The sequence below is a fragment of the Pseudomonas sp. NPDC077186 genome (genome assembly GCF_044543505.1).
Lineage (GTDB): Bacteria > Pseudomonadota > Gammaproteobacteria > Pseudomonadales > Pseudomonadaceae > Aquipseudomonas.
This window is the reverse complement of the sequence record NZ_JBITWE010000001.1, coordinates 505429-620771: the sequence shown is the minus strand read 5'-3', so window position 1 is coordinate 620771 and position 115343 is coordinate 505429. Positions and strand designations below refer to the sequence as shown.

Annotated in this window: 86 protein-coding genes and 5 tRNA genes (2 of these 91 only partly in view); 81 read left to right on the top strand and 10 right to left on the bottom strand. The window is 66.5% G+C overall.

What is annotated here, in order from left to right:
• The 22 genes from gspL to ACIGKL_RS02690 all read left to right on the top strand — a co-directional run.
• A protein-coding gene (gene gspL, locus ACIGKL_RS02795) for a type II secretion system protein GspL (RefSeq protein ID WP_397485194.1) crosses the window boundary here: on the top strand, window positions 1-405 show its final stretch. The gene continues 738 nt to the left of window position 1, outside the view; the window shows 405 of its 1143 coding nt (coding positions 739-1143); its start codon lies off the left edge, out of view; its stop codon occupies window positions 403-405.
• A 2-nt stretch (window positions 406-407) separates the two neighbouring features.
• Window positions 408-932 (top strand): type II secretion system protein M, encoded by a 525-nt coding sequence (locus tag ACIGKL_RS02790; RefSeq protein WP_397485193.1) that lies wholly within the window; start codon window positions 408-410, stop codon window positions 930-932.
• A 454-nt stretch (window positions 933-1386) separates the two neighbouring features.
• Window positions 1387-2166: an ABC transporter substrate-binding protein gene (locus tag ACIGKL_RS02785; RefSeq protein ID WP_397485192.1), complete on the top strand. Its 780-nt coding sequence runs from the start codon at window positions 1387-1389 to the stop codon at window positions 2164-2166.
• A 165-nt stretch (window positions 2167-2331) separates the two neighbouring features.
• A complete protein-coding gene (locus ACIGKL_RS02780; protein ID WP_021443531.1) occupies window positions 2332-3021 on the top strand; it encodes an ABC transporter permease in 690 nt (229 codons plus the stop codon).
• A gap of 10 nt (window positions 3022-3031) precedes the next feature.
• Complete coding sequence (locus ACIGKL_RS02775; RefSeq protein ID WP_397485191.1) at window positions 3032-3730, top strand: ABC transporter permease; 699 nt, start codon at window positions 3032-3034, stop codon at window positions 3728-3730.
• A 61-nt stretch (window positions 3731-3791) separates the two neighbouring features.
• Window positions 3792-4556 carry an ABC transporter ATP-binding protein gene (locus ACIGKL_RS02770; protein WP_397485190.1) on the top strand — a complete coding sequence of 255 codons (765 nt, stop codon included), beginning with the start codon at window positions 3792-3794 and terminating at the stop codon, window positions 4554-4556.
• 75 nt (window positions 4557-4631) lie between these two features.
• Complete coding sequence (argR, locus tag ACIGKL_RS02765; RefSeq protein WP_397485189.1) at window positions 4632-5612, top strand: transcriptional regulator ArgR; 981 nt, start codon at window positions 4632-4634, stop codon at window positions 5610-5612.
• A gap of 594 nt (window positions 5613-6206) precedes the next feature.
• Complete coding sequence (locus ACIGKL_RS02760) at window positions 6207-7427, top strand: aspartate aminotransferase family protein (protein WP_397485188.1); 1221 nt, start codon at window positions 6207-6209, stop codon at window positions 7425-7427.
• 134 nt (window positions 7428-7561) lie between these two features.
• Window positions 7562-8578: an arginine/ornithine succinyltransferase subunit alpha gene (gene aruF, locus ACIGKL_RS02755; RefSeq protein ID WP_397485187.1), complete on the top strand. Its 1017-nt coding sequence runs from the start codon at window positions 7562-7564 to the stop codon at window positions 8576-8578.
• A gap of 95 nt (window positions 8579-8673) precedes the next feature.
• Window positions 8674-9690: an arginine N-succinyltransferase gene (astA, locus tag ACIGKL_RS02750; protein ID WP_397485186.1), complete on the top strand. Its 1017-nt coding sequence runs from the start codon at window positions 8674-8676 to the stop codon at window positions 9688-9690.
• A gap of 58 nt (window positions 9691-9748) precedes the next feature.
• Entirely contained in the window at window positions 9749-11212 is a 1464-nt protein-coding gene (gene astD, locus ACIGKL_RS02745) for a succinylglutamate-semialdehyde dehydrogenase (protein ID WP_397485185.1), read from the top strand.
• Window positions 11212-12558, top strand: a complete 1347-nt coding sequence (gene astB / locus ACIGKL_RS02740; protein WP_397485184.1) for an N-succinylarginine dihydrolase — start codon at window positions 11212-11214, stop codon at window positions 12556-12558. The genes astD and astB overlap by 1 nt, the downstream gene beginning before the upstream one ends.
• A gap of 91 nt (window positions 12559-12649) precedes the next feature.
• Window positions 12650-12934 carry a topoisomerase II gene (locus ACIGKL_RS02735; RefSeq protein WP_397485183.1) on the top strand — a complete coding sequence of 95 codons (285 nt, stop codon included), beginning with the start codon at window positions 12650-12652 and terminating at the stop codon, window positions 12932-12934.
• A gap of 117 nt (window positions 12935-13051) precedes the next feature.
• On the top strand, window positions 13052-14062 hold the full coding sequence (astE, locus tag ACIGKL_RS02730) for a succinylglutamate desuccinylase (protein ID WP_397485182.1): 1011 nt from the start codon (window positions 13052-13054) through the stop codon (window positions 14060-14062).
• 176 nt (window positions 14063-14238) lie between these two features.
• The gene (gene ltaE, locus ACIGKL_RS02725) at window positions 14239-15243 is read left to right on the top strand and encodes a low-specificity L-threonine aldolase (protein ID WP_397485181.1); all 1005 of its coding nucleotides are present in this window, start codon (window positions 14239-14241) and stop codon (window positions 15241-15243) included.
• Between the two features lie 126 nt (window positions 15244-15369).
• Entirely contained in the window at window positions 15370-17994 is a 2625-nt protein-coding gene (gene alaS, locus ACIGKL_RS02720; protein WP_397485180.1) for an alanine--tRNA ligase, read from the top strand.
• Between the two features lie 102 nt (window positions 17995-18096).
• On the top strand, window positions 18097-19335 hold the full coding sequence (locus ACIGKL_RS02715; RefSeq protein ID WP_397485179.1) for an aspartate kinase: 1239 nt from the start codon (window positions 18097-18099) through the stop codon (window positions 19333-19335).
• A gap of 188 nt (window positions 19336-19523) precedes the next feature.
• The gene (gene csrA / locus ACIGKL_RS02710) at window positions 19524-19709 is read left to right on the top strand and encodes a carbon storage regulator CsrA (RefSeq protein WP_003244478.1); all 186 of its coding nucleotides are present in this window, start codon (window positions 19524-19526) and stop codon (window positions 19707-19709) included.
• Between the two features lie 61 nt (window positions 19710-19770).
• A tRNA-Ser gene (locus ACIGKL_RS02705) sits at window positions 19771-19861 on the top strand.
• Window positions 19862-19909: 48 nt separating this feature from the next.
• A tRNA-Arg gene (locus ACIGKL_RS02700) sits at window positions 19910-19986 on the top strand.
• 71 nt (window positions 19987-20057) lie between these two features.
• Window positions 20058-20134, top strand: a tRNA-Arg gene (locus tag ACIGKL_RS02695).
• A gap of 211 nt (window positions 20135-20345) precedes the next feature.
• Window positions 20346-20422, top strand: a tRNA-Arg gene (locus ACIGKL_RS02690).
• Window positions 20423-20455: 33 nt separating this feature from the next.
• Here ACIGKL_RS02690 and ACIGKL_RS02685 read toward each other — a convergent pair.
• The gene (locus ACIGKL_RS02685) at window positions 20456-20938 is read right to left on the bottom strand and encodes a DUF4124 domain-containing protein (RefSeq protein WP_397485178.1); all 483 of its coding nucleotides are present in this window, start codon (window positions 20936-20938) and stop codon (window positions 20456-20458) included.
• Window positions 20939-21258: 320 nt separating this feature from the next.
• Between ACIGKL_RS02685 and mgtE the strand changes: the two genes are divergently transcribed.
• From mgtE to ACIGKL_RS02665, 4 genes are all read left to right on the top strand, one after another.
• On the top strand, window positions 21259-22701 hold the full coding sequence (mgtE, locus tag ACIGKL_RS02680; protein WP_021444690.1) for a magnesium transporter: 1443 nt from the start codon (window positions 21259-21261) through the stop codon (window positions 22699-22701).
• A gap of 263 nt (window positions 22702-22964) precedes the next feature.
• A complete protein-coding gene (locus tag ACIGKL_RS02675; RefSeq protein WP_397485177.1) occupies window positions 22965-23222 on the top strand; it encodes an OadG family protein in 258 nt (85 codons plus the stop codon).
• A 24-nt stretch (window positions 23223-23246) separates the two neighbouring features.
• Window positions 23247-25028: a sodium-extruding oxaloacetate decarboxylase subunit alpha gene (oadA, locus tag ACIGKL_RS02670; RefSeq protein ID WP_397485176.1), complete on the top strand. Its 1782-nt coding sequence runs from the start codon at window positions 23247-23249 to the stop codon at window positions 25026-25028.
• A gap of 10 nt (window positions 25029-25038) precedes the next feature.
• Window positions 25039-26175, top strand: a complete 1137-nt coding sequence (locus ACIGKL_RS02665) for a sodium ion-translocating decarboxylase subunit beta (protein ID WP_397485175.1) — start codon at window positions 25039-25041, stop codon at window positions 26173-26175.
• A gap of 107 nt (window positions 26176-26282) precedes the next feature.
• Here the strand turns inward: ACIGKL_RS02665 and ACIGKL_RS02660 are convergent, their stop codons facing one another.
• Complete coding sequence (locus tag ACIGKL_RS02660) at window positions 26283-26609, bottom strand: Arc family DNA-binding protein (protein WP_031303295.1); 327 nt, start codon at window positions 26607-26609, stop codon at window positions 26283-26285.
• Window positions 26610-26996: 387 nt separating this feature from the next.
• Between ACIGKL_RS02660 and phnC the strand changes: the two genes are divergently transcribed.
• The 13 genes from phnC to phnP all read left to right on the top strand — a co-directional run bounded on the left by phnC (window position 26997) and on the right by phnP (window position 37623).
• Window positions 26997-27830, top strand: a complete 834-nt coding sequence (phnC, locus tag ACIGKL_RS02655) for a phosphonate ABC transporter ATP-binding protein (protein WP_397485174.1) — start codon at window positions 26997-26999, stop codon at window positions 27828-27830.
• 54 nt (window positions 27831-27884) lie between these two features.
• A complete protein-coding gene (gene phnD, locus ACIGKL_RS02650) occupies window positions 27885-28886 on the top strand; it encodes a phosphonate ABC transporter substrate-binding protein (protein ID WP_397485173.1) in 1002 nt (333 codons plus the stop codon).
• A gap of 63 nt (window positions 28887-28949) precedes the next feature.
• Window positions 28950-29741 (top strand): phosphonate ABC transporter, permease protein PhnE, encoded by a 792-nt coding sequence (gene phnE / locus ACIGKL_RS02645; RefSeq protein WP_397485172.1) that lies wholly within the window; start codon window positions 28950-28952, stop codon window positions 29739-29741.
• Window positions 29742-29761: 20 nt separating this feature from the next.
• Entirely contained in the window at window positions 29762-30484 is a 723-nt protein-coding gene (phnF, locus tag ACIGKL_RS02640; protein WP_397485171.1) for a phosphonate metabolism transcriptional regulator PhnF, read from the top strand.
• 11 nt (window positions 30485-30495) lie between these two features.
• Window positions 30496-30945: a phosphonate C-P lyase system protein PhnG gene (phnG, locus tag ACIGKL_RS02635; protein WP_397485170.1), complete on the top strand. Its 450-nt coding sequence runs from the start codon at window positions 30496-30498 to the stop codon at window positions 30943-30945.
• Window positions 30945-31556, top strand: a complete 612-nt coding sequence (gene phnH / locus ACIGKL_RS02630; protein ID WP_397485169.1) for a phosphonate C-P lyase system protein PhnH — start codon at window positions 30945-30947, stop codon at window positions 31554-31556. Before phnG ends, phnH begins: the two co-directional genes overlap by 1 nt.
• Window positions 31556-32632 (top strand): carbon-phosphorus lyase complex subunit PhnI, encoded by a 1077-nt coding sequence (locus ACIGKL_RS02625; RefSeq protein ID WP_397485168.1) that lies wholly within the window; start codon window positions 31556-31558, stop codon window positions 32630-32632. The genes phnH and ACIGKL_RS02625 overlap by 1 nt, the downstream gene beginning before the upstream one ends.
• Entirely contained in the window at window positions 32632-33501 is an 870-nt protein-coding gene (locus ACIGKL_RS02620) for an alpha-D-ribose 1-methylphosphonate 5-phosphate C-P-lyase PhnJ (RefSeq protein WP_397485167.1), read from the top strand. Before ACIGKL_RS02625 ends, ACIGKL_RS02620 begins: the two co-directional genes overlap by 1 nt.
• Window positions 33498-34307, top strand: coding sequence for a phosphonate C-P lyase system protein PhnK (gene phnK, locus ACIGKL_RS02615; protein ID WP_397485166.1), 810 nt, complete (start codon window positions 33498-33500; stop codon window positions 34305-34307). The genes ACIGKL_RS02620 and phnK overlap by 4 nt, the downstream gene beginning before the upstream one ends.
• Before the next feature lie 152 nt (window positions 34308-34459).
• Window positions 34460-35176, top strand: coding sequence for a phosphonate C-P lyase system protein PhnL (gene phnL, locus ACIGKL_RS02610; RefSeq protein ID WP_397485165.1), 717 nt, complete (start codon window positions 34460-34462; stop codon window positions 35174-35176).
• Window positions 35166-36311: an alpha-D-ribose 1-methylphosphonate 5-triphosphate diphosphatase gene (locus ACIGKL_RS02605; RefSeq protein WP_397485164.1), complete on the top strand. Its 1146-nt coding sequence runs from the start codon at window positions 35166-35168 to the stop codon at window positions 36309-36311. Before phnL ends, ACIGKL_RS02605 begins: the two co-directional genes overlap by 11 nt.
• Window positions 36311-36868 carry a phosphonate metabolism protein/1,5-bisphosphokinase (PRPP-forming) PhnN gene (gene phnN, locus ACIGKL_RS02600; RefSeq protein ID WP_397485163.1) on the top strand — a complete coding sequence of 186 codons (558 nt, stop codon included), beginning with the start codon at window positions 36311-36313 and terminating at the stop codon, window positions 36866-36868. Before ACIGKL_RS02605 ends, phnN begins: the two co-directional genes overlap by 1 nt.
• A complete protein-coding gene (phnP, locus tag ACIGKL_RS02595) occupies window positions 36859-37623 on the top strand; it encodes a phosphonate metabolism protein PhnP (protein WP_397485162.1) in 765 nt (254 codons plus the stop codon). The genes phnN and phnP overlap by 10 nt, the downstream gene beginning before the upstream one ends.
• A 67-nt stretch (window positions 37624-37690) precedes the next feature.
• On the opposite strand, the gene ACIGKL_RS02590 is transcribed toward phnP, so the two are convergent.
• Window positions 37691-38158: an Lrp/AsnC family transcriptional regulator gene (locus ACIGKL_RS02590; RefSeq protein WP_397485161.1), complete on the bottom strand. Its 468-nt coding sequence runs from the start codon at window positions 38156-38158 to the stop codon at window positions 37691-37693.
• Between the two features lie 198 nt (window positions 38159-38356).
• Between ACIGKL_RS02590 and ACIGKL_RS02585 the strand changes: the two genes are divergently transcribed.
• The 3 genes from ACIGKL_RS02585 (at window position 38357) to ACIGKL_RS02575 (ending at window position 44499) form a co-directional block, all read left to right on the top strand.
• Window positions 38357-41824, top strand: a complete 3468-nt coding sequence (locus tag ACIGKL_RS02585; RefSeq protein WP_397485160.1) for an indolepyruvate ferredoxin oxidoreductase family protein — start codon at window positions 38357-38359, stop codon at window positions 41822-41824.
• 79 nt (window positions 41825-41903) lie between these two features.
• On the top strand, window positions 41904-42962 hold the full coding sequence (locus tag ACIGKL_RS02580; protein WP_397485159.1) for a Leu/Phe/Val dehydrogenase: 1059 nt from the start codon (window positions 41904-41906) through the stop codon (window positions 42960-42962).
• A gap of 142 nt (window positions 42963-43104) precedes the next feature.
• Window positions 43105-44499 (top strand): sodium-dependent transporter, encoded by a 1395-nt coding sequence (locus tag ACIGKL_RS02575; RefSeq protein ID WP_397485158.1) that lies wholly within the window; start codon window positions 43105-43107, stop codon window positions 44497-44499.
• 155 nt (window positions 44500-44654) lie between these two features.
• Here the strand turns inward: ACIGKL_RS02575 and ACIGKL_RS02570 are convergent, their stop codons facing one another.
• Complete coding sequence (locus tag ACIGKL_RS02570) at window positions 44655-45131, bottom strand: GNAT family N-acetyltransferase (protein WP_397485157.1); 477 nt, start codon at window positions 45129-45131, stop codon at window positions 44655-44657.
• Window positions 45132-45253: 122 nt separating this feature from the next.
• On the opposite strand from ACIGKL_RS02570, the gene ACIGKL_RS02565 reads away from it, so the two are divergent.
• The 14 genes from ACIGKL_RS02565 (at window position 45254) to fhuF (ending at window position 84972) form a co-directional block, all read left to right on the top strand.
• A tRNA-Arg gene (locus tag ACIGKL_RS02565) sits at window positions 45254-45328 on the top strand.
• A 357-nt stretch (window positions 45329-45685) separates the two neighbouring features.
• Window positions 45686-46225 (top strand): sigma-70 family RNA polymerase sigma factor, encoded by a 540-nt coding sequence (locus ACIGKL_RS02560; RefSeq protein ID WP_397485156.1) that lies wholly within the window; start codon window positions 45686-45688, stop codon window positions 46223-46225.
• Complete coding sequence (locus ACIGKL_RS02555; protein WP_397485155.1) at window positions 46226-47902, top strand: multidrug ABC transporter permease/ATP-binding protein; 1677 nt, start codon at window positions 46226-46228, stop codon at window positions 47900-47902.
• A 187-nt stretch (window positions 47903-48089) separates the two neighbouring features.
• A complete protein-coding gene (locus tag ACIGKL_RS02550; protein WP_397485154.1) occupies window positions 48090-49406 on the top strand; it encodes a lysine N(6)-hydroxylase/L-ornithine N(5)-oxygenase family protein in 1317 nt (438 codons plus the stop codon).
• A 93-nt stretch (window positions 49407-49499) separates the two neighbouring features.
• Window positions 49500-59168 (top strand): amino acid adenylation domain-containing protein, encoded by a 9669-nt coding sequence (locus tag ACIGKL_RS02545; protein ID WP_397485153.1) that lies wholly within the window; start codon window positions 49500-49502, stop codon window positions 59166-59168.
• Complete coding sequence (locus ACIGKL_RS02540) at window positions 59165-75151, top strand: non-ribosomal peptide synthase/polyketide synthase (RefSeq protein ID WP_397485152.1); 15987 nt, start codon at window positions 59165-59167, stop codon at window positions 75149-75151. The genes ACIGKL_RS02545 and ACIGKL_RS02540 overlap by 4 nt, the downstream gene beginning before the upstream one ends.
• Window positions 75141-76580, top strand: a complete 1440-nt coding sequence (locus ACIGKL_RS02535) for an aspartate aminotransferase family protein (protein WP_397485151.1) — start codon at window positions 75141-75143, stop codon at window positions 76578-76580. The genes ACIGKL_RS02540 and ACIGKL_RS02535 overlap by 11 nt, the downstream gene beginning before the upstream one ends.
• A 163-nt stretch (window positions 76581-76743) precedes the next feature.
• Entirely contained in the window at window positions 76744-78903 is a 2160-nt protein-coding gene (locus ACIGKL_RS02530) for a TonB-dependent siderophore receptor (protein ID WP_397486237.1), read from the top strand.
• Window positions 78904-78975: 72 nt separating this feature from the next.
• Window positions 78976-81012 (top strand): Fe(3+)-hydroxamate ABC transporter permease FhuB, encoded by a 2037-nt coding sequence (gene fhuB / locus ACIGKL_RS02525; protein WP_397485150.1) that lies wholly within the window; start codon window positions 78976-78978, stop codon window positions 81010-81012.
• Between the two features lie 4 nt (window positions 81013-81016).
• Window positions 81017-81940, top strand: a complete 924-nt coding sequence (locus ACIGKL_RS02520; RefSeq protein ID WP_397485149.1) for an ABC transporter substrate-binding protein — start codon at window positions 81017-81019, stop codon at window positions 81938-81940.
• Window positions 81941-82002: 62 nt separating this feature from the next.
• Window positions 82003-82203 (top strand): MbtH family protein, encoded by a 201-nt coding sequence (locus ACIGKL_RS02515; protein WP_397485148.1) that lies wholly within the window; start codon window positions 82003-82005, stop codon window positions 82201-82203.
• A 25-nt stretch (window positions 82204-82228) separates the two neighbouring features.
• Window positions 82229-83215: a TauD/TfdA family dioxygenase gene (locus ACIGKL_RS02510; protein WP_397485147.1), complete on the top strand. Its 987-nt coding sequence runs from the start codon at window positions 82229-82231 to the stop codon at window positions 83213-83215.
• Window positions 83212-84213 (top strand): GNAT family N-acetyltransferase, encoded by a 1002-nt coding sequence (locus tag ACIGKL_RS02505; RefSeq protein ID WP_397485146.1) that lies wholly within the window; start codon window positions 83212-83214, stop codon window positions 84211-84213. Before ACIGKL_RS02510 ends, ACIGKL_RS02505 begins: the two co-directional genes overlap by 4 nt.
• A 21-nt stretch (window positions 84214-84234) precedes the next feature.
• The gene (gene fhuF, locus ACIGKL_RS02500; protein WP_397485145.1) at window positions 84235-84972 is read left to right on the top strand and encodes a siderophore-iron reductase FhuF; all 738 of its coding nucleotides are present in this window, start codon (window positions 84235-84237) and stop codon (window positions 84970-84972) included.
• Between the two features lie 19 nt (window positions 84973-84991).
• Here the strand turns inward: fhuF and ACIGKL_RS02495 are convergent, their stop codons facing one another.
• Window positions 84992-85759, bottom strand: a complete 768-nt coding sequence (locus ACIGKL_RS02495) for an ATP-binding cassette domain-containing protein (RefSeq protein ID WP_397485144.1) — start codon at window positions 85757-85759, stop codon at window positions 84992-84994.
• Window positions 85760-85902: 143 nt separating this feature from the next.
• Window positions 85903-87129 carry a serine/threonine transporter SstT gene (sstT, locus tag ACIGKL_RS02490; protein ID WP_397485143.1) on the bottom strand — a complete coding sequence of 409 codons (1227 nt, stop codon included), beginning with the start codon at window positions 87127-87129 and terminating at the stop codon, window positions 85903-85905.
• A 381-nt stretch (window positions 87130-87510) separates the two neighbouring features.
• On the opposite strand from sstT, the gene ACIGKL_RS02485 reads away from it, so the two are divergent.
• The 4 genes from ACIGKL_RS02485 (at window position 87511) to ACIGKL_RS02470 (ending at window position 91445) form a co-directional block, all read left to right on the top strand.
• Window positions 87511-88752, top strand: a complete 1242-nt coding sequence (locus tag ACIGKL_RS02485) for a glutamine synthetase family protein (protein ID WP_397486236.1) — start codon at window positions 87511-87513, stop codon at window positions 88750-88752.
• Window positions 88753-88831: 79 nt separating this feature from the next.
• Window positions 88832-90139, top strand: coding sequence for an MFS transporter (locus tag ACIGKL_RS02480; protein ID WP_397485142.1), 1308 nt, complete (start codon window positions 88832-88834; stop codon window positions 90137-90139).
• Window positions 90136-90825: a TIGR04283 family arsenosugar biosynthesis glycosyltransferase gene (locus tag ACIGKL_RS02475; RefSeq protein ID WP_397485141.1), complete on the top strand. Its 690-nt coding sequence runs from the start codon at window positions 90136-90138 to the stop codon at window positions 90823-90825. The genes ACIGKL_RS02480 and ACIGKL_RS02475 overlap by 4 nt, the downstream gene beginning before the upstream one ends.
• The gene (locus ACIGKL_RS02470; RefSeq protein ID WP_397485140.1) at window positions 90822-91445 is read left to right on the top strand and encodes a TIGR04282 family arsenosugar biosynthesis glycosyltransferase; all 624 of its coding nucleotides are present in this window, start codon (window positions 90822-90824) and stop codon (window positions 91443-91445) included. Before ACIGKL_RS02475 ends, ACIGKL_RS02470 begins: the two co-directional genes overlap by 4 nt.
• A gap of 2 nt (window positions 91446-91447) precedes the next feature.
• On the opposite strand, the gene ACIGKL_RS02465 is transcribed toward ACIGKL_RS02470, so the two are convergent.
• The 4 genes from ACIGKL_RS02465 to flgA all read right to left on the bottom strand — a co-directional run bounded on the left by ACIGKL_RS02465 (window position 91448) and on the right by flgA (window position 94033).
• Window positions 91448-92197 (bottom strand): flagellar brake protein, encoded by a 750-nt coding sequence (locus ACIGKL_RS02465; protein ID WP_397485139.1) that lies wholly within the window; start codon window positions 92195-92197, stop codon window positions 91448-91450.
• 89 nt (window positions 92198-92286) lie between these two features.
• Complete coding sequence (locus ACIGKL_RS02460) at window positions 92287-92754, bottom strand: flagella synthesis protein FlgN (RefSeq protein ID WP_397485138.1); 468 nt, start codon at window positions 92752-92754, stop codon at window positions 92287-92289.
• Window positions 92755-92804: 50 nt separating this feature from the next.
• Window positions 92805-93140: a flagellar biosynthesis anti-sigma factor FlgM gene (gene flgM, locus ACIGKL_RS02455; protein ID WP_397485137.1), complete on the bottom strand. Its 336-nt coding sequence runs from the start codon at window positions 93138-93140 to the stop codon at window positions 92805-92807.
• A gap of 134 nt (window positions 93141-93274) precedes the next feature.
• Window positions 93275-94033: a flagellar basal body P-ring formation chaperone FlgA gene (gene flgA, locus ACIGKL_RS02450; protein ID WP_397485136.1), complete on the bottom strand. Its 759-nt coding sequence runs from the start codon at window positions 94031-94033 to the stop codon at window positions 93275-93277.
• Between the two features lie 77 nt (window positions 94034-94110).
• Between flgA and ACIGKL_RS02445 the strand changes: the two genes are divergently transcribed.
• The 21 genes from ACIGKL_RS02445 to ACIGKL_RS02345 form a co-directional block, all read left to right on the top strand.
• On the top strand, window positions 94111-95043 hold the full coding sequence (locus tag ACIGKL_RS02445; RefSeq protein ID WP_397485135.1) for a chemotaxis protein CheV: 933 nt from the start codon (window positions 94111-94113) through the stop codon (window positions 95041-95043).
• Between the two features lie 43 nt (window positions 95044-95086).
• The gene (gene cheR, locus ACIGKL_RS02440) at window positions 95087-95914 is read left to right on the top strand and encodes a protein-glutamate O-methyltransferase CheR (RefSeq protein ID WP_397485134.1); all 828 of its coding nucleotides are present in this window, start codon (window positions 95087-95089) and stop codon (window positions 95912-95914) included.
• Between the two features lie 323 nt (window positions 95915-96237).
• Complete coding sequence (gene flgB, locus ACIGKL_RS02435; RefSeq protein WP_397485133.1) at window positions 96238-96645, top strand: flagellar basal body rod protein FlgB; 408 nt, start codon at window positions 96238-96240, stop codon at window positions 96643-96645.
• Between the two features lie 11 nt (window positions 96646-96656).
• Complete coding sequence (gene flgC / locus ACIGKL_RS02430; protein ID WP_397485132.1) at window positions 96657-97100, top strand: flagellar basal body rod protein FlgC; 444 nt, start codon at window positions 96657-96659, stop codon at window positions 97098-97100.
• Window positions 97101-97121: 21 nt separating this feature from the next.
• Window positions 97122-97787: a flagellar hook assembly protein FlgD gene (gene flgD / locus ACIGKL_RS02425; RefSeq protein ID WP_397485131.1), complete on the top strand. Its 666-nt coding sequence runs from the start codon at window positions 97122-97124 to the stop codon at window positions 97785-97787.
• A gap of 36 nt (window positions 97788-97823) precedes the next feature.
• Window positions 97824-99140 (top strand): flagellar hook protein FlgE, encoded by a 1317-nt coding sequence (gene flgE, locus ACIGKL_RS02420; protein WP_397485130.1) that lies wholly within the window; start codon window positions 97824-97826, stop codon window positions 99138-99140.
• A gap of 257 nt (window positions 99141-99397) precedes the next feature.
• Window positions 99398-100138, top strand: coding sequence for a flagellar basal body rod protein FlgF (locus tag ACIGKL_RS02415; protein ID WP_397485129.1), 741 nt, complete (start codon window positions 99398-99400; stop codon window positions 100136-100138).
• Window positions 100139-100184: 46 nt separating this feature from the next.
• The gene (gene flgG, locus ACIGKL_RS02410; protein ID WP_397485128.1) at window positions 100185-100970 is read left to right on the top strand and encodes a flagellar basal-body rod protein FlgG; all 786 of its coding nucleotides are present in this window, start codon (window positions 100185-100187) and stop codon (window positions 100968-100970) included.
• Window positions 100971-101011: 41 nt separating this feature from the next.
• On the top strand, window positions 101012-101710 hold the full coding sequence (flgH, locus tag ACIGKL_RS02405) for a flagellar basal body L-ring protein FlgH (protein WP_397485127.1): 699 nt from the start codon (window positions 101012-101014) through the stop codon (window positions 101708-101710).
• Window positions 101711-101724: 14 nt separating this feature from the next.
• Window positions 101725-103014 carry a flagellar basal body P-ring protein FlgI gene (locus ACIGKL_RS02400; protein WP_397485126.1) on the top strand — a complete coding sequence of 430 codons (1290 nt, stop codon included), beginning with the start codon at window positions 101725-101727 and terminating at the stop codon, window positions 103012-103014.
• Window positions 103015-103024: 10 nt separating this feature from the next.
• Window positions 103025-104209: a flagellar assembly peptidoglycan hydrolase FlgJ gene (flgJ, locus tag ACIGKL_RS02395; protein ID WP_397485125.1), complete on the top strand. Its 1185-nt coding sequence runs from the start codon at window positions 103025-103027 to the stop codon at window positions 104207-104209.
• A 9-nt stretch (window positions 104210-104218) separates the two neighbouring features.
• Window positions 104219-106231 carry a flagellar hook-associated protein FlgK gene (flgK, locus tag ACIGKL_RS02390; RefSeq protein ID WP_397485124.1) on the top strand — a complete coding sequence of 671 codons (2013 nt, stop codon included), beginning with the start codon at window positions 104219-104221 and terminating at the stop codon, window positions 106229-106231.
• A gap of 68 nt (window positions 106232-106299) precedes the next feature.
• On the top strand, window positions 106300-107559 hold the full coding sequence (gene flgL / locus ACIGKL_RS02385) for a flagellar hook-associated protein FlgL (protein ID WP_397485123.1): 1260 nt from the start codon (window positions 106300-106302) through the stop codon (window positions 107557-107559).
• 448 nt (window positions 107560-108007) lie between these two features.
• Window positions 108008-109201 carry a flagellin gene (locus tag ACIGKL_RS02380; protein WP_397485122.1) on the top strand — a complete coding sequence of 398 codons (1194 nt, stop codon included), beginning with the start codon at window positions 108008-108010 and terminating at the stop codon, window positions 109199-109201.
• A gap of 75 nt (window positions 109202-109276) precedes the next feature.
• Window positions 109277-109633, top strand: coding sequence for a flagellar protein FlaG (locus ACIGKL_RS02375; protein WP_397485121.1), 357 nt, complete (start codon window positions 109277-109279; stop codon window positions 109631-109633).
• A gap of 223 nt (window positions 109634-109856) precedes the next feature.
• Window positions 109857-111302 carry a flagellar filament capping protein FliD gene (fliD, locus tag ACIGKL_RS02370; protein ID WP_397485120.1) on the top strand — a complete coding sequence of 482 codons (1446 nt, stop codon included), beginning with the start codon at window positions 109857-109859 and terminating at the stop codon, window positions 111300-111302.
• A 3-nt stretch (window positions 111303-111305) separates the two neighbouring features.
• Window positions 111306-111695, top strand: a complete 390-nt coding sequence (gene fliS / locus ACIGKL_RS02365; protein WP_397485119.1) for a flagellar export chaperone FliS — start codon at window positions 111306-111308, stop codon at window positions 111693-111695.
• A gap of 70 nt (window positions 111696-111765) precedes the next feature.
• Window positions 111766-112146, top strand: a complete 381-nt coding sequence (gene fliS / locus ACIGKL_RS02360; RefSeq protein ID WP_397485118.1) for a flagellar export chaperone FliS — start codon at window positions 111766-111768, stop codon at window positions 112144-112146.
• A 25-nt stretch (window positions 112147-112171) separates the two neighbouring features.
• Window positions 112172-112465 carry a flagellar protein FliT gene (locus ACIGKL_RS02355; protein ID WP_397485117.1) on the top strand — a complete coding sequence of 98 codons (294 nt, stop codon included), beginning with the start codon at window positions 112172-112174 and terminating at the stop codon, window positions 112463-112465.
• 260 nt (window positions 112466-112725) lie between these two features.
• Complete coding sequence (locus ACIGKL_RS02350; protein WP_397485116.1) at window positions 112726-114198, top strand: sigma-54 dependent transcriptional regulator; 1473 nt, start codon at window positions 112726-112728, stop codon at window positions 114196-114198.
• A gap of 443 nt (window positions 114199-114641) precedes the next feature.
• Window positions 114642-115343, top strand: the 5' portion of a protein-coding gene (locus ACIGKL_RS02345) for a sensor histidine kinase (protein WP_397485115.1). It continues 513 nt past the right edge of the window; 702 of the gene's 1215 nt are visible here — the first part of the coding sequence; the start codon lies at window positions 114642-114644; its stop codon lies beyond the right edge, outside the window.

Sequence of the window (115343 nt, the reverse complement as noted above, 5' to 3'; positions counted from 1 at the left end):
AACCTGGTGCAGGGTTGGTACCTGCAGCGCCAGGCCGACCAGTACGCGCTGGCCAGCGAGGCGCTGTATCGCGAGCTGTTTCCCGAGGATCGCAAGCTGGTCAACCTGCGCGCGCAGCTGGATCAGCACCTGGCCGATGCCGCCGGCAGCGGCGACAGCCCGCTGCTCGGCCTGCTCGGCGAGGTGGCGCGGGCACTGCCGGCAGGCGGCGCGGCGCGGATACAGGTCAATCAGCTCGATTACAGCGCCAGTCGCGCCGATCTCGCCCTGCAGCTGCAGGCGCCGGATTTCGCCGAGCTGGAAAGCCTGCGCGAACGCCTGGAACAGGCCGGGCTCGAGGTGCAGATGGGTTCGGCCAGCCGCGAGGCGGACGGCGTCAGCGCGCGCCTGGTGATAGGGGGATGAGCATGGCCAGTTGGCGTGAGTTCAATCAGGGGCTGCAGCTGCAGTGGCAGCGTTCCAGTCTGGCGCAGCGCTGGCAGGCGCTGGGGCCGCGCGACCGCCTGGCGTTGCTGGCGTTGGGCGCCTTCCTGGCGCTGGTGCTGGGCTACCTGCTGCTGTGGCAGCCGGTGGCGCGCGACGCCCAGGCGGCGCGCAGCGCCTTCGAGGAGCAGCGCAGCCTGCATGCCTATCTGCAGAGCCGCGCGCCGGAGCTGCGCGGGCGCCAGCTGCAGCCGCGCGCCAGCCTCGACCCGGCGCGCCTGCAGGGGCTGGTCACCGCCTCGGCGGCGGAGCAGGGCCTGGCCATCGAGCGCCTGGATGCCGAGGGCCAGGGCGCGGTGCAGGTCAGCCTGCAGCCGGCGCCGTTCGAGCAGTTGCTGCGCTGGCTGCAGGCGCTGGAAGGGCAGGGCGTGCGCATCGAGGAGGCCGGCATGGAGCGGCGCGACGAGGGGCGGGTGGCGGCGCGGTTGGGTTTGCGTGCGGGTTCTTGATGCCGTCTCTGGTGCGCACAACCTGGGCGGCCCCGCACACCCTGCGGGTAACAGGGCGCTTCGGAATGGGGCGTTAGGGAACGTTCAAGCTCCGTTGCGGTGCCGCATGGGGCGCCGCTGCGCCATTGCCTGAGCGCCGCAGGCCCCGTGAAACGGGGTTTTTATGAAGTGGGGCGCGATTATTGCTTTAATCTTCTGTTTGTGATTGTTTTCGTGCTGCATGTTTTCGCGTGCCTGTCAATACGCCCGCCCGGCGCCTCCAGGGCTTCTGTAATTAGTTGTCGCATTGAGGAAATATCGCCTCAGCCCCTGTCGCTAGAATGCCGCTCACCCAGCCAAGGCCCTTTGCCCGCTCGCTTGCGCGGCAAAGACCAGCAGTCTTTCTACAATTCATTCAAAGGCCAGGGCCAACCCCACTGCCATCGATGCCATTCCCATTCGAAGGAGCAAAAAAATGAAGAAGATCGCACTTCTCGGCGCATTGGCGCTGTCCCTGTTGTCGCCGCTGGCCGTGGCCGACGATGCCAAACCGCTGCGCATCGGCATCGAGGCGGCGTACCCGCCCTTCGCCTTCAAGACCCCGGACGGCCAGATCGCCGGCTTCGACTACGACATCGGCCAGGCCCTGTGCGAAGAGATGCAGGTCAAGTGCCAGTGGATCGAGCAGGAGTTCGACGGTCTGATCCCGGCGCTCAAGGTGCGCAAGTTCGACGCCGTGCTGTCGTCCATGTCGATCACCGAAGACCGCAAGAAATCCGTCGACTTCACCGGCAAGTACTACGCGACCCCGGCCAAGCTGGCGATGAAGGCCGGCACCGAGCTGAAGGACCCGCTGGTCGACCTCAAGGGCAAGAAGGTCGGCGTGCAGCGCTCCTCGGTCTACGACCGCTACGCCACCGACGTCTTCGCCCCGGCCGGGGTCGAGGTGGTGCGCTACAGTTCGCAGAACGAGATCTTCCTCGATATGCAGTCCGGCCGCCTGGACGCCACCCTGGCCGACTCGGTGAACATCGACGACGGCTTCCTCAAGACCGATGCCGGCAAGGGCTTCGCCTTCGCCGGCCCGGACTTCACCGACGTCAAGTACTTCGGCGAAGGCCAGGGCATCGCCGTGCGCAAGGGCGACAAGGCCCTGGCCGACAAGATCAGCGCGGCCATCCTGGCCATCCGCGCCAACGGCAAGTACAAGGAAGTGCAGGACAAGTACTTCGCCTTCGACGTCTACGGCGAGTAAGCGCAACGCACGGCAAGTGGCACAGACTTCCCCCGCGGTTTGTGCCGCTTCTTTCTGGTCGCCAGCCCTGGCGGCCGCCCTCTGGGCCGTCGCGGAGCCTGGCTCCCGGCAATTTCTGTTGTGCTACCTGGCGCCGTTCGCGGCACCCGCATGAGGTACTAGCGCATGCTTCAAGGCTACGGCTCGACCATTCTCGACGGTGCCTGGCTCACCCTGCTTCTGGCCCTGACCTCGATGGCGGTGGCGATTTTCCTCGGTCTGCTCGGTGCGGCCTTTCGCCTGTCGCCGATCCGCTGGCTGGCCATGCTCGGCGAGACCTACGCCACGGTGATTCGCGGCATTCCCGACCTGGTGCTGATCCTGCTGATCTTCTACGGCGGCCAGGACCTGGTGAACCGCGTCGCGCCGCTGCTCGGCTACGACGACTACATCGACATCAACCCCTTCGTCGCCGGCGTGTTCACCATGGGCTTCATCTTCGGCGCCTACCTGTCGGAGACCTTCCGCGGCGCCTTTATGGCCATTCCCAAGGGTCAGGCGGAAGCCGGTGCGGCCTACGGCATGAGCGGGGTGCAGGTGTTCTTCCGCATCCTGGTGCCGCAGATGATCCGCTTCGCCATTCCCGGCTTCACCAACAACTGGCTGGTGTTGACCAAGGCCACCGCGCTGATCTCGGTGGTCGGCCTGCAGGACATGATGTTCAAGGCCAAGAGCGCCGCCGACGCGACCCGCGAGCCGTTCACCTTCTACCTGGCGGTGGCGGCGCTGTACCTGGTGCTGACCAGTGTTTCCCTGCTGGCCCTGCGTTTCCTCGAGAAACGCTATTCGGTCGGCACCAAGGCCGCCGAGCTGTAGGAGCCGCGCCATGATCTTCGACTACAACATGATCTGGGAGAACCTGCCGCTGTACTTCAGCGGCGTGCTGGTGACCCTGAAAATCCTCCTGATCTCCCTGGCCCTGGGCCTCAGCCTGGCGCTGCCGCTGGCGCTGATGCGGGTGTCCAAGTCGCCGCTGGTGAACTTCCCGGCCTGGCTCTACACCTACGTGATCCGCGGCACGCCGATGCTGGTGCAGCTGTTTCTGATCTACTACGGCCTGGCCCAGTTCGAGTTCATCCGCGACAGCTTCCTGTGGCCGTATTTCTCCAGCGCCACCTTCTGCGCCTGCCTGGCCTTCGCCATCAACACCAGCGCCTACACCGCGGAAATCCTCGCCGGCAGCCTCAAGGCCACGCCGCATGGCGAGATCGAGGCGGCCAAGGCCATGGGCATGTCGCGCGCCAAGCTGTACCGCCGCATCCTCCTGCCCTCGGCCCTGCGCCGCGCGCTGCCGCAGTACAGCAACGAGGTGATCATGATGCTGCACACCACCTCACTGGCGTCGATCGTCACCCTGATCGACATCACCGGCGCGGCGCGCACGGTCAGCTCGCAGTACTACATGCCGTTCGAGGCGTTCATCACTGCCGGCCTGTTCTACCTGGTGCTGACCTTCATCCTGGTGCGCCTGTTCAAGCGCGCCGAGTTGCGCTGGCTGGCCTACCTGGCGCCGCGCAAGGCCTGAACGGCGGTCGTCAATTTCCCTGGGTCGCCGGTTCGGCGGCTGATTCAAGAGAGTGGAAACCATGTACAAACTCGAAGTTCAGGACCTGCACAAGCGCTACGGCAGCCATGAGGTGCTCAAGGGCGTGTCCCTGGCGGCCAAGGCTGGCGACGTGATCAGCATCATCGGCTCGAGCGGCTCGGGCAAGAGTACCTTCCTGCGCTGCATCAACCTGCTGGAGCAGCCGCACGGCGGCAAGATCCTGCTCAACGGCGAGGAGCTCAAGCTGGTGCCGAACAAGGAGGGTGCGCTCAAGGCCGCCGACGCCAAGCAGCTGCAGCGCATGCGCTCGCGCCTGTCGATGGTGTTCCAGCACTTCAACCTGTGGTCGCACATGAGCGCCCTGGACAACGTCATGGAGGCGCCGGTGCACGTGCTCGGCGTGAACAAGGCCGAGGCGCGCGACAAGGCCGAGCACTACCTGGCCAAGGTCGGCGTGGCCCATCGCAAGGACGCCTATCCCGCGCATATGAGCGGCGGCGAGCAGCAGCGCGTGGCCATCGCCCGCGCCCTGGCCATGGAGCCGGAGGTGATGCTGTTCGACGAGCCGACCTCGGCGCTCGACCCGGAGCTGGTCGGCGAGGTGCTCAAGGTGATGCAGGACCTGGCTCAGGAGGGGCGCACCATGGTGGTGGTGACCCACGAGATGGGCTTCGCCCGCGAGGTGTCCAACCAGCTGGTGTTCCTCCATAAGGGCGTGGTCGAGGAACGCGGCAACCCGCGTGAAGTGCTGGTCAATCCGCAGTCCGAGCGGCTGCAGCAGTTCCTTTCCGGCAGCCTCAAGTAACCAGCGGCTACACTTCGCCCAAGCCCTGCGCTCACCTCGGCAGGCCGACGCGCAGCAGACTTTGAACAGGCACTCATGACCCCCCATCGAATCGGCTTCCTCTACTGGCCCGGCACCAAGGCCCTGACCCTGTCGCTGGCCGAGGAGGCGTTGCGCGTGGCGCAGCGTGTGCATCCGGAGGTGGTGTACGAGTTGGTGTTCCTCCAGGCCGAGCCGCTGGCCGCCGGCGACTGGCGCCTGCCCGGCGAGCCCTGGGCCGGCCATCTGGACGGTTGCGACAAGCTGTTCCTGCTCGCCGACGTGCCGCCGGCGCCGGTTTCCGCCGGCCTGGCCGCCGCGCTCAAGCAGCAGGTGCGCAGCGGCTGCGTGATCGGCGGGCTGTCCGCCGGGGTCTATCCGCTGGCCCAGCTCGGTCTGCTCGACGGCTACCGCGCGGCGGTGCACTGGCGCTGGCAGGACGACTTCGCCGAGCGCTTTCCCAAGGTCATCGCCACCAGTCACCTGTTCGACTGGGACCGCGACCGCCTCAGCGCCTGCGGCGGTTTGGCGGTGCTCGACCTGCTGCTGGCGGTGCTGGCGCGCGACCATGGCGCCGAGCTGGCCGGTGCGGTCAGCGAGGAGCTGGTGGTCGAGCGCATCCGCGAGGGCGGCGAGCGCCAGCGCATTCCGCTGCAGAACCGCCTCGGCTCCAGCCATCCCAAGCTGACCCAGGCGGTGCTGCTGATGGAGGCCAATATCGAGGAGCCGCTGACCACCGACGAGATCGCCCAGCACGTGTGCGTGTCGCGTCGCCAGCTGGAGCGCATCTTCAAGCAGTACCTCAACCGCGTGCCCAGCCAGTACTACCTGGAGCTGCGCCTGAACAAGGCGCGCCAGCTGCTGATGCAGACCAGCAAGTCGATCATCCAGATCGGCCTGTCCTGCGGTTTCTCCTCGGGGCCGCATTTCTCCAGTGCCTACCGCAACTTCTTCGGCGCCACCCCGCGCGACGACCGCAACCAGCGGCGCAGCAACAGCCCCTTCGAACTCAGCTCCACCCCGGTCGAGCGCGGCTGAAGCCCCTCCCACGGTTTATGCCTGCCGCATGACGGTAGGGTGGACATGGCGCAGGCTTGTCCACCGGCAATGGCGTGACCATGGCGGACAAGGCTGCGCCATGTCCGCCCTACGCAGCTGGCTCAGTCGATACCGATCGTTCGGCGCGTAGCCCGGATGTAATCCGGGGCGATGCTGCGCCAGGCGCCATTGTCCCGGGTTGGTCGCCCCTCGCCCGTTTACGGGAGAGGGGCCGGGGAGAGGGCGAGCGTCGGCTCATCGGGATGGTATGGGCACCGGTTTCCCGGACTGCATCCGGGCTACGCAGTCTGTCCGACTTGCGCAATTGGCTCAGTCGATACCGGCCGGTCAGCCTGCGGAGATTTTTTCCGTCGCCGTGCGCCCTGGCGGCGAACTGCGTTTAAACTGCGCCTTTCCGACGCTTTCTGTCGCTTTGACGAAAGCCCCCGGAAAACCCGGGTTGGCGCTATAAGAAGTTGTCGCATGGCGGCAATGCCGACCCCGAATCAGTCCCTACAATCCTTGCATTCCCCGTCGCAATGGGCCGCCCGCGTGGCTCGTTGCAGGCCGGTTTTCCTTATCAGGAGAGTTTCGATGTCCGTTCAGCACGATGCGGTGCAGCGCACCGATTTCGACCAGTTCATGGTGCCCAACTATGCTCCCGCAGCCTTCGTACCCGTGCGCGGCCAGGGCTCGCGAGTCTGGGATCAGAGCGGTCGAGAGCTGATCGACTTCGCCGGCGGCATCGCCGTCAACGTGCTCGGCCACTGCCACCCGGCGCTGGTCGGCGCGCTGACCGAGCAGGCCAACACCCTCTGGCACATCTCCAACGTGTTCACCAACGAGCCGGCCTTGCGCCTGGCCAAGAAGCTGGTCGACGCCACCTTCGCCGAGCGCGTGTTCTTCTGCAACTCCGGCGCCGAAGCCAACGAGGCCGCGTTCAAGCTGGCCCGTCGCGTGGCCCACGACCGCTTCGGTGAGGCCAAGCACGAGATCATCGCCGCCACCAACAGCTTCCACGGCCGTACCCTGTTTACCGTCAGCGTCGGCGGCCAGCCGAAGTACTCCGACGGCTTCGGGCCGAAGATCCAGGGCATCACCCACGTGCCCTACAACGATCTGGAAGCGCTGAAGGCGGCCATTTCCGACAAGACCTGCGCGGTGGTGCTGGAGCCGATCCAGGGCGAGGGTGGCGTGCTGCCGGCCGACCAGGCCTACCTGCAGGGCGCCCGCGAGCTGTGCGACGCGCACAACGCGCTGCTGGTGTTCGACGAGGTGCAGAGCGGCATGGGCCGCACCGGCGAACTGTTCGCCTATATGCACTACGGCGTCACCCCGGACATCCTCTCCAGCGCCAAGAGCCTGGGCGGCGGTTTCCCCATCGGCGCCATGCTCACCACCAGCGAGCTGGCCAAGCACCTGACGGTCGGCACCCACGGCACCACCTACGGCGGCAATCCGCTGGCCTGCGCGGTGGCCGAGGCGGTGGTCGACGTGATCAACACCCCCGAGGTGCTGGCCGGGGTCAAGACCAAGCACCAGCGCTTCGCCGCCAAGCTGAGCGAGCTCGGCGAGCGCTTCGGCATGTTTACCCAGGTGCGTGGCCTGGGCCTGCTGCTCGGCTGCGTGCTCAACGACGCCTGGAAGGGCAAGGCCAAGGCGATTCTCGATGTCGCCGCCGGCGAAGGCCTGATGGTGCTGCAGGCCGGCCCCGACGTGGTGCGCTTCGCCCCCAGCCTGGTGGTTGACGACGCCGACATCGACGAGGGCCTGGCCCGCTTCGAGCGCGCCCTGAACAAGCTGGCCAACGCCTGAGCGAGTGCCCGGCGCAGGTAGGCGCCGGGCTTCCCTCACGGATGACGATCCTGTGTGTGTCGCGGCCATGGCCGCGGCGTTCTCCGGCTGCCCGTGCGTGGCATCCGGGGCTTTTCTTGAAAAGGAGTGACCCCATGCTGGTAATGCGCCCTGCGCAAATGGCGGACCTGGCGGACGTGCAGCGGCTCGCCGCGGATAGCCCGGTGGGGGTCACTTCGCTGCCGGACGATGCCGAGCGGCTGCGCGACAAGATCGCCGCCTCGGAGGCGTCGTTCGCCGCCGAAGTCAGCTTCAATGGCGAGGAAAGCTACTTCTTCGTCCTCGAGGACAGCGCCAGCGGTCGCCTGGTCGGCTGCTCCGCCATCGTCGCCTCGGCCGGCTACTCCGAACCCTTCTACAGCTTTCGCAACGAGACCTTCGTGCACAACTCGCGATCGCTTTCGATCCACAACAAGATCCACGTGCTGTCGCTGTGTCACGACCTGACCGGCAACAGCCTGCTCACCAGCTTCTACGTCGAGCGACCGCTGGTCAGCAGCGTGTTCGCCGAGCTCAACTCGCGCGGCCGCCTGCTGTTCATGGCCGGCCACCCCGAGCGCTTCGCCGATGCGGTGGTGGTGGAGATCGTCGGCCACAGCGACGAGCACGGCGACTCGCCGTTCTGGGACGCGGTGGGGCGCAACTTCTTCGACATGAACTACACCGAGGCCGAGCGCCTGTGCGGGTTGAAGAGCCGCACCTTCCTTGCCGAGCTGATGCCGCATTACCCCATCTACGTGCCGCTGCTGCCGGACGAGGCGCAGGAGGCCATGGGCCAGGTGCACCCGCGGGCGCAGATCACCTTCGACATCCTGATGCGCGAAGGCTTCGAGACCGACCACTACATCGACATCTTCGACGGCGGGCCGACCCTGCACGCGCGCACCTCGGGCATCCGCAGCATCGCCCAGAGCCGCCTGGTGCCGGTGAAGCTCGGCGAAGCCGAGAAGGGCGGGCGCCAGTACCTGGTGAGCAACGGCCAGTTGCAGGATTTCCGCGCCATAGTCGCCGACCTCGACTGGGTGCCGGGTAAGCCGGTCTGCCTTAGCCTGGAGGCCGCCGAGGCCCTGGGCGTCGGCGAAGGCGCCAGCGTCCGCCTGGTGGCGGTTTAAACCGAAGCGGCAAGCTGCAAGCCACGAGCGGCAAGCCAGCCTGTCTTCTAACTTGTAGCTTGCCGCTTGAAGCTCTTAGCTGATCCGGAGGATCCATGATCGTTCGTCCCGTGCGCAGTGCCGATTTGCCGGCGCTGATCGACCTGGCACGCAGTACCGGCGCCGGCCTGACCACCTTGCCGGCCAACGAGGAGCGCCTGGCGCACCGGGTCGGCTGGGCCGAGAAGACCTTCCGCGGCCAGGCCGAGCGCGCCGATGCCGACTACCTGTTCGTGCTCGAGGACGACGCCGGCAAGGTCGTCGGCATCTCCGCCGTGGCCGGCGCCGTCGGCCTGCGCGAGCCCTGGTACAACTACCGGGTCGGCCTGACTGTCAGCGCCTCGCAGGAGCTGCACATCCACCGCCAGGTGCCGACGCTGTTCCTGGCCAACGACCTGACCGGCAACTCCGAACTGTGCTCGCTGTTCCTGCATGCCGAGCACCGCAGTGGCCTCAACGGCCGCCTGCTGTCGAAGGCGCGCTTCTTGTTCATCGCCGAGTTCCGCGAGCTGTTCGGCGACAAGGTGATCGCCGAGATGCGCGGCATGTCCGATGCGGGCGGCCGTTCGCCGTTCTGGGAGAGCCTGGGGCGGCATTTCTTCAAGATGGAGTTCAGCCAGGCGGACTACCTCACCGGGGTCGGCAACAAGGCCTTCATCGCCGAGCTGATGCCCAAGTTCCCGCTCTATACCTGCTTCCTCTCCGAGGATGCGCGCGCGGTGATCGGCCGCGTGCACCCCGACACCGAGCCGGCGCTGGCCATGCTCAAGGCCGAGGGGTTCAGCTACCAGGGCTATGTCGACATCTTCGACGCCGGCCCGGCCATCGAGGCGGAAACCGCGAAGATCCGCGCGGTGCGTGACAGCCAGAACCTGGTGCTGGCGATCGGCACCCCGGGCGACGACGCCGCGCCGTTTTTGATGCACAACCGCAAGCGCGAGGACTGCCGCATCACCGCCGCGCCGGCGCGGCTGGCCGCCGGCACCCTGGTGGTCGACCCGCAGACCGCCAAGCGCCTGCAGCTGTCGGCGGGCGACCAGGTGCGCGCGGTGCCGCTGTCGGCGCGCGGCTGAGAAGATTTTTTTCGCGCAGGCTTGGCCTGCCGATAGACGCTGGGAGTGATAGAACAAGATGAGCACTCATTACATCGCAGGCCACTGGCACGCTGGCCAGGGCGAGCCGCTGCAGTCGCTCGACCCGGTCAGCCAGGCCGTGATCTGGCAGGGCCGCGGCGCTAGCGCGGCGCAGGTCGACGAGGCCGTGCAGGCCGCGCGCGCCGCCTTCTCGCTGTGGGCCGCGCATTCGCTGGATGGCCGCATCGCCGTGCTGGAGCGCTTCGCCGCCTGCCTGAAGACCCACGCCGACGAACTGGCCCGCGCCATCGGCGAGGAAACCGGCAAGCCGCTGTGGGAGGCCGCCACCGAGGTGACCAGCATGGTCAACAAGGTCGCCATCTCCATCCAGAGCTACCGCGAGCGCACCGGCGAGAAGAGCGGGCCGCTGGCCGACGCCACCGCCGTGCTGCGGCACAAGCCGCATGGCGTGGTGGCGGTGTTCGGCCCCTACAACTTCCCCGGCCACCTGCCCAACGGTCATATAGTGCCGGCGCTGCTGGCCGGCAACTGCGTGCTGTTCAAGCCCAGCGAGCTGACCCCCAAGGTCGCCGAGCTGACCGTCAAGTGCTGGGCCGAGGCCGGTCTGCCGTCCGGGGTGCTCAATCTGCTGCAGGGCGCTCGCGAGACCGGCGTGGCGTTGGCCGGCAACCCCGGAATCGACGGCCTGTTCTTCACCGGGTCCAGCCGCACCGGCAACCTATTGCATGCCCAGTTCGCCGGCCGCCCGGACAAGATCCTGGCGCTGGAGATGGGCGGCAACAACCCGTTGATCGTCGACCAGGTGGCCGATGTCGATGCCGCCGTCTACACCATCGTCCAGTCCGCCTTTATCAGTGCTGGCCAGCGTTGCACCTGCGCGCGCCGCCTGCTGGTGCCGCAAGGGGAGTGGGGAGATGCGCTGCTAGCCCGTCTGGTGCAGGTCGCCGCGCAGCTCAAGGTCGGCCGTTTCGATGAGCAGCCGGCGCCCTTTATGGGCTCGGTGATTTCCCTGCAGGCGGCCGCGCACCTGATGCAGGCCCAGCAGGAACTGTTGGCCAAGGGCGCCATCGCGCTACTGGCGATGACCCAGCCGCAGGCCGGCGCCGCGCTGCTGACCCCGGGCATCCTCGATGTCAGCGCCGTGGCCGAGCGGCCGGACGAGGAGTTCTTCGGCCCGCTGCTGCAGGTGATCCGTTACGCCGACTTCGACGCCGCCATCGCCGAGGCCAACGCCACCGCCTATGGCCTGGCCGCTGGCCTGCTGTCGGACTCCAAGGCGCGCTACGAGCAGTTCTGGCTGCGCAGCCGCGCCGGCATCGTCAACTGGAACAAGCAGCTCACCGGCGCCGCCAGCAGCGCGCCGTTCGGCGGCGTCGGCGCTTCCGGCAACCACCGCGCCAGCGCCTACTACGCCGCGGACTACTGCGCCTACCCGGTGGCCTCGCTGGAGAGCGACACCCTGGCCCTGCCCACCACACTGACTCCGGGAGTGACTCTGTAATGACTGCCTATGAGATGAACTTCGACGGCCTGGTGGGGCCGACCCACAACTACGGCGGGCTGTCCTACGGCAACGTCGCCTCGCAGAGCAACAGCCAGGCGGTCTCCAGTCCGAAGGAGGCGGCCAAGCAGGGCCTGGCGAAGATGAAGGCGCTGATGGAAATGGGCTTCAAGCAGGGTGTGCTGGCCCCGCAGGAGCGCCCGGACGTCGCCGCGCTGCGCAGCCTGGGCTTTACCGGCAGCGACGCGCAGGTGATCGCCAAGGCCGCCAAGGGCGCCATGCCGCTGCTGGTTGCAAGCTGCTCGGCCTCCAGCATGTGGACGGCCAACGCCTGCACCGTCAGCCCCAGCGCCGACACGGCCGACGGCCGCGTGCACTTCACCGCCGCCAACCTCAACTGCAAGTTCCACCGCTCGATCGAGCACCCGACCACCAGCCGTGTGCTGCAGGCGATGTTCGCCAGCGACAAGCACTTCGCCCATCACCCGGCGCTGCCGGCGGTCAGCCAGTTCGGCGACGAGGGCGCGGCCAACCACACGCGCTTCTGCAAGGGCTACGGCGAGCCGGGCGTGGAGTTCTTCGTCTACGGCCGCAGCGCCTTCGATAGCCGCTATCCGGCCCCGCAGCGCTACCCGGCGCGGCAGACCCTGGAAGCCTCGCAGGCGGTGGCCCGCCTGCATGGCCTGGGCAAGGCCGGGGTGGTGTTCGCCCAACAGAATCCCGAGGTGATCGACCAGGGCGTGTTCCACAACGACGTGATCGCGGTGGGCAACGGCGAGGTGCTGTTCTATCACCAGCACGCCTTCCTCGATACCGACAAGGTACTCGCCGTGCTGGGCGACAAGCTGGCCCGGCGCGGCGGCAATTTCCAGGCGGTGTGCGTGCCGGCCGGCACCGTGAGCGTGGAGGATGCGGTCAAGTCCTACCTGTTCAACAGCCAGCTGCTGAGCCGTGAAGACGGCTCCATGCTGCTGGTGGTGCCGGAGGAGTGCAAGGGCAACGCCAGCGTCTGGCGTTACCTGGAGCAGCTGACCGCCAGCAACGGGCCGATCCGCGAGGTCAAGGTGTTCGACCTCAAGCAGAGCATGCAGAACGGCGGCGGCCCGGCCTGCCTGCGCCTGCGCGTGGCGCTCAAGGAGCAGGAGCTGGCCGCGGTCAATCCGGGCGTGGTGATGAGCCCCGAGCTGCACGACACCCTGGTGGCCTGGGTCGACAAGCACTACCGCGACCGCCTCAGCGAAGCCGACCTGGCCGATCCGCAATTGTTGATCGAATGCCGCACGGCATTGGATGAACTGACGCAGATCCTTAAACTGGGCTCGGTCTATCCTTTCCAACTGAACTGAGCCGTAGGGTGGATGTCGCTGTTTACATCCACCGTGCGCAGTCTGGTGGATCGATGAAGCGTGATTCGTCCTACCTAACCCCGGAGATTTTATGAGCGACGCCCTGCAACTGATTCTCGAAGATACCGACGGCACCCAGCTGGAAACCTCCTGCAGTCGCTTTGCCGTGGTCTGGCAGGGCAAGGAGCTGTGGGTGCAGGCGGTCGGCGACCAGTTGCTGATCGGCGTCGACGTCGCCGAGGGCGACAGCGAGTTCGCCAACCTGCTGCTGCGTCCGCAGGCGACCAACCTGGTCAGCCTGCAGCTGGAGATGGAGCCGGCCGAGCTGGACGAGGACGATCACGTCCACGGCCCCGACTGCAACCATGATCATTGATCGAAAGGCGGCTTAAAGGCTTCAGCCTGTAGGGTGGACATGGCGTAGCCTTGTCCACCGACGGTCACCGGCGGACAAGCCTTCGGCATGTCCGCCCTACGAACTGAGGAGTATCCGATGCTTGCCCTCGGCAAACTGCTTGAACTGACCCTGGCCGGCCATGAGCCGTCGGCGAAGATCCAGTTGACCCCCGAGGGCACGCGTTTGCGCTGGCTGGCCGAAGGCGCGCTGGAGGTGACCCCGCCGGCGGCGCGCGACAGCGGCCTGGATCTGCTGCTGTCGGCCGGCATCCACGGCAACGAAACCGCGCCGATCGAGTTGCTCGACCGCCTGCTGCGCGGCATCGCGCGCAACGAGCTGCATCCGGCGGCGCGCATGCTCTTCCTGTTTGGCAACCCCGAGGCCATGCGCCGCGGCGAGCGTTACGTGGAGCAGGACATCAATCGCCTGTTCAACGGTCGCCATGAGCAGTCCAGCGGTTTCGAGGCGATCCGCGCCTGCGACCTGGAACACCTGGCGGCGACCTTCTTCAGCAAGGACGGCCGCACCCGTCTGCACTACGACCTGCATACCGCCATTCGCGGCTCGAAGATCGAGCAGTTCGCCCTCTACCCCTGGCACCAGGGGCGCGCGCACTCACGTCGCGAGCTCGAGCGCCTGCGCGCCGCCGGCATCGAGGCGGTGTTGCTGCAGAACAAGGGCTCGATCACCTTCAGTTCCTACACCTACGCCCAGCTCGGCGCCGAGGCCTTCACCCTGGAGCTGGGCAAGGCGCGTGCCTTCGGCCAGAACCAGCTGGTCAATCTCGACCTGCTGGAGAATGCCCTCGTCGCGCTGATCGAGGGGCGCGAACCGGCGCCGCAGGCCCAGGGCCTGGACGGCCTGCAACTGTTCGCCGTGGCGCGCGAGATCATCAAGCACAGCGACAGCTTCCAGCTGCACCTGCCGGCCGATATCGAGAACTTCAGCGAACTGGAACCCGGCTACCTGCTCGCCGAGGACATCGCCGACACCCGCTGGGTGGTGGAAGAGCAGGGCGCGCGCATCATCTTCCCCAATCCCAAGGTGAAGAACGGCCTGCGCGCCGGCATCCTGATCGTGCCGGACGACGGTTCCAACCTGGCGTAGCCCGCACGACGAGCTGTGGGAGGGGCTTTAGCCGCGACAATAACCATCCATGGTTGATCGCCGCTGAAGCGCCTCCCACGAGCGGCGTCTGCCGATTTCGCAGCCAACTGTATCTTGTGACGGCGCGAGGCGGCCTCGTAGCATGGCCTTTTCCGTGCCACTCAAGGATGTCCGCCATGCCCCCGATCGACCTGCGCAGCGATACCGTCACCCAGCCCACCGCCGGCATGCGCGCAGCCATGCTCGCCGCCGAACTGGGCGACGATGTCTATGGCGAGGATCCCACGGTCAATCGCCTGGAGGCCTGGCTGGCCAACGAGCTGGGCTTCGCGGCGGCGCTGTTCGTGCCCACCGGCACCATGAGCAACCTGCTCGGCCTGATGGCCCATTGCGAGCGCGGCGACGAGTACATAGTCGGCCAGCAGGCGCACACCTACAAATACGAGGGCGGCGGCGCCGCGGTGCTCGGCTCGATCCAGCCGCAACCGCTCGACGGCGAGGCCGACGGTTCGCTGAACCTGGCCAAGGTCGAGGCGGCGATCAAGCAGGACGACTTCCACTTCGCCCGCACCCGCCTGCTGGCCCTGGAAAACACCATGCAGGGCAAGGTGCTGCCGCTTGACTACCTGGCCGCCGCCCGCGAGCTGACCCGTCGCCGCGGCCTGGCTCTGCACCTGGACGGTGCGCGGCTGTACAACGCCGCGGTCAAGCTGGGCCTGCCGGCGCGGGAGATCACCCGGCACTTCGATTCGGTCTCGGTGTGCCTGTCCAAGGGCCTCGGCGCGCCGGTCGGTTCGGTACTGTGCGGCAGCGAGGCGCTGATCGGCAAGGCGCGGCGCCTGCGCAAGATGGTCGGCGGTGGCATGCGCCAGGCCGGCGTGCTGGCCGCGGCGGGACTCTATGCCCTGCAGCATCAGGTCGAGCGTCTGGCCGACGACCACGCCAATGCCGCGCGCCTGGGTGAAGGTCTGGTCGAACTGGGCTACGCGGTCGAGCCGGTGCAGAGCAATATGGTCTATGTGCAGCTCGGCGAGCGGGCCGAGCGGATCAAGGCCTTTATGGCCGAGCGCGGCATCGCCGTCAGCGCGGCGCCACGCCTGCGTCTGGTCACTCATCTGGATGTCAGCGCGGAGCAAATCGAGCAGGTGATCGAGGCCTTTGCCGTTTTTCGCTCGCTTTGAGTCGTAACCGCAGCATCCGATAGGCGCCTGCTATCAACAAAGGCACTAGCCGCGCGCGGTGGGCCCGATATAATGCGGCCCTTTGCCGGCTTTTGCCGTGGCCGCCTGATTCCGTGGAAGATCCCTATGAAAAGCGCAGAAATCCGTGAAGCCTTCCTGAGCTTCTTCGAAGAAAAAGGGCACACCCGTGTCGCTTCCAGCTCGCTGATCCCGGCGAACGACCCGACCCTGCTGTTCACCAACGCGGGGATGAACCAGTTCAAGGACTGCTTCCTCGGCCTGGAAAAGCGCGCCTACACCCGCGCCACCACCAGCCAGAAGTGCGTACGCGCCGGCGGCAAGCACAACGATCTGGAAAACGTCGGCTACACCGCGCGCCACCACACCTTCTTCGAAATGCTAGGCAATTTCAGCTTCGGCGACTACTTCAAGCGCGATGCCATTCACTACGCCTGGGAATTCCTCACCTCTGACAAGTGGCTGAAACTGCCCAAGGAAAAGCTCTGGGTCACCGTCTACGCCACCGACGACGAGGCCTACGACATCTGGACCCAGGAAGTCGGCATCCCCGCCGAGCGGATGATCCGCATCGGCGACAACAAGGGCGCGCCGTACGCCTCCGATAACTTCTGGGCGATGGGCGATACCGGCCCGTGCGGCCCTTGCACCGAGATCTTCTTCGATCACGGCGAGCACATCTGGGGCGGCCCGCCCGGCAGCCCGGAAGAGGACGGCGACCGCTACATCGAGATCTGGAACAACGTGTTCATGCAGTTCAACCGTACTGCCGACGGCGTGCTGCACCCGCTGCCGGCGCCGAGCGTGGACACCGGCATGGGCCTGGAACGCATCAGCGCCGTGCTGCAGCACGTCAACTCCAACTACGAGATCGACCTGTTCCAGAACCTGCTCAATGCTGCGGCCGAGGCCATCGGTTGCAGCAACGACGGCCAGGCTTCGCTGAAGGTGGTGGCCGACCATATCCGCTCCTGCGGTTTCCTCATCGCCGACGGCGTCACCCCGTCCAACGAAGGCCGTGGCTACGTGCTGCGCCGCATCATTCGCCGCGCCTGTCGCCATGGCAACAAGCTCGGCGCCAAGGGCAGCTTCTTCTACCAGATCGTCGCCGCCCTGGTGGCCGAGATGGGCACGGCCTTCCCCGAGCTCAAGCAGCAGCAGGCGCATATCGAGCGCGTGCTGAAAACCGAGGAAGAGCAGTTCGCCAAGACCCTGGAGCAGGGCCTTAAGATCCTCGAGCAGGACCTGGTCGGCCTCAAGGGCAAGGTCATCCCCGGCGAGACCGTGTTCAAGCTGTACGACACCTACGGCTTCCCCTACGACCTGACCGGCGACATCGCCCGTGAGCGCGGCCTGAGCCTCGACGAGAGCGGCTTCGAGCGCGAGATGGCCGCCCAGCGCGAGCGCGCCCGTTCCGCCAGCGCCTTCGGCATGGACTACAACGCCCTGGTCAAGGTCGACGCCGACACCCGTTTCCTCGGCTACGAAGGCACCCGCGGCAGCGGCGCCATTATTGCCCTGTTCGCCGACGGCCAGGCCGTCGACAGCTTGCAGGAAGGCGAGGAGGGCGTGGTGGTGCTGGATCAGACCCCGTTCTACGCCGAATCCGGCGGCCAGGTCGGCGACTGCGGCTACCTCGAGGGGGCCGGCGTCAGCTTCGAGGTGCGCGACACCACCAAGGCCGGCGGCGCCTTCCTGCACCATGGCGTGGTCGCCAAGGGCAGCCTCAGCGTCGGCGCCTCGCTCAAGGCCGAGGTCGACGCCAGCGTGCGTCAGGCCACCGCGCTGAACCACTCGGCTACCCACCTGCTGCACGCCGCGCTGCGCCAGGTGCTCGGCGAGCACGTGCAGCAGAAGGGCTCGCTGGTCGACAGCCAGCGTCTGCGCTTCGACTTCAGCCACTTCGAGGCGATCAAGCCCGAGCAGCTCAAGGCGCTGGAAGACATAGTCAACGCCGAGATTCGCAAGAACTCCGCGGTGGAAACCGAGGAAACCGATATCGATACCGCCAAGGCCAAGGGCGCCACGGCGCTGTTCGGCGAGAAGTACGGCGACCAGGTGCGCGTGCTGAGCATGGGCGGCGACTTCTCCGTCGAGCTGTGCGGCGGCACCCACGTCTCGCGTACCGGCGATATTGGCCTGTTCAAGATCACCAGCGAAGGCGGCGTGGCCGCCGGCGTGCGCCGCATCGAGGCGGTTACCGGCGCCGCGGCGCTGGGCTACCTGAACGCGGCCGAGGAGCAGCTCAAGGAAGCCGCGGTGCTGGTCAAGGGCAGCCGCGACAACCTGCTGGACAAGCTGGCCGGGGTGCTCGAGCGCAACCGTCAGCTGGAGAAGGAGTTGGAGCAGCTCAAGGCCAAGGCCGCCAGCGCCGCCGGCAACGACCTGGCCGGCGCAGCCGTCGAGGTCAAGGGCGCCAAGGTCCTGGCTGCGCGGCTCGACGGCCTGGACGGCAAGGCGCTGCTGGCGCTGGTCGACCAGCTGAAGAACAAGCTCGGCAGTGGCGTGATCCTGCTCGGCGGCGTACAGGACGACAAGGTCGTGCTGGTCGCCGGGGTCACCCAGGACCTGACCGCCAAGCTCAAGGCCGGCGACCTGATGCGTCAGGCCGCGGCAGCCGTGGGCGGCAAGGGCGGCGGTCGCCCGGACATGGCCCAGGGCGGCGGCGTCGACGCCGGCAAGCTGGACGAGGCATTGGCACTGGCTGCTACTTTCGTCGAGCAGGGCCTGTAACAGGTGTGAAAACGGGGCCCGCAGTGCGTCCGGCGGGCCTTGGCAGTGTGACCCGATGCGGGTTTAATGGGCGCCCTTCGAGGAATCAGGCGGCTTTTTGAAATGGCTTTGATCGTACAGAAGTTTGGAGGCACCTCAGTCGGCACCGTCGAGCGTATCCAGCAGGTGGCCGAGAAGGTGAAGAAGTTCCGCGAGAAGGGCGACGACATCGTTGTCGTGGTCTCCGCCATGAGCGGCGAGACCAACCGCCTGATCGACCTGGCCAAACAGGTCAGCGACGGTGAGCCGGTACCGCGCGAACTGGACGTGATGGTGTCCACCGGCGAGCAGGTGACCATCGCCCTGCTGGCCATGGCGCTGATCAAGCGCGGCGTGCCGGCGGTGTCCTACACCGGCAACCAGGTGCGCATCCTCACCGACAGCGCGCACAACAAGGCGCGCATTCTGCAGATCGACGACCAGAAGATTCGTGCCGACCTCAAGGCCGGTCGCGTCGTCGTCGTCGCCGGCTTCCAGGGCGTCGACGAGCAGGGCAGCATCACCACCCTCGGTCGCGGCGGCTCCGACACCACCGGCGTGGCCCTGGCCGCGGCGCTGAAGGCCGACGAATGCCAGATCTACACCGACGTCGACGGCGTCTACACCACCGACCCGCGCGTGGTGCCGCAGGCCCAGCGCCTGGAGAAGATCACCTTCGAGGAAATGCTGGAAATGGCCAGCCTCGGTTCCAAGGTGCTGCAGATCCGTTCGGTGGAGTTCGCCGGCAAGTACAACGTCCCGCTGCGCGTCCTGCACAGCTTCCAGGAGGGGCCGGGCACCCTCATTACCCTTGATGAAGAGGAATCCATGGAACAGCCGATCATTTCCGGCATCGCCTTCAACCGCGACGAAGCCAAGCTGACCATCCGTGGGGTGCCGGATATCCCGGGCATCGCCTTCAAGATTCTCGGCCCGGTCAGCGCCGCCAATATCGAAGTGGACATGATCGTGCAGAACGTCTCGCACGATAACACCACCGATTTCACCTTCACCGTGCACCGCAACGACTACAACAACGCCCTGGCCGTGCTGCAGAAGACCGCAGGCGAGCTGGGTGCCCGCGAAGTGGTCGGCGACACCAACATCGCCAAGGTCTCCATCGTTGGCGTCGGCATGCGCTCACACGCAGGCGTCGCCAGCCGCATGTTCGAGGCCCTGGCCAAGGAAAGCATCAATATCCAGATGATCTCCACCTCGGAAATCAAGGTCTCCGTGGTGATCGAGGAGAAATATCTGGAACTGGCCGTGCGCGCACTGCACACTGCCTTCGAGCTCGACGCCCCGGCACGACAGGGCGAGTAACGCATGATCCGAAAGGCGCGGCTGGTTCCGCGCCTTTCGTCTTTTTGACTGTTGCGTCGGAACTTTCTTTCTGCGCGCTCTGGTCAATACTTGGGTGAAGGTTCCCGGGCTTGAGTTCGTTGGGGGCTGCCACCATTTTCTTTTTTGCAGACTGTTGTCCTGAAAATGAAATCCGTGAGGAGAAAGGAATGCTGATTCTGACTCGCCGGGTCGGAGAGACCCTGATGGTCGGTGACGATGTGACTGTCACCGTGTTGGGTGTGAAAGGTAATCAGGTGCGCATTGGCGTCAACGCGCCCAAAGAGGTTGCCGTGCACCGTGAAGAAATCTACCAGCGCATCCAGAAAGAGAAGGGTGACGAACCAAGCCACTAATTTTTCTACAAATTTTTGTTTGCAAACGGGGAAAACATGTTTATCATGCGCCCCGTGTTGCGGAGAGGTGGCCGAGTGGCCGAAGGCGCTCCCCTGCTAAGGGAGTACACCTCAAAAGGGTGTCGGGGGTTCGAATCCCCCCTTCTCCGCCATATTTAGTCGATCAGGCAGGCAGCACGCCTGGTCGGCAACAGCGACACGGACTCATAGCTCAGCTGGATAGAGTACTCGGCTACGAACCGAGCGGTCGGAGGTTCGAATCCTCCTGAGTCCGCCATCTAGGATGGCTTGCAGCAGTGCAAGCCATTTTGTTTCAGCCAGCAGCGATCTGGTCTAAAAGCGCTAAACGGACTCATAGCTCAGCTGGATAGAGTACTCGGCTACGAACCGAGCGGTCGGAGGTTCGAATCCTCCTGAGTCCGCCATATCGAATGGCACGCAGCGATGCGAGCCAGGTTGTTTCAACCAGCGGTGATCTGGTCTAAAAGCGCCAAGGGCTTCGTTAAAACGTAGCGAGCGAAGGTCAGGCAAGGCGACATCAGGCGAAGAAGCGCAGTTTAGTCCGCTAAATGAGCATTCTGAGCCGGATTTCAACGCAGCATGGCCGAGCGCAGTAGTTTTAACGCAGCCCGTAACGGACTCATAGCTCAGCTGGATAGAGTACTCGGCTACGAACCGAGCGGTCGGAGGTTCGAATCCTCCTGAGTCCGCCATACCCGAAGGGCCTGCAGCGATGCAGGCCCTTTTTATTTGCCTTTGACGCAGCCAGCTTCGTCGAAGCTCACCTGGCGCGTGTTGCCGCTGTTGTCGCGGTAGTGGTAGCGCTGCAGGCCGTTCTGCCGGCTGATCTTGTGTGGCTTGCCCAGGCTGCTTTCCACGTCGCTGCGCGTCATGCCGCTGCGAATCTCCTGCTTGATGATCGCGGCCCGTCGCGCGCTGCCGGTAACCCGGTTGCCGCAGCCGTCATCCTGTTGACCGACCACCACCAGTTCTCTGGCCCCGCTTGCTCGCGAGCTGCGTGCGGGCTTGGCCAGTGGCACGGCCTTGCCGCTGCTCGGCGTCTGGTTGCGGGCGTTCTGGGTTCGCTGCTGCTGCTCCGTCGGGCAGCCGTGGCGGGTGAAGGTGATATGGCCGTTGGCGTCTTCACAGCGGAACACGGTGGCGGCCAGGCTGGCCTGGGTGGGGTAGAGCAGGGCGGCGCAGAATGCGGCGCGCAGCAGTCCTTGCATGGGGCGTCCTCCTTGACGGGTGCCTGGATCAGCTTAGCCCGTTGTTCCGTGCGTGCCAGGGTGTCCTGCCGAGCGTGGCTGGCGTCGCAGCAACAGGATTTCAGCGCGGATTGAAGTTTGTGATGCAAGCAATTGTTCTTGCCTGGCTTTTCTCGCGTGCAAAGCCGTATTGCGGTGTTATCATTTGCCGCGTCAGCCCCGCCGGGGCTTGTGGAATACCACCATGGACTTACCCAGTAGTTACCAAACCCGATTTGACGATCGCGTAAAACCTGATTGATCCCCTTTGGCGTGCCCGCCAACTGGGGGTGGAGCGCGCTATGACTGAAGTAGAAGCCAAGAAGCCGCAAGAGAGCCTGCAGGATCGCCTGGCCCAGGTGGTCGAACTGCTGCATCGGCACAAGCTGGTGGAAGACCTGACCCATCGTCAGGAAGGCCAGCATCACGACCTGGTCGAGAACCTGGTGCACCGGCAGAACCTCGCCGAGCTGCAGCGCAAGCTCGACGACCTGCACCCCGCGGATATAGCCCACATCCTCGAAGCCCTGCCGCTCGACGACCGTCTGACCGTCTGGCAGCTGGTCAAGGCCGAGCGCGACGGCGACATTCTCCTCGAAGTGTCCGACGCGGTGCGCGAGACCCTGATCGCCGACATGGACGATCACGAGATCCTCGCCGCGGCCAAGGACATGGACGCCGACGAACTGGCCGACCTGGCGCCGGAGTTGCCGCGCGACGTGGTCCACGAGCTGATGGAGTCGCTCGATGCGCAGCAGCGCGAGCGGGTGCGTTCGGCGCTGTCCTACGAGGAGGACCAGGTCGGCGCGCTGATGGACTTCGAGATGGTCACCATCCGCGAAGACGTCAGCCTGGAGGTGGTGCTGCGTTACCTGCGTCGCCTCAAGGAGCTGCCGGGCCACACCGACAAGCTGTTCGTGGTCGACTACGACGGCGTGCTCAAGGGCGTGCTGCCGATCAAGCGTCTGCTGGTCAACGACCCGGACAAGCAGGTCGGCGAGGTGATGGCCGACGACCCGGTGACCTTCCATCCGGACGAGGACGCCTACGACGCCGCCCAGGCCTTCGAGCGCTACGACCTGATTTCCGCCCCGGTGGTGGACAAGAACGGCAAGCTGATCGGTCGTCTGACCATCGACGAGATGGTCGACCTGATCCGCGAGGAGAGCGAAAGCGAAGTGCTCAACATGGCCGGTCTGCGCGAGGAAGAGGACATCTTCGCCTCGGTGTGGAAGTCGGTGCGCAACCGCTGGGCCTGGCTGGCGATCAACCTGGTCACCGCCTTTCTCGCCTCGCGGGTGATCGGCCTGTTCGAGGGCTCGATCGAGAAGCTGGTGGCCCTGGCCGCGCTGATGCCCATAGTCGCTGGCATTGGCGGCAACTCCGGCAACCAGACCATCACCATGATCGTCCGCGCCATGGCGCTGGATCAGGTCGGCACCGGCAATACCTCGCGCCTGCTGCGCAAGGAGCTGGGCGTTTCCCTGATCAACGGCCTGCTCTGGGGCGGGGTGATCGGCGTGGTGGCCTATCTGCTCTACGACAGCTGGTCGCTGGGCGTGGTGATGACCGCGGCGATGACCCTCAACCTGCTGCTGGCGGCGCTGATGGGGGTGCTGATCCCCATGACCCTGGCGCGCCTGGGGCGCGACCCGGCCATGGGGGCCAGCGTGATGATCACGGCGATGACCGACAGCGGCGGTTTCTTCATCTTCCTGGGGCTGGCGTCGATCTTCCTGCTCTAGGCAGCGTGCCGTCATCGAGGCGGCTCGGGCCAGGCGCAGGGGTTGTTCGGGGGAGGGGCTGAGGCGGCATGCCAATGCCCTTCTTCGGCCTCGGGTAGTGGAAGTGCTGTAGCCACTACATAAAATCCCCGCCTAGTCTGTTTGGGGTTTGCTTGAAACGCTCGTTTCAGGCTAAGGTTCGCCAGCTTTGCCCGGGGGGCGACCCTGGGCGCTCCTAATCAATAATGAATGCAGCCCGCGAGCTGCTGGCAAAAGGAGCCAAGATGACCCCCAGTGAACTCCTGCTCGAGGGTGTCGAGCTCATGCTGTTCGGCATGGGTTTCGTGTTTGTCTTTCTGCTGTTGCTGGTGGTGGCGGTGCGCCTGATGTCGCGTCTGATCGACGTCTTCGTCCCGCATACGCCGGCCCCCGTCACCTCTTCTGCAGTACCCAGTGGCAAACCGGTCAGCCAAGAGCCGGATGCCGAATTGTTGGCTGCCATTCAATCCGCCATTCATCAGCACCGCGCCCGCCGCGGTTGATCAGGTTCTAGAGGGAGCACCTGTATGACTGCCGTTAAACAAGCACTCGGGATCACCGATGTGGTGCTGCGCGACGCCCACCAATCCATCCTGGCCACTCGCCTGCGCCTGGAGGATATGCTGCCGATCGCGCCCAAGCTCGATCAGGTCGGCTTCTGGTCGGTGGAGTCCTGGGGCGGTGCGACCTTCGATGCCTGCATCCGCTACCTGGGCGAAGACCCCTGGCAGCGTATCCGTGCGCTGAAGAAGGCCATGCCCAACACTCGCCAGCAGATGCTCCTGCGCGGCCAGAACCTGCTGGGCTACCGTCACTACGCCGACGACGTGGTGGAAAAATTCGTCGAGCGTGCGGCAGTCAACGGCGTCGACGTGTTCCGCGTGTTCGACGCTATGAACGATCCGCGCAACCTGCAGACCGCCCTGCAGGCTGTCAAGCGCCAGGGCAAGCATGCCCAGGGCACCATCTCCTACACCACCAGCCCGGTGCACAGCCTGCAGATGTGGGTCGATCTGGCCAAGCAGATCGAGGATATGGGCGCCGACTCCATCGCCATCAAGGACATGGCCGGCATCCTCACCCCCTACACCGCCTTCGAGCTGGTGTCGCGCCTCAAGGCCAGCCTGGCCATCCCGATCCATATGCAGTGCCACGCCACCGCGGGGCTGTCGTCGGTGGCCATCCTCAAGGCGGTGGAGGCCGGTATCGACAACGTCGACACCGCGATTTCCTCGCTGTCGATGACTTACGGCCATTCGCCGACCGAGTCGGTGGTGGCCATGTTCCAGGGCACCGAGCGCGACACCGGGCTGAACCTGGAGCTGCTGGAGGAAATCGCCGCCTACTTCCGCGAGGTGCGCAAGAAGTACGCGAAGTTCGAGGGCAACCTCAAGGGCGTCGACTCGCGCATCCTGGTCGCCCAGGTGCCGGGCGGCATGCTCACCAATATGGAAAGCCAGCTCAAGGAGCAGGGCGCCCAGGACAAGTTCGACCAGGTGCTGGCCGAGATCCCGCGCGTGCGCGAAGACCTCGGCTTCATCCCGCTGGTGACCCCGACCTCGCAGATCGTCGGCACCCAGGCGGTGATCAATGTGCTCACCGGCGAGCGCTACAAGTCCATCACCAAGGAAACCGCCGGCGTGCTCAAGGGTGAATACGGCGCCGCGCCCGCGCCGTTCAACGCCGAACTGCAGGCGCGCGTGCTCGATGGCGCCGAGGCGATCACCTGCCGTCCGGCTGACCTGCTCGAGGCCGAGATGGACAAGCTGACCGCCGAACTCAAGGGCATCGCCCAGGAGAAGGGCATCAAGCTGGCCGCCGACGAGATCGACGACGTGCTGACCTACGCGCTGTTCCCGCAGATCGGCCTGAAGTTCCTGGAGAACCGCGGCAATCCGGCGGCCTTCGAGCCGGCGCCGACCGGCAAGGAGACCCCGGTTCGCGAGGCCGGCAAGCCCGAGGTGTACAGCGTCGAGGTCAATGGCAAGTCGTTCGTCGTGCAGGTCAACGAAGGCGGCGATATAGAAGGCATCAAGCCGCTCGGTGGCAGTGCCGCTGCTGCACCTGCCGCTGCCGCGCCCGTTGCCGTGGGCGGCGGCGAGCCGCAGGCGGCACCGCTGGCCGGCAATATCTTCAAGGTGCTGGTGCAACCCGGCCAGGCCGTGGAGGAGGGCCAGCTGGTGATCATCCTCGAGGCGATGAAGATGGAAACCGAGATCCGCGCCTTCAAGGCCGGCAGCGTCGGGGCGGTCAACGTCAAGGTCGGCGATGCGGTGGCGGTGGGCGACAGCCTGCTGACCATCGGCTGAGGGGCGCGCCATGGAAAAGCTGCTCAAGCTCTGGCAGAGCACCGGCCTGTACCACCTGGAGCCCGGTCAGGCGTTCATGATCGCGGTCTGCATGCTGCTGATCTACCTGGCGATCAAGAAGGGCTTCGAGCCCCTGTTGCTGGTGCCCATCGGTTTCGGCGGCCTGCTGTCGAACATCCCGGTGGCCAACATGGCCGAGGGCGCCGGTTTCCTCCACCTGATCTATGAGGTGGGGCTGCCCACCAGCATCTTCCCGCTGCTGATCTTCCTCGGCGTCGGCGCCATGACCGACTTCGGGCCGATGCTGGCCAACCCCAAGACCCTGCTGCTTGGCGCCGCCGCGCAGTTCGGCATCTTCGGCACTCTGCTCGGCGCCTTGGCGATCACTGCGCTGGGCATTCCCGGCATGGAGTTCACCCTCAAGGAGGCGGCGTCCATCGCCATCATCGGCGGGGCGGACGGGCCGACCTCGATCTTCGTCACCTCCAAGCTGGCGCCGGATCTGCTCGGCCCCATCGCCGTCGCGGCCTACGCCTACATGGCCCTGGTGCCGCTGCTGCAGCCGCCGATCATGCGCGCGCTGACCACCAAGGAGGAGCGCGCCATCGTCATGCAGCAGCTGCGTCCGGTGGGGCAGACCGAGAAGATCATCTTCCCCATCGTGCTGTGCCTGTTGATCGGCATGCTGCTGCCGGACGCCGCGCCGCTGATCGGCATGTTCGCCCTCGGCAACCTGCTGCGTGAGTGCGGCGTGGTCGAGCGCCTGGCCGATACCTCGCGCAACGCGCTGATCAACATCGTCACCATCTTCCTCGGCCTGACCGTGGGCTCCAAGCTGTCGGCCGAGGCCTTCCTGCAGCTCAAGACCCTGGGCATCCTGCTGCTGGGCATGGTCGCCTTCTGCGCCGGCACCGCCGCCGGCGTGCTGATGGCCAAGCTGATGAATGTGTTCAGCACCCATAAGGTCAACCCGCTGATCGGCTCGGCCGGCGTCTCGGCGGTGCCGATGGCCGCCAGGGTGTCGAACAAGGTGGGGCTGGAAGCCAATCCGCAGAACTTCCTGCTGATGCACGCCATGGGCCCGAACGTGGCCGGGGTGATCGGCTCGGCCGTGGCGGCGGGGGTGTTGCTCAGTTTCGTTGGCTGATTGGCGCGGAGTTCGCTCCGCGCTTCTCTACGGCCCGCCAGGGCTGCTGTCAGGAATGGCAGGAATAAAAAAACCGGCTCAAGGCCGGTTTTTTTGTGGGGCCCGCCTCAGGCTTCTTCGGCGGCCATTTCCACGTCGTGGGCGATCAGGGCGACCAGGGCGTTCTGCTGGCGGCGCGACAGCTGACGGAAACGCTGCAGCAGTTCGCGCTCGTGCAGGCTCAGTTCGGGGCTGTCGAGGCGCAGGTTGAGCTCGTCGCCCAAGGCGCCCTCCTGCAGCATGCTCTGCTCCAGGCGGGCGATGATTTCCGAGTTCATGCTGCGGTGATGGTTGCGTGCTACGTCAGCGATACGCTCACGCATGCCGTCGGGCAAGCGAACGACGAATTTGTCAGCCGTACGGCTGGAATAGGTAGCCTGTTTCATAGGGCGCATACATTAAACCGGTTAGTTCAGGAGAGCGAGACTGGTAGTCAGTATCAAGATTGTCACCGGTTTGACCATCTTTAGCACTAGCCGTTCAACCAGTATCGCGTTATGCGTCGTTATGACCTAAGGGTCATCTGAACAGTTCCTTGACGCCAATTACGTGTCGAATTTTGGGCCAGGTAAAGGCGATATGCCAGCACCGGCTGTCAGAAATGCGCAGTACTCGGCAGAAGTCGTGCTCGGGCTGTGCTCGGGCATAAAAAATTCAAGCTCCGGTCACTCGATCGTCATCCCCGTTTCACGGCTCTGACACAGCTTGTGCCTACCTTGGTCTACACCAGGTGGCGGCCAGGCGCCGCCTTCTTATCGCCAATGATAGTAGAGGGCCAGCCCATGCGCGCAGTGATTCGAGTCGACCGTCTGAACAAGAGCTTCGGCCGCAAACAGGCGTTGTTCGACCTGGCGCTGTCGGTGCAGCCGGGCGAGATGGTGGCGCTGATCGGTGCCTCCGGCTCGGGCAAGTCGACCCTGCTGCGGCATTTGGCCGGCTTGGCCTGCTGCGACCGCACCGGCGGCGGTAGCATCGAGGTGCTTGGTCGCCAGGTGCAGGCCGAAGGCCGCTTGAACGGCGAGGTGCGTCGCCTGCGTGCCGACATCGGCTACATCTTCCAGCAGTTCAATCTGGTCGGCCGCCTCAGCGTGCTGCAGAACGTGTTGCTCGGCGGCCTCGGCCGCATGCCGCGCTGGCGTGGCAGCCTCAGCCTGTTCAGCGCCGAGGAGAAGCAGCGCGCGATGGTGGCGCTGGAACGCGTCGGGCTGGCCGAGTTCGCTGCCCAGCGCGCTTCCACGCTATCCGGCGGCCAACAGCAGCGCGTGGCCATCGCCCGCGCCCTGTGTCAGCAGGCCGAGGTGATCCTCGCCGACGAGCCGATCGCCTCGCTCGACCCGGAGTCGGCGCGCAAGGTGATGGAGATTCTCGCCGATATCAACCGCCGCGACGGCAAGACGGTGGTGGTGACCCTGCATCAGGTCGACTACGCGGTGCGCTACTGCCAGCGCGCCGTGGCGCTCAAGGGCGGGCGCATTCATTTCGACGGACCCACCGCAAGCTTCAACCCCGACTTCCTCAATGACCTCTACGGCGGCGATCTCGATATCCGCCTGCTACTGCCGCAAGGGCAGCGCCCACGGGCCGTGGAACGTCCGCTGACGCTGGCCAAGGCCTGACGTCACTTTCCTCATTCGAAAAACCAACGCCAACTAGCAACAGGAGTGTGCTCCATGTTCAAACGCATCGGCCAGGTGCTGGCTGCTTCCGCGCTCGTCACCGGTTCCCTGCTGGGCTCGGTCCAGGCCGCCGAGGAACTCAACTTCGGCATCATCTCCACCGAGTCCTCGCAGAACCTCAAGGCCATGTGGGATCCCTTCCTGGCTGACATGAGCAAGCAGACCGGGGTGAAGATCAACGCCTTCTTCGCCCCGGACTATGCCGGGATCATCCAGGGCATGCGCTTCGACAAGGTCGACGTGGCCTGGTACGGCAACAAGTCGGCGATGGAAGCGGTGGACCGCGCCGGCGGCGAGATCTTCGCCCAGACCGTGGCGGCCAACGGCGCACAGGGCTACTACAGCCTGCTGGTGGCGCACAAGGACAGCCCGATCAACTCGGTCGAGGACATGCTCAAGAACGCCAAGAGCCTGACCTTCGCCAACGGCGACCCGAACTCCACCTCGGGTTACCTGGTGCCCGGTTACTACGTGTTCGCCCAGAACAACGCCGACGCCGGCAAGATCTTCAAGCGCTCGCTCAACGGCAGCCACGAGGTCAACGCCCTGTCGGTGGCCAACAAGCAGGTCGATGTCGGCACCTTCAACAGCGAGGGCATGGAGCGTCTGGAAGTGACCGCGCCGGACAAGGCCGCCCAGCTCAAGGTGATCTGGACCTCGCCGCTGATCCCGTCCGACCCCATCGTCTGGCGCAAGAACCTGCCGCAGGAAACCCGCGACAAGCTGCGTGAGTTCTTCATGACCTATGGCGATCAGCCGCAGGAACTGAAAGTGCTGGAAGGGCTGCAGTGGGGCAAGTTCCGCGCCTCGGATGACGATCAGCTGCTGCCGATTCGTCAGCTCGAACTGTTCAAGAAGCGCACCGAAGTGGCCAACAACGACAAGCTCAAGGACGCCGACAAGCAGGCTCAGCTCAAGGAGCTGGACGCCGAACTGGCCAAGCTGGAACAGCGTATGGCCGAGCGTGAGAAGCAGGGCGGCGCCAGCGCCGGTTGATCCTGGCAGCCCCTCGGCATTGACCGAGGGGCTGACTGCAGTCGTTTTCCCCGAGATGCCTCGATGACCACTTTGACCACCCATACCCCGACCGTCGATAGCAAACGCAGCTGGTTGCAGTTGATCGGCTGGGGCCTGTTCTTTGCCGTGCTTGCCTGGTCCTGGCAGGGCGCGGAAATGAACCCGCTGGCGCTGGTGCGCGATGCCGGCAACATGGCCACCTTCGCCGCCGACTTCTTTCCGCCAGATTTCAGCAACTGGCAGCACTACCTCAAGGAGATGGTGGTTACCGTGCAGATCGCCCTCTGGGGCACGGTGCTGGCCATCGTCTGCGCCATTCCGCTGGGCATTCTCTGCTCGGAGAACATCGTGCCCTGGTGGATCTATCAGCCGGTGCGGCGGGTGATGGATGCCTGCCGTTCGATCAATGAAATGGTCTTCGCCATGCTCTTCGTCGTCGCGGTCGGCCTCGGCCCCTTCGCTGGCGTGCTGGCGCTGTTCGTCAGCACCACCGGGGTGCTGGCCAAGCTGTTCGCCGAGGCGGTCGAGGCCATCGACCCGGGCCCGGTCGAAGGCGTGCGCGCCACCGGTGCCAGTGCCCTGCAGGAGGTGATCTTCGGTGTAATCCCGCAGGTGCTGCCGCTGTGGATTTCCTATTCGCTGTACCGCTTCGAGTCCAACGTGCGCTCGGCCACCGTGGTCGGCATGGTCGGCGCCGGCGGTATCGGGGTGATCCTCTGGGAGGCCATACGCGGCTTCCAGTTCGCCCAGACCTGCGCCCTGCTGATCGTGATCATCCTGGTGGTGAGCGCCATCGACATCCTGTCACAGCGCCTGCGCAAGCTCTTTATCTGAAGGAGGAGGAGGGCGCCTGCGTGCGCCCTTTGCAAACGATGAACTTGTCTAGACAAAGCGAACCGCTGTACCGCGAGCTGGCCGCCGTGTTGCGCGAAGACCTGCAACGCATGAGCCCAGGCGACTACCTGCCGGGCGAGATGCAACTGGCCGCACGTTTTTCCGTCAACCGCCACACCCTGCGCCGTGCGGTGGACGAGCTGGTGCTCGAAGGCCGCCTGCTGCGCCGCCAGGGCAAGGGCACCCAGGTGCTGGCCAAGCCGCTGGTGTATCCGGTGGAGGCGGGCAGTGCCTTCAGCCAGTCGCTGTCGGCGCTCGGCCACCGGGTCGAGGCGAAACTGATCGAGAAGCTGCGCCTTACCGGCAGCAGCGAGGAGTGCCGCCACCTGCAACTGCCCGACGGCAGCGAGTTGATCGAGCTGACCACCCTGCGTCTGCTCGAGGGCCAGCCGTTGAGCCTGATCCGCCACCGCTTCTGCGCCAGCCTGGCGCCACTGTTGGCCGACTACCAGGGCGGCTCGCTGCGCCAGTACCTGGCCGAGCGCGACCTGCCCCTGGCGCGCACCTTCAGCCTGATTGGCGCGCGTCTGCCCAGCCGCGAAGAGGCCGCGCACCTGCTGATGCCGCGCCATGCGCCGTTGCTCAGCGTACTCACTTTGTCCCGCGATCCCGCTGGCCGGGCGGTGGAGCTGGCGCAGTCCAGCAGCCGCGCCGACCGCTTCCAGTACCAGGTAGCGACCTGATGGAGACCCGCATGAACGACCATGATCCGAACATCGCCGCGCGCCAGCGCTGGATGGGCGTGCTGGCCCGCGCCGGCGACGCCCTCGATGCCCATGAGGCGGCGCTGAAAGACAGCGCCTACCAGCTGATCCGCGCCCCCGAGGTGGGCATGACCCTGGTGCGCGGGCGCATGGGCGGCACCGGCAGCGCCTTCAACCTCGGCGAGATGACCGTGACCCGCTGCGTGGTGCGCCTGGCCGACGGCCGTACCGGCTACAGCTACCTGGCAGGCCGCGACAAGCGCCGCGCCGAACTGGCGGCATTGGCCGACGCCCACCTGCAGGGCAGTGACCAGGCGCGCTGGCTCGGTGACCTGATCGAACCCCTGGCCCGCCAGCAGCGCGAACAGCGACTGGCTCGGGCCGCACAGACTGCCACCACCCAGGTGGAGTTCTTCACCCTGGTCAGAGGAGAGGATTGATGAACGCGCCGCACAGCTCGCACTGGCTGCAACCGGCTTTCGACGACCCGGTGCTGGACGCCCAGCTCAGCTTCCGCGCCGCCCTCGGCGCCCTGGCCGAACCGGGCCTACCACGCGCCATGGACCGCGCCCACACCCTGGGCGATCTGACCCCGGCCACCTACGGCCTGTGCCTGGCCTTTCTCGACAGCGACACGCCGCTATGGCTGGCGCCGCGCTTCGATACGCCGTTGATTCGCGCCAACCTGGCCTTCCACTGCGGCTGCCCGATCGTCGCCGAGCGCGAGATCGCCCTGTTTGCGCTGCTCGATGAGAGCGAGTTGAGCGATCTGTCGGACTTCGACAACGGCAGCGAACGCTACCCGGATCAGTCCTGCACGCTGCTGATTCAACTCGACGATCTGCACGCTGGCCCAGCCCTGCGCTGGCGCGGTCCGGGCATCAAGGACGTGCGCAGCGTCAGCCTGCCGTTGCCGGCCTCGTTCTGGCAGCAGCGCCAGGCGCGCAGCGCTTTTCCCCGTGGCCTGGACTGCTTCTTCGCCGCTGGCGGCGAGGTGATCGGCCTGCCACGCAGCACCCACGTGCTGATCGAAACCGAGGAGGCTGCCTGATGTATGTCGCCGTCAAGGGTGGCGAACGCGCCATCGACAATGCCCATCAACTGCTGGCCAGCCGTCGCCGCGGTGATACTGCCGTCGCCGAACTGGGCGTTGAGCAGATCCGCCAGCAGCTGCCGCTGGCCGTGGCCCGTGTGATGAGCGAAGGCTCGCTGTACGACGACGAACTGGCCGCGCTGGCCATCAAGCAGGCCGCAGGTGACTTGATGGAAGCCATCTTCCTCTTGCGCGCCTACCGCACCACGCTGCCGCGCTTCGGTGCCAGCGAGCCGCTGGATACCACGCAGATGCAGCTGGAGCGACGCATCTCCGCCACCTTCAAGGACCTGCCCGGTGGTCAACTGCTCGGCCCGACCTTCGATTACACCCACCGCCTGCTGGATTTCGCCCTGTTGGCCGAGGGCAACTATCCGGCGCCAGAAGCGGTCGTTACCGATGAGCCCAAGCCCTGTCCGCGGGTGCTGGATTTTCTTGCAAGCGAAGGCCTGATGGCCCGCGAGGCGGACGACGGCGCGCCGGTACCCGATATCACCCGCGAGCCGCTGGCCTTTCCCGCCAGCCGCGCCGAGCGCCTGCAGGCGCTGGCCCGTGGCGACGAGGGCTTCCTCCTGGCGCTGGGGTATTCCACCCAGCGTGGTTACGGACGCAACCACCCCTTCGCCGGGGAGATCCGCATCGGCGACGTCGAGGTGTGGATGACGCCCGCCGAACTGGGTTTCGCCGTGCCGCTGGGCGACATCGAAATCACCGAGTGCGAGATGGTCAACCAGTTCGTCGGTGAAAGTGCCGAGCAGGCGCAGTTCACCCGCGGCTACGGCCTGGCCTTCGGTTACGCCGAGCGCAAGGCCATGGGCATGGCCCTGGTCGACCGCGCGCTGCGAACCGCCGAGTACGGCGAGGAAGTGCAGGGTCCGGCGCAGGAAGAGGAATTCGTGCTGATGCACTGCGACAACGTCGAGGCCGCCGGCTTCGTTTCGCACCTGAAGTTGCCGCACTACGTCGACTTCCAGGCCGAACTGGAACTGATCCGCAAGCTGCGCCGACAGGCGCCGGCAGAGGAGAACCGCTGATGAACCTTTCCATCGCAAGCGGCGCCCGCGAGGCGTCGGCCTACAACTTCGCCTATCTGGATGAGCAGACCAAGCGCATGATCCGCCGTGGCCTGCTCAAGGCGGTGGCGATCCCCGGTTACCAGGTGCCTTTCGGAGGCCGCGAGATGCCGCTGCCCTATGGCTGGGGCACCGGCGGCATGCAGCTGACCGCCGCCATTCTCGGCGCGGACGACGTGCTCAAGGTGATCGACCAGGGCGCTGACGACACCACCAACGCGGTGTCGATCCGCCGCTTCTTCGCCCGCACCGCCGGCGTCGCCACCACCGAACGCACGGTGGAGGCCAGTGTGATCCAGACCCGCCACCGCATCCCGGAAACGCCGCTGTCGGCCGGGCAGATCATGGTCTACCAGGTGCCTATCCCCGAGCCTCTGCGCTTTATCGAGCCGAGCGAGCAGGAGACGCGGACCATGCATGCGCTGGAGGACTACGGCGTGATGCATGTGAAGCTGTATGAGGACATCGCCACCTTCGGCCATATCGCCACCGCCTACGCCTACCCGGTGACGGTGGACGAGCGCTACGTGATGGACCCGTCGCCAATCCCGAAATTCGACAACCCCAAGCTGGACATGAGCCCGGCGCTGATGCTGTTCGGCGCGGGGCGTGAAAAGCGCCTGTACGCGGTGCCGCCCTTTACCCACGTGGTCAGTCTGGACTTCGAGGATCACCCCTTCGCCGTGCAGCAGTGGGACGAGTGCTGCGCCTTCTGTGGCAGCACGGAATCCTTCCTCGACGAGCTGATCGTCGACGACGCCGGCAGCAAGCGCTACGTCTGCTCAGACACCGACTACTGCCGCCAGCGCACCGAGGAGAACCTGCAATGAGCGTTGCCGAACGTCTGCAACCTGCCGTGGCAGCGGCCGAGCCGCTGTTCTCGGCGCGTGATCTCACCCGCCTGTACGGCCCGGAAAAGGGTTGCCAGGGCGTCAGCTTCGACCTCTATCCCGGCGAGGTTCTGGGCATCGTCGGCGAGTCCGGCTCGGGCAAGTCCACCTTGCTCAGCCTGCTTTCCGGGCGCTGCCCGCCGGACCGCGGCAGCGTGAGTTATCGCGCTCGCGACGGCCAGTGGCTCGACCTGTACAGCGCCAGCGAGGCCGAGCGGCGCACGCTGCTGCGCACCGAGTGGGGCTTCGTCGAGCAGAACCCGCGTGACGGCCTGCGCATGGCGGTGTCGGCCGGCGCCAATATCGGCGAGCGGCTGATGGCCCAGGGCGTGCGCCACTATGGCGAGCTGCGCGCCGCCGGGCTCGACTGGCTGAGCCAGGTGGAGATCGACCCGGCGCGTATCGACGACCTGCCACGCACCTTCTCCGGCGGCATGCAGCAGCGCCTGCAGATCGCCCGCAACCTGGTCTCCGCACCGCGCCTGGTATTTATGGACGAGCCGACTGGCGGGCTGGACGTGTCGGTGCAGGCGCGCCTGCTCGACCTGCTGCGTGGCCTGGTGCGCGAGCTGGATCTGGCGGTGGTGATCGTCACCCACGACCTGGCGGTGGCGCGCCTGCTGGCCGACCGGCTGATGGTGATGCGCCGTTCGAAGGTGGTGGAGGCAGGGCTGACGGATCAGATTCTCGACGATCCACAGCATCCCTATTCGCAGCTGCTGGTGTCGTCCGTCTTGCAGCCATGAGCGTACCGCGAGCTGGCGCTGCGTAGGGTGGATGACGCTCTTCTCATCCACCAGCGAGTCGCCATCGGTGGATGGATAAAGCGCCATCCACCCTACAACCGACCACCCGTAGCCCCGAGGAAATCAGGGCTACGACGGTAACCGAGGTGTGTATGAACAACCTGATCGAGGTCAGCGGCCTCAGCAAGACCTTCACCCTGCACCAGCAGAACGGCGTCGTCCTGCAGGTGCTGCGTGACCTGAATTTCGCCGTGCGCGGCGGCGAGTGCCTGGTGCTGCACGGCCAGTCCGGCGCCGGCAAGTCGACCCTGCTGCGCACGCTGTACGGCAACTATCTGGCGGCCGGCGGCAGCATTCGCATCCGTCACCAGGGCGAGCCAGTTGAGCTGGTCGGCGCCGAGCCGCGCCAGGTGCTGGCGGTGCGCCGGCAGAGCCTGGGTTACGTCAGCCAGTTCCTGCGGGTCATCCCGCGCGTCTCTACCCTGGACGTGGTGATGGAGCCGGCGTTGGCCCGCGGCTGGACGCGCAGTGACGCCGAGGCGCGGGCCAAGAGCCTGCTGAGTCGGCTGAATATCCCCGAGGCGCTCTGGCAACTGGCGCCGGGCACCTTCTCCGGCGGCGAGCAGCAGCGCGTCAATATCGCCCGCGGCTTCATGGTCGAGTGGCCGGTGCTGCTGCTCGACGAACCCACCGCCTCGCTGGACGACGCCAACCGCCAGGTGGTGCTGGAGCTGATTCTCGAAGCCAAGGCGGCCGACAGCGCGCTGATCGGCATCTTCCACGACCGCATCGCCCGCGAGGCGGTGACCGACCGTTACCTCGACATGAGCGTCGCCGCGGCGCAACCGGAGTACGTCTATGTCGTCTGAACAGATTCTCAGCAACGCCCGTATCGTCACTGCCGAGCGCGAGTTCCTCGGCACCCTGTTGCTGCGTGACGGGCTGATCGCCGCGGTGGACGAGGGCGCCAGTCGCCTGCCGCAGGCCCAGGACCTGGGCGGCGATTACCTGCTGCCGGGGCTGGTGGAGCTGCACACCGACAACCTGGAAAAACACATGAGCCCCAGGCCTGGCGTGGATTGGCCGTCGATCTCGGCGGTGCTGACCCACGATGCGCAAATCGTCGCCGCCGGCATCACCACGGTGTTCGATGCGCTGGCCATCGGCGACATCAACCCGCGTGGCCGGCGCATGCAGCAGTTGCCGGCGATGATCGAGGCCATCGCCGCCAGCGAGGCGGCGGGGCAGACCCGCGCCGAGCACCGCCTGCACCTGCGTTGCGAGCTGTGCCACCCCGATGCCCTGACCATCTACCGCGACCTGGTGGAGCACCCGTTGGTGGCGCTGGTGTCGGTGATGGACCACTCACCCGGCCAGCGCCAGTTCGCCAAGGTGGAGAAGTACCGCGAGTACTACATGGGCAAGTACCACCTGAGCCCGGCGGAGATGGAGGATTTTCTCCAGGAACAGATCGCCAACTCGCGTCAGTACAGCGACCGCCAGCGTCGCGCCATAGTCGAAGACTGCCACGCCCGCGGCATCTCGGTGGCCAGCCATGACGACGCGACCCTGGCCCACGTGCAGGAGTCGGCCGGCTTCGGCATGGCCATCGCGGAGTTTCCCACCACCCTGGAAGCGGCCAGAGCCAGCCACGAGCTGGGGCTGAAGGTGCTGATGGGGGCACCGAATGTGGTGCGCGGCGGCTCGCACTCCGGCAATATCGCCGCCGCCGAACTGGCGCGCCACGGCGTGCTGGATATCCTCTCCAGCGACTACTACCCGGCCAGCCTGCTGCATGCGGCCTGGCTGCTCGCCGGGCAGGACAACGACTATGATTTGCCTGCGGCCATCGCCACCGTGAGCCGCGCGCCGGCCAGGGCGGCCGGACTGGATGACCGCGGCGAGATCCGCGTCGGTCTGCGCGCCGACCTGGTACAGGCCAGGGCCCATGACCAGCAGCCGGTGATCCAGCAGGTGTGGCGCCAAGCACGAAGGGTATTCTGATGCAGGGCAGGTTGATCTATCTGGTGGGGCCTTCGGGCTCGGGCAAGGACAGCCTGTTGCAAGCCGCGCGTGCGCCGCTGGAGGCGCACGGCTGCCGTTTCGCCCGGCGGGTTATCACCCGTAGCGCGGAGTCCGTCGGCGAGGATGCACTGGGCGTCACCCCGGACGAGTTCGAGCGTCTGCAGGGCGAGGGCGCCTTCGCCCTGAGCTGGCGTGCCAACGGTCTGGCCTACGGCATCCCGCGCGAGATCGACGACTGGCTGAGCGCCGGCCAGGACGTGCTGATCAATGGCTCGCGCGGTCATCTCGAGGCTGCGCGCCAGCGCTATCCGGATCTGCTGGCGATTCTTCTGCAGGTCGACGAAGCGGTGCTGCGCCAGCGCTTGCTGACCCGTGGCCGGGAAACGCCGGAGCAGATCGAGCAGCGCCTGGCGCGCAGCCGCAAGTTGCAGCAGGAGGATAGGGAACGCACTGTCATCCTCGACAACTCCGGCCCCCTGCAACAAACCGTCAGCCGCCTGCTGCATCTGCTCGACGAGGCCCGCCAATGCGCCTGACCCTGCTTGGTACCGGCGATGCCCGTCAGGTGCCCGTGTACAACTGCAGTTGCCCGGCATGCGATGCGGCACGCGTGTATCCGGCGCGGCGCCGTGGCCCCTGTTGCGCGCTGATCGAATGCGGCGCGCAGCGCTGGCTGATCGACAGCGGCCTGACCGATCTCACCGAGCGCTTCGCGCCGCACAGTCTCAGCGGCATTCTGCAGACCCACTACCACGCCGACCACGCCCAGGGCCTGTTGCACCTGCGCTGGGGCCAGGGACTGGTGATTCCGGTGCATGGCCCGGACGACCCGGAAGGGCTGGCCGATCTGTACAAGCACCCCGGCATTCTCGATTTCAGCCAGCCATTCGCCGCATTCGAGCGTCGCCAATTGGGCGAACTGCAGGTCACCGCGCTACCGCTGACCCACTCCAAGCCCACCTTTGGGTATTTGTTTGAGGGGAAGGGGTTCGAAGGGCAGGGCAGGCGTATCGCCTACCTCACCGATACAGTCGGCGTACCCGAGGCCAGCTGTGCCGAGCTCGGGCGTGCGCCGCTGGATCTGCTGGTGCTCGATTGCTCCACCGCCCCGCAACCCGTCGCACCACGCAACCACAACGACCTGACCCGCGCGCTCGAAGTCATCGAACGCCTGCAGCCGAAGCAAGCGGTGCTGACCCATATCGGCCACGCCTTCGACGCCTGGTTGCTGGATCATCCCGGCGTTTTGCCGCCCGGCGTTCGCCTGGCCAGCGACGGGCTGCTGCTGTAACCCGGCTGCAATCCGGAAATGCCTCGCCGGACGGCCCCGGATTGCATCCGGGCTACGGGCCGGGCGGTCAATCCAGCGGCAGTTCGGTGGTGCGTTTGACCTCGCTCATGGCGATATTGGAATGCGCCTCCTGCACGTGCGGGCGCTGCAACAGGTGGTCGCGCAAAAAACGCTCGTAGTCGGCGATGTCCTTGGCCACCACCTTGAGCAGGTAGTCCGAGCCGCCGGCCATGGTGTAGCACTCCAGCACCTGCGGGTAGCCCACCACCGCCTGCTCGAACTCTTCCAGATTGCCGCGGCCGTGGGCCGACAGCTTGATGTCGACGAACACCGTCATGCCCAGTCCCAGCTGCTTGGGGTTGAGCAGGGCGACCTTGCGTTCGATCAGGCCTTCCTCCTGCATGCGGTGAATCCGCCGCCAGCAGGGCGATTGCGACAGCTCGACCTTCTCCGCCACCTCGGCGGCGGACAGGTCGGCATCGTGCTGCAGCAGGCGGAGAATCTTGCGGTCGATGGGGCTCAGTTTGTCCTGCATGCTTGTTTCCGTTTTCTTGTGATTGTTGGAAGGATCATGCGCAGTATTGCCGCCGCAGCCCAAAAATAGAAAGAAAAAAGCGGAACCCCTCGGTCATGATTTTGCCCAGTCGTCCCGTGCAGCGATCCTGGCGGGGCAGAAGAGGGTGGCACCTACCGTTGCCGCCCAGGTCGCCATAAAAATAAAAGGAGCGCCCGCATGTCACTGGCCGAGATCCGCCTGGATGACAAGTACCGTCTCGCCACCGGTCACCTCTACCTGACCGGTACCCAGGCGCTGACCCGCCTGCCCATGCTGCAGAAGCAGCGTGACGCCGCCCATGGCCTGAACACCGCCTGCTTTATCTCCGGTTACCGTGGCTCGCCGCTGGGCAACCTGGACAAGAGCCTGTGGGACGCCAAGCAGTACCTCAAGGACAACCACATCCACTTCCAGCCCGGGGTCAACGAAGAACTGGCCGCCACCGCCTGCTGGGGCAGCCAGCAGACCAGCCTGTTCCCCGGCGCGCGCTACGATGGCGTGTTCGCCATGTGGTACGGCAAGGGCCCGGGTGTCGATCGTTGCGGCGACGTGTTCAAGCACGGCAACTCCGCCGGCGTTTCCCCTCATGGCGGCGTGCTGCTGCTGGCCGGCGACGATCATGGCTGCAAGTCTTCGAGCATCGCCCACCAGAGCGAGCACGCCTTTATCGCCGCCTCGATTCCGGTGCTCAACCCGGCCAACGTCCAGGAAATCCTCGACTACGGCATCATCGGCTGGGAGCTGTCGCGCTACAGCGGCTGCTGGGTGGCGCTGAAGACCATCGCCGAGAACGTCGATTCCTCGGCCGTGGTGGAGGTCGATCCGCTGCGGGTCGAGGTGAAGATTCCGGAAGATTTCCAACTGCCGGAAGACGGCGTGCACATCCGCTGGCCGGACCCGCCCCTGGTCCAGGAAAAGCGCCTCAACACCTACAAGATCTACGCCGCGCGCGCCTTCGCCCTGGCCAACAAGCTCAACCAGATCAAGCTCGATTCGCCCAATCCGCGCCTCGGCATTATCACCACGGGAAAATCGTATCTGGACGTGCGCCAGGCGCTGAATGACCTCGGCCTCGACGAGCAACTCTGCGCCCAGGTCGGCCTGCGCGTGCTCAAGGTCGGCATGAGCTGGCCGCTGGAGCCGGTGTCGGTGCACGAGTTCGCCGAGGGCCTGGACGAAATCCTGGTGGTGGAGGAAAAGCGCAGCATCATCGAGGACCAGCTGACCGGCCAGCTGTACAACTGGCCGGTGGGCAAGCGCCCGCGGGTGGTCGGCGAGTTCGACGAGCAGGGCGTGTCCTTGCTGCCGAACCTCTCCGAGCTGACCCCGGCGATGATCGCCCGAGTGATCGCCAAGCGCCTGGCGCCGATCTATTCCAGCCCGGTGATCGAGGAGCGCCTGGCCTTCCTCGCCGCCAAGGAGGCGGCGCTGGCCGCGCCCAAGCACAGCACCGCGCGCACCCCGCATTTCTGCTCCGGCTGCCCGCACAACAGCTCGACCAAGCTGCCGGAAGGCAGCCGCGCCCTGGGCGGCATCGGTTGCCACTACATGACCCAGTGGATGGACCGCAACACCGACACCTTTACCCAGATGGGCGGCGAGGGCGCGACCTGGATCGGCCAGGCGCCGTTCACCGACACCCCGCACGTGTTCCAGAACCTCGGCGACGGCACCTACTTCCATTCCGGCCAACTGGCCCTGCGCGCCTCGGTCGCCGCCGGAGTCAATATCACCTACAAGATCCTCTACAACGACGCGGTGGCCATGACCGGCGGCCAGCCCATCGACGGCGAGTTGCGCATCGACCAGCTCAGCCAGCAGGTCTATGCCGAGGGGGTCAAGCGTATCGCCCTGGTCAGCGACGAGCCGGACAAGTACCCGACCCGTGCCACCTTCGCGCCCATCGTCACCTTCCACCATCGCCGCGAGCTGGACGCCGTGCAGCGCGAGCTGCGCGAGTTCAAGGGCGTGTCGGTGATCCTCTACGATCAGACCTGCGCCACCGAGAAGCGCCGCCGGCGCAAGCGCGGCAAGCTGGTCGACCCGGCCAAGCGCGCCTTTATCAACCCGGCGGTGTGCGAGGGCTGCGGCGACTGCAGCGTGAAGTCCAACTGCCTGTCGGTGCTGCCGCTGGAGACCGAGCTGGGGCGCAAGCGCGAGATCGACCAGAACGCCTGCAACAAGGATTTCAGCTGCCTGGAAGGCTTCTGCCCGAGCTTCGTCACCGTGCACGGCGGCAGCTTGCGCAAGCCCGAGGCGGTGGGCCTGGGCGCGCTGTTTATCGCCCTGCCGGAGCCGCGCCAGCCTGCGCTGGAGCGTCCGTGGAACATTCTCCTGCCCGGCGTCGGCGGCAGCGGCGTGACCACGGTCGGCGCCTTGCTGGGCATGGCCGCGCATATCGAAGGCAAGGGCTGCAGCGTGCTGGATCAGGCCGGCCTGGCGCAGAAGTTCGGCCCGGTGGTCACCCATATCCGCATCGCCGCCAAACAGGAGGATATCTACGCCGTGCGCATCGCCGCCGGCGAGACCGACCTGCTGCTCGGCTGCGACCTGGTGGTGTCTGCCAGCGAGGAGGCCCTGGCCAAGCTCAACGACAAGATCGCCCATGCGCTGGTCAACAGCCACGAGGCGGCCACCGCCGAGTTCACCCGCAACCCCGATGCCCAGGTGCCCGGCGCCGCCATGCGCGAGGCCATCATCGAGGCGGTCGGCGCGGCCAAGACCCAGTTCGTCGACGCCACCCGCCTGGCCACCCGCCTGCTCGGCGACAGCATCGCCACCAACCTGTTTATGCTCGGCTTCGCCTATCAGAAGGGCCTGGTGCCGGTGTCGGCCGAGGCCATCAATAAGGCCATCGAACTCAATGGCGTGGCCGTGCAGCTCAACCAGCAGGCCTTTCTCTGGGGCCGCCGCGCCGCCCATGACCTGGCTGCGGTGGAGAAGCTGGCCGCGCCCAAGGTGGCCGAGGCGCCGCGTTGCCAGAGCCTGGAGGAAATCGTCGAGGATCGTGCGCAGCGTCTGAGCGCCTACCAGAACGCCGCCTACGCCGCGCGCTATCGCGAGCTGGTGGCGCGCGTGCGCCAGGCCGATGGCGATGCCGAGCAGCGCCTGAGCAAGGCGGTGGCGCGCTACTACTTCAAGCTGTTGGCCTACAAGGACGAGTACGAGGTGGCGCGGCTGTACAGCGACGCCGCCTTTACCAAGCAGCTCGAGGCGCAGTTCGAAGGCGACTACCAGCTGCAGTTCCACCTGGCGCCGAGCTGGTTGAGCAAGCCCGACCCGCTCACCGGTCAACCGCGCAAGCGCGCCTTCGGCCCCTGGATGCTCAAGGCCTTCGCCGTGCTGGCGCGCTTCAAGTTCCTCCGCGGCACGGCGCTAGATCCCTTTGGCCATAGCGCCGAGCGCAAACTGGAGCGCGAGCTGATCGCGGACTACGAGGCGACCGTGGCCCACCTGCTCGCCGAGCTCAATGCCGGCAACTACCGCACGGCGCTGGCGCTGGCCGAGCTGCCGGAGCAGATACGCGGCTACGGCCATGTCAAGGAGGCGGCGCTGGCCAAGGTGCGCGAGCAGGCCGCGCAGCTCAAGGCACGCCTGGCCGTCAGCGAAATCGCCGCGGTGCAGCTGTTCGAACCGGCCGCCTGATCTTCCCTGTCACCCCTTGCCACCCCCTCCCGCCTGGGAGCGGGGCGGCCTTTTACAATCCGATACCCGAGGTAACCCGATGTCCGTCTTCACCCACGTCGACTTCGATCAGCACGAACAGGTGGTCTACGGCCACGACAAGGCCAGCGGCCTGAAAGCCATCATCGCCATCCACGACAGCACCCTCGGCCCGGCTCTGGGCGGCTGCCGCATGTGGAACTACGCCTCGGACGAGGAAGCGCTGCGCGACGTGCTGCGCCTGTCGCGCGGCATGACCTACAAGTCGGCCCTGGCCCGTCTGCCGCTCGGTGGCGGCAAGGCGGTGATCATCGGCGACCCGCACAGCGGCAAGAGCGAGGCGCTGTTCCAGGCCATGGGCGATTTCGTCGACAGCCTCGGCGGGCGCTATATCACCGCGGCGGATTCCGGCACCGGCGTGGCCGAGATGCAGATCATGGCCGAACGCACCCGCCACGTGGCCGGCGCCGGCCAGCGCGAGGCCTTCGACGGCGGCAGCCGCGATGGCGACCCGTCGCCGTCCACCGCCTATGGCGTGTTCGTCGGTATCCAGGCGGCGGTGGCCCATCGCCTCGGCCGTCAGGATCTTTCCGGCATCCGCGTGGCCATCCAGGGCGTCGGCCAGGTCGGCTTCGGCCTGGCCAGGTTGCTCAAGGATGCCGGCGCCCAGCTGTGGGTGACCGATATCCATGCCGCCAACGTGCAGCGCGCGGTCGCCCAGCTCGGCGCCACGGCGGTCGGCCAGCACGATATCTACGGCCTCGACGTCGACGTCTTCGCCCCCTGCGCCCTCGGCGCCATCGTCAACCCGCAGACCCTCGAAGCGCTGCGCGCGCCGATCATCGCCGGCGCCGCCAACAACCAGCTGGCCGATGCCAGCCTGGCCGAGACCCTGCGTCGCCGCGAATGCCTGTATGCGCCGGATTACGCGATCAACGCCGGCGGCATCATTGACGTCTGCTACGAGCGCACCGGCGGCAGCGTCGCCCAGCTCAAGGCGCATATCGAAGGCATCGGCCCGACCCTGACGGAGATCTTCCAGCGCGCCGAGCGCGAAGGCGCCACCACCACCGCGATCGCCGACCGCATGGCCCGCGAGCGCCTGCAGGGCGGCCTTTGATCTGGTGCGCGCGGCGCACCCTACGAGGGTGGCGGCGCTGCCCGGCAACCCTGTCGTAGGGTGCGCCGCGCGCACCAACCCCGGGGTGGATCGACCGCCCCAGCCTCCTGACTTTTTCACAACAACAAGAGGGCAAGTCCCAATGAGTCAAGACAGCATCGCCGCCGGCGCCTTCGCCGGTACCCCCAGCAGCGCCGGCCGTGGCCTGTGGTCGTCGCGCTGGGTGTTCTTCCTCGCCGCCACCGGCTCGGCCGTGGGCCTGGGCAATATCTGGAAGTTCCCCTATATCACCGGGCAGAACGGCGGCGGCGCCTTCGTCCTGGTCTACCTGGCGTGCATCCTGGCCATCGGCATCCCGCTGCTGATGACCGAGGTGATGATCGGCCGCCGCGGCCGCGCCAACCCGGAGGGCGCCTTCGCCGCCCTGGCCAAGGAGGCGCGGGCCAGCCGGCACTGGCGCTGGCTGGGTACGCTGGCGGTGCTGACCGGTTTTCTCATCTTGAGCTTCTACACGGTGATCGCCGGCTGGGCCGTGGCCTATACCCCGGCGGCCATGAGCGGCAGCTTCGCCGGGCTGACCGGCGAGAGCAGCGGCGCGCTGTTCGGCGCCATGCTGGCCGATCCCTGGCAACTGGCCGGCTACGGCACCCTGGTGCTGGCGCTGACCCTGGGCATCGTCGCCTTCGGCGTGCGCGGCGGCCTGGAGCGCTCGCTGCGTTTCCTTATGCCGGGGCTGTTCGTCCTGCTCCTGGTGCTGGTCGGCTATGCCGCCACCACCGGGCATTTCATGCAGGCGGTGCACTTTCTCTTCGACGCCGACTTCAGCAAGCTCAGCGCCCAGGGCGTGCTGGTGGCGCTGGGCCACGCCTTCTTCACCTTGAGCCTGGCCAGCGGCGCGATGATGGCCTACGGCTCTTACCTGCCGGCCGGCACCTCGATCGCCAAGACCGCGCTGATGGTGGCCCTGGCCGATACCGGGGTGGCGCTGCTGGCCGGTCTGGCGATCTTCCCGCTGGTGTTCGCCAACGGCCTGGAGCCGGGCGCGGGGCCGGGGCTGATCTTCGTCACCCTGCCGATCGCCTTCGGCCAGATGCCACTGGGCCAGCTGGTCGGCGGGTTGTTCTTCATCATGCTGGCAATCGCCGCGCTGACCTCGGCGATCTCCCTGAGCGAGCCGACCATCGCCTGGCTGACCGAGAAGTTCGGCATCAGCCGCCTCAAGGCGGTGCTGGCCAGCGGTATTGCCCTGTGGCTGCTAAGCCTGGGCACGGTGCTGTCGTTCAACGCCTGGAGCGAGGTGACCCTGCTGGGCAAGACCTTCTTCGACAGCCTGGATTACCTCACCACCAACCTGCTGATGCCGCTGGGTGGCCTGGCCACCGTGCTGTTCGCCGGCTGGGCGCTGAGCCGCAAGACCGTGCAGGAGGCCATCGGCATCGAGCAGCCCGGGCTGTTCGCGTTGTGGTGGCAGGTGCTGCGCGTGGTCACCCCGCTGGGCATCCTGGTGGTGTTCCTGCATAGCCTCGGGTTGTTCTGAGGCGCTGGCGGGGCTGCTGAAAAACGCTGGTGGCCCCCAGCCGTCTTTAACGTGCCTGTTCGCGGATAAATCCGCTCCTACAACAGCCGTACTGCGTTGCCGCCATGGCGGGGCAGGGCACGGCCTGTAGGAGCGGCTTCAGCCGCGAAGCGCCTTCACTCCAGGGTCAGCGCCAGGCTGACGCCATGCGGCCGGAAGCCCAAGCCCTCGTAGAAACGATGCGCCGCCTCGCGGCTCTGGCTGCTCGACAGTGCCAGCTTGTAGCAGCCCCAGGCACGGGCGTGCTGCACCGCATGCTGCATCAGCGCCTGGCCGATGCCCAGGCCGCGCGCCTCGCTATCGACCACCACGTCCTCGAGAATCGCCGAGCGGGCGAAGTTGTGCGCCAGGTGCTCGATCAGGATCAGCGTGCAGGTGCCGAGCAGTTCGCCGTCGCGCTCGGCCACCAGCACCAGGCGATTCGTCGACAGCTTGGCCAGGCACAGGGCGAGCAGGCCGGCGTCGGGCGGCGGCTCGTCCGTGCCCAGCTGCTGCAGCAGGCTGGCCAGCGGCTTGGCGTCGGCAGTGCAGGCGGCGCGGATGGCGTAGGTGGCGAAGGGCGAGTCGGGCAGGGCATCGGGGCGGTTCGGCATGGTGCGGCCTCCTGGCGTTGGCTCGAAGGAGTATGGCGCGGTCTGCGTGGCGGTGGCATGACAAATCCGCGCGACGCCGCTAAGATGCCGCCCGGCCTTCGCGATCCCTTGCGTGCGGCCTTGTCCCCTTAGTTCAACGGATAGAATAAGCCCCTCCTAAGGGCTAGATGCTGGTTCGATTCCAGCAGGGGACGCCATCTCTCCCGGCCCGTCGCGCCGAGCGCCGCTGCTCCTACCCTTGATTGCGTTTTGAGTGCCGTTCGGCCGTGATGCCGCGCACATCTCTTCATCGTGCGGCGGCGGACTGTTCCTTGGGTTTCCAGCGGCGAATGCCGCGTTGGCAGGCCCTTGCAGGGCGATGTGTCCGTTTGCCGGCGCGGCGATTGCGGCGCGTCGCCAGTATTGTAATGAGAAACGTTTGCATGCAGGATTGGCGCTCTTTGTTCAGAGCCTAGCCGCACATGGAATGTTCTCTGGAATCGCTACCGACTTCGCGCCGGCGAGTTTCCCGACAAGCCTACGGCCCGCGCGCCCCGGCATACGGCAACGCCGCCGTGTTGATCGACCGCAAGGCCTTGCTGAGCGCCTACCAGGCCCAGAGCCAGGCGTTGCTCAACCTGGCGACCCGGGTGCTGGGCTGCCGGAGCCGGGCCGAGGACGTCTTGCAGGACGCTTTTCTCAAGCTCTGGGAGGGCAGCCTGAACCTGTCGATGGTGCAGGCACCCGAGCGCTACCTGAACCGTCTGGTGCGCAATCTGGCCATCGACCATCTGCGCCGCCTGCAGCTGGAGCAGCGCTACGGCGCCGCCGGCGAGCTGGCCGAATTGCAGCCCTCGGAGATTTCGCCGGAGCAGGTGGTGGGCGGGCAGCAGGCGCTGCGCCAGTTGCTCGCCGCGCTGGCCGAACTCACCCCGCGCATGCGCCGGGTGTTCACCCTCAGCCAACTGGACGGACTCACCCAGCGCGAGGTGGCGACCACCCTGGGGGCCTCGCCTGCGCTGATCAACCTGATCCTGCGTGACACACTGGGACATTGTCGGGTCCGACTCGATGGACAATGCCGGCGCGCTTGCCCGCTGGCCAAGAGGTCTTGAATGAAGCTGCTTCGACTGGTTTTCCGTGAATACCGCTGGTCCATCGCCCTGGTCCTGGCGCTGAGCCTGGGCAGCGCGCTGCTCAGCGTGGCGGTGATCGCCTTCGTCAACCAGCGCATGCTCACCCCGGCCGCCCATCCGGGCGCGGCGCTGGGGCAGTTCGTCGCCTTGCTGGCGCTGCTGCTGGTGCTGGCCTCGGCGGCGCAGCTGTCGCTCACGGCCCTGGGCCACCGCTTCGTCTACCGCCTGCGTCGGGCGCTGGTGAAGCGGGTGCTGGACACCGCCATCGAGCGCCTTGAGGTGATCGGCGGTTCGACCATCATCGCCAGCCTGTCCAGCGATATCCGCAATATCACCCTGGCCTTCGTGCACCTGCCCGAGCTGATCTACGGCAGCGTGTTGACCCTGGCGGCGTTCGCCTACCTGGCCTGGTTGTCGCCCGGCCTGTTCGTCACCACGCTGCTGTGGATGAGCTTCACCCTGGGCGTCGGCTGGCTGCTGGTGGGCAAGCTCAATCACCACCTGCGTCTGCTGCGCGAGTCGGAGGATCGCCTGTATGGCGACTACCAGGCGGTCATCGATGGGCGCAAGGAACTCACGCTCAACCGCTACCGTGCGCAGCGCCTGTACGAAGACGAATTCGACGTCAGCGCGCGGGCCTACCGCGACCACGTGACGCTGGCCGACCGTTACCACGGGCTGGCCAGCAACTGGGCCAACATCATGGTGCTGGGCACCATCGGCCTGGTGTTCTACCTGGCCAATGGTCTGGGTTGGGCCTCCACGGCGGTGGCCTCGACCTACGCGCTGACCATCCTGTTCATGCGCACGCCGCTGGTTTCCGCGGTGGCGGCGATTCCCACGCAGATCGCCGGGCGGGTGGCGCTGGACAAGGTCGAGTCGCTGGCGCTGGCGCCCCACGTCGATGCCTTCGACCACCCGGGCGAAAGCCTGGCGGCCAACTGGCACAGCCTGGAGCTGCGCGACGTGGAGTACCGTTACCCGGCTCAGGGCGACGAACCGGGCTTCGATGTCGGTCCGATCAACCTGCAACTGCGCCGCGGCGAGACGGTGTTCCTGGTCGGCGGCAACGGCAGCGGCAAGTCGACCTTCGCCCGCTTGCTCAGCGGCCTGTACATCCCCCAGCGGGGCGAGATCCGCCTCGACGGCAAGGTCCTGGCCCTGGAAGACTGGCCGGCCTACCGCCAGTTGTTCGCCTCGGTATTCACCGACTATCACCTGTTCTCGCAACTGCTCGGCCCTCAGGGCCTGGCGGTGGCGGACGAGGAGCTGAACCTCTGGCTCGACAGCCTGCATATCCGTCACAAGGTGCAGGTGGCGGCGGGGCGCCTGCAGGACACGCGGCTGTCGGCCGGGCAGCGCAAGCGCCTGGCCCTGTTGCTGGCGATGCTCGAAGGGCGCGAGATTCTCCTGCTCGACGAGTGGGCCGCCGACCAGGACCCCTTGTTCCGCCAGGTGTTCTACCGCGAGCTGTTGCCGCAGTTGAAGGCGGCCGGCAAGACCCTGTTCGCCATCAGCCACGACGACCACTACTTCGACCAGGCCGACCGCCTGCTGAAGATGGATGGCGGCCGGCTCAGCGAGTTGCAGGGCGAGCAACGCGCCCGCGCCAGTCGCAACGCGCTGCGTGAAATCGGCGGTCGCGCCCACTCCTGAGCGACGCCGAGCCAGCCCCTGCGCCCGCGAATCTGCGGGCGCAGTCGCGTTTGCCGGTCAGGTTGCGCGCATGGCGCAAAATCGCCTAAACAATCGATCTCCTTGTTCGTCATTGCTAATGAGAATGCTTTTCAATTTATGACGATTGGATGGCAATACATTCAGCGGGCAGACATCAGGGGGATTTATGGGGCTCGTATACGACTACATCGGGGTTGGCTTCGGGCCCTCTAACCTGGCTCTGGCCATCGCCACCGAAGAGTTCGCCCAGCGCAGCGGGCGGGAGCCGAACGCCTGCTTCATCGAGCGCAAGCCGGCGTTCAGCTGGCACGAAGGCATGCTGATCGACGGCTCGACCATGCAGATCTCCTTCCTCAAGGACCTGGCCACGCTGCGCAACCCGGCCAGCCGGTTCACCTTCATCAACTACCTCAAGGAGCGCGGGCGCCTGGAGGACTTCGTCAACCTGAAGACCTTCTTCCCCAGCCGCGAGGAGTACAACGATTACCTGGGCTGGGCCGCCGCGGCGTTCGCCGAGCAGGTGCACTACGGCGAAGAGGTGATCAACGTCGAGCCCTTCTACAGCGCCGGCGACTGCGCCGGCGTCGAAGTGCTGTCGCGCAGCGCCGACGGCCAGCTGCTGCGGCGTCGGGCGCGCAACCTGGTGTTCGGCATCGGCGGGGTGGCGCAGGTGCCGGCGGCGTTCGCCGGGCTGAGCGATGCACGCATCGTCCACTCCTCGCGCTATCTCGGCGGGCTCGACGGCTTGCTGGGCGAGGCGGCGCAGCCGCGGCGCGTGGCGATAGTCGGCGGTGGGCAGAGCGCGGCGGAAATCTTCTACGACCTGAGCAGCCGTTGCGCCCAGGTCGAGGCGACCCTGTTGCTGCGTGGCAGCACCCTCAAACCGTCCGACGACAGCCCGTTCGTCAACGAGATCTTCAATGCCGGCTTCACCGACCGGATCTTCGCGCAGAGCGCCGCCCAGCGCGCCCAGTTGCTCGACGAGTACCGCAACACCAACTACTCGGTGGTCGACCTGGAACTGATCGAGAAGATCTACCAGCTGTTCTACCAGCAGAAACTGCGCGGCGAGCACCGTCACCGCTTGCTCGGCCACTGCGAGGTGACGGCAGTGTCGACCACGGGCGCCGGCGTGCAACTGGCGCTGCGCAACAAGCTGGACGGCGCACTGGATACGCAGACCTTCGACGCGGTGATCCTCGCCACCGGCTACCGCCGCGACTACCACCGCACGCTGCTGGCCGGCCTTGCCGACTACATCGAAAGCGATGCGGTCGACCGCCAGTACCGCCTGAACCTGCGCCCCGGCTGCCCGGCGCAGATCTTCCTGCAAGGCAGCTGCGAGCACAGCCACGGCCTGAGCGACACCCTGCTGTCGGTGCTGGCCATGCGTTCCGCCGAGCTGGTGGCCGCGATGTTCGCCGAACCGCACGGCCTGCCGGCGCGCGAGCCGCTGCGCCTGGCGAGCGCCTCGCTCGGCTAGCCGCGCGCCCCGCCGCGTTTTCCCTTCTTCCTGCGACAGGCCCGGCGCGTTGGCCGGGCTGTCGTGCCGCTACGAGTTTTCACGGGTGACGAGATGATATCGACAGTGGATCAGGCGCTGCACTTTGCCGACATTCTGGATTACTACGCCGAGCGCGAGCCGGGCCGCCTGGCCATCCGGCATATCGTGCACGACCAGGAGCCGCCGCTGCTGACCCACTACGGCGAGCTGCGCGAGCGGGCCCTGGCCATCGCCGGCCTGCTGCAGCAACGCCTCGGTCGCCAGGGCGGCGCGCGCTGCGTGTTGCTGCTGCCCAGCGGCGCCGACTATGCCGCGGCTTTCTTCGCTTGCCTGTATGCCGGCGTGATCGCCGTGCCGGCCTTCCCGCCGGAGAACAACCGGCAGATGCATATCGAGCGCCTGACCGGCATCCTGCTCGACGCCAAGCCCGCCGTGGTGCTCGCCCCGCGCGAAGTCGTCGGACGCTGCCGGGCGGCCCTGCAGCCGCTGCTGGTCGATGGTGCGGCGCTGATCGCCATCGAAGACATCGGCAGCGAGTATCGCGCCGGCTACCAGCGGCAACCGATCGGCGCCGATGGCCTGGCCTTCCTGCAATACACCTCCGGCTCCACCAGTGCGCCCAAGGGGGTGATGGTCAGCCATGCCAACCTGCTCGCCAACGAGCGCAGCATGAGCCGTGGCTTCGCCGCCGGCGCGGAGGAGTCCTGGCTCAGCTGGTTGCCGCTGTATCACGACATGGGCCTGATGGCCGGCCTGCTGCTGCCGATCCTGCATGGCGGCACGCTCACGCTGCTGGCGCCGAACTTCTTCCTGGCCCGGCCGGCGCGCTGGCTGCAGGCGATCAGTCGCTACGCCGGCAGCTTCTCCGGTGGCCCCGACTTCGCCTTCCGCCTGTGCGCCGAGCGGGTGCCGGACAGCGTGCTGGAAACCCTCGACCTGAGCAGCTGGCGCCTGGCGTTTTCCGGCTCCGAGCCGATTCGCCTGGATACCCTGGAGGCCTTCACCCGGCGTTTCGCCGCGGCCGGTTTCCGCCCCGAGGCGCTGACCGCCAGCTATGGCCTGGCCGAGGCGACCCTGTTCGTCTGCGCCGACGCTGCGCGGCAGGCGCCGCGGATCGGGACGTTCGACGGCCTCGAGCCGGGTTGCCCGGCCAGCCGCCTGCCGGCATGCGGCTGGAGCGATGCCGAGCACCCGCTGCGCGTCGTCGACCCGCACAGCCTGGAGCCCCTGGGCGACGACCGGGTCGGCGAAATCTGGGTGGCCGGGCCGAGCGTCGCCCAGGGCTACTGGCAGAACCCCGCGGCCACGGCCGCCAGCTTCGTCGAGCGCGACGGCCGGCGCTGGCTGCGCACCGGCGACCTGGGCATCGCCAGCGCCGGGCAGATGTACATCGCCGGGCGCCTCAAGGACCTGATCATCCTCAACGGCCAGAACCTCTATCCGCAGGACATCGAGCAGGCCCTGGAACAGGACATCGAACTGCTGCGCAAGGGCCGCATCGCCGCCTTCGCCGCGACCGACGAGCGCGGCCAGGAAGGCGTCGGCCTGGCCCTGGAGATCAGCCGCAACGTGCGCCGGCTGGTCAATGCCGAGATGATCTGCCGGCGCATAGCCGACGGCATGGGCGAGCGTTTCCAGCTGGCGCCGCAACTGATCCTGCTGCTCGAACCGGGCGCCTTGCCGCGCACCACCAGCGGCAAGCTGCAACGTTCCGCCTGTCGCGTCGGCTGGCAGGACGGCAGCCTCGCCGCCTTCGCGGTCTGGCAGCAGGGCCGCCTGCGCGGCGAGACGCCGGCGCACCCGGACGCGGTGGCAGGCGAGGTGTTGCCCGAGGTGCTGGCGGCCTGGCAGGAGGTGCTGGGCGGCGATGGGCTGGGCAGCGCTGAGCATTTCTTCGCCCGTGGCGGCGACTCGGTCGGCGTGGTGCAGGTGCTGGCGCGCCTGAATGCCGCGCTGGGCCTGGAGCTGCAGGCCGAGGGCCTGTTCGAGCACCCGCGCCTGGGCGACTTCAGCGCCTGGGTCGCGGCCCAGCCGCGCAGCACCCGGCAGATGCCGGCGCTGACCGCGGTGGCGCGCGGCGCGACCTGCCGGCAATCCTTCGCCCAGCAGCGCCTGTGGTTCCTCGACCGGCTGCAGGAAGACCCCAGCGCCTACCTGCTCGGCGGGGAGCTGCGCCTGCAGGGGCGCCTCGACGAAATCGCCCTGCAGCGCAGCTTCGACGACCTGGCTGCGCGCCACGAGAGCCTGCGCACCCGCTTCCTGGCTGCCGAGGAAGACGCCGCGCCGCTGCAGCGCATCGACCCGCCCGCGAGGGTGCCGCTGGCGCGTTTCGACCTGCGTGGCCGCGACGATGCCCAGGCCGCCCTGGAACAACTGACCCGGGCGCGACTGTCCCAGCCGCTGGATCTGCAGCAAGGGCCACTCTGGCACCTCAGCCTGGTGCGGGTGGCCGACGAGGACTACCGCCTGCTGCTGGTGATGCACCACATCATTTGCGACGGCTGGTCGATCCAGGTGCTGATCGAGGAATTCGCCCAGCTCTATGCCGCCCACGTCGCCGGGCAGACACCAGGCTTGCCGGCCCTGCCGGTGCAGTACGCCGACTACGCCGCCTGGCAGCAGGCCTGGTTGCAGGCCGGCGAGGGCGAGCGGCAACTGGCCTACTGGCGCGCGCAGCTGGGCGACCAGCAGCCGTTGCTCGAACTGCCCGGCGACCGGCCCCGGCCGGCGCGCCAGAGCCACCGCGGCGGGCGCCATGGCATCCGTCTCGACCAGGTGCTGAGCCAGCGCCTGCGCGACATGGCCGCGGCCCGGGGGGTGACCCTGTTCATGCTGCTGCTGGCCGCCTTCAAGGTGCAGCTGCAGCGCTACAGCGGCCAGCGCGACATCCGCGTCGGCGTGCCCAGCGCCGGGCGCGTGTGCCGTGAAACGGAGCGGCTGATCGGCTTCTTCGTCAACACCCAGGTGCTGCGCAGCCAGTTCGGCGCCGAGCAGTCCTTCGAGCAGGTACTGGCCCAGGTCAAGGCGGCGGCGCTGGGGGCGCAGGCCCATCAGTTGCTGCCGTTCGAGCAGCTGGTCGAGGCCCTGGCGCCGCAGCGCAGCCTGAGCCACAACCCGCTGTTCCAGGTGAAGTTCACCCAGCAGTTCGCCCTGGCTCAGGATCTGGCCCTGCCTGGCGTGACCCTCAGCGCCCGGCAGCTGGACGAACAAGCCGCGCACTTCGATCTGGGGCTGGATATCACCGACCTGGCGCAGGGCATCGACGCCGTCTTCACCTATGCCTGCGACCTGTTCGAGGCGCCGCGCATCGCGGCATTCGCCGCCGACTTCGAGCAGCTGCTCGGCCAGTTGCTGGCGCATCCGCAGGCGCCGCTGGCGAGCCTGCAGCTGACGGCCCAGCCCTCGCAGCTCGACGGCGCGCGGCTCGAGTTCCCCGCCGCGCAGCTGCTCGACCTGTGGCAGCCGCATGCGCACAGCGCGGCCAGCGCCCTGGTGCATGGCGGATTGTCGTACAGCTTCGCCTGGCTGGAGGCGCAGGCCAATCGACTGGCTCATCAGCTGATCGTGCTGGGCGTCGGCCCGGAGCAGCGGGTCGGGCTGTGCCTGCAGCGCTCGCCGTCCTTCGTCGTGGGCCTGCTGGCGGTACTCAAGGCCGGCGCCGCCTTCGTCCCGCTGGACCCGGCCTGGCCGGCGCAGCGCCAGGCCTTCGTCCTCGACGACAGCGCCTGCGTGGCGCTGCTGGCCGACCAGGCCGGCGCCTCGCCCTTCGCCGGGCCGCAGTTGGACTTCGCCGCCGACGCCGCCTGGCGCGGCCTGCCCGACAGCGCGCCGCAGCGGCGCCCGCACCCGGCGCAGGCGGCCTACCTGATCTACACCTCCGGCACCACCGGCCAGCCCAAGGGCGCGGTGATCAGCCATGCGGCCCTGGCCGACTACGTGCAGGGCCTGCTGCAACAACTGGCCCTGGCGCCCGAGGCGAGCATGGCCATGGTGTCCACCGTTGCCGCCGACCTGGGGCATACCGTGCTGTTCGGCGCGCTGTGCTCGGGGCGAACCCTGCACCTGCTGAGCCCGGAGCAGGTCGCCGACGCCGACAGCCTGGCCGACTACCTGAGCGCGCAGCAGGTCGGCATCCTCAAGATCGTGCCGACCCACCTGGCCGGCCTGCTGCAGGCCGGCGCGGGTGAGCGGGCGATACCCGCTCATGCATTGATCTTCGGCGGCGAAGCGCTGCCGGCCGAACTGGTGAAGGAGGTCAAGCGTCTGCGTCCGCAGTGTCGGGTGATCAACCACTACGGCCCCAGCGAAACCACGGTCGGTGTGCTGACTCACGAGGTCATGGACGCCGAGCTGGCAGCGTTGAGCGGCGTGGTGCCGATCGGCCGGCCTTTGCCCAACGTCCGCGCCCTGGTGCTGGACGCGGCCATGACGCCGCTGCCGCAAGGTGCGGTTGGCGAGTTGTACCTGGGCGGGCCTGGTCTGGCGCGCGGCTATCTCGATCGTCCGGGGCTGACGGCGGCGAGTTTCCTGCCCGATCCCTTCGCCAACGGTGAGCGCCTGTATCGCACCGGCGACCGCGCGCGCCTGCTGGCCGACGGGCGTATCGAGTTCCTCGGGCGTGGTGACGACCAGGTCAAGGTACGCGGCTACCGCGTCGCCCTCGGCGAGATCGTCGCGCAGCTACGTGGCCTGGCGGGCGTCGCCGATGCCCATGTGCAACTGGACGAACGCGGCCAGTTGCTCGCCTATGTGGTCGCGCACGGACCGTCTGTCGATGCTGCGCAGCTGCAGGCGCAACTGGCCGAGTGCCTGCCGGACTACATGCTGCCGAGCCATGTGCTGCTGCTCGAACGCTTCCCGCTGACCGCCAATGGCAAGCTCGACCGTCACGCGTTGCCGCAACCGCAGGCCGTCGAACAAGGCTTCGAGGCGCCGCACGAGGGCATCGAGACGCAACTGGCAGCGCTCTGGCAGCAGGTGCTGAAGGTCGAACGCGTCGGCCGTCACGACAACTTCTTCGCCCTTGGCGGCGACTCCATTCTCAGTCTGCAGATCATCGCCCGGGCGCGGCGCCAGGGCATTCGCCTGACGCCCAAGCAGCTGTTCGAGAAGCAGAGCATCGCCGAGCTGGCGCAGGTCGCCGTCGTCGCAGAGACGCCGGCGGCACCCGCAAGCGCCAGCGCAGAGGTGACCCACGCCTTTGCCCTGACGCCGATTCAGGCGCGCTTCTTCGCCCAGCCTCCGGCGCGCCTCGGCCACTGGAACCAGGCCTTGCTGCTGGCAGCGGACGAGCCGCTCGATGCCCGTGCACTGGAGCAAGCGCTGCGGGCCGTGCTGCGTCATCACGCCAGCCTGCGCCTGAGTTTCCAGCAGGACGCGCAGGGCAATTGGCAGCAGCGCTATCGTGACGCGCAGCCGGTGCAGGAGCTGTTGTGGGTGTGCCAGGTGGCCGCCGCCGAGGACCTGCCGGCACTGTGCGACGAAGCCCAGCGCAGCCTGGATATCGAGCGCGGGCCAATGCTGCGCGCGGTACTCGCGCAGTTGCCGGGCGGCCGTAACCGCCTGCTGCTGGCCGTTCACCACCTGGTGGTCGATGGCGTGTCCTGGCGCGTGCTGCTCGAGGATCTGCAGCAGGCCTACGCGCAGCGACTGGCCGGGCAGACGATCAGCCTCGCGGCGGTTGCGACCAGCTTCCAGCAATGGTCGGCGCATCTGCATACCCTTGCCGGCAGCTCGGAACTGGCGGCACAACTGGCGTACTGGCAGGGTTTCAGCGCCGCCGAAGCTTGCCTGCCTTGCGAACGGCCCGAAGGCAGCGCCAAGGTCGCCGATGCCGGCCAATTGCATCTGACGCTCGATGCTGCGACCACTGCACGCCTGCTCGGCGAAGTGCCGGCGGCCTACCGCACGCAGATCAACGACGTGCTGCTGGCGGCGCTGGCCCAGGCCTTGTGGCAGTGGAGTGGGCGCCGGCGTACGGTGATCAGCCTGGAGGGCCACGGCCGCGAAGGCGATCAGCTCGATCTGAGCCGCACGCTGGGCTGGTTCACCAGTCTCTATCCCGTGGCGCTACAGGCCGGCGATGACCTCGGCGCGACCCTCAAGCAGGTCAAGGAGGGGCTGCGTCAGGTGCCGGACAAGGGCATCGGCTACGGCGTGCTCAAGTACCTGGCCAAGGCTCCGCTGCAGGAGCTGACGGGCCAGGGGCTGACCTTCAACTACCTGGGCCGTTTCGATGACCAGGCCGGTGCGCGCTGGCGTCTGGCCGATGAAGCGAGCGGCGCGCCACGTGACGGCAGCGGCCCGCTGGCCAATGCCCTGGCCATCGACGGCCAGGTGCGTGGCGGTTGCCTGCAACTGGCGCTGACCTACAGCCGCGCGCGCTTCGAGACGCGCACCGTCGAGCGTCTGCTGGCCTTGTACGAACAGGCGCTGCGGCAACTGATCGAGCATTGCTGCGCGCCCGGAGCCGGTGGCCTGACGCCTTCCGATTTCCCCCTGGCAACGCTCGGCCAGGCGCAACTCGACGCCTTGCCTTACACGCCGCAGCAGATCGAAGACCTCTTCCCGCTGGCGCCGATGCAGCAGGGCATCCTCCTGCACAGCCAGCTGGAGCAGGGCAGTGGCATCTACCTGATGCAGGACCAGTACGCCGTGGCCAGCGCGCTGGATGTCGACGCCTTCACCCATGCCTGGCAGCAGGTGGTGCAGCGTCACCCGGCGTTGCGCACGGCCTTCTGCAACCTGGAAGGGACGCCGCATCAGTTGGTGCTGCGCCAGGTGCCGTCGCCCGTGCAGTTTCTCGATTTCAGCGAGCTGCCGCGCGATGAAGCCGAGACCAGGTTGCAGGCGATCCTGCGCGAGGAGCGTCAGCGCGGCTTCGATTTCACCCAGGCGCCTTTGCTGCGCCTGCGCCTGGTGAAGTTCGCCGAGGCCGATCTGCGCATCGTGCAGAGCCATCACCATGTTCTGATCGACGCCTGGTGCCGCGGCCTGATGCTGGCCGAATTCTTCGCCCAGTACCGCGCTCGCCTGCTTGGGCGCAGCCTGCAACTGCCGCCGGCGCGACCCTATCGCGACTTCATCGCCTGGCTCGCACGGCAGGACGAGGCGGCCAGTCGTCGCTACTGGCGAGACGAGCTGGCCGGCTTCGACACGGTTACGCCACTGCCTTATCGCCGCCAGCTGAGCGAGGCGGGTATGCGCGACGTCGGCCTCGCGCTCGATACGGCGCAGACCCGCGCTCTGGCCGAGCAGGCGCGGCGTCATCAACTGACCGTCAACACCTTCGTCCAGGCCGCCTGGGCGCTGCTGCTGATGCGCTACAGCGGGCGTGACGACGTGCTGTTCGGCGTTACCGTAGCCGGCAGGCCCACCGAGCTGGAGGGCATCGAAGAGGCGCTGGGGCTGTTCATCAATACCCTGCCGCTGCGCGTTCGAGTGCCGGGCGCGGGCGCGACCGGGCTGCAATTGCTGCAAGCGCTGCAGGCGCAGAACGCCGGCATGCGTCAGCATGAGCAGCTGTCCCTGGCCGAGGTGCAGAACCTTGCCGACACGCCGCGCGGCCAGCCGCTGTTCGACAGCCTGTTCGTGTTCGAGAACGTGCCGCTCGGTGGCGAAGTACAAGAGGCGGTCGAGACCTACCGCATAACGCCGCTGGCCAACCGCACCCACACCAACTATCCGTTGACCGTGGTGCTGCTGCCGGGTGCCAGCCTGACCCTGCAACTGAGCTTCGATACCCAGCAGTTCGCCGTGGCCGACATGCAGGTGCTGGTCGAGCATTTCCGTCGTCTGCTGCTGCAGTTGAGCGAGGCGCCGCAGCGTCCCTTGAGCGAGCTGCGCCTGCTCGATAACAGCGAACGCGAAGCCCTGTGCCAGCTGGGCCAGGGCGAGATGCAGCCGCAATGGTATGCGCAGAGCTACCTGGCGCGCTTCGAGGCGCAGGTGCAGCAACAGGGCGCACGTACCGTCGCCCGCTGCCAGGGGCAGACGCTGTCCTATTTCGAACTCAACGAGCGGGCCAACCGTATCGGTCATGGCCTGATCGAATGCGGTGTGCAGTTCGATGACGTGGTGGCGCTGTATGCACCCCGTGGTCTGCCACTGCTGAGCCTGATCATCGGCGCCTTTAAGGCCGGTGCTGCCTACCTGGCGCTGGACGAGCGCCATCCGCCGGTGCGCAGCGCGCGCATGCTGGCCAGCAGCGCCGCGCCAGTGCTGATCACCCTGCGCGAGCAGCTGGCGCAGGTTCAGGCGATGCTCGCCGAACTGTCGCAGCCGCCGCGCGTGCTGGTCTGTGAAGACTTGCTGGAGCACGGCCGCCGCGACAATCCCGGGCGTTACGCCGGCTCCGAGCACCTGGCCTACCTGATCTATACCTCCGGCTCCACCGGCGAGCCAAAAGGGGTGATGGTTAACCAGCGCGGCATGCTCAACAACCAGTTGGCCAAGGTGCCTTACCTGCAACTCGGCGAAGCGGACGTGATCGCCCAGACCGCTGCCACCGGCTTCGATATCTCGGTCTGGCAACTGCTCACCGCGCCGTTGTTCGGTGGTGCGCTGGAGATCATCCCCGATGCCGTCACCCATGATCCGCAGGCGCTGCTGACGTGCGTCGCTGATACCGGGGTGAGCGTGCTGGAGGCGGTGCCGGCGGTGATCGACGGCATGCTCGAAGCGTCGCCCGTGGCGCTGCCGGCGCTGCGCTGGCTGTTGCCCACCGGCGAGGCGCTGAGCCATGAACTGGCCACGCGCTGGTTCGCCCGCTATCCGCAGGTACCGATGATCAACGCATACGGCCCGGCCGAATGCGCCGATGACGTGGCGCTGTACCGCCTGGATGCGGCGCCGCCACGGCGACAGCCCATCGCCATTGGCCAGCCCACCGACAACAACCGTCTGTATGTGCTGGGCGGCGACCTCGAGTTGTTGCCCGCTGGCGTGGTCGGCGAGCTGTACATAGGCGGCACCGGCGTGGGCCGTGGCTATGCAGCGCGCCCGGGGCTGACGGCCGAACGCTTCGTACCCGACCCCTTCGGCGCAGCGGGCGAGCGCCTGTACCGCAGTGGCGACCTGGCGCGCTGGAACGCCGAGGGCCAGCTCGAATACGTCGGCCGGGTGGACTTCCAGGTGAAGATCCGTGGCCAACGTATCGAGCTGGGCGAGATCGAAGCCTGCCTGCTGGCCAGCGCGCCCTTGCGCCAGGCCGTGGTGGTCGCCCACGAAGGGGCAGCCGGTACGCAGCTGATCGCCTATGGCGTGGCCGAGGCTGGCCAGCAGGTCGAGGTACAGGCGCTGCGTGAGGCCCTGGCTGCGCAGTTGCCAGCCTTCATGGTACCGGCGCAGATCATCCTGTTGCCGCGCCTGCCGCTCAACGCCAATGGCAAGCTGGATCGCCGCGCACTGCCGGCACCACAGGCGCAGGTGCGCAGCGTCGAGGCGCCCCAGGGCGAACTGGAGCAGCACCTGGCGCAACTCTGGCGTGACCTGCTCAAGGTGGAGCAGGTCGGCCGTCACGACCACTTCTTCGAACTCGGCGGCCACTCGCTGCTGGCCACCCGCCTGCTGGCGCTGATCCGCGAAACACGCGGCGTCACGGTGCCGCTGGCGCAGGCCTTCGAGGCCACCACCGTGGCTGCCATGGCCAGCCTGATCCGCAGCCTGGAAAGCCAGGCCCTCAACGATGAACGCCTGGACGTGCTCGACGACCTGATGAGCGCTCTGGAGGAAATTCAGTGAATCTGTTGCATGACAAAGCCCTGCTGCTCTCGCGTCGCTTTCTCGGCCTGGCGCCGCAGCAGCGCCGCGCCTTCCTCGACAAGCTGCGCGAGCAGGGGCTCGATGCCTCGGCGCTGCCGATTCCGCCGGGAGCGGCCGATGCCGAGGGCAGCGTGCTGTCCTACGCGCAGCAGCGCCTGTGGTTTCTCGAACAGCTGCAGCCGGGCAACAGCGCCTATCACCTGCCGGGCGCCCTGCAATTGCAGGGGCCATTGGACGAGGCTGCGCTGCTGGGCGCCTTCAGCGATCTGGCGCAGCGTCACCCGAGCCTGCGCACGCGCTTCTTCGCCGATGCCGACGGCAACCCGCGTCAGTGCGTCGACGCGGCGCCGGCACTGACACTGGAAGCGCAGCAGGGCGATGACTTTGCCGCCCTGGCGCGTGAGTTCGCCCAGCGCCCGTTCGATCTCGAGCAGGCGCCGCTGTGGCGCATCGGCCTGCTGCGCCAGGATGAGCAGCGGCATGCGCTGCTGGTCTGTCTGCACCACATCATCGCCGACGGCTGGTCGATCCAGCTGTTGTTGACCGAGCTGGCGCTGTTCTACCGCGCGCGCGTGCAGGGCGAGCCTGCCGCACTCGCCGAGCTGCCGCTGAGCTACGCCGACCATGCCCTGTGGCAGCGCGCCTGCCTGGATGCCGGTGAAGGCGCGCGGCAACTGGCCTACTGGCGCGAACAATTGGGCGACGAGCAGCCGCTGCTGGAGCTGCCTTGCGACCATTCGCGTCCGGCGCAGCAGAGCTTTCGTGGCGCGCGTTTGGCGTTTCGCATGGAACCCGCGCTGGCCGCGCGCGTGCGCGAGCTGGCGCGGCAACAGGGCTGCACGCCGTTCACCGTGCTGTTGGCGGCCTACAAGGTGTTGCTGCATCGACTGAGCGGGCAGCGCGATTTGCGCGTCGGCGTGCCCATTGCCGGGCGTACGCAGAGCGAAACTCAGGGGCTGATCGGCTTCTTCGTCAATACCCAGGTGCTGCACAGCGAACTGGTTGGCGAGCAGAGTTTCAACCAGTTGCTGGCGCAGGTGCTGCGCACGGCGCAGGGCGCCCAGGCGAATCAGGCGCTGCCCTTCGAACAGCTGGTCGAGGCGTTGCAGCCCGAGCGCAGCCTCAGCCACAACCCGCTGTTCCAGGTGCTGTACAACCACCAGCAGCGCCCGCAGAACAGCCTGCAACTGACGGCCGATCTGCGTGCCGAACTGATCGCGCTGGACAGCGGCAGTGCGCAGTTCGACCTGGCCCTGCACACCTGGGAAGGCCCGGGTGAGGAGCTGGCCGGCAACTGGAACTACACCCTGGATCTGTTCGAAGCCGCCACGGTCGAGCGCCTGCATCAGCGCTTTATCCGCCTGCTGGAGCAGTTACTGGAACAGCCGCAACTGGCCATCGGCGAGCATCGCCTGGACGATGATCAGGATCGTCTGGCGCTGACCAGCTTCAACGCCACCCGCGTCGATTACGGCGCGGTCGAGCCGGTGCATCGTCAGTTCGAACGTCGCGTGCAGGCGCAGCCGCAGGCCATCGCCCTGGTGTTCGGCGAGCAGCGGCTGAGCTACGCCGAGCTGGACCTGCGCGCCAACCAGTTGGCTCATCATCTGCAAAAGCTTGGCGTAACCCGCGACAGCCTGGTGGGCGTGGCGGCGCTGCGCTCGGTGGAGATGGTGGTGGCGCTGTACGCCATCCTCAAGGCCGGCGGCGCCTATGTGCCGATGGACCCGGAATACCCGGCCGAGCGTCTGCGCTACATGCTCGACGACGCCGGCGTCAGCCTGCTGCTGAGCCACGATGCGGTGATCGGCAGCCTGCCGGACGTCAGCGGCGTGCAGGTGCTCAACCTCGATCATCTGGACGTCAGCGGCGAGCCGCAGACCGCGCCCGAGGTGGCGATTCACCCCGAGCAACTGACCTACCTGATCTACACCTCCGGCTCCACCGGCAAGCCCAAGGGCGCCGGCAACAGCCATGCGGCGCTGTACAACCGCCTGGCCTGGATGCAGCAGGCCTACAACCTGACGACTGACGATCGGGTGCTGCAGAAGACCCCGTTCAGCTTCGACGTCTCGGTCTGGGAGTTCTTCTGGCCGCTGATCACGGGTGCGCGCCTGGTGATGGCGCAACCGGGCGATCACCGCGACCCGGCCAAACTGGTCGAGCTGATCGAGCGCGAAGGCATCAGCACCTTGCACTTCGTGCCCTCGATGCTGGCGGCCTTCGTCGGTCATGGCGAGCTGACGGGCTGCGAAAGCCTGCGACGCATCGTCTGCAGCGGTGAAGCGCTGCCGGCAGAGCTGGCCGGCAGCACGCGGCAACTGCTGCCCCAGGCCGAGCTGTACAACCTGTATGGCCCGACCGAAGCGGCCATTGACGTGACCCACTGGCGCTGCAGCGGCCAGGAACGACGCAGCGTGCCGATTGGTCGGCCGATCGCCAACCTGCAGATTCATATCCTCGACGAACGCCTCAACCCGCAACCGATTGGTGTGGCCGGCGAGCTGTATATCGGTGGCCTCGGCCTGGCGCGTGGTTATCACCGTCGTCCCGCTCTGACCGCAGAGCGCTTCGTCGCCAGCCCCTTCGGTGACGGCCAGCGCCTGTACCGCAGTGGCGATCTGGCGCGCTGGACCGAAGAAGGCGTGCTGGAGTACCTGGGTCGCATCGACCATCAGGTGAAGTTGCGCGGCCTGCGCATCGAATTGGGCGAGATTGAAGCGGCGCTGCTGGAACATCCGGCGCTACGCGAAGCGGTGGTGCTGGTGCGCGATCAACAGCTGGTGGCCTATGTGGTCGGTGGCGATTACGACGAGGTCGAGCTGCGGGCGCGGCTGAAACAGCGACTGCCCGAGTTCATGCTGCCGAGCCATGTGATGCAACTCGAACGTCTGCCGCTGTCGCCCAATGGCAAGCTGGAGCGCAAGGCGCTGCCGGCACCGCAGCGCATCCAGCACGATTACCAGGCGCCGCGCCCCGGGCTGGAAAGCCAGCTCGCAAGCATCTGGCAGGAGCTGCTGGGCGTGGAGCGGGTAGGGCGCGACGACAACTTTTTCGAGCTGGGTGGCGACTCCATTCTCAGCCTGCAGATCATTGCCCGTGCCCGCCGTCAGGGCATCGAGCTGACGCCACGGCAGCTGTTCGAACGCCAGAGCATCGCCGAACTGGCCCAGGTCGCAACCCGCAGTACCGAGGCGCCGAGCTGCATCATCGACAGTCAGCGCGACATCCCGCTGACGCCGATCCAGCACTGGTTCTTCGCCCAGCCAATGAACAATCGCCAGCACTGGAACCAGTCGGTGCTGCTCAGCGCACGCGAGCCGCTGCAGCCGCAGCGCCTTAGCGCTGCCCTGCAGGCCGTACTGGAGCAACACGATGCCCTGCGCCTGCGTTTCCAGCAGCAGGGCGACAGCTGGCGCCAGCGCTATGCGGCCGAGGCCGAAACCCTCGAGCTGCGCGTCGAGCGCTGCAGCCTGGCCGAGCTGAGCGCGCTATGCGACGAGGTACAGGCCAGCCTCGATCTGAGCCATGGCCCGCTGCTGCGCGCGTTGCTGGTGCAGTTGCACGAAGGTGGCGAGCGCCTGTTGCTGGTGGTTCACCACCTGGCGATTGATGGCGTTTCCTGGCGCATCCTGCTCGATGACCTGCAGCGTGCCTACGCGCAGCTGGTGGCGGGCGCCGCTGCCGATCTGGGGCGCAAGAGCAGTGCCTGGCAGAGCTGGAGCGAGCGCCTGGCGGCTTATGCATCCAGCCCCGAAGTGGCCGCCGAACGTGCTTACTGGCAGGCGCTGCCGGCTGATCGCGGGCTGCCCTGCGACCACCCGCAAGGGCGCAACCTGACGGCCTGCGCCGAGCAGTTGCAGGTGCAGCTTGACCCCGCCACCACCGAGGCGCTGCTGACACAGGCACCAGCGGCGTACCGCACGCAGATCAACGACCTGCTGCTCAGTGCACTGGCCCATGCCCTGCGTGACTGGAACGGGAAGGCGCAAACCCTGATCGCCCTCGAAGGCCATGGCCGCGAAGGGCTGTTCGAGGAGCTGGACCAGAGCCAGACCCTGGGCTGGTTCACCAGCCTCTACCCGCTGTTGCTGCAGGCCGGTGACGATTGGGATGCGACTCTCAAGGGCACCAAGGAGAACCTGCGTCAGGTCCCGCGCGGTGGCATCGGTTATGGCCTGCTGAAATACCTGCAGGGCGAGGACCTGCCGGCGCTGGATGACGCGCTGTTGTTCAACTACCTGGGGCGCATGCAGACCAGCGGGCAGTTGTTCGATCTGGCTGAGGAAGCATCCGGCGCGCAACGCGACGCCAGCGCGCCGCTGGCCTGTGCCCTGGCCTTGGACGGTCGTATCTCGGGCGGCTGCCTGCAGTTCACCTGCACCTTCAGCCATGAGCGCTTCAACCGCGAGCGCATCGTCGAACTGCTCGAGGCGTATCGCTGCGCGCTCGTCGAGCTGGTGCAGCACTGCCGCACGCAGGCGGCTTTCACCCCCAGCGATTTCGCCTTCGTGCCGCTCAGCCAGGCCGATCTCGACAGCCTGCCGCTGCCGGCCCGGCAGATCGAAGACATCTATCCGCTGACGCCGATGCAGCAGGGGCTGTTGTTCCACAGCGAACTGCAGGCGGCCGATGGCGCCTACGTCAACCAGCTCAGCCTGGAGATCGAGGGCTTGCCGGTGGCGCGCTTCAAGGCGGCCTGGGCGGCTGCGCTGCAGCGCCATCCGCTGCTGCGCGCAGCCTTCCTGCGCCTGGGCGCCGATCAACAGGTGGTGCAACTGGTGCAGCGCGAGGCGCAACTGACGATCCGCGAACTGGAGGGGAGCGATTTCGATCTTCAGACGCTGCTGCGCGAGGAGCGCGAGACGCCATTCGACCTGACGCGGCCGCCGCTGATGCGCTTGGTGCTGGTACGGCTGGGGGAAGGACGTCATCAACTGATCTGGACCCTGCACCATATCCTGCTCGACGGCTGGAGCAGTGCCGCGCTGCTGGCGCAGGTACGGCAGGACACGCGCGGCGAGGGCGGCGCGCAGGAGGTCGGGCATTACCCGGATTACCTGGCCTGGCTGCAACGGCAGGATCTTGCTGTCAGCGAGGCGTTCTGGCGTGAGCAGATGCAGGGCTTCGATGAGCCGACGTTACTGACTGGCAGCCTGCGCAGCGAGCTGCCTGCAAGCGGCAGCGGCGTGCATGTCTTGAACCTGCCGCGCGGCGAACTCGAAGCCTTTGCCAAGGCTCGACACATCACCCTCAACACCCTGATCCAGGCGGCCTGGACGCTGCTTCTGCAGCGTTATTGCGGGCGCCGTCAGGTGGCCTTCGGTGCCACCGTAGCGGGGCGGCCGGCGAGTGTGGCGGGCATCGAACACATGCTTGGCCTGTTCATCAATACCCTGCCGGTGGTGCAGGCGCCGCAGCCTCATGAGCCTGTCGGTGACTGGCTCGACGCGCTGCAGGCGCACAACCTGGCGCTGCGCGAGCACGAGCAGGTGCCGCTGTTCCGCTTGCAACAACTGGCCGGCCATGCCGGACGAGAGCTTTTCGATACCCTGCTGGTGTTCGAGAACTACCCGGTGGATCAGGTGCTGCAGGGGCAGAGCGATGACCTGCGTTTCTCCAACCTGCAAGCGCACGAGCAGACCCATTACCCGCTGAGCCTGGCGGTGATGGCCGGCAACGAGCTGCAGGTGCACTGGCATTATCAGCGCGCGCATTTCAGCGACCGGCAGATCGCCGGCATGAGTCGCCAGTTCGAACGACTGCTGCAAGCCCTGTGCGCCGATGCGCAGCGCTGCATCGGTGAACTGCCCTTGCTGGATGAAAGCGAGGTGGCTGAGGTCGAGGCCTGGAACGACCCAGCACCGGTTCCGAGCACCATCCAGCTCTTGCCAGAGCGCATTGCCGAGCAGGCGCGCCTGCGCCCGACGGCCATCGCCCTGGTGCATGGCCAGCAGAGCCTGAGCTTCGCCGAGCTGGAAGCCCGCGCCAATCGCCTGGCCCATCAACTGATCGCCCGTGGTGTCGGTGCCGAAGTGCGTGTTGGTGTGGCGCTGGAGCGCGGTATCGAGTTGTTCGTCGCCCTGCTGGCGGTGCTCAAGGCTGGCGGCGCCTATGTGCCGCTGGACCCGGATTATCCTGGCGAACGCCTGCGCTACATGCTCGAAGACGCCGGGGTGAAGCTGCTGCTGAGCCATCAGGCGGCCTTGCCACGTTTGCCCGCAGTGGCCGGTATCGAGGTGCTCGACCTCAATCATCTGCAGTTGAACGATCAGCCAGAGCAGGCGCCTGAGGTGAATATCCACCCCGAGCAACTGGCCTATCTGATCTACACCTCCGGCTCCACCGGCAAGCCCAAGGGCGTGGCCGTAGCCCATGGCGCGATTGCCCTGCATTGCCAGGCGATTGGCGAGCGTTACGGGCTGACGGCCGAGGATCGCGAGCTGCATTTCCTCTCGGTCAGTTTCGACGGCGCCCACGAGCGTTGGCTCACGCCACTGAGCCATGGTGCGCGGGTGGTGATCCGCGATCAGCAACTGTGGAGCGTGCAGCAAACCTACGACTGCCTGATCGCCGAGGGCATCAGCGTGGTGGCCTTGCCGCCGAGCTACCTGCGCCAGCTGGCCGAGTGGGCCGAGCAATGCGGCAAAGCGCCTGGGGTGAAAACCTATTGCTTCGCCGGTGAAGCCTTCAGCCGCGAGCTGTTGCAGCAGGTGATTCGCGGCCTGCATCCGCAGTGGATCATCAATGGCTATGGCCCGACCGAAACCGTGGTCACCCCGACCATTTGGCGAGTGCCGGCGGCCACTGCCGACTTCACCACGGCCTATGCGCCGATTGGTGATCGCGTCGGTGCGCGCCAGGGCTATGTGCTGGATGCAGACCTCAACCTGCTGCCGGTCGGTGTGGCTGGCGAGCTGTATCTGGGTGGCCTGCTGGCGCGGGGTTATCTGGATCGACCGGACGCCACTGCCGAGCGCTTCGTGCCCAATCCGTATCGCCCCGGTGAGCGTCTGTACCGCACTGGCGACCGCGTGCGCCTCGGTGCTGACGGCCAGCTGGAATACCTCGGCCGGCTGGATCAGCAGATCAAGCTGCGCGGCTTCCGCATCGAAATCGGCGAAGTCGAAGCGGCGCTGAAAGCCTGTGCCGGTGTGGGTGAAGCGCTGGTGGTGGTCAAGGACAGCGCGGTGGGCAAGCGTCTGGTGGGTTATGTCAGCGGCCAGGGCTTGAGCGAGAGTGAGCTGAAAGCGCAGCTCAAGCAGCGCCTGCCGGCGCATATGGTGCCGAGTCATATCCTGGCGCTGGAGCGCCTGCCGCTGCTGCCCAACGGCAAGTTGGACCGGCAGAGCCTGCCGGAGCCGCAGGTGGAGGCGGGCGAGTACCAGGCGCCGCGCACCGAGCAGGAACGACTGCTGGCCGAGTTGTGGAGCGAGCTGCTGGAGCAGCCGCGCATCGGCCGTGACGATCACTTCTTCGAACTGGGCGGCCACTCGCTGCTGGCGACGCAACTGATCTCCCGCCTGCGCCATGCGCACGGGCTGGATCTGCCGCTACGCGCCGTGTTCGAGGCGCCGCTGCTCAGCGATCTGGCCAGGCAGCTGGAACAGGCCACTCAGGCCGTCGATCTGCCTCTGCAGGCCAGGGGCGAGCGGGCGCAGGCGCCACAGTCTTTCGCGCAGCAGCGCCTGTGGTTCCTTCAGCAACTGGAGCCGAGCAGCAGTGCCTACCACCTGCCGGGCGTTCTGCGTCTGCGTGGTGAGGTGGACCGGCGGGCGCTGCAGCAGGCCTTCGAAGCCCTGGCCGAGCGTCACTGGATTCTGCGTACCGCCTTCACTCAGGACGCCGAAGGCCAGCCGCTGCAATGCATACAGCCGCTGGCGTCGGTGAATCTGGAGATGCTCCAGGCCAGGGGCGAGCATGCCTTCCAGGCACTGGCGCGGGCATTTATGGAAAAGCCTTTCGAGCTGCAGCAGTCGCCGCCCTGGCGTGTCGCCCTGGTGACCCTGGAGCCGGGTGAGCAGCGCCTGCTGTTGTGTTTGCATCACCTGCTGTCCGATGGCTGGTCCGTGCAAATTCTGCTGGCCGAATTCGCCGCCCTGTACAACGCCGCCCGCACTGGCGTGGCGGCTGCACTGCCGGCACTGGCCGTGCAGTACGCCGATTACGCGGCCTGGCAGCGAGAGTGGCTGGCGGGCGGTGAAGGCGCACGGCAACTGGCCTACTGGCGCGAGCAACTGGGCGCCGAGCAGCCGCTGCTGGAGCTGCCCTGCGACCATCCGCGTCCGGCCCGGCAGAGCTTCCGTGGTGGGCGGGTGCATTTCCGTCTCGGCGCGGCACTCGGCGAGCGCCTGCGCGAGTTGGCCCAGGCGCAGAACGCAACGCCCTTCATGGTGTTGCTGGGCGCCTACAAGGTGTTGCTGCATCGCCTGAGCGGGCAGCGCGATTTGCGCGTCGGCGTGCCCATCGCTGGGCGTACGCGCGCCGAGGTAGAAGGGCTGATCGGCTTGTTCGTCAACACCCAGGTGCTGCGCAGCGAGATCGTTCCGCAGCAGAGCTTCACGGCGCTGGTCGAGCAAATCAGGCGCACCAGCCTGGACGCCCAGGCGCACCAGGAACTGCCCTTCGAGCAACTGGTCGAGGCGCTGCAGCCCGAACGCAGCCTTAGCCATAACCCATTGTTCCAGGTGGCCTATGACCATCAGCAGGTGCGCCACGAGGCGCTGGGGCAACTGCAGGATCTGCACGCCGAGGTGCTGACCCTGGCCGATAGCGGCAGCCAGTTCGACCTGGCGCTCAATACCCAGGAAGATCGCCACGGTCAGTTCAGCGGCAACTGGAACTACGCCCTGGATCTGTTCGAAGCCGCCACGGTGGAGCGTCTGCATCAACGTTTCATTCGCCTGCTGGAGCAGTTGCTGGAACAGCCGCAACTGGCCATTGGCGAGCACCGCCTGGACGATGATCAGGATCGCCTGGCACTGACCGGCTTCAATGCCACCCGCGTCGATTACGGCGCGGTCGAACCGGTGCACCGTCAGTTCGAACGGCGTGTGCAGGCGCAGCCGCAGGCCATCGCCCTGGTGTGCGGCGAGCAGCGGCTGAGCTACGCCGAGCTGGACCTGCGCGCCAACCAGCTGGCCCACCATCTGCAGAAGCTCGGCGTAACCCGCGACAGCCTGGTGGGCGTGGCGGCGCTGCGTTCGGTGGAGATGGTGGTGGCGCTGTACGCCATCCTCAAGGCCGGCGCCGCCTATGTGCCGATGGACCCGGAATATCCGGCCGAGCGCCTGCGCTACATGCTCGAAGATGCCGGAGTGGGTTTGTTGCTGAGCCACGATGCGGTGATCGACAGCCTGCCGCAGGTGAGCAGCGTACAGGTGCTCAACCTCGATCATCTGGATCTTTCTCAAGAGCCGCAGACCGCGCCCGAGGTGGACGTTCATCCCGAGCAGTTGGCCTACCTGATCTACACCTCCGGCTCCACCGGCAAGCCCAAAGGCGCCGGCAACAGCCATGCGGCGTTGTACAACCGCTTGGCCTGGATGCAGCAGGCCTACAACCTGACGACTGAAGACAGGGTGCTGCAGAAGACCCCGTTCAGCTTCGACGTCTCGGTCTGGGAGTTCTTCTGGCCGCTGATCAGCGGTGCGCGCCTGGTGATGGCGCAGCCGGGCGATCATCGCGATCCCGCCAAGCTGGTCGAGCTGATCGAGCGCGAGCGCATCAGCACCTTGCACTTCGTGCCCTCGATGCTGGCGGCCTTCGTCGGTCATGGCGAGCTGCGCGGCTGCGAAAGCCTGCGACGTATCGTCTGCAGTGGCGAAGCGCTGCCGGCGGAACTGGCCAGCAGCACGCGGCAACTGCTGCCGCAGGCCGAGCTGTACAACCTGTATGGCCCGACCGAAGCGGCCGTCGACGTGACCCACTGGCGCTGCAGCGGACAGGAACGGCGCAGCGTGCCGATTGGCCGGCCAATCGCCAACCTGCAGATTCATATCCTCGACGAACGCCTCAACCCGCAGCCAATCGGCGTCGCAGGGGAGCTGTATATCGGTGGTGTCGGCCTGGCGCGGGGTTACCACCGTCGTCCGGGACTGACCGCCGAGCGCTTCGTTGCCAGCCCCTTTGGCGATGGCCAGCGCCTGTATCGCAGTGGCGACCTGGCGCGCTGGACCGAAGGGGGCGTGCTGGAGTACCTCGGCCGTATCGATCATCAGGTGAAGTTGCGCGGTCTACGCATCGAACTGGGCGAGATCGAAGCCGCGCTGCTGGAGCATCCGGCGCTGCGCGAAGCGGTGGTGTTGGTGCGCGACCAGCAACTGGTGGCCTATGTGGTCGGTGGCGATTACGACGAGGTCGAGCTGCGGGCGCGGCTGAAACAGCGGCTGCCCGAGTTCATGCTGCCGAGCCATGTAATGCAGCTCGAGCGCCTGCCGCTGTCCCCCAACGGCAAGCTGGAGCGCAAGGCGCTGCCGGAGCCGCAGCGTGTTCAGCGCGATTACCAGGCGCCGCGCTCTGGACTGGAAAGCCAGCTCGCAAGCATCTGGCAGGAGCTGCTGGGTGTGGAGCGGGTAGGGCGTGAGGATGACTTCTTCGCCCTCGGCGGTCATTCGCTGCTGGCCACGCAACTGGTGTCGCAGATCCGTCGCCAACTGCAGCGTGAGCTGCCGCTGCGCGCCGCCTTCGAGGCCAGCACCCTCAGTGCCCAGGCTCTGCAACTGGCGGCCGCCGACGCTGTGTCTAGCTTCGGCCTGCAGGCTCGCCAGCGTGCAGACCGAAGCCCGCAGTCCTTCGCTCAGCAGCGCCTGTGGTTCCTCACCCAGCTGGAGCCCGACAGCCTGGCCTACCACCTGCCTTGTGCCGTGCGCCTGATGGGTGAGTTGGACGTCCAGGCGCTGCAACGCAGTTTCGATGCCTTGGCGCAGCGCCATGAAAGCCTGCGCACCACCTTCACCAGCGGCGACGCGGGTGAGCCCCTGCAATGTGTGCAGCAGACCACTGCGGTAGTCATCGAGCGCCTGCAGGCGCAGGACGAGGCGCAACTGCAGCAGCAGATCGATGGCGTCACTCGGCGTCCCTTCGATCTGGAACAGAGCCCGCCCTGGCGTGTGGCGCTGATCGAACTGGGCTCGCAGCAGCATGTGCTGGTGCTCTGCCTGCATCACATCATCGCCGATGGCTGGTCGATCCAGGTGCTGCTCGACGAGTTCGCCGCGCTCTATCGCGGCCATGCCGAAGGGCATCCGGTTGAGCTGGCGGCACTGCCGATCCAGTACGCCGACTACGCCCTGTGGCAGCGCGATCATCTCGCTGGCAGTCGCCTGGCCGAACAGGTGCAGTGGTGGCGGGAGCAACTCGGCAGCGAACAGCCGCTGCTGGAGCTGCCGGCAGACCGGCCGCGTCCGGCGGTGCGTCTGGGGCAGGGGGCGCGGCATGCCTTCAGCGTGCCGGCCAGCCTGGCCGAACGACTGCGCGAGCAGGCGCAACTGCAGCAAGTGACGCCGTTTATGCTGATCCTGGCGGTCTACCAGGGCCTGCTGTATCGCCTGACCGGCCAGCACGACCTGCGCGTCGGCGTGCCAGTGGCCGGGCGTACCCAAGGCGAGAGCGAGGGGCTGATCGGCCTGTTCGTCAACACCCTGGTGATTCGCAGCGAAGTGGATGCGCAGCATTCGTTCGCCGATCTGCTGCGCCAGGTCAAGTCGCGGGTGGTCGGTGCCCAGGCCCACCAGGATGTGCCCTTCGAGCAACTGGTCGACACTCTGCAGCCGGAGCGCAGCCTCAGCCACAACCCGCTGTTCCAGGTGGCGTACAACCATCAACGGCAGGACCAGAGTGCCCTGCAGACGTTGCCCGACCTGCAGTGCGAAAGCCTCGACTGCCAGGGGCAGAGCGCCCAGTTCGACCTGGTGCTGGGCACCCTCGAACAAGCTGATGGCCGCCTCGAAGCCTACCTGGATTACGCCACCGATCTGTTCGATGCCTCCAGCGTCGAGCGCCTGGCGGGCCAACTGCTGCGCCTGCTCGATGGTGCGTGCCGCATGCCGCAGGCGTCGCTGGCCGAGCTGCCATTGCTGAGTGAGTCGGAGGTGGCCGAAGCCGAGGCGTGGAACGACCCAACACCAGTTCCGAACAGCATTCAGCTACTGCCGGAGCGCATCGCCGAACAGGCGCGCCTACGCCCGACGGCCATTGCTCTGGTACATGGCCAGCAGCGCCTGAGCTTTGCCGAGCTTGAAGCCCGCGCCAATCGTCTGGCCCATCTGTTGATCGCTCGCGGCGTCGGTGCCGAGGTGCGCGTCGGCGTGGCGCTGGAGCGCGGCATCGAGTTGTTCGTCGCCCTGCTGGCGGTGCTTAAGGCCGGCGGCGCCTACGTGCCGCTGGACCCGGACTACCCCGGCGAGCGCCTGCGCTACATGCTCGAAGATGCCGGGGTGAAGCTGCTGCTGAGCCATCAGGCGGCCTTGCCACGCCTGCCCGACGTGGCCGGTATCGAGGTGCTCGACCTCGATCAACTGGAACTGAGCGGCGAATCGTCAGAAGCGCCCGAGGTGAATATTCACCCCGAGCAACTGGCTTATCTGATCTACACCTCCGGCTCCACCGGCAAGCCCAAGGGCGTAGCCGTGGCCCATGGCGCCATCGCTCTGCATTGCCAGGCCATTGGCGAGCGCTATGAACTGACGGCCGAGGATCGCGAGCTGCATTTCCTCTCGGTCAGTTTCGACGGCGCCCACGAGCGTTGGCTCACGCCACTGAGCCATGGCGCGCGCGTGGTGATCCGCGACCAGCAACTGTGGAGCGTGCAGCAGACCTACGACTGCCTGATCGCAGAAGGCATCAGCGTGGTGGCCTTGCCGCCCAGCTACCTGCGCCAGTTGGCCGAATGGGCCGAGCAATGCGGCAAAGCGCCCGGGGTAAAAACCTATTGCTTCGCCGGTGAGGCCTTCAGCCGTGAGCTGTTGCAGCAGGTGATCCGCAGCCTGCAACCGCAATGGATCATCAACGGCTACGGCCCGACCGAAACCGTGGTCACCCCGACCCTGTGGCGAGTACCGGCGGCCACGGCCGATTTCACCACTGCTTATGCACCGATTGGCGACCGCGTCGGCACGCGCCAGGGTTACGTGCTGGATGCCGACCTCAACCTGTTGCCGGTCGGTGTAGCTGGCGAGCTGTACCTGGGCGGGCTGCTGGCCCGTGGTTATTTGGATCGACCAGGCGCCACCGCCGAGCGCTTCGTGCCCAACCCTTATCGTGCCGGTGAGCGTCTGTACCGTACCGGCGACCGCGTGCGCCTGGGCCACGACGGCCAGCTCGAATACCTGGGCCGGTTGGATCAGCAGATCAAGCTGCGCGGTTTCCGCATCGAAATCGGCGAAGTCGAGGCGGCGCTGAAAGCCTGTGCCGGTGTGGGCGAAGCGCTGGTGGTGGTCAAGGACAGCGCGGCGGGCAAGCGCCTGGTGGGCTATGTCAGCGGCGAGGGCTTGAGTGAGAGCGACCTGAAAGCACAGCTCAAGCAGCGCCTGCCGGGGCATATGGTGCCAAGTCATATCCTGGCGCTGCAGCGCTTGCCGCTGCTGCCCAACGGCAAGCTGGATCGGCAGAGCCTGCCGGAGCCACAGGTGGAGGCGGGCGAGTACCAGGCGCCGCGAACCGAGCAGGAACGACTGCTGGCCGAGCTGTGGAGCGAGTTGCTCGGTATTGGCCAGATCAGCCGCGATGCCCAGTTCTTCGCCCTGGGCGGTGATTCGATCCAGTCCCTTAGCCTGGTCACACGCCTGCGCAAGGCCGGTTGGGAGCTGACGCCCAAGGCGGTGTTCCAGCATCCGCGCCTGGCCGATCTGGCTGCGGTGATGACCCCGCTCGGCACTCAAGCTGTGGCTGTGCAGCGGGACAGTGGCTCGCTGCCGCTGACGCCGATTCAGGCGCATTTCTTCTCCTTGCCCATGGCCAACCGTGCGCACTGGAACCAGGCCTTGCTGCTGGATGTGCGTCGACCGCTGCACGCTGCCTATTTGCTGAGCGCGCTGCAGGGGCTGATCGAGCATCACGATGCGCTGCGTTTGGCCTTCCGCCAGGATGAAGCGGGCAACTGGCAGGCCTTCTACCGGGACGAGGAGCAGGCCGAGCGTCTGTTCTGGCAGCGCCGCATCGACTCGGACGCAGCCCTGCAGGCGCAATGTGAGGTCGCCCAGCGCAGCCTGGACCTGCATCACGGTCCGCTGCTGCGGGTGCTGCTCGCGGACTTGCCCGATGGCAGTCAACGCCTGCTGCTCGCCGCTCATCACCTGATCATCGATGGCGTCTCCTGGCGCGTCCTGCTGGATGATCTGGCGCGCGCCTACCAGCAGGTCGTAGCCGGCCAGCCGGTGGAACTTGGTGACAGGCCTGGCAGCTTCCAGTCCTGGGCCGAGCACCTGTGGCGCCATGCGCAGGGAGCGCCGCTGGCCAAGGAGATGGCCTACTGGCAGGCGCAGCGTGCCAACCAGCATGTGCCTGTGGATGACCCGGCCGGCGAGGCCAGCCATGCCCAGGTGCAGACCTGTACCTGGCAACTGAGCGAAGCGCAGACCCAGCGTCTGCTGCGCGAAACTCTGAAGCAGCGCGATGCGCGCATGGACGAAGTGCTGCTTGCCGCGCTGGCCGAAGGGTTACGTCGCTGGAATGGCCTCGATGACAGCCTGATCGCTCTGGAAGGGCATGGGCGCGAATGGCTCGATGAACAGGCCGAGCAGGATATCGGGCGCACTCTGGGCTGGTTCACCAGCCTCTACCCGCTGCGTCTGCAGGCGCAGGAGACATTGCCGCAGACCCTGGCCCACGTGCGTCAGCACTTGCGCAGCGTGCCCAACAAGGGCCTGGGCTACGGCCTGCTGCGCTACCTGGGTAACGCCGAGCAACGTCGCAGCCTGGCCGAGTTGGGTGAGCCGGATATCGCCTTCAACTACCTGGGGCAGTTCGATGCGCAGCTTGGCGATGGTCACTTCGCGCCCGCCAGCGAGTCGCCGGGCACCCTGGTCGATCCGGCCACGGCGTTGATCCGGGAGCTGGAAATCAACGGCCAGGTGTTCGCCGGCCGGCTGAGCCTCAGTTGTCGATTCAGTGCGCAACGCCATCGCCTGCAACGCATCGAGGCGTTGCTGGCGGCGGTGGGCGATGCGCTGCAAGCCCTGATCGACGACACGCCGGCCGCGTCTGTTCCAAGCCCGCAAGTCACGACGGCTGCTGCGCCCAGCCCGTTGCTGCGCCTGAACCAGGCGGATACCGAACGGCCCACGCTGTTCTGCGTTCATCCGGTGAGCGGCACGCTGGTCGGTTACTACCCATTGGCCCGTGCTCTGGCGCCGCACTGGCAGGTATTCGGCCTGCAGAACCGGCAATTGCTGCAACCGGCCTGGCGTGATCAGAGCCTCGAACAGATGGCCCGCGATTACGTCAGGGTGATGCTGGAAACCCAGCCGCAGGGACCGTACCACCTGCTCGGCTGGTCGATGGGCGGCGCCCTAGTGCTGGCCATGGCCCGTCTGCTGGAGCGCCTGGGCAAGGCGGTGGCCTTCGTCGGCCTGGTGGACGGCTATGTCCCCGGCGCCGGTCTGGCCCGTGCACCACGCGCTGCTGTGGCAGATGCGTCGGTGACGGGCGACGACGACTGGCAACAGTTGCTCGCCCTGGAGCGACATATGCACGCGCTGGCTGGGCAGCACCGACACATCCAGCCGCTGCGCAGCCCGGTGCAGGCCTGGTGGGCGGCGCATTCGCCGGAAAACAACCGCAATGGCGAGGCGCTGCTGCAGGCCGCGCTGGGCCGCGAGTTGCACTTGTCGAGCTGGGTCCAGGCCGACCACCTGGGCATCGTCCGCGATTCGTCCTTTATCGAGCTCCTGAGCCGGCAACTCGCCGCGCTCGACCATCCGTCACAGCCCCTGAGCTTGGAGAATCACGATTATGCAGATTGAACAGCGCCTCGACCCGTTGCTGACTGCCGCGCTGGACCTCGGCCCGGAAGCCTCGCTGCGCGGCGCCGACTATCGATTCACCGGTAGCGCGCGCCTGCAGCACCAGGCGCAGGTGGAGTCCAACGCGCGCAGCTACCCGCGGCGCATCCCCCTGGAGCTGCGCCGCGCCGAAGGCATCCATGTGCAGGACAGCGAAGGCCGGTGGTTCATCGACTGCCTGGCGGGGGCCGGCACCCTGGCGCTGGGGCACAACCACCCGGCGGTGCTGCAGGCCATTCGCGGCCTGCTCGACGGCAAGCGCCCGTTGCACACGCTGGACTTGATGACCGAGGCCAAGGACGACTTCATCAACGAACTGTTCGCCAGCCTGCCGGCGGAGTTCGCCCGCGACGCGCGCATCCAGTTCTGCGGGCCAGCCGGCACCGATGCGGTGGAGGCTGCGCTGAAGCTGGTGCGCACCGCCACCGGGCGCAGTCAGATGCTGGCCTTCCATGGCGCCTACCACGGCATGACCCAGGGCGCCCTGAGCCTGATGGGCAGCCTGGGCCCCAAGCGGTACCTCGACGGCATGATCAGCGGCGTGCAGATGCTGCCGTACCCCTACGGCTACCGCTGCCCGTTCGGCCTGGGCGGCGCCGAGGGCGAACGGGTCGGGCTGCACTACATCGAGAACCAGCTGAAGGACCCGGAAAGCGGCGTGCTGCCGGCCGCCGGCATGATCCTGGAAACCGTGCAGGGCGAGGGCGGGGTGATCGCGCCGTCGGCCGACTGGTTGCGCGGTATTCGGCGCATCACCCGCGAGGCCGGCGTGCCGCTGATCCTCGACGAGGTGCAGTGCGGCATCGGTCGTACCGGCAAGCTGTTCGCCTTCGAGCACGCCGGTATCGTCCCGGATGTCCTGGTGCTGTCCAAGGCCATCGGCGGCAGCCTGCCGCTGGCGGTGGTGGTCTACCACAAGGACCTCGACCGCTGGCAGCCGGGCGCCCACGCCGGCACGTTCCGCGGCAACCAGCTGGCCATGGCGGCGGGCGCCGCGACCCTGAAGATCATTCGCGAACAGGCTCTGGCCGAGCATGCGGCGAGCATGGGCGAGCGCTTGGCCGGGCATCTGTGCGCGTTGCAGCGCGACTATCGGCAGCTGGGCGACGTCCGCGGCCGGGGCCTGATGCTCGGGGTGGAGGTGGTCGACCCCGACGGGCCAGTGGATAGCCTCGGCCATCCAGCGGCCCACCCGCAGCTGGCGGCGGCTATCCAGCGCCAGTGCCTGCGACGCGGCCTGATCATCGAGCTTGGCGGTCGCCACTCCAGTGTCCTGCGCGTTCTGCCACCGCTGATCATCCGCGCCGAGGAGGTGGATCAGGTGGCGGAGATCTTCATGGGCGCGATCCGGGCAGCGCTAATGGAAGTGAAATCAATAACATATGAGTAAGCTAATCTAAATGAGAAGATTTACTGTTTATTTACTCTGTCGATTTCATTAAAGTACCGCCGCAGTCTTATGGGGGAGCGCCCGCTGGGCGCTCGCGGGGGACATTTCAGCAGGACGGATAATTTCAATGCGTCGTTCCGATCAGAATAGTTTTGCCTTTCGTATGACCTTGCTCGCCACGCTGGTGGGCACACTTTCCATCCAGGGCCTGGCCCAGGCCGACGACTCGGTGACGCTGCCGTCGACCACCGTCACCGGCGAGGAAGAGGGCGCGCAGGGCCCCGACTTCGGCTACAAGGCGGCCAAGAGCCTGACCGCGAGCAAGACCAGCACGCCGCTGTCGGAGACCCCGCGTTCGGTGTCGGTGGTAACCCGCCAGCGCATCGAGGATCAGAAGGCGCAGACTCTCACCGATATCCTCGGCTACGTGCCCGGCATCTTCGCCCCGCCCTTCGCCGTGGGCGATGGCCTGGCCGGCGACTACTTCTTCATTCGCGGTTTCAACGCCACCGACTACGGCTACGGCCTTTACCGCGATGGCCTGCGCGTGCAGGGCAACCGCTACGACACCACTACCGAGCCCTACGGCCTGGAGCGCGTGGAAGTGTTCCGCGGCCCGACCTCGATTCTCTACGGCGAGAACGCTCCGGGCGGCCTGGTCAACCTGGTGAGCAAGCGCCCGACTGCTCAACCGCGCGGCGAGGTGCAACTGAGCTACGGCTCCAACAACCGCCGCCAGTTGGGCGTGGACGTTTCCGGCGCGCTGAACGACAGCGGCAACGTGCTCGGCCGCGTGGTGCTGCTGGGGCGCAACGCCGACACCGCGGTCGACCACGTGCAGGACGACCGCATCTACATCGCGCCGTCGCTGACGCTGAACTTCGACGACTACAACAGCCTGACCCTGCTCGCCAACTACCAGAAGGATCGCACCAAGATCGAACTGGGCCTGCCGGCGGCCGGCACCCTGCTGGACAACCCCAACGGCAAGCTGGACAAGGACACCCTGGTCGGCCACCCGGACTGGGACGACTTCGACCGCGAGGTCTGGACCCTGGGCTACGAATACAGCCACCGCTTCAACGACGACTGGCAGTTCCGCCAGAACTCGCGCTACCTGCAGTCGCGCATCCAGCGCAACGAGGTGTGGCCGAGCAGCAGTCTGTCCAGCGCCGACTACAGCAGCACCGTCGGCACCAACCTGGCGCGCGATCGCTACAACAAGTCGATCACCTACTCGCTGGATAACCAGGTGGAAGGCAAGTTCGCCACCGGCGCCCTGCAGCACACCCTGCTGGTGGGCCTGGGCTTCGACCGCACCTCCTTCAACCAGAATCAGGACGTCGGCATCATCCCGCTGATCGACTACTACAACCCGGCCTGGGGCGTAGTGGGCGAGCCGACCACGCCGATCGCCCAGGGCAACACCCTGCTCACGCAGAAGATGACCGGCGTCTACACCCAGCTGCAGAGCAAGTACGAGAACTGGATCTTCCTGCTCGGCGGCCGCTTCGATTCGGTCGACAACGAATACCGCAACAAGCTCGCGCCGGCCACCGACCTCGACTACAGCGACCACAAGGGCACCTGGCAGGGCGGGGTGATGTACCAGTTCGACAACGGTCTGTCGCCCTACGTCAGCTACTCCACCGCCTTCGTGCCGGTGCAGGAACTCTCCGCCAGCAGCGGGCCGCTGGACCCGATCACCGCCGAGCAGTACGAGGTGGGGGTGAAGTACGAACCCAAGGACTGGAACACCGCCATCACCCTGTCCTGGTTCGACCTGACCAAGGAGAACGACGTCATCTGGGACGTTTCCGACTACCGCCAGGTCGGCGAGAGCCGCTCCCAGGGCGTGGAGCTGGAGGTCAACAGCGACGTCACCGAGAACCTCAGCCTGGTCTTCGCCTACACCTACACCGACGTGCGCGTCACCGAGGATGCCGCCACTTCGCTGGTGGAAGACAAGCAGATGACCGGCGTGCCGCGCAACCTGGCTTCGCTGTGGGCCAACTACCGCTTCCTCGACGGCAACCTGCGCGGCCTGCGCCTGGGCGCCGGCGTGCGGCATATCGACAGCACCTTCGCCTACACCAACCCGCCGGGCAGCAACCCCGCGGTGGTCTCCTACGGCCGCCTGGACACCGGCGACGTGACCCTGGTGGATGCCGCCATCGGCTACGAGATCGACAACAACTGGTCGGTCGACCTGAACGCCAAGAACCTGTTCGACAAGGAATATGTCGGCTCCTGCAACAACGCCGGTCGCTGCTACTGGGGCGAGGAACGTAGCCTGCTGGGCACCGTCTCGTTCCGCTGGTAAGGCGGGCACGCGGCACGCAAACCAAGGCGAGGGGGCAACCCTTCGCCTTTTTGCATAGGTGGGGAACATGTCATGACGAGTTTGACTGGCGCCGGGCTGCCGCAACGGACACGCGGCCTCGGCCACGGCGGCCTGGCGCTGCTGGGCCTGGGTCTGCTGGCGCTGCTGCTGCTGTGGCAGGGCGTGCTGCGCTACCCCTGGCCGAGCGTCGAGGCCTGGTGGGCGCCATTGTCGGCCGAGCCGTCGCTGGAAGGCCTGTTGCTCTGGTGGACCCAGCTGCCACGCGCCCTGGCGGGCGTGCTGGTGGGTGCCTGTCTGGGCATGTCCGGGGCGATCATGCAGCTGATCACGCGCAACCCGCTGGTCTCGCCGGATCTGCTGGGCATCACCGCCGGCGCGCAGCTCGGGGTGATCCTCGGCATGCTGTTGCCGAGCGCCCTGGGCCTGCCGCTGATTTTTCTCGGCGGCCTGCTGGCGGCGGCGTTCACCTTCCTCATGGCCGGTGGCTGGAACACCTCGCCGTTGCGCCTGACCCTGGCCGGGGTCGCGGTGGCGCAGACCTTCGCCGCGCTGATCGCGTTGTTTCTCAGCCTCAACGACCGGGCCGCCATGGTGGTGTCGTTGTGGAACACCGGCTCCCTGCAGCAGCTCGGCTGGGGCGCGCTGCAGCCGGCGCTGTACCTGCTGCCCCTGGCGTCGCTGGCGCTGCTGTTGCTGTTGCGGCCGTTGAACCTGGCGGTGCTCGGCGATGGGCAGATGCGCACCCTGGGCTTGTCGCCGGCCTGGCTGAAGGGGCTGAGCATCCTCTTGGGCAGTCTGCTGGCGGCGCTGGCCATTCACCTGGCCGGGCCGCTGGGCTTTATCGGCCTGATCACGCCGAACCTGTTGCGTTTCGCCTTCGCCGTGGTGCGCCCCTCGCGCCTGGTGCCGCTCTGCGCGATCTGGGGGGCGCTGCTCACGGTGCTCGCCGATGCCCTGGTGGCGGCGCTCGAGCCCTGGTTTCACCTGCCGCTCGGGGTGCTGTCGGCGATTCTCGGCTCGCTGGCGATCCTGCTGCTGCTGCGCTATAGCCGGCGTTCGCCGACCGCGGCGCTGAGCGCCAGCATGCCGGGCGAGAACCGCCCGGCGCGGCTGCCGCTGCCGCTGTTCGCGCTGCTGGCGGCGCTGCTCTGTGCGGCTCTGCTGCTGTGCGGCAGCGCGCTGGGCGAGGCGGGCGTCTGGTCGTTCTGGCGGCGGGTGCTGGACGGCGAGTCGGCGGCGCTGACGCTGCTCGACCTGCGCCTGCCGCGCTTGCTGGTGGACATGGCGGCCGGCGCGTTGCTGGCCACCAGCGGCATGCTGTTGCAGGCGGTGACGCGCAACCCCCTGGCCGGCCCGGAAATCCTCGGGGTCAGCCAGATGGCGGCGCTGGCGGTGCTGCTCGCCCTGATCTTTATCCCCGAGCTGGCCGTCGCCTGGCGTTTTCCGCTGGCCTGGGCCGGCGCCGGGCTGGCGCTGCTGATCGTGATCGGCCTGAACCTGCGCCATGGCCTGGAGCCGCTGCGGGTGACGCTGACCGGTTTTGCCATCGGCGGCGTGGTGCTGGCGCTGGTCAGCCTGCTGGTGGCGCAGTTCACCAGCAATATCGCCGAGGCCCTGATCTGGATGGTCGGCAGCAGCTACGGCCGCACCTGGGACGACTTGCTGGCCATGCTGCCCTGGCTGGTAGTGGGGCTGGGCCTGTGCGCGGCGACGACGCGCTGGATGGACCTGCTGCAACTGGGCGATGGCGTGGCGGGCAGCCTCGGCTTGTCGGTGCCGAGCCGACGGGTGATGCTGATCGCCCTGGCCAGCGCCCTGATCGCGGCCGCCGTGGCGGTGGTCGGGCCGGTGGCGTTCGTCGGCTTGCTGGTGCCCCATGGCGTGCGCCTGCTGGGCTTCCATCGCGCCCGTCAGCGCTTGCTGGCGGCGCCGCTGCTGGGCGCGGTTCTGCTGGCATCGGCCGACCTGCTCGGGCGGCTGCTGCTGGCGCCGCTGGATATCCCGCTGGGCATCGCCACCGCGGCCATCGGCGCGCCGTGCTTCCTGCTGCTGCTCAGCCGCGTTTACTTCACCGCGAGTCGGAGGTGATCCGGTGCTGATTTCCCGTTTTGCCTGCTGGGTGCTGCTGGCCAGCCTGTCGTGCAGCGCCTGGGCCGGCGCCGACGCGGCGCTGGTGGCCAGGCAGTCCGCCGCCATTGCCGCGCAGCCGCAGCGCATCGTCAGCCTGGATGAGTTGACCACCGAGTTGCTGGTGTCCCTGGGCATCGAGCCGGTGGGTGTGGCCAACCTGGCGAACTACCGCCGTTACATCGGCATCGGCGACGAGCTGCTCGAACACAGCGTGGCCCTCGGCAGTGCGCAGCAGCCGGATCTGGAGGCCATCGCGCGGCTCAAGCCGGATCTCGTCGTCGGCGTGGCCTACCTGCATTTGCAGCTGTTCGAGCGCCTCGACGGCCTGGCGCCCACGCTGATCTACCAGGTCTCGCTGGCCGCCGGCGGGCCTGACGGCGTCGCCATCGGCGAGGCCATGCTGCTCCACCTGGGCCAGCTGACCGGGCGTCAGGCCCAGGCGCGCCAGGCGGTCGAGGAAGCACGGGCGGCGCTCGCGGCGGCGCAGCGGACGGTGCGCGAAGGCGGGCTGGCCGGCGAGCCGGTGGCGGTGCTCTACCCATTGGTGCAGCAGGGCACGTTCATCGCCCTCAACCAGCAGACCCTGATCGGCAGCCTGATGGCGCGTCTCGGCGTGCATTCGCCCTGGCCGCTGCACTCGGCCCACAGCCTGCACCGGCGTATCGACATGCGCGCCCTCGCCGGCGAGGAGCGGCTGCGCGTGCTGTTCATCGGCGGCCAGGTCGAGGCGCCGTTCTTCGACAGCCGATTGTGGCGTGCGCTGCCGCTGGCCAGACGTCAGCACTACGGGTTTCTCGCGACGCCCTACTGGACCTTCGGCGGGCCACGCTCCACGGCGATCATCGCCGCCCAGATCGGCGACGCACTGCAGGCGATGAATCGTTAAATTTTGTCGCCGGCCATTCGTCTCTGTAGAGACAACGCAGCCACTTTCAGTGAGGTAACCGCATGAGCTTCGACAACGAGAACGCGCGCTTTCAGGTCGTGGTCAACCAGGAGCAGCAGTACTCCATCTGGCCGGACTACAAGGCCATCCCCGAAGGCTGGACGGCCGTCGGCGTTGCCGGCGACAAGCCCACCTGCCTGGCCTACATCGAGGCGACCTGGACCGACATGCGTCCGTTGAGCCTGCGCCAGGCCATGGCGTGAACCCCGACGCACGCGGAGCAGACCGATGAACCAACCTATCGATCTGGCGCATCTGCCGTTGCGTGTCGAAGCCGGGCTGCCGCTACGGGTCAGCCCGATGCAGGCGGGGCAGACCCTGGCGCAGCACCTGCCGGCGCTGCAGCAACTGGTGCACGAGCGCCTGGAAGTGGAGGGCGGCATGCTCTTCAGCGGCTTCGCCGGTATTGACGTGGCCGCCTTCCAGGGCTTTGCCGGTGCCTTCGGCCATCCGCTGCTGAGCTACGAGTTCGGCTCCACGCCGCGCAGCAAGGTCGGCGCCGGCGGGGTCTACACCTCGACGGAGTTCCCGGCGCATCGCGCCATTCCGTTGCACAACGAGCAGGCCTACACCACCGAGTGGCCCATGCGCATCTGGTTCTACTGCGCCCAGGCCGCGGAGCAGGGCGGCGAGACGCCGATTGCCGACAGCCGCGAGGTCTACCGGCGCATCGATCCGGCGATCCGTCAGCGCTTCGCCGACCAGCAGCTGCTGTACGTGCGCAACTATGGCAACGGCCTGGATCTGCCCTGGCAGCAGGTGTTCAACACCGACGAGCGCCAGGCGGTGGAGCGCTACTGCCGCGACAAGGGCATCCAGTTCGAGTGGCTGGACGGCGACGAGCTGCGCACCCGCCAGCGCTGCCAGGGCGTTGCCCAGCACCCGCGCACCGGTGACTGGGTGTGGTTCAACCAGGCGCACCTGTTCCACCTGTCGGCGCTGGACGCCGAGACCCAGGAGATCCTCATCGACTCGGTGGGGCTCGAAGGCCTGCCGCGCAATGTCTACTACGGCGACGGCACGCCGATCGAGGCGAGCCTGCTGGACGAGGTGCGCGGCGTCCTCGACGAGTGCGCCATCCGCTTTCCCTGGCACAGCGGCGACATCCTGATGCTCGACAACATGCTCACCGCCCACGCCCGCGCGCCGTTCAAGGGGCCGCGCAAGGTGGTGGTGGCGATGGCCGAAGGGCGAACCGCGGAGGGCCGCCGATGAACCCGGACGTCACCCGCCCGCTGCCGCTGCCCGATGGCCGGGTCGTGCGCGGCGAACAACGCCAAGGCGATACCTGGCTGTGGTGCGACGGCCAGCCGCTGCTGCACCTGCGCAGCGGCGAAGACGACAGCCTGCAGCTGCTGGAGCTGGCCGCCGCGGATGGCGCCGCTGCGCTGTGGAACGCCTGCTACTGGTGCTTCGCCCACCGCCCGCAGGCCCGTCGCCTGACCTGGCGCGGCCTCGACGAGGCCGCCGTGCAGCGTTGCCAGGACTGGCTGCGGCCGGCCGCCGAGGCGGGCGTCTGGCAGGTCGAGCGCGGGGTGTTCTGGCAGTTGGCGCAGCCCTGGTTGGCGCAGCCCCAGGCGCCTTACCCGGAGCAGTTGGTGATGCGCGACGGCAAGCGCCACCCGCTGCGCCGGAGCAAGCCGCGCGGCGAGCTGTACCGGCGCTTCGATGCGCGCCTGGGGGCGTGGATATCCTTGCGCAGCCTGGATATCGACGCGGATCTGGAACGCTTCAACCGCTGGCAGAACACGCCGCGGGTTCTGCAGTTCTGGCAGGAGGGCGGCAGCCTGGAACAGCACCGCACCTACCTGCAGGGCATCGCCGCCGCCCCCCATGTGCACAGCCTGATCGGTTGCTTCGATGACCAGCCGTTCGCCTATTTCGAGCTCTACTGGGCCCGGGAGGATCGCATCGCGCCCTTCTATGCGGTGGACGACTATGACCGCGGCATCCACATGCTGGTCGGCGAGCAGGCGCACCGCGGGCCGCACAAGGTCGCCAGCTGGCTGGCCGCGCTGACCCACTACGCCTTTCTCGACGATCCGCGCACGCGCAAGGTGGTGGCCGAGCCGCGGGCCGACAACGCGAAGATGATCGGCTATATGCAGCAGCTGGGCTATTACCGGGAAAAGGACTTCGATTTCCCGCACAAGCGCGCGGCGCTGATGGCGATCGGCCGTGAGCGTTTCTTCGACGGCGGGGCGCTGTGTTGAGGGCGACGGGAAGCATGAACGGTGATTGAGGCGCTGGCGCCGCTGTTCGTCGGCGATTTCGCGGCCTATCGCGAGACGCTGGTGCTCACCGACGACCCGCGGCCGTCGGTGCCCCTGAGCGAGTTGCTGAGCCCCCAGGGCTTGCCGCAGCTGCTCGCCGGGTTCGCCGCCGAGCATGCCGGCGGCGACCCGCGGGCGCTGGTGTCGCAGTGGTCCAAGCATTATTTCGTGCGGCTGATTCCGCCGGTGGTGGCCGCCGCGCTGGTGTTGAACCGGCGCCTGCCGCTGCACATCGAGCACCTCGAGGTGGTGCTCGACGAACAACACATGCCGCAGGCGTTCAAGCTGCGCGATGCGGGCGAGCCGTTCGCCCCGGGCGACCCCTTCGAGCGCTTCGCCCACTTGCAGGACGAGCACCTGCAGCCCTTCATCCAGGCCCTGACCAGCCAGGTGAAGATCGCCCCCAAGGTGCTCTGGAGCAATGCCGGCAACTATTTCGAGTGGCTGCTGACGGTGCTGGCCAAGATCCTGCCGGCGCCGCTGCTGGCGGACGGCTTCAGCCTGCTGCAAACGGCCGTGCGCCCCGATGGGCGGCGCAACCCGCTGTATCAACCGGTGCGCTATATCGAGCTGCAAGGCGCTGCCATGCCCTGGCGGCAACGACGGGTGTGCTGCATTCGCTACCTGCTGCCCGAGCTGGAACTGTGCGAGAACTGTCCGCTGCTGGAGCGGCCGCCGCCCTTCGGCGGCGAGCTGTAGCGCCGTCCCGCCGCGCCTCTCAGTGCAGGTAGCTGATCGGCGAGCCGTCCACCGGGTTGGCCAGCACGCCCATGGGCACGCCGTAGATGCGCTCCAGGGTTTCGCCCTGCATCAGCTCGGCCGGGCTGCCCTGGGCCAGCAGGCGCCCGCTGTGCAGCGCCAGCAGGTCGTCGCAGTAGCGCGCCGCCATATTGATGTCATGCAGTACCACCAGCACGCCGAGGCCGAGCTGGCGACTGAGTTCCCTGACGCGTGAGAGGACCTCGACCTGATGGGCGATATCGAGCGCCGAGGTAGGCTCGTCGAGCAGCAGGTAGCGGGTGTTCTGCGCCAGCAGCATGGCCAGCCAGACGCGCTGGCGTTCGCCGCCGGACAGTTGATCGACCAGGCTGTCGGCGAAGGCGCTGGTGTCGGTCAGCTCCATGGCGCGGTGGATATGGTCGCGGTCCTCGGCGCCGAGGCGGCCGAGCGCACCGTGCCAGGGGTAGCGACCGAAGCCGACCAACTCGCGTACGCAGAGGCCATCGGTCGGCGGCAGCTGCTGTGGCAGGTAGGTGACCTGCTGGGCGAAGTCGCGCTGGCCCCAGGCGGAAAGCCGCTGGCCGTTGAAACGGATCGTTCCGCTGCTGGGCTGCTGTTGGCGGGCGAGCAGCTTGATCAGGGTGGACTTGCCCGAGCCGTTGTGACCGATCAGCCCGACCACGCGCCCGGGGGCAATGTTCAGGCTCAGGGGGTGCAGCAGGGTGCGTCCAGGAATGCTGAAGCTGACGCTTTCCAGTTCGAACATGGGCCATCCGCCGGGTAGCTTGGATAAGGCGGCCAATCTAATTCAAACGCTAATCGTTATCAATTTATCCTGCCGCGCGAGCGCTGCTGCCCACGCAGCAAAAGGCCCACGCTCGGTGGGCCTCTGGGTGCAGCTCGGGCGGCCTATCGGCTATCGCGATCTTCCTGCGCCAGGCACGCGGCGGCGGTGAACAGCACGTCGGTGGAGGAGTTCAGCGCGGTTTCCGCCGAGTCTTGGACGATGCCGATGATGAAGCCGATGGCCACTACCTGCATCGCCACCTCGTTGGGGATACCGAACAGGCTGCAGGCCAGCGGGATCAGCAGCAGCGAGCCGCCGGCCACGCCCGAGGCGCCGCAGGCGCTGATCGAAGCCAGTACGCTGAGCAGCAGGGCGGTCGGCAGGTCGACGGCGATGCCCAGGGTATGCACGGCGGCCATGGTCAGCACGGTGATGGTGATCGCCGCGCCGGCCATGTTGATGGTGGCGCCCAGCGGGATGGAGACCGAGTAGGTTTCCTCGTGCAGGCCCAGGCGCTGGCACAGCTGCAGGTTGACCGGGATGTTGGCCGCCGAGCTGCGGGTGAAGAAGGCGGTCAGGCCGCTTTCGCGCAGGCAGGTCAGCACCAGCGGGTAGGGATTGCGGCGGATCTTCCAGTACACCAGCGCCGGGTTGACCAGCAGCGCCACCAGCAGCATGCAGCCGACCAGCACCAGCAGCAGGTGCAGGTAGCCGAGCAGGGCGTCGAAGCCGGACTCGGCCAGGGTCGCGGCGACCAGGCCGAAGATGCCCAGCGGCGCCAGGCGGATCACCAGCTTGACGATGGCGGTGACGCCATCGGACAGATCACCCAGCAGCTGCTTGCTGCCGGCGCTGGCATGGCGGAAGGCGAAGCCGAGGCCGATGGCCCAGGCCAGGATGCCGATAAAGTTGCCGCGCAGTACGGCATTGACCGGGTTGTCGACCACGTTCAGCAGCAGGGTCTTGAGCACTTCGCCGATGCCGCCGGGGGGCGTCAGTTCGGCGGCCTGGCTGCTCAGCACCAGCGCCGAGGGGAAGGCGAAGCTGGCCACCACCGCCACCAGCGCGGCGCTGAAGGTGCCGATCAGGTACATCAGCAGGATCGGGCGGATATGGGTCTGCTGGCCGTGCTGGTGGTTGGCGATGGACGACATCACCAGGATGAACACCAGTACCGGCGCCACCGCTTTCAGCGCCGAGACGAACACGTTGCCGACGAAGCCGACGGACAGCGCCGCCTGCGGGGCGATCAGGGCGAGGACGATACCGGCCAGCAGGCCGATGAAAATTTGCATCACCAGGCTGGTGCGGTTGAGCAGCTGCAGGGCAGGGTGGAGGGCTTCGGACATCGCAGGAGTCTCTGGTTGCTGGGCCGCGCGCGCAAGCGGCGCTGGGCCCCGGGCGACAGGGCTTCCGGCCGGGCGCGAGGGGCTCGGCGGAAAAAATAGCGCGCGACTCTAGCACAGTCGCCGCGGGCGTCGACCGCGCCGGGGCGATCAGGACGACAGGGTGCAAGCCGGTGTCGCATCTCGGTAAGCGGCGAGTGCTTGAAATATCGAACATCCGCTGCGTATTTTGTCCCTCTCGCCGTCGGCCGACGGTATTCGAGCACACAAGGACAACCACAGATGAGCACTGCCAGCCGCCCTGCACTGGAAACCCTCCTGCGCGGCATCGACGAAATCGAATGCGTGACCCCGGACCTCAACGGCGTGCCGCGCGGCAAGGTGATGACCGCCGCCGGCTTCCTCGAAGGGCGGCGGCTGCAACTGGCCCGCGGCGTGCTGCTGCAGTGCATCATGGGCGGCTATCCGCCGGCGCGTTTCTACGGCGGCGACGACGGCGACCTGGCGCTCAACGCCGTGCCGACGCAGATCCACCGCCTGCCCTGGAGCGAGCCGCCGCGCGCGCTGGCCATCTGCGACGCCGACGAGCTGGACGGACGCAGCAGTGGCCTGTCCACCCGCGGCCTGCTCAAGCGCGTGCTGGCGCGCTACGCCGAGCATGGCTGGCAGCCGGTGGTGGCCACCGAGCTGGAGTTCTTCGTGTTCGCCGCCAATGCCGATCCGCTGCAGCCGTTCCAGCCGCCGCTCGGCCTGGACGGTCGCCGCGAGAATGGCGGTGCGGCGTTCAGCGTCAGCTCCGGCAACGGCCTGCGCCCCTTCTTCGCCGAGGTCTACCGCTGCATGGCGGCGCTCGGCCTGCCGCGCGACACCTTCATGCACGAGATGGGCGTCAGCCAGTTCGAGATCAACCTGCTGCACGGCGATGCGCTGTTGCTGGCCGACCAGACCCTGCTGTTCAAGCACCTGCTCAAGGAGGTCGGGCTCAAGCACGGGTTGTCGGTGGTGTGCATGGCCAAGCCGCTGGCACATACCCCGGGCAGCTCGATGCATATCCACCAGAGCGTGGTGGAGCAGGGCAGCGGGCGCAATCTCTTCAGCAGTGAAAGCGGCGAGGCGACGGCGGCCTTTTATCACTTCATCGGCGGTCAGCAGGCGGCGCTGGCCGATTTCACCCTGCTGTTCGCCCCCCATGTGAACTCCTACCAGCGCCTGTGCCATCCCTACGCCTCGCCGAACAACGCCTGCTGGTCGGCGGACAACCGCGCCGCCGGCCTGCGCATCCCGGCCAGTGCGCCTGCGGCGCGGCGGGTGGAGAACCGCCTGCCGGGCGCCGACGCCAACCCCTATCTGGCCCTGGCCGCCAGCCTGGCCGCCGGGCTGCACGGCCTGGAGCGCGAGCTGCAGCCGAGCGCGCCGATCCAGGGCGAGTTCGAGGTGCCCGACGAATTGGCGCTACCCTGTACCATGCACGCCGCCATCGAGCGTCTGAAACGCAGCGAGTTGGCGGTCGAGTCGTTCGGTGCGGAATTCATCGAAGGCTACATCGCCAGCAAGACCCTGGAGCTGACCAGCTTCTACGATGAAATCACCCCCTGGGAGCGACGCGTGCTGGCCGCGCAGGCCTGACCGGCCGCCGCTCCCGATGTATTCGCGCAGCACCGCGCGCCCAGCCGGGCGCGCCCCGCACAAGGAGCCGTAGCCGTTCATGCGCCCGATCTGGAAGTCCTTCCGTTCGCTGTACTTCGCCACCTTGCTGATGCTGCTCGGCTCCGGCCTGCTCAGCACCTACCTGGCCCTGCGTCTGGCCGAGACGGTGGACGGCCTGTGGGTCGGCGCGCTGATGGCGGCCAACTATTTCGGCCTGGTGCTCGGCGGCAAGCTGGGCCACCGGCTGATCGCCCGGGTCGGGCATATCCGCGCCTACGTCGCCTGCGCCGGGGTGGTCACCGCCGCGGCGCTCGGCCATGGCCTGGTGGAGTGGCTGCCGTTCTGGCTGCTGCTGCGCATGCTGGTGGGCCTGGGCATGATGTGCCAGTACATGGTGATCGAGAGCTGGCTCAACGAGCAGGCCGAAGCCAAGCAGCGCGGTCTGGTGTTCAGCGGCTATATGGCGGCCTGCTACCTGGGGCTGATCCTCGGCCAGCTGGTGCTGGTGATGCACCCGACCCTGGGCCCGGAACTGTTGATGCTGGTGGCGCTGTGCTTCGCCCTGTGCCTGGTGCCGGTGGCGCTGACCCGACGCCTGCACCCGGCACCGCTGCATCCGGCGCCGCTGGAGCTGCGTTTCTTCCTCGACCGGGTACCGCTGTCGTTGACCACGGTGGTGGTGGCCGGCCTGCTGATCGGCGCCTTCTACGGCCTGGCGCCGCTCTATGCCACGCGCATGGGCCTGAGCACCGAACAGGTAGGCCTGTTCATGGGCTGCTGCATCCTCGCCGGCCTGCTGGTGCAGTGGCCGCTGGGTTGGCTGTCGGACCGGCGCGACCGGGTGCTGCTGATCCGCGGGTGTGCCGTGCTGTTGCTGCTGGCCGCGCTGCCGCTGGCACTGCTGCAGCAGGTCGCGCTGCTGCCGTTGATCGGCATCGGCTTCGTGGTCAGCCTGATGCTGTTCAGCCTCTATCCGCTGGCGGTGGCGCTGGCCAACGACCACGTCGAGCCGGAGCGGCGGGTGTCGCTGACCGCCATGCTGCTGGTGACCTTCGGCGTCGGCGCCTGCGTCGGCCCGCTGCTGGCCGGGGTGCTGATGCGCTTCTACGGCGCCCATATGCTCTACCTGTTCGTCTGTGCCTGTGCGCTGATCCTGGTCTGGCGCATCCGTCCCGAAAAGGTCACCCATCTACACCAGGTCGAGGACGCGCCGCTGCATCACCTGGGTAGCCCGGCCAACGTGGCCGGCTCGCCACTGATGGCGGCGCTCGATCCGCGGGTCGACGAGCAGACCGTGCAGGAGCAGATGCAGGACCCCGTCGAGGCGCCAGAGGAGACGGCGGACGCGCCACGGGCGACGCCATGAGCCGCCTCAGCGTCGTCATCCCGGCGCTGGACGAGGCCGCGGCGCTGCCGGCATTGCTCGAGGATCTGCGCGCGCTGCGCAGTGCCGGCGCCGAACTGATCCTGGTCGACGGAGGCAGCCGCGACGGCACGCCGCAATTGGCCGCCGCGCGGGTCGACCGCCTGCTGCACAGCCCGCCCGGTCGGGCGCGGCAGATGAACGCCGGCGCGGCGCAGGCCGGCGGCGACTACCTGTGGTTCCTGCATGCCGACACCCGGCTGAGCCCGGCGTGCCTGGCCGCGTTGCAGCGGGCGCTGGGCGATGAACCGGACTGGGGACGTTTCGATCTACGCCTGTCGGGCGCTGGCCCATCGCTATGGTTGATCGGCCAGATGATCAACCTGCGTTCGCGCCTGACCGGCATCGCCAGCGGCGATCAGGGCATCTTCGTGCGCCGCGAGCTGTTCGAGTCGCTCGGCGGCTATGCCGACATGCCGCTGATGGAAGACCTCGAGCTGTGCCGGCGGCTCAGGCGCGTGGCCCGGCCGCGCTGCCTGCGCCCGCCGCTCTCGACGTCGAGCCGGCGTTGGGAGCAACATGGAACCTGGCGCACGGTCTGGTTGATGTGGCGTCTGCGCCTGGCCTACTACCGCGGGGTCAGCCCGGAACTGTTGGCTGGCCGTTACCGAGGAGGAGCACGACGATGACCACGCTGTCACTCCACCTGTTGGCGCGCGCGCCCGTTCCGGGGCGAGTGAAGACGCGCCTGATTCCGACTTTGGGCGAGGAGGGCGCCAGCCGCCTGCAGCGAGCGTTGCTGGAACAGACCCTGGCCCTGCCGCCGCTGGCCTTCGAGCAGCGCTTCCTGTGGCTGGACGGCGACGCCGACCGACCCTTGCAGCGGCTGGCCGAGGGACAGGACTGGGTGGTGGTGGAGCAGCCGGCCGGCGATCTCGGCGAACGCATGCGGCGTATCGCGGCGCTCGGCCTGGCCGAGCACGACGGCGTGGTGCTGATCGGCAACGACTGCCCGGCGCTCGATGGCACCTACCTGCAGCAGGCCTGTGCGGCCCTGGACGAGCACCGTGCGGTGCTCGGCCCGGCGGAGGACGGCGGCTACGTGCTGCTGGGCCTGCGCAGCCTCGATCACAGCCTGTTCGAGAACATGCCCTGGGGCGGCGATCAGGTGCTGGCGCGCACCCGCGAGTGCCTGCAGCGCCTGGCCTGGCCGCATCTGTTGTTGCCGACGCTATGGGACGTGGACCGGCCGCAGGATCTGGCGCGCCTGGCGGAACTGGATCAGCGTTGGCGCAACCTGGTGCACTGACCTTAGAACAGGCCGTCGCTCTCGGTGCGCCGCGCTTCGCGCTGCAACTGGTAGACGAAACGCTCGACCTGGCGCTGCTCCAGGCCGCTCATGCGGTAGAAGCGGGTGCCGACGAAGGTCATGTCGACCTTTTCCTCGTACTGCACGTGGCGCAGCTCCACTGCACAGGTCATGGCGCCGAACGGCAGCTGGGCAGTGAGGCGCTCGTGCACCTGGCCGTTGTGCAGCTGCTGGCTGAGGTCGCCGGCAAAACGCAGCTTGCAACCGGTGGCGGAGATGTCCAGCAACTGGCCGGGCAGCGGTTCGCGTAGTTTGTCGCCAGCCAGCACCACCTTGATCAGGTCGCTCTGTTTGAGCGGCGCGCGGTAGGCGCTGCGGCGCTGGTGGTAGATCACCTCCTGCGGCAGCGGCGCCCAGTAGCAGGGCGCCCCCTCGAACTCGCCGAGTTGCACGTCGTGCTCGCAGCTCCAGGCCACGCGCACGCCCTCGCGGTAGGCTTCGACGCTGAAGGCTTCGCCCTGCTTGAGGAAGCGCTCGCCATCGTTGGGAATGATTTCGTCCAGCGCCACGCGGTTGCGCTCGCGGTCGATTTCCACCAGGTAGCTCTGGAAGCGCTGGCTGCGATCCTTGAACTGGATCACCAGCGGGTCGTGGTTCTGTTGCAGTTGGCGCAGGGTGGCAATGATTTCCACGGGTGCCTTGAGCACCTTGGGCGGCTGAGGACCATTTTCCTCGTTGAACGCGCTGGACACAGTTCGGAACTCTCCGAGTCATCGACTACAACGGCACTAGAATACTGGCAGAGTGCCTGCATGTCCCTGTGCTTTTTCTTGTGGGGGGCTCAGGCCTGGCTGAGCGGCCTTTGCTGGGCGATTCTAGCCGCACTGCCACGGCTGTCATAGAGCCCCGGCGTCTCGCCGCCGCGGAGGATGCCGAGGATGCTGCCGACCGAAGCCTGGTTGGCGCGGATCAGCCGGCCGTTGCGCAGGTTGGCCTCCTGGCAGCGCTGCAGCAGGGTGGACAGGGCCTCGCTGCGTGCCAGCAACTGTTCGCCCAGCGCGGAACCCGCCGCCAGTGCGGTCAGGCCATCGCGGTCGGCGCTAAGGCCGGCGGCCAGGAGCAGGCGACTGCGCTCGCCGCCGTGCTGCTGGAGCAGGGCGAGCAGCGGTTGTTTGTCGCTGAGCAGGCTGTCCAGGCGCGACAGGTCGCGCTCGGTCAGGGCCTGGAATTCGGCATCGATCAGCTCAAGCAGTTGCTCGGCGGTGCCGATATCGGTAGTGAACAGGTCAAGCAGGGCAGTGTCGTGCATGGCGGGCTCTTGGGGGTCGGGCGTCCAACACCCCCAGCGCAGCCCTGGGACTAGCGCTGGGATTCGAAGTTGAGCAGTTTTTCGGCGACGCGCTGGCTGTCGACCTGGTAGCTGCCGTCGGCAATCGCCTGTTTCAGCTGGGCCACGCGCTCCTTGTTGACGATCGGCTGGTCGCGCAGCTTCTCGCCGATCTTCTGCAGCTGTTGTGCCTCGCGGCTCAGCTGTACCGGCTCGCCAGTCTTGGCGCTGTTCTGCTCATCGCCGCCGACGACCGGCGCCTGAGACGGCGCTGCCGGCTCGTTGCGATTGCCAGCCTGAGTCGCGCCGGTACGCCCCGCGTTGGCGGGCGTATTGGCATTGTTCAGCCGGTTGAAGTCGATGACCATGATGCAGAACCTCGGACGATATGGTGGACGCTTGCCAAGCTTTCGGCCGCTGCCGGTAAAACTTTAGGGCTATTTTCGCTGCGTCGTTGAACAGTGTAGGAAATCGCCTGGCCGTTGCGCTACAAGAAACATGCCTACATGGCCACTTGCACTTGTCCGGGCCCGATCACGCGGGCGCGCACTACCCGTTGCGAGCGCAGGTTGCGGACGTTGATCTGCTGGCCGGGGGCGCCGTCGCTGAGGGCTTCGCCGGGCATGCGCACGTTGATCGTGCCGCTGCTGGCGCTGATCACCACCTGATCGCCACGACGGATCACCTCGGCCACCTGCAGGTGGCTCGGCGCCAGGACCTGGTTGCTGCCCAGCTGGCGCGTCAATTTCTTGCCGATCGCCTGGGCCGGGTCGGTCAGGTAGCCCTGGCGGAGCTGGCCGACGTCACGCTCGACCAGGCTCAGGTCGGCGGCGCCGAGCACGCTCATGCGCTTGAGCGGGCGGGTCAGCACCGCCACCTGGCGAAACAGGCGCACCTCGGCCGGCACGAACACGGTCCAGGGCGCGCTGCCTTCGCAGCGTATCCGCGTGGTGACGCGACCAAGGGGTTGTGCCGGGCTCTCGAGTTGCGTAGTCAAAGGCTGGTCGCACAGCGGCAGGCGCAACCTCGGGTCGAGTCGATTGACCTGGATCTCGTGGCGGCCCTGGATTTCGCTACGCTGTAAATACTCGACCACCGCCTGCTCAAGAAAGGCCTCGGTGGCGCCGATAAGCTGGTCGGTACTGGTGAAGGCCGCCGCAGCGCCGGCGCTGTAGCCGAGCGCCGGCAAAGCGAGTAAAACGGGCAGGGCGCCCAGGCACTTTGCCAGTAGCTGACGGAATGATGACGTTCTTGGCTTCATGACCAATGCAAAGCAAGCCCCGTGCCGCCTGCTAGGCTGCAAGGGGTTGGCGTTACTAGACGAGAAGGAGTCCGGGCATGGCCGGGTTGATGGATTCGGTTAACCAGCGCACCCAGCTGGTAGGGCAGAACCGCTTGGAGTTGCTGCTGTTCCGCCTGGAAGGCCCGCAGTTGTATGGCATCAACGTGTTCAAGGTGAAGGAGGTGCTGCAGTGCCCCAACCTCACCATCATGCCCAAGTCCAGCCCGGTGGTACGCGGGGTGGCCAATATCCGCGGCGGCACCATCCCGATTCTCGACCTGTCCATCGCCACCGGGCGGGCGGCGCTGGAAGACCTCAAGACCAGCTTCGTGATCATCACCGAGTACAACACCAAGGTGCAGGGCTTCCTGGTGCGCTCGGTGGAGCGCATCGTCAACATGAACTGGGAGGAGATCCATCCGCCACCCAAGGGCGCCGGGCGCGACCACTACCTGACCGCGGTGACCCGTCTCGACCAGCAACTGGTGGAGATCATCGACGTGGAGAAGATTCTCGCCGAGGTGGCGCCTACCTCCGAGGCGATCTCCGCCGGGGTGATCGACGAGCAGGTGCAGAGCAGCGCGGTGACCAAGCACGTACTGATCGTCGACGACTCCTCGGTGGCGCGCAAACAGGTGTCGCGTTGCCTGCAGACCGTGGGCGTGGAGGTCACCGCGCTGAACGACGGCCGCGAGGCACTCAATTACCTCAAACGGATGGCCGACGAGGGCCGGCGCCCCGACGAGGAGCTGCTGATGCTGATTTCCGACATCGAGATGCCGGAGATGGACGGCTATACCTTGACCACCGAGATTCGCAGCGATCCGCGCATGCAGAAGCTGCATATCCTCCTGCATACTTCGCTGTCCGGGGTGTTCAACCAGGCGATGGTGAAGAAGGTCGGCGCGGACGATTTCCTCGCCAAGTTCAAGCCGGACGACCTGGCCTCGAGGGTGGTCGAGCGGATTCGCGTGGCGGATGGGGGCTGAGGGGCGACCTTTGGCGAATGTTATGGTCGGTGAGGCGGCACTAGTGTCTTCAGGTAATTTGGATTTCGAGCAGTTCCGGACTTTCCTGGAAAAGGCCTGCGGTATTCTGCTGGGCAGCAACAAGCAGTACCTGGTCTCCAGCCGTCTGAACAAGCTGATGGAACAGAACGGCATCAAGACCCTGGGCGAGCTGGTGCAGCGCATGCAGAGCCAGCCGCGCAGCGGCCTGCGCGAGCAGGTGGTCGATGCCATGACCACCAACGAAACCCTGTGGTTTCGCGATACCTACCCCTTCGAGGTGCTGAAGAACCGGGTGCTGCCGGAGTTGATCAAGGCCTATCCGGCGCAGCGCCTGCGCATCTGGTCGGCGGCCTGTTCGTCCGGGCAGGAGCCCTATTCGCTGTCGATGTCGATCGACGAGTTCGAGCGGACCAATATCGGCCAGCTCAAGGGCGGGGTGCAGATCGTCGCCACCGACCTGTCGCCGTCGATGCTGGCCAACTGCAAGTCCGGCGAGTACGACAGCCTGGCCATGGGGCGCGGCCTGGCGCAGGAGCGCCTGCAGCGTTATTTCGATCCCAAGGGGCCGGGCCGCTGGCAGGTCAAGGCGCCGATCAAGAACCGCGTCGAGTTCCGCCCGCTCAATCTGCTCGACAGCTATGCGGCGCTGGGCAAGTTCGACATCGTGTTCTGCCGCAACGTGCTGATCTACTTCTCCGCCGAGGTGAAGAAGGACATCCTCACGCGCATCCATGCCAGCCTCAAGCCGGGCGGTTACCTGTTCCTCGGTGCGTCCGAGGCACTCAACGGCCTGCCCGAGAAGTACCAGATGGTGCAGTGCAGTCCGGGCATCATCTACAAGGCGAAATAGCCGCGCAGATGCCGCGTAACGACAAACGGGAGGCCAAGGGTCTCCCGTTTTCGTTTGGGTTGCGCCATCCGGCGCGCATCCATGGTGATGCAATGTCCGCTGGTGCGCGCGTCGCACCTTACGACAATGGGCTGCGGCGGTGGCGGCAAGGCGGCGTTGCCGCTTGCTTGCCCATGGGCGGTAAGGGCTTGCCGCTTTGCCGCTGGCCTTGTCTCATTTCTTATATAAACAACTGATTTATAAGTGATTTTTTAGTTGGCACAAGCTTTGCTGAATATCTGGCAGGAAAGACCAGACTGCCCCAGCGGCAAAGGTTGCAGAACATGAGCATCAATTTCGGCAAGGCCCTCGGTATCCACGAACAGGCACTCGGCTTCCGCGCCCAGCGCGCCGAGGTGTTGGCCAACAATATCGCCAACGCCGATACCCCCAACTACAAGGCGCGCGACCTCGACTTCGCCAGCGTGCTGGCCGCGCAGAGCGCCAAGCAGCAGCGCGGCAACGTCGCCCTGGCGCGCACCGACGGCCGTCATATCGGCGCCGAGGGCATCGCCACCGGCCAGGCCGAGCTGGCCTACCGCACGCCGCTGCATGCCTCGCTGGACCAGAACAGCGTCGACCTGCAGATGGAGCAGTCGAACTACGCCGAGAACTCGGTGCACTTCCAGGCCAGCTTCACCTTCCTCAACAGCAAGTTCAAAGGGCTGACCAGCGCCCTGCGCGGCGAATAAGGAGCGCGACCATGTCCCTTGCCAGTGTCTTCAATATCGCCGGAACCGGCATGAGCGCGCAGAGCACGCGCCTCAATACCATCTCCAGCAACATCGCCAACGCCGAGACGGTGTCCTCGAGCATCGAGCAGACCTACCGCGCCCGCCATCCGGTGTTCGCCACCGTGTTCCAGCAGGCCCAGGGCGGCGACCGCGGCTCGCTGTTCGCCGAGCAGGACGAGGCCGGCCGCGGCGTGCAGGTGCTCGGCGTGGTCGAGGACCAGAGCAGCCTGATGCCGCGCTACGAGCCGGATCACCCGGCGGCGGACGCCGGCGGCTACGTGTACTACCCCAACGTCAACGTGGTCGAAGAGATGGCCGACATGATTTCCGCCAGTCGCGCCTTCCAGACCAACGTGGAAATGATGAATACCGCCAAACAGATGCTGCAGCGCGTGCTGACCCTGGGTCAGTAAGTCAGCGAAAGGGAGTCAGGCATGAGCACAGTCAGCGGCACCAGTTCGGTACTGGATCAGTACCAGATCAAGCAGGACACCACGCAGAACAAGGAGCTCGGCAAGAACGAGTTCCTCAACCTGCTGGTGGCCCAGTTGAACAACCAGAACCCGCTGGAGCCGCAAGGCAACGGCGAGTTCATCGCCCAGCTGGCGCAGTTCAGCCAGGTCGAGGGCATCGAGAAGCTCAACACCAGCATGGAGTCGCTGCTCTCCGGCTATCAGTCGTCGCAGGCGCTGCAGGCCTCGTCGCTGGTCGGGCGCAAGGTCATAGTGCCGACCGAGAAGGCGGTGGTCGACACCAGCGAGAGCTTCAAGGCCAGCACGGTGCTGCCGGTCACCAGCAGCAACGTCTACGTCAACGTCTACGACAGCGCCGGCTCGGTGGTCACGCGCATCAACCTGGGCGAGCAGGCCGCCGGCAACGTCAGCTTCATCTGGGACGGCAAGGATGCCAGCGGCAATCTGATGCCGCCCGGCACCTACAAGTTCGAGGCGCAGGCCAGCTACGGCGACGAGACCAAGGGTCTTTACACCCTGCTGCCGGCCAACGTCGACAGCGTCACCCTGGGCGGCAGCGAGCTGATGCTCAACCTCGCCGGCCTCGGCAGCGTTCCGATTTCCCAAGTGCAAGTCATCGGCCAATAACTATTGCCGCCGGCAGTTCCGGCAAAGGAGTCCTCCATGTCGTTCAATATCGGTCTCAGCGGCCTGCGCGCCGCGACCAAGGATCTCAATGTCACCGGCAATAACATCGCCAACGCCGGCACCGCCGGCTTCAAGCAGTCGCGCGCCGAATTCGCCGATGTCTATGCCGCCTCGGTGCTGGGGTCCGGCTCCAACCCGCAGGGCAGCGGGGTGCTGCTCGGCGACATCTCGCAGCAGTTCAACCAGGGCAATATCAACTACACGCAGAACGCCCTGGATCTGGCGATCAACGGCAACGGCTTCTTCGTCACCAGCAACAACGGCGAGATCAGCTACACCCGCGCCGGTTACTTCGGCACCGACCGCGACGGTTTCATGGTGAACAACTTCGGCTATCGCCTGCAGGGCTACTCGGTCGATGCCAACGGCAACCTGCAAAACGGCATCGTCGACGATATCCAGATCCAGACCGCCAACCAGGAGCCGCGCGCCACCGCCAACCTGGATCAGACCTTCAACCTCAACTCGAACAACACCGTGCCGACCACCGTGCCGTTCGACCCGACCGACCCGACCACCTACAACTCGTCCACCTCGACCAACATCTACGACACCCAGGGCAACTCCCACGTCTTCACCCAGTACTTCGTCAAGACCGGGGCCAACACCTGGACCATGAACGTGCTGGTCGACGGGCGCAATCCGGACGATCCGACCCTGACCACGCCGTCCAGCGTCGACTTGGAATTCACCACCGCCGGCCAGCTCGACGTGGCCGCGCTGATCGCCTCGACGCCGACCGGCTTCACCGTGGCCGCCGACGGCACCATCGACCTGGCCAGCTGGGTGCCGGCCGCACCGGACAGCTCGGTGCCGCCGGTGTGGGGGCCGAACGGCGCCGATGCCAACCCGACCGGGGTCAATATCGATCTGCGCCAGTCGACCCAGTTCGCCAGTTCCTTCGCGGTCAACAGCGTCAGCCAGGACGGCTACACCACCGGCCAGCTGGCCGGCCTGGAGATCGACGACACCGGGGTGATCTTCGCCCGCTACACCAACGGCCAGTCCCAGGTGCAGGGGCAGGTGGTGCTGGCCAACTTCGCCAACGTGCAGGGCCTGACGCCGGTGGGCAAGACCGCCTGGGTGCAGTCCTTCGAGTCCGGCGAGCCGGTGGTCGGCACGCCGCGCGCCGGCACCCTGGGCGCGCTGCAGTCCGGCGCCCTGGAGGACTCCAACGTCGAGCTGTCCGACCAGTTGGTCAACCTGATCGTCGCCCAGCGTAACTACCAGGCCAACGCCAAGACCATCGAGACCGAAAGCGCCATCACCCAGACCATCATCAACCTGCGTTGATGACAGGGCGTGGGAGGGGCTTCAGCCGCGACAGTCGCCGCTGAAGCGCCTCCCACAAGCGGAAAGCGGCAAGCCTGGCTTGCCGCTTTGCCGTTCCGGCGCCGGCAAACTCTCGCCGCCGGCGTTCTCCGGATTGCCGTTCTGTTTTTATAAAGCCTTTTAAATCAGCTGCTTGAGTGATCTTTTCGAATCTGGCACGGCGCTTGCTGAATAGCTTGCAAAGAGCCACGGGCAACAGGCCCTCTCGGAGAATCACCATGGACAAGCTGCTGTACGTCTCCATGACCGGCGCGCACAACAACACCCTGGCGCAGCGCGCGCACGCCAACAACCTGGCCAACGTCTCCACTTCGGGTTTCCGTCGCGACTTCGAGCAGGCGCGCTCCATGCCGCTGTTCGGCGACAGTTACCCGGCGCGCGTGTACGCCATGAGCGAGCGCCCGGCCACCGACTTTCGTCCCGGCTCGCTACAGGAAACCGGCCGCGACCTCGACGTGGCGGTCGGCGGCAAGGGCTGGATCGCCGTGCAGGCACCCGACGGCAGCGAGGCCTACGTGCGCACCGCCAGCCTGAACATCGACGCCCTCGGCATGCTGCGCACCGGCAACGGTTTGCCGGTGATCGGCAACGCCGGGCCGATCGCCGTGCCGCCGGAGCAGAAGGTGGAGATCGGCCAGGACGGCACCATCAGCATTCGTGCCCTCGGCGAGGACCCCAACGTGCTGGCCGAGGTCGACCGCATCAAGCTGGTCAACCCCGATCCCCAGTCGCTGGAGAAGGGCAGCGACGGCCTGATCCGGGTCAAGGGCCAGGCCGCGGCGCCGGCCGATGCCCTGGTGCAGGTGACCTCCGGCTTTCTCGAGTCGAGCAACGTCAACGCCGTCGAGGAGATGACCGCGATCCTCTCGCTGTCACGCCAGTTCGAGCTGCAAGTGAAGATGATGCGCACCGCCGAGGACAACGCCTCGTCCATGGCGCGGGTTTTGCAAATTAGCTAATTACCAGCACGCGGCGCCATGAATCTGGCGTCCGAGGAGAGTCGATATGCTTCCGGCACTGTGGGTCAGCAAGACCGGTTTGTCCGCCCAGGACATGAACCTGACCACCATTTCCAACAACCTGGCCAACGTCTCCACCACCGGCTTCAAGCGCGACCGCGCCGAGTTCGAGGACCTGCTGTACCAGATCCGTCGCCAGCCGGGCGGCCAGTCCAGCCAGGACAGCGAACTGCCCTCCGGTCTGCAACTGGGCACCGGGGTGCGCGTGGTCGGCACGCAGAAGATCTTCACCGCCGGCAGCCTGCAGACCACCGAGCAGCCGCTGGACCTGGCGATCAACGGCCGCGGCTTCTTCCAGGTCCTGCAGCCCGACGGCACCGTCTCCTACACCCGCGACGGCAGCTTCCACCTCGATTCCGACGGCCAGATCGTCACCTCCAGCGGCTTCGCCCTGGAGCCGGCCATCGTCCTGCCGGGCGAGGTGCGCACCTTCACCGTCGGCGAGGACGGCACCGTCTCGGTGACCACCGCCGGCAACCCGCAGCCGCAGATCATCGGCAACATCCAGCTGGCCGACTTCGTCAACCCGGCCGGCCTCGAGGCCATCGGCAACAACCTGTTCCTGGAGACCGGCTCCAGCGGCGCGCCGCAGGTCGGCAACCCGGGCCTCAACGGCCTCGGCACCACCCTGCAGAACACCCTGGAGAACTCCAACGTCAGCGTGGTGGAGGAACTGGTGAACATGATCACCACCCAGCGCGCCTACGAAATGAACTCCAAGGTGATTTCCACCGCCGATCAGATGCTGTCCTTCGTGACGCAGAACCTCTGATCCTTTCTTGATTGTGTTGTGAACGCCGCGAGGTAGTGGTTATGAACCGGCAAGTACTCTGTTTCCCCCTGTTGGCTGGCCTTCTGCTCGGCAGCGGCTGCGTGGCGCCGACAGCCAAGCCGGACGATCCCTATTACGCCCCGGTGTTGCCGCGCACGCCGCTGCCGGCGGCGCAGAACAACGGCTCGATCTACCAGGCCGGCTTCGAGAATGGCCTGTACGACGACCGCAAGGCGTTCCGCGTCGGCGACATCATCACCATCACCCTCAACGAGCGCACCCAGGCCAGCAAGAACGCCAACAGCGACATCGAGAAGGACAGCAGCGCCAACATGAGCATGGGTGCGCTGTTCGGCGGTGGCGTGTCGGCGACCAACCCGCTCACCGGTGGCCGCATGACCCTGGACACCGAGTTCTCCGGTTCGCGTGACGCCAGCGGGGCCAGCCAGGCGGGGCAGAGCAATAGCCTGTCCGGTTCGATCACCGTCACCGTCGCCGAGGTGCTGCCCAACGGCATCCTCGCCGTACGTGGCGAGAAGTGGATGACCCTCAATACCGGCGACGAGCTGGTGCGCATCTCCGGGCTGATCCGCGCCGACGACATCGCCACCGACAACACCGTGGCCTCGACCCGGGTGGCCGATGCGCGCATCACCTATTCCGGCACCGGCGCCTTCGCCGACGCCAGCCAACCGGGTTGGTTGAGCCGTTTCTTCCTCAGCCCGATGTGGCCGTTCTGAGCGAGGCTGTATCCATGAAATCCTGGCTGAACCCCCTAGCCGCGAGCTCCGCTCGTCAGGCGTTCAACGTCGCTCCGGCGCGCGAGTCGAGCTCGCCGCTTCGCGCTCTGCTTCCCGCGACCCAGGCGCGGCCGCTGCAGGCAAGCTCCTGCCGCCGGCAATTCGCCGCCGCCCATCGCGGCTATCGTCGCCGTGGCGCCAACGACTGGCTGCTGCTGGCGACCCTGCTGGCGTGCCTGCTGCTGAGCCTGCCGACCCAGGCCGAACGGCTCAAGGACCTGGCCTCGATCCAGGGCGTGCGCAGCAACCAGCTGATCGGCTACGGCCTGGTGGTGGGCCTCAACGGCAGCGGCGACCAGACCACCCAGACCCCCTTCACCGTGCAGACCTTCAACAACATGCTGGCGCAGTTCGGCATCAAGGTGCCGCCGGGCGGCAACGTGCAGTTGAAGAACGTCGCCGCGGTATCGGTGCATGCCGACCTGCCGGCGTTCGCCAAGCCGGGGCAGACCATCGACATCACCATTTCCTCCATCGGCAACGCCAAGAGCCTGCGCGGCGGCAGCCTGCTGATGACCCCGCTCAAGGGCATCGACGGCAACGTCTACGCCATCGCCCAGGGCAACCTGGTGGTCGGCGGCTTCGACGCCGAGGGCGGCGACGGTTCGCGGATCACCGTCAACGTGCCGTCGGCCGGGCGCATTCCCGGCGGCGCCACGGTGGAGCGGCCGGTGCCCAGCGGTTTCGATCAGGGCAACACGCTGACCCTGAACCTCAACCGCCCGGACTTCACCACGGCGAAGAACATCGTCGACCAGATCAACGACCTGCTCGGCCCGGGCGTGGCCCAGGCCATCGACGGCGGCTCGATCCGCGTCAGCGCGCCGCTCGACCCCAACCAGCGCGTCGACTACCTGTCGATCCTGGAGAACCTCGAAGTGAAGGCCGGCCAGGCGGTGGCCAAGGTCATCATCAACTCGCGCACCGGTACCATCGTCATCGGCCAGAACGTGCGGGTGCAGCCGGCGGCGGTGACCCACGGCAGCCTGACCGTGACCATCACCGAAGATCCCATCGTCAGCCAGCCCGAGGCCTTCTCCGGCGGCCAGACCGCCGTGGTGCCGCGCTCGCGGGTGGATGCCGAGCAGGAGGCCAAGCCGATGTTCAAGTTCGGCCCCGGCACCAGCCTCGACGAGATCGTGCGCGCGGTGAACCAGGTGGGCGCGGCGCCCTCCGACCTGATGGCCATCCTCGAGGCGCTCAAGCAAGCCGGCGCTCTCCAGGCCGACCTGATCGTGATCTGAGGACAGCGCCATGGATTCCCGACTCTCAGCAGGCCTGCTCGGCAACGGCAAGAGCCTTATCGACAGCGGCGCGGTCACCGACCTGAATCGCCTCAACCAGTTCAAGGTGGGCGGCGACAGCGAACGGAACATCCGCAAGGTCGCCGAGGAATTCGAGTCGCTGTTCATGAACGAGATGCTCAAGGCCATGCGTTCGGCCGGCGAGGCGTTCGTCGAGGGCAATTTCCTCAACAGCAACGAGAGCAAGACCTACCAGGACATGCACGACCAGCAGCTGTCGGTGACCCTGGCCAAGGAAGGCCGCGGCATCGGCCTGGCCGATGTGCTGGTGCGGCAGATGTCCAAGCTCAAGCAGCCCTCCAGCCGGCCCAATCCCTTCGCCCAGATCGAGCAACCGCTGAGCAAGGCGAGCACCGCCGAGGCCGAGAAAGTGGCCAACGCCGAAGGCTTCCGCGACGAGGTGGCGCTGCTCAATCGCCGTCGCCTGGCGGTGCCGGGCAAGCTGGCCGACCGCCTGCTGGCCGGCATCGTGCCGTCGGTTGGCGAAGGCGAGGGCAAGACCCTGGCCGGCGGCGACTGGATTGCCGCACAAAGCTTCGCCGCGCCCAAGGCCGATGGCCTGAGCCTGAACAGCAACGATGCCATCAGCGGCCGGCGCATCGCCCAGCCGCCGCTGGCGCCGGGCAAGGCCGCGTTCGCCTCGCCGCAGGAGTTCGTCGCCACCATGCTGCCGATGGCCGAGGCGGCGGCCGAGAGGATCGGCGTCGACCCGCGCTACCTGGTGGCCCAGGCCGCGCTGGAAACCGGCTGGGGCAAGTCGATCATCCGCACCCGCGACGGCGAGAGCAGCCACAACCTGTTCGGCATCAAGAGCCACAACAGCTGGGACGGCGAGTCGGCGCGGGTGCTGACCACCGAATACAAGGGCGGCAAGGCGGTCAAGGAGGCGGCCAGCTTCCGCGCCTACGACTCCTACGCGCAGAGCTTCGACGACTACGTCAGCTTCCTGCAGAGCAACGGTCGCTACGAAAAAGCGCTGAACGCTACCGAGAACCCGGAGCGTTTCGTCAAGGAACTGCAGCAGGCCGGTTACGCCACCGACCCCAACTACGCGCGCAAGATCGCCCAGATCGCCCGCAAGATGCAGACCTACCAGGCCGTGGCCGCTGCCGATAGCGCCACCACAAGGACTTGAGGCTGAAGCATGGCTGACCTACTGAGTATTGGCCTGTCCGGGCTTGCCGCCAGCAAGACCCAGCTCAGCGTCACCGGTCACAACATCACCAATATCAATACACCGGGCTATACCCGCCAGGATGCGGTGCAGGCCACGCGCATTCCGCAGTTCAGCGGCGCCGGCTATATCGGCTCGGGTACCAGCCTGGTGGATATCCGCCGCAGCTACAGCGAGTTTCTTACCAGCCAGTTGCGCTCCAGCACGGCGCTGGCCAGCGACGTGGCGGCCTACAAGAGCCAAATCGATCAGCTCGACTCCTTGCTGGCCGGCTCCACCACCGGCATCACTCCCTCGCTGCAATCCTTCTTCGCCGCGTTGCAGACCGCGGCAGAGGATCCGGCCAATATCCCGGCGCGGCAACTGGTGCTGTCCGAGGCCGAGGGCCTCTCGCGGCGCTTCAATACCGTTTACGAACGGCTCAATGAGCAGAACAACTTTCTCAACAAGCAGATGGTGGCGGTCAGCGATCAGGTCAACCGCCTGGCTACCAGCGTCGCCAGCCTGAACAACGCCATCGCCGTCGCGGCGGCCAACGGCCAGCAGCCCAACGACCTGCTCGATGCCCGCGACGAGGCGGTGCGCCAGCTGTCCACCTACGTCGGCGTCACCGTGGTGCCGCAGGACGACAGCAGCTACAACCTGTTTATCGGCAGCGGCCAGCCGCTGGTGGTGGGCGCTACCGCCAGCCGCCTGGAGGTCGGGCCGGGGCAGGGCGATCCCACGCGCTTCGAGGTTCAGTTCGTCAGCGGCAACTCGCGCCAGACCATTACCACCCAGCTCAGCGGCGGCGAGCTGGGCGGCTTGATCCGCTATCGCCAGGAGGTACTGGACTCCACCTTCAACAGTCTCGGCCGTCTGGCCCTGGCCGTCAGCGATCAGGTCAACAGTCAGCTTGGCCAGGGCCTCGACCTCAAGGGGCAGGTGGGGAGCGCGCTGTTCGGCGACTTCAACGATCCGGCGTTGGCAGCACTGCGCGTACGCGTTTTCAGTAGCAACAGCAGCAATGCCCAGCCCTTGCTCAATATAGGCGACACCAGCCTGCTGACCGCCAGCGACTACCGCCTGGAGTTCGACGGCACCAACTACACGGCGCGCCGCCTCAGCGATAACGCGATGATGAGCGTGACCGAGAACCCGCCCGGCACGCTCAGCTTCAGCGACGGCAATGGTCGCGACCAGGGTTTCACCATAGACGTCGGCACGCCGGCGCCGGCGGCAGGTGACATCTTCCTGCTGCAGCCGACCCGTCGCGGCGCCGGCGACATCGCCGTCGTGCTCGATCAGCCCGACCAGTTGGCCTTTGCCGCGCCCGTGCGGGCCGAGTCCAACCTGCAGAACCGCGGCACCGGCGCCATTAGCCAGCCCGACCTGCAGTCCGTGCTGAATCTGGGCAGCCTGACCGGCGCTCTGCCGGTAACCCTGACCTACGACGAGGCCGCCGGTGATTTCAGCGTGCCGGCTGGCGCCACCCTGACCCGTATCAACGCCGATGGTACGCCGGCCGCACCGGCCAGCTTCCAGTCCGGGCAGACCAATAGCTACGAACTGCAGCTGGCCGATGGCAGCACCCTGCGCCTGACCCTCAGCGGCCGGCCGCAGGAGGGCGACACCTTCGCCGTTGCCTTCAATGCCAATGGCGTATCCGACAACCGCAACGCGCTGAAACTGGCCGACCTGCAATCAAAGGCGACCATCGGCGTCGATCCCGCCGCGCCAGGAAGTACCGGTGTGAGTTTCTCCGATGGCTACGGCGACCTGGTCGAACGGGTTGGCACCCTGACCGCTCAGGCGCGGCTGGATGGCGAGGCGACCACGGCGATTCTCAAGCAGGCCACCGACAACCGCGATTCGCTGTCGGGGGTCAACCTGGACGAAGAAGCGGCCAACCTGATCAAGTTCGAGCAGTACTACAACGCCTCGGCGCAAATCATTCAAGTTGCCCGCTCTTTGTTCGATACCCTGATCAGTTCATTTAGATAAACCGTAGGTGCGCACGCCGCACCCTACGAATCCGTCAACGCTCGACGGTCGCATCAAGAGGCTCAAGCATGCGCATCTCTACTATCCAGGCATTCAACAACGGGGTTTCCGGCCTGCAGCGCAACTACGCCAACGCCATCCGCACCCAGGAGCAGATCAGCACCGGCAACCGCATTCTCACCCCGGCGGACGACCCGGTGGCCTCGGTGCGTCTGCTGCAACTGGAGCAGCAGCAGTCGGTGCTGGGCCAGTATCAATCCAACCTGACGGCGGCGAAGAACAGCCTGACTCAGGAGGAGGTCACTCTCAATTCGGTCAACACCGTGTTGCAGCGGGTGCGTGAGCTGACCGTGCAGGCAGGCAATGGTGGGCTCGATCAGGCCGGGCGTCAGGCCATCGCCGCCGAACTGGGCCAGCGCGAAGACGAACTGCTGGCGCTGATGAACACCCGCAATGCCCGTGGCGAGTACCTGTTCGCCGGCTTCCAGGGCAAGACCCAGCCTTATCTGCGCACGGCCGATGGCAGCTATCTGTATCAGGGCGACGATGGCCAGCGCAAACTGCAGATCGCCAGCTCGCTGGAGCTGCCGATCAGCGACAGCGGCCGAGCCATCTTCGACAGTGGCCGCAATGCCGCGCGCCTGAGTATCGGCGGCAATCCGGCGGCGCCTGCCGCGCCCATCATCAGCGGTGCGCTAGTGGACGACGAGGTGGCGTTTGCCAGCTTTCCCGCCGGCGGCATTCGCCTGGACTTCAACGACCCCGCCGATCCGCTGGCCTATACCCTGACCCCGGTGGACGAGAACGGCGTGGATGGCACGCCGGTCAGCCGACGCTTGGTGGAGGGGCAGGACAGCCTGGTGCAGTACGGTGGTGCGGCCTTCTACGTCAACGGCGTACCGCCTGCCGGATCGAGCTTCATGATCGCGCCGCCGGATACCGACCCGGCCACCGCGCCTGCCAACAGGGTGGGCATCCTCAATGCGATCGCTACTCTGCGTCAGTCTCTGGAAGACGCGCCCACTACCCCTGAGGGCAATCGCGAGGTGCGCGATGCCGTGGCGCTGGGCCTCACCAATCTGGACAACAACATGGTGGCCCTGGATCAGGTGCGTGGGCAGATCGGCGCGCGCCTCAATGTGGTGGAGACTTCATTGACCGATAACGAGGATGTCACCCTGGTTAACAAGTCTGTGCAGGCCGAGCTGCGCGAGCTGGACTACGCCGAGGCCCTGTCGCGCCTGGCCTTCCAGTCGGTGATCCTAGAGGCGGCGCAGCAGAGCTATGTGAAGATTTCCGGGCTCAACCTGTTCAACCAGTTGCGCTGACGGGCTATCGCCTCGCTTCATTTTTTGGGGGTAGGGGCGGATTTATCCGCGAAGCTTTTCCTGAGTTACTCCGTTTCGTAGCCCGGATTGCATCCGGGCCGCGTCGTCGTTCTGTGTGTGATAGTGCTCTTGTAGGAGCGGCTTCAGCCGCGAACCTTCGGCGCAGGTAAAAATTTCGCGGCTAAAGCCGCTCCTTGCGAGCCGCCAAATCAGGGGCAAGCCAGACAAACCTTTGGCGAAGTCGTTTCGTTGACCCTGAAGGCTACATAACCAGCTGTTTTAAAAACAAAAAAAAAATCCACAAAAAACTCGAAAAAAGCCTAAAGCCATCACCGGCAGCGCCGATACAAGAGACGAATGCGAAGTAACTGGGTGCCTGAGCAAGGCGACCGCCCAAGCGCTCGCAGCACCCGGCTAATCTGAGTACCAGCCCATTGGAGGCAACACCATGGCTCTTACCGTCAATACCAACATTGCGTCCCTGAACACTCAGCGCAACCTGAACACCTCGTCCAAGGCGCTGGATACCTCCCTGCAGCGCCTGTCCACCGGTTCGCGCATCAACTCCGCCAAGGACGACGCCGCCGGCCTGCAGATTTCCAACCGCCTGACCAGCCAGGTCAACGGCCTGGGGGTGGCGGTGCGCAACGCCAACGACGGTATTTCCCTGGCGCAGACCGCCGAAGGTGCCCTGCAGCAGTCCACCAATATCCTGCAGCGTATGCGCGACCTGTCCCTGCAGTCGGCCAACGGTTCCAACAGCTCCAGCGAGCGTGGCGCCCTGAACAGCGAGATGAAGCAGCTGCAGAAGGAACTCGACCGTATCAGCAACACCACCACCTTCGGTGGCCGCAAGCTGCTGGACGGCAAGTTCGGCACCGCCAGCTTCCAAGTTGGCGCCCAGGCCAACGAGAACATCAGCGTTTCGCTGAGCTCGGCCAGCGCCTCCAGCCTTAAGGGTGAGTTCTATCAGCAAACCCTCACTGGCGTCACCGGTCTGGCAACACCCCCCGCCGATGGCGAACTCAACGTCGCAGTCGTGACCACTCAGGGCTCAGCCACTATCAAGGTGGCTATCAAGGCGACCGATTCGGTCGACGACGTCGGCAAGAAGATCGCGGCCGGTATCGGTGAGTCCAACCTGGGTGTCGGCGCCTTCTACACCAGCGCCGGTGCCATGAACGTGGTCTCGGCCGAAGATATGAGCAGCGGTACCCGTGCCAACTCGCTGACCTCGATCACCATCACCGACGGCGCAGGCGCTCTGGCGACCGGTGCCACCATCGGCGCAGGCGTGACCCCGGCAGCTGCTGCTGCCCAGACCAACTCCGACGTTAGCCAGCTGGATATCTCCACTGCCGAAGGCGCGCAGAAGGCGGTGCTGGTGCTCGATCAGGCGCTGACCACCATCGACAATCAGCGTGCCGATCTGGGTGCAGTGCAGAACCGCTTCGACAACACCATTGCCAACCTGCAGAACATCGCAGAGAACGCCTCGGCCGCCCGTAGCCGGATTTCGGACACCGACTTCGCCGCCGAAACTGCCAACCTGAGCAAAAATCAGGTGCTGCAGCAGGCAGGCACCGCGATCCTGGCTCAGGCCAACCAGCTGCCGCAGGCGGTACTCAGCCTGCTGCGTTAAGCTTGGGGCTGGTTGCTGTGAACCACGGGGGGTAGCGCTTGCGCTACTCCCCGCTTTGCCATTCGAGGTGAAGTTATGGAAATCAATCTGCTTGGCGGTATATCCGGCGCTGCAGTCGTCAGAACGGCGCGCAGCGACGCGGGCGCGCCGGCTGCGCTGCAAAAGCCGGAAGAGCGTCAGCCTGCGTTGCTGCAAGCGTCGGAGGTCGGGCGTCAGCCTGTGGAAGAGGCGGTATCCAGCATCCGCGAGTTCGCCCAGAGCATTCAGCGTAATCTGAACTTCAGCCTGGACGATTCGACCGGGCGGGTGGTGGTCAAGGTGACCGACGGGGTATCGGGCGAGGTCATTCGTCAGATTCCCTCTGAAGAAGCGCTGCGTCTGGCCGAAACCCTGGATGAGGTGCGTAGCCTGCTGTTCAATGCCCAGGCCTGAGAGCTTGTGAATAAATCTACTGCGCTCGGCATCTCGTATTTCGGCTGTGCTCGCAATGCTCATGTATTGCAATACACTCCGCTTGCTGCGCGCAGGCGAAACGCAATCTGCCTTCGCTCGCGACGATTTCTTCACGAACTCTGAGCGCGTGGGCTGGTACGTTTATTGCTGATTCTGCGCGTTGGCGTGGTGTTCGCGTCAACCCAATGGCGAGGTGAAACTTATGGCTGGCATAACGGGAATTGGCTCCGGCATCGATATCAATAGCATCGTCGGTGCGATGGTCAACGCCGAGCGGGCGCCCAAAGAGGCGCAACTGGCGCGCCTGGAAAAGGCCTCCACCACCAAGTTTTCCGCCCTGGGCCAGCTCAAGAGCGCCCTGAGCGAACTGCAGGCGGCGCTCAAGGATCTTAATAACTCGTCGTTGTTCGAAAAGCGCACAGCCACCTCGTCCAATACCACTGCGTTGACGGCTAGTGCCGGCAGCGCTGCCCTGGCCGGTAGCTACCAGGTCGAGGTCGGGCGTCTGGCGAGTGCCAGCAAGGTGGCGACCCAGAGTCTCGCTTCGAGCTTTAGTGCTTCGGGGGCGGGCACACTGACGGTCAAGCTGGGCGCTGGCGACGAGGCCGGCGTCGATGTGGCCATCGAGGCGGGCGATGATCTGGCCGCGATCCGCGACAAGCTCAATACAGCGCTGAAGGACAAGGGCATCAGTGCCAATATCGTCAACGACCCGGCCGGCGGCACCTCGCGGCTGGTGCTCAGCGCCAAGGAAACCGGTGCCGGCAAGGATATCTATATCGAGACGGCCGATGCCGCGCTCGCTGATCTGGCCATCGGCAGCATCAACTATAGCGACCCGGACAATCCCGTGGGGACGCTCGCCGCGGTCAGCGGCTCCGCCGCAGGCTACCTGGAGCAGGCTTCGAACGCTGAGTTCAAGATCGACGGCCTGAGCCTGAGCAGCGCCAGCAATACCATTAGCAACGCCATCCCCGATGTGACCCTGACCCTGGTCGGCAAGACCGAAGCAGACAAGCCGTTGAGCGTGACCGTCGGCCAGGACAATGCCGGGGTCAAAAGCAGCATCAAGAAGTTCGTCGATACTTACAACAAGCTGATCTCCACCTCCAATCAGTTGACCAATGTCACTCAGGTTGGCGAGGGCAAGGCGCCGGTCGTCGGCGGTCTGGTTGGCGATGCGACCGTGCGTACCTTGCTCGGCGGAGTGCGCAACGAGCTGGTCAATCCGGGCGGCGAATCGGGGGATGCCGTGCGCATCCTGGCTGACCTTGGCATCACCACACAGAAAGACGGCACCCTGAAGATCGACGACAGCAAGCTCGACAGCGCATTAAAGGACAACTATGACGCGGTAGGCGCCTTTTTCATCGGAGACACTGGCTTGATGAAACGCCTCGAGCAGCGTATCGAGGGTTACACGCAATCTGGTGGCATCCTCGATGAGCGCATGAAGGGGCTGCAAACCACCATCAGCGGCATCGACAAGCAGAAAGAAACCCTCAACCGCCGTATCGAGCAATTGCAGACCCGTCTGTTCGCCCAGTTCAACGCCATGGACTCGTTGGTGGGGCAATTGAACCAGACCAGTGATCGCCTGGCGCAGGCCCTGGGCAGCCTGCCCGGCGTGGTCAAGAAGGATAGTTGAGCCATGAGCAACCCCATCGACACCTACAAAACGGTCAATACCGCGCAGGACGTCAGCCCCTACCGTATCGTTCAGTTATTGCTGCAGGGCGCTCTGGAGCGCCTGTCCCTGGCCCGCCATGCCCAGCTCGAGGGCAATCCTGAGGTTCGCGGCCTGGCTGTCGGCAGTACCCTGTCCATCATCGGCGCATTGCAGGCCGGGCTGGACAAGGAGCTGGGCGGCGAGATCGCCGAGAATCTGGATGCGCTGTACGACTACATGACCCGCCGCCTGGCCGGCGTGGCACTGGACGATACACCTCGCAGCCTGGACGAGGTGCAGGCCTTGCTGAGCCAAATCAAGGAGGCCTGGGACGCCATCGGCCCCGAGGTGGAGCCCGCATCGGCAGGTTAATTTCGCCTAAAGCTTTGCCGGCCAGGGCCGATACCCAAGGTATCAGCCAAACAGCAGAGCGAGAGCGACGATGAATGCAATGGCGGCCCTCCAGCAGTACCAGACCGTCAATACTCAAGCCCAGGCCTTCGAGGCCAGTCCCCATCGCCTGATTCAGATGTTGATGGAAGGCGGCCTGACCCGTATCGCCCAGGCGCGCGGTGCCATGGAACGCGGTCAGACGGAGCTTAAGGGCGAGCTGATCAGCAAGAGCATCGCCATCGTCGGTGGCCTGCGCGAGGCGCTGGATCATCGTCAGGGTGGCGAGCTGGCGGCGAATCTGGATAGCCTGTACGAATACATGACGGGGCGGCTGCTGCAGGCCAATCGCAACAACGAGCCGGCATTGCTCGAAGAAGTGGCCGCGCTGCTGCGCGAGGTCAAATCCGGTTGGGATGCCATCGCCCAGTAATGGCATGGTGTCGGAGGAGAAGGTTATGAATGCTACTGTCCAGCGTTTGCAGGAGACCGGCACGGCCCTGCGCGACGCCCTGGCCAAGCAGGACTGGGCGGCCATCGGCGAACTGGACCTGCAATGCCGCATGGCGGTCGATGCGGCCATGGTCGAGAGTCGCGATGAAGAGCAGTTGCGCGGCAGCATGGAAAACCTGCTGGCGCTCTACCGTGAGCTGGTGACCGTTTGTCAGGCCGAGCAGCAGCGCCTGGCTGGCGAGCTGGTGCAGCTCAATCAGTCTCGTCAAGGCGCCAAGGTCTATCAGCTGTTTGGCTGATTTAGCTGCAATTTCCCGAGCTTAGCCGCCAGGTTCGGCTCGGTTTCCCTTCCGCAATTGCCTGCGACTTTTCTCTTTTTATCGGCTGCCACTACCCGACTGTGCGAACAACTGCTTAGCTATGGTCATAGGCGAGCAAAAAAATTACGCCATAAAATTGACTGCGTCCAAAATATTGACTTTACTAGTGGCCAATTGCCGGTGTGCGCCGAGGATCTGGCGTGCAATTTCCTTCACTCCTCGAGTCAGACAAACACAAGATGTGGCGTGAAACCAAAATCCTGTTGATTGACGATAATGCCGCGCGCCGCCACGAGCTGGCGATCATTCTGAATTTTCTCGGGGAAGAGCACCTCGCCTGCAGCAGCCAGAACTGGCGGGATGCGGTCGCCGAGCTGGAGTCGAGTCGCGAGGTGCTCAGCCTGTTGCTCGGCGAGGTCGAATCCAAGGGCGGTGCGCTGGAGCTGACCAAGCAGATCGCCGCTTGGGACGAGTTCCTGCCGCTGCTGACGATCGGTGAGACCGCAGCCGGCGACTGGCCCGAGGACCTGCGCCGGCGCGTGCTGGCCAGCCTGGAAACCCCGCTGAGCTACAACAAGCTGCTCGATTCGCTGCACCGCGCCCAGGTCTATCGTGAGATGTACGATCAGGCCCGCGACCGCGGCCAGCGGCGCGAGCCCAACCTGTTCCGCAGCCTGGTCGGCACCAGCCGCGCCATCCAGCAGGTGCGGCAGATGATGCAGCAGGTGGCCGACACCGAGGCCAGCGTGCTGATCCTCGGCGAGTCCGGCACCGGCAAGGAGGTGGTGGCGCGCAACCTGCACTATCACTCCAAGCGCCGCGAAGCGCCGTTCGTGCCGGTCAACTGCGGTGCGATTCCCGCCGAGCTGCTGGAGAGCGAGCTGTTCGGGCACGAGAAGGGCGCCTTCACCGGCGCCATTACCAGCCGGGCAGGGCGCTTCGAGCTGGCCAATGGCGGTACCCTGTTCCTCGACGAGATCGGCGACATGCCGCTGCCGATGCAGGTCAAGCTGTTGCGCGTGCTGCAGGAGCGCACCTTCGAACGGGTCGGCAGCAACAAGACGCAGACCGCCGATGTGCGCATCATCGCCGCCACCCACAAGAATCTGGAGAAGATGATCGAGGACGGCAGCTTCCGCGAGGATCTGTACTACCGCCTCAACGTCTTCCCCATCGAGATGGCGCCGCTGCGCGAGCGCATCGAGGACATCCCGCTGCTGATGAACGAGCTGATCTCGCGCATGGAGCACGAGAAACGTGGCTCGATCCGTTTCAACTCGGCGGCCATCATGTCGCTGTGCCGCCACGACTGGGCGGGCAACGTGCGCGAGTTGGCGAATCTGGTCGAGCGCATGGCGATCATGCATCCCTACGGGGTGATCGGCGTCGGCGAGCTGCCGAAGAAGTTCCGTCACGTCGACGACGAGGACGAGCAGATGGCCGCCAGCCTGCGCGACGAGCTGGAAGAGCGCGCGGCGATCATATCCGGCCTGCCGGGGCTGGATACCCCGGCCATGCTGCCGCCGGAGGGCCTGGACCTGAAGGACTACCTGGGCAATCTGGAACAGGGGCTGATCCAGCAGGCGCTGGACGACGCCGGCGGCGTGGTGGCGCGTGCCGCCGAGCGCCTGCGCATTCGCCGTACCACTCTGGTGGAGAAGATGCGCAAGTACGGCATGAGCCGCCGCGAAGAGGAGGGTCAGGAGGATTGATCGACCTGGGCGCGATCCAAGCGAATGCCATTTGCCGACAGCATGCCAGCTTCTGTAGGAGCCGCGCCCCGCGGCGAAAGCGGTCGAATGTGCAACGCACAACTACAAAGCTTCGCCCCGGGGCGGGGCTCCTACACCTGTAGGGCGGATGTCCATGTCGTAGGCTTGTCCGCCAGCCCGGATTGCGCAACCGAGCGGCCTGGCGCTGGACAAGGCTGGCGCCATGTCCGGCCTACGGACTCATGCAGGGAGCGCGGTGCGCACCGACAGATTCTCGGCGCACCTTCGTCAAAGAATCAGTGAGATTAAAGCCGGAGCTTTGACACAGCCTCCGGCTTTATTTTTCAAGTTATTGAAAAATAAAGATAAAAAAGTAGGCATGGGGATTGCTAAACCTCTCTCACCTGACCGTCTTCTGACGGTGCGTTGTGCGAGAGAAGAAGATGAAAGCAAGCGTTCGCCCCTCCGAGCCAGTCGAGTCGAGCCCTTCGGCGCCGCTCGAACAAGCCAGCCGCGCCGGTCTGGAGCAGGCTTTCGCCCTGTTCAACCAGATGTCCAATCAGCTCAGCGAGTCCTACAGCCTGCTCGAGGCGCGCGTCAGTGAACTGAAGGGGCAGCTGGCCCTGGTCAGCGCCCAGCGCATGCAGGAACTGGCGGAGAAGGAGCGTCTGGCCCATCGCCTGCAAAGCCTGCTGGACCTGCTGCCGGGCGGCGTCATCGTGATCGATGGCCAGGGCGTGGTGCGCGAGGCCAACCCGGTGGCGCGCGCGCTGCTCGGCCAGCCCCTGGTCGGCATGCTCTGGCGCCAGGTGATCGCGCGCAACTTCGCCCCGCGCGAGGACGACGGCCACGAGATCTCCATGAAGGACGGCCGCCGCCTGTCCATCGCCACCCGCTCGCTGCATGGCGAGCCGGGGCAGTTGGTGCTGCTCACCGACCTGACGGAAACCCGCCGCCTGCAGGATCAGCTGTCGCGCCATGAGCGCCTTTCCGCGCTGGGGCGCATGGTGGCCTCGCTGGCCCATCAGATTCGCACGCCGCTGTCCGCCGCCCTGCTCTACGCCAGCCACCTCAACGAGCAGGTGCTGCCGGCCGAGCAGCAGCAGCGCTTCGCCGGGCGCCTCAAGGAGCGCCTGCACGAGCTG

Excerpts from the sequence above, each read along its gene's own strand:
- flgD (WP_397485131.1), top strand. The coding sequence starts at position 97,122 with ATGAGCACAGTCAGCGGCACCAGTTCGGTACTGGATCAGTACCAGATC.
- phnL (WP_397485165.1), top strand. The coding sequence starts at position 34,460 with ATGAACAACCTGATCGAGGTCAGCGGCCTCAGCAAGACCTTCACCCTG.
- flgK (WP_397485124.1), top strand. The coding sequence starts at position 104,219 with ATGGCTGACCTACTGAGTATTGGCCTGTCCGGGCTTGCCGCCAGCAAG.
- ACIGKL_RS02460 (WP_397485138.1), bottom strand. The coding sequence starts at position 92,754 with ATGCACGACACTGCCCTGCTTGACCTGTTCACTACCGATATCGGCACC.
- ACIGKL_RS02685 (WP_397485178.1), bottom strand. The coding sequence starts at position 20,938 with ATGCAAGGACTGCTGCGCGCCGCATTCTGCGCCGCCCTGCTCTACCCC.
- ACIGKL_RS02790 (WP_397485193.1), top strand. The coding sequence starts at position 408 with ATGGCCAGTTGGCGTGAGTTCAATCAGGGGCTGCAGCTGCAGTGGCAG.
- ACIGKL_RS02760 (WP_397485188.1), top strand. The coding sequence starts at position 6,207 with ATGTCCGTTCAGCACGATGCGGTGCAGCGCACCGATTTCGACCAGTTC.
- sstT (WP_397485143.1), bottom strand. The coding sequence starts at position 87,129 with ATGTCCGAAGCCCTCCACCCTGCCCTGCAGCTGCTCAACCGCACCAGC.
- ACIGKL_RS02555 (WP_397485155.1), top strand. The coding sequence starts at position 46,226 with ATGAAGCTGCTTCGACTGGTTTTCCGTGAATACCGCTGGTCCATCGCC.
- csrA (WP_003244478.1), top strand. The coding sequence starts at position 19,524 with ATGCTGATTCTGACTCGCCGGGTCGGAGAGACCCTGATGGTCGGTGAC.
- fliD (WP_397485120.1), top strand. The coding sequence starts at position 109,857 with ATGGCTGGCATAACGGGAATTGGCTCCGGCATCGATATCAATAGCATC.
- ACIGKL_RS02775 (WP_397485191.1), top strand. The coding sequence starts at position 3,032 with ATGATCTTCGACTACAACATGATCTGGGAGAACCTGCCGCTGTACTTC.
- ACIGKL_RS02625 (WP_397485168.1), top strand. The coding sequence starts at position 31,556 with ATGTATGTCGCCGTCAAGGGTGGCGAACGCGCCATCGACAATGCCCAT.
- fliS (WP_397485118.1), top strand. The coding sequence starts at position 111,766 with ATGAATGCAATGGCGGCCCTCCAGCAGTACCAGACCGTCAATACTCAA.
- ACIGKL_RS02665 (WP_397485175.1), top strand. The coding sequence starts at position 25,039 with ATGGAAAAGCTGCTCAAGCTCTGGCAGAGCACCGGCCTGTACCACCTG.
- ACIGKL_RS02445 (WP_397485135.1), top strand. The coding sequence starts at position 94,111 with ATGGCCGGGTTGATGGATTCGGTTAACCAGCGCACCCAGCTGGTAGGG.
- aruF (WP_397485187.1), top strand. The coding sequence starts at position 7,562 with ATGCTGGTAATGCGCCCTGCGCAAATGGCGGACCTGGCGGACGTGCAG.
- flgC (WP_397485132.1), top strand. The coding sequence starts at position 96,657 with ATGTCCCTTGCCAGTGTCTTCAATATCGCCGGAACCGGCATGAGCGCG.
- ACIGKL_RS02605 (WP_397485164.1), top strand. The coding sequence starts at position 35,166 with ATGTCGTCTGAACAGATTCTCAGCAACGCCCGTATCGTCACTGCCGAG.
- ACIGKL_RS02590 (WP_397485161.1), bottom strand. The coding sequence starts at position 38,158 with ATGCAGGACAAACTGAGCCCCATCGACCGCAAGATTCTCCGCCTGCTG.
- ACIGKL_RS02480 (WP_397485142.1), top strand. The coding sequence starts at position 88,832 with ATGCGCCCGATCTGGAAGTCCTTCCGTTCGCTGTACTTCGCCACCTTG.
- ACIGKL_RS02620 (WP_397485167.1), top strand. The coding sequence starts at position 32,632 with ATGAACCTTTCCATCGCAAGCGGCGCCCGCGAGGCGTCGGCCTACAAC.
- ACIGKL_RS02550 (WP_397485154.1), top strand. The coding sequence starts at position 48,090 with ATGGGGCTCGTATACGACTACATCGGGGTTGGCTTCGGGCCCTCTAAC.
- argR (WP_397485189.1), top strand. The coding sequence starts at position 4,632 with ATGACCCCCCATCGAATCGGCTTCCTCTACTGGCCCGGCACCAAGGCC.
- ACIGKL_RS02780 (WP_021443531.1), top strand. The coding sequence starts at position 2,332 with ATGCTTCAAGGCTACGGCTCGACCATTCTCGACGGTGCCTGGCTCACC.
- phnP (WP_397485162.1), top strand. The coding sequence starts at position 36,859 with ATGCGCCTGACCCTGCTTGGTACCGGCGATGCCCGTCAGGTGCCCGTG.
- ACIGKL_RS02715 (WP_397485179.1), top strand. The coding sequence starts at position 18,097 with ATGGCTTTGATCGTACAGAAGTTTGGAGGCACCTCAGTCGGCACCGTC.
- flgM (WP_397485137.1), bottom strand. The coding sequence starts at position 93,140 with ATGGTCATCGACTTCAACCGGCTGAACAATGCCAATACGCCCGCCAAC.
- ACIGKL_RS02570 (WP_397485157.1), bottom strand. The coding sequence starts at position 45,131 with ATGCCGAACCGCCCCGATGCCCTGCCCGACTCGCCCTTCGCCACCTAC.
- fhuB (WP_397485150.1), top strand. The coding sequence starts at position 78,976 with ATGACGAGTTTGACTGGCGCCGGGCTGCCGCAACGGACACGCGGCCTC.
- phnN (WP_397485163.1), top strand. The coding sequence starts at position 36,311 with ATGCAGGGCAGGTTGATCTATCTGGTGGGGCCTTCGGGCTCGGGCAAG.
- flgB (WP_397485133.1), top strand. The coding sequence starts at position 96,238 with ATGAGCATCAATTTCGGCAAGGCCCTCGGTATCCACGAACAGGCACTC.
- ACIGKL_RS02675 (WP_397485177.1), top strand. The coding sequence starts at position 22,965 with ATGACCCCCAGTGAACTCCTGCTCGAGGGTGTCGAGCTCATGCTGTTC.
- ACIGKL_RS02660 (WP_031303295.1), bottom strand. The coding sequence starts at position 26,609 with ATGCGCCCTATGAAACAGGCTACCTATTCCAGCCGTACGGCTGACAAA.
- flgG (WP_397485128.1), top strand. The coding sequence starts at position 100,185 with ATGCTTCCGGCACTGTGGGTCAGCAAGACCGGTTTGTCCGCCCAGGAC.
- oadA (WP_397485176.1), top strand. The coding sequence starts at position 23,247 with ATGACTGCCGTTAAACAAGCACTCGGGATCACCGATGTGGTGCTGCGC.
- ACIGKL_RS02785 (WP_397485192.1), top strand. The coding sequence starts at position 1,387 with ATGAAGAAGATCGCACTTCTCGGCGCATTGGCGCTGTCCCTGTTGTCG.
- ACIGKL_RS02515 (WP_397485148.1), top strand. The coding sequence starts at position 82,003 with ATGAGCTTCGACAACGAGAACGCGCGCTTTCAGGTCGTGGTCAACCAG.
- ACIGKL_RS02495 (WP_397485144.1), bottom strand. The coding sequence starts at position 85,759 with ATGTTCGAACTGGAAAGCGTCAGCTTCAGCATTCCTGGACGCACCCTG.
- flgJ (WP_397485125.1), top strand. The coding sequence starts at position 103,025 with ATGGATTCCCGACTCTCAGCAGGCCTGCTCGGCAACGGCAAGAGCCTT.
- ACIGKL_RS02510 (WP_397485147.1), top strand. The coding sequence starts at position 82,229 with ATGAACCAACCTATCGATCTGGCGCATCTGCCGTTGCGTGTCGAAGCC.
- ACIGKL_RS02350 (WP_397485116.1), top strand. The coding sequence starts at position 112,726 with ATGTGGCGTGAAACCAAAATCCTGTTGATTGACGATAATGCCGCGCGC.
- ACIGKL_RS02470 (WP_397485140.1), top strand. The coding sequence starts at position 90,822 with ATGACCACGCTGTCACTCCACCTGTTGGCGCGCGCGCCCGTTCCGGGG.
- ACIGKL_RS02475 (WP_397485141.1), top strand. The coding sequence starts at position 90,136 with ATGAGCCGCCTCAGCGTCGTCATCCCGGCGCTGGACGAGGCCGCGGCG.
- astE (WP_397485182.1), top strand. The coding sequence starts at position 13,052 with ATGCTTGCCCTCGGCAAACTGCTTGAACTGACCCTGGCCGGCCATGAG.
- ltaE (WP_397485181.1), top strand. The coding sequence starts at position 14,239 with ATGCCCCCGATCGACCTGCGCAGCGATACCGTCACCCAGCCCACCGCC.
- ACIGKL_RS02530 (WP_397486237.1), top strand. The coding sequence starts at position 76,744 with ATGACCTTGCTCGCCACGCTGGTGGGCACACTTTCCATCCAGGGCCTG.
- ACIGKL_RS02380 (WP_397485122.1), top strand. The coding sequence starts at position 108,008 with ATGGCTCTTACCGTCAATACCAACATTGCGTCCCTGAACACTCAGCGC.
- ACIGKL_RS02535 (WP_397485151.1), top strand. The coding sequence starts at position 75,141 with ATGCAGATTGAACAGCGCCTCGACCCGTTGCTGACTGCCGCGCTGGAC.
- ACIGKL_RS02585 (WP_397485160.1), top strand. The coding sequence starts at position 38,357 with ATGTCACTGGCCGAGATCCGCCTGGATGACAAGTACCGTCTCGCCACC.
- flgE (WP_397485130.1), top strand. The coding sequence starts at position 97,824 with ATGTCGTTCAATATCGGTCTCAGCGGCCTGCGCGCCGCGACCAAGGAT.
- flgH (WP_397485127.1), top strand. The coding sequence starts at position 101,012 with ATGAACCGGCAAGTACTCTGTTTCCCCCTGTTGGCTGGCCTTCTGCTC.
- astB (WP_397485184.1), top strand. The coding sequence starts at position 11,212 with ATGACTGCCTATGAGATGAACTTCGACGGCCTGGTGGGGCCGACCCAC.
- ACIGKL_RS02580 (WP_397485159.1), top strand. The coding sequence starts at position 41,904 with ATGTCCGTCTTCACCCACGTCGACTTCGATCAGCACGAACAGGTGGTC.
- ACIGKL_RS02770 (WP_397485190.1), top strand. The coding sequence starts at position 3,792 with ATGTACAAACTCGAAGTTCAGGACCTGCACAAGCGCTACGGCAGCCAT.
- astD (WP_397485185.1), top strand. The coding sequence starts at position 9,749 with ATGAGCACTCATTACATCGCAGGCCACTGGCACGCTGGCCAGGGCGAG.
- fliS (WP_397485119.1), top strand. The coding sequence starts at position 111,306 with ATGAGCAACCCCATCGACACCTACAAAACGGTCAATACCGCGCAGGAC.
- phnH (WP_397485169.1), top strand. The coding sequence starts at position 30,945 with ATGAACGCGCCGCACAGCTCGCACTGGCTGCAACCGGCTTTCGACGAC.
- alaS (WP_397485180.1), top strand. The coding sequence starts at position 15,370 with ATGAAAAGCGCAGAAATCCGTGAAGCCTTCCTGAGCTTCTTCGAAGAA.
- ACIGKL_RS02735 (WP_397485183.1), top strand. The coding sequence starts at position 12,650 with ATGAGCGACGCCCTGCAACTGATTCTCGAAGATACCGACGGCACCCAG.
- mgtE (WP_021444690.1), top strand. The coding sequence starts at position 21,259 with ATGACTGAAGTAGAAGCCAAGAAGCCGCAAGAGAGCCTGCAGGATCGC.
- ACIGKL_RS02375 (WP_397485121.1), top strand. The coding sequence starts at position 109,277 with ATGGAAATCAATCTGCTTGGCGGTATATCCGGCGCTGCAGTCGTCAGA.
- ACIGKL_RS02505 (WP_397485146.1), top strand. The coding sequence starts at position 83,212 with ATGAACCCGGACGTCACCCGCCCGCTGCCGCTGCCCGATGGCCGGGTC.
- phnC (WP_397485174.1), top strand. The coding sequence starts at position 26,997 with ATGCGCGCAGTGATTCGAGTCGACCGTCTGAACAAGAGCTTCGGCCGC.
- ACIGKL_RS02400 (WP_397485126.1), top strand. The coding sequence starts at position 101,725 with ATGAAATCCTGGCTGAACCCCCTAGCCGCGAGCTCCGCTCGTCAGGCG.
- phnG (WP_397485170.1), top strand. The coding sequence starts at position 30,496 with ATGAACGACCATGATCCGAACATCGCCGCGCGCCAGCGCTGGATGGGC.
- phnE (WP_397485172.1), top strand. The coding sequence starts at position 28,950 with ATGACCACTTTGACCACCCATACCCCGACCGTCGATAGCAAACGCAGC.
- ACIGKL_RS02415 (WP_397485129.1), top strand. The coding sequence starts at position 99,398 with ATGGACAAGCTGCTGTACGTCTCCATGACCGGCGCGCACAACAACACC.
- ACIGKL_RS02545 (WP_397485153.1), top strand. The coding sequence starts at position 49,500 with ATGATATCGACAGTGGATCAGGCGCTGCACTTTGCCGACATTCTGGAT.
- flgA (WP_397485136.1), bottom strand. The coding sequence starts at position 94,033 with ATGAAGCCAAGAACGTCATCATTCCGTCAGCTACTGGCAAAGTGCCTG.
- ACIGKL_RS02575 (WP_397485158.1), top strand. The coding sequence starts at position 43,105 with ATGAGTCAAGACAGCATCGCCGCCGGCGCCTTCGCCGGTACCCCCAGC.
- ACIGKL_RS02485 (WP_397486236.1), top strand. The coding sequence starts at position 87,511 with ATGACCGCCGCCGGCTTCCTCGAAGGGCGGCGGCTGCAACTGGCCCGC.
- ACIGKL_RS02355 (WP_397485117.1), top strand. The coding sequence starts at position 112,172 with ATGAATGCTACTGTCCAGCGTTTGCAGGAGACCGGCACGGCCCTGCGC.
- phnD (WP_397485173.1), top strand. The coding sequence starts at position 27,885 with ATGTTCAAACGCATCGGCCAGGTGCTGGCTGCTTCCGCGCTCGTCACC.
- astA (WP_397485186.1), top strand. The coding sequence starts at position 8,674 with ATGATCGTTCGTCCCGTGCGCAGTGCCGATTTGCCGGCGCTGATCGAC.
- phnK (WP_397485166.1), top strand. The coding sequence starts at position 33,498 with ATGAGCGTTGCCGAACGTCTGCAACCTGCCGTGGCAGCGGCCGAGCCG.
- flgL (WP_397485123.1), top strand. The coding sequence starts at position 106,300 with ATGCGCATCTCTACTATCCAGGCATTCAACAACGGGGTTTCCGGCCTG.